This window comes from Rhizobium sp. NFR07, from assembly GCF_900111905.1.
In the GTDB taxonomy this organism is placed as follows: domain Bacteria; phylum Pseudomonadota; class Alphaproteobacteria; order Rhizobiales; family Rhizobiaceae; genus Neorhizobium.
In genome coordinates, this window is record NZ_FOKM01000004.1 from 1 (window position 1) to 114945 (window position 114945).

102 protein-coding genes (1 of these 102 only partly in view) are annotated in these 114945 nt (G+C 62.2%); 55 read left to right on the forward strand and 47 right to left on the reverse strand.

Translation table 11 applies throughout. The features are described 5' to 3' along the window. Positions 1-154 precede the first annotated feature (154 nt). The 3 genes from BM216_RS09700 to pqqD all read right to left on the reverse strand — a co-directional run bounded on the left by BM216_RS09700 (position 155) and on the right by pqqD (position 3562). Positions 155-1858 carry a sensor domain-containing diguanylate cyclase gene (locus tag BM216_RS09700; protein ID WP_244530136.1) on the reverse strand — a complete coding sequence of 568 codons (1704 nt, stop codon included), beginning with the start codon at positions 1856-1858 and terminating at the stop codon, positions 155-157. A 247-nt stretch (positions 1859-2105) separates the two neighbouring features. Then, a complete protein-coding gene (pqqE, locus tag BM216_RS09705; RefSeq protein ID WP_092998535.1) occupies positions 2106-3269 on the reverse strand; it encodes a pyrroloquinoline quinone biosynthesis protein PqqE in 1164 nt (387 codons plus the stop codon). Next, complete coding sequence (gene pqqD, locus BM216_RS09710; RefSeq protein WP_092998537.1) at positions 3266-3562, reverse strand: pyrroloquinoline quinone biosynthesis peptide chaperone PqqD; 297 nt, start codon at positions 3560-3562, stop codon at positions 3266-3268. Before pqqD ends, pqqE begins: the two co-directional genes overlap by 4 nt. A gap of 536 nt (positions 3563-4098) precedes the next feature. Between pqqD and BM216_RS09715 the strand changes: the two genes are divergently transcribed. The 6 genes from BM216_RS09715 to BM216_RS09740 all read left to right on the forward strand — a co-directional run bounded on the left by BM216_RS09715 (position 4099) and on the right by BM216_RS09740 (position 9239). Further along, a complete protein-coding gene (locus tag BM216_RS09715; RefSeq protein ID WP_244530137.1) occupies positions 4099-5310 on the forward strand; it encodes an ABC transporter substrate-binding protein in 1212 nt (403 codons plus the stop codon). Between the two features lie 33 nt (positions 5311-5343). Beyond that, entirely contained in the window at positions 5344-6324 is a 981-nt protein-coding gene (locus BM216_RS09720) for a YVTN family beta-propeller repeat protein (RefSeq protein ID WP_092998541.1), read from the forward strand. A gap of 33 nt (positions 6325-6357) precedes the next feature. Continuing rightward, positions 6358-6849: a cupredoxin domain-containing protein gene (locus BM216_RS09725; protein ID WP_092998543.1), complete on the forward strand. Its 492-nt coding sequence runs from the start codon at positions 6358-6360 to the stop codon at positions 6847-6849. Positions 6850-6922: 73 nt separating this feature from the next. Next, positions 6923-7747, forward strand: a complete 825-nt coding sequence (locus BM216_RS09730; RefSeq protein WP_092998545.1) for an ATP-binding cassette domain-containing protein — start codon at positions 6923-6925, stop codon at positions 7745-7747. Further along, positions 7744-8613 (forward strand): ABC transporter permease, encoded by an 870-nt coding sequence (locus BM216_RS09735; RefSeq protein WP_092998547.1) that lies wholly within the window; start codon positions 7744-7746, stop codon positions 8611-8613. Before BM216_RS09730 ends, BM216_RS09735 begins: the two co-directional genes overlap by 4 nt. Further along, entirely contained in the window at positions 8613-9239 is a 627-nt protein-coding gene (locus BM216_RS09740; RefSeq protein WP_092998549.1) for a hypothetical protein, read from the forward strand. Before BM216_RS09735 ends, BM216_RS09740 begins: the two co-directional genes overlap by 1 nt. Positions 9240-9252: 13 nt before the next feature. Here the strand turns inward: BM216_RS09740 and BM216_RS09745 are convergent, their stop codons facing one another. Then, on the reverse strand, positions 9253-9633 hold the full coding sequence (locus BM216_RS09745) for a c-type cytochrome (RefSeq protein ID WP_092998551.1): 381 nt from the start codon (positions 9631-9633) through the stop codon (positions 9253-9255). A gap of 313 nt (positions 9634-9946) precedes the next feature. Here BM216_RS09745 and BM216_RS09750 point away from each other — a divergent pair, with 313 nt between their 5' ends. Then, on the forward strand, positions 9947-10156 hold the full coding sequence (locus tag BM216_RS09750; protein ID WP_092998553.1) for a hypothetical protein: 210 nt from the start codon (positions 9947-9949) through the stop codon (positions 10154-10156). 26 nt (positions 10157-10182) lie between these two features. Here BM216_RS09750 and BM216_RS09755 read toward each other — a convergent pair whose 3' ends face one another. Then, on the reverse strand, positions 10183-10470 hold the full coding sequence (locus tag BM216_RS09755; RefSeq protein ID WP_092999341.1) for a hypothetical protein: 288 nt from the start codon (positions 10468-10470) through the stop codon (positions 10183-10185). Positions 10471-10943: 473 nt separating this feature from the next. On the opposite strand from BM216_RS09755, the gene BM216_RS09760 reads away from it, so the two are divergent. The 5 genes from BM216_RS09760 (at position 10944) to gfa (ending at position 16447) form a co-directional block, all read left to right on the forward strand. Then, positions 10944-12863, forward strand: a complete 1920-nt coding sequence (locus BM216_RS09760; protein WP_092998555.1) for a methanol/ethanol family PQQ-dependent dehydrogenase — start codon at positions 10944-10946, stop codon at positions 12861-12863. A 131-nt stretch (positions 12864-12994) separates the two neighbouring features. Continuing rightward, positions 12995-13519: a c-type cytochrome, methanol metabolism-related gene (locus BM216_RS09765; RefSeq protein WP_092998557.1), complete on the forward strand. Its 525-nt coding sequence runs from the start codon at positions 12995-12997 to the stop codon at positions 13517-13519. Between the two features lies 1 nt (position 13520). Next, positions 13521-14417: a quinoprotein dehydrogenase-associated putative ABC transporter substrate-binding protein gene (locus BM216_RS09770; RefSeq protein WP_092998559.1), complete on the forward strand. Its 897-nt coding sequence runs from the start codon at positions 13521-13523 to the stop codon at positions 14415-14417. A gap of 90 nt (positions 14418-14507) precedes the next feature. Next, positions 14508-15635 (forward strand): S-(hydroxymethyl)glutathione dehydrogenase/class III alcohol dehydrogenase, encoded by a 1128-nt coding sequence (locus BM216_RS09775; protein ID WP_092998561.1) that lies wholly within the window; start codon positions 14508-14510, stop codon positions 15633-15635. 230 nt (positions 15636-15865) lie between these two features. Next, positions 15866-16447 (forward strand): S-(hydroxymethyl)glutathione synthase, encoded by a 582-nt coding sequence (gfa, locus tag BM216_RS09780; RefSeq protein ID WP_092998562.1) that lies wholly within the window; start codon positions 15866-15868, stop codon positions 16445-16447. 169 nt (positions 16448-16616) lie between these two features. On the opposite strand, the gene BM216_RS09785 is transcribed toward gfa, so the two are convergent. Further along, entirely contained in the window at positions 16617-17531 is a 915-nt protein-coding gene (locus tag BM216_RS09785) for a proline iminopeptidase-family hydrolase (RefSeq protein WP_177230750.1), read from the reverse strand. A 53-nt stretch (positions 17532-17584) separates the two neighbouring features. Continuing rightward, complete coding sequence (locus tag BM216_RS09790; protein ID WP_092998564.1) at positions 17585-18367, reverse strand: helix-turn-helix transcriptional regulator; 783 nt, start codon at positions 18365-18367, stop codon at positions 17585-17587. Between the two features lie 136 nt (positions 18368-18503). On the opposite strand from BM216_RS09790, the gene BM216_RS09795 reads away from it, so the two are divergent. From BM216_RS09795 to BM216_RS09850, 12 genes are all read left to right on the forward strand, one after another. After that, the gene (locus BM216_RS09795) at positions 18504-19394 is read left to right on the forward strand and encodes a proline iminopeptidase-family hydrolase (RefSeq protein WP_092998566.1); all 891 of its coding nucleotides are present in this window, start codon (positions 18504-18506) and stop codon (positions 19392-19394) included. Between the two features lie 42 nt (positions 19395-19436). Next, positions 19437-20375: an ABC transporter permease gene (locus BM216_RS09800; protein ID WP_092998567.1), complete on the forward strand. Its 939-nt coding sequence runs from the start codon at positions 19437-19439 to the stop codon at positions 20373-20375. Next, a complete protein-coding gene (locus BM216_RS09805) occupies positions 20372-21223 on the forward strand; it encodes an ABC transporter permease (protein ID WP_092998569.1) in 852 nt (283 codons plus the stop codon). The genes BM216_RS09800 and BM216_RS09805 overlap by 4 nt, the downstream gene beginning before the upstream one ends. Then, positions 21220-22920, forward strand: coding sequence for a dipeptide ABC transporter ATP-binding protein (locus tag BM216_RS09810; RefSeq protein ID WP_092998571.1), 1701 nt, complete (start codon positions 21220-21222; stop codon positions 22918-22920). The genes BM216_RS09805 and BM216_RS09810 overlap by 4 nt, the downstream gene beginning before the upstream one ends. 19 nt (positions 22921-22939) lie before the next feature. Then, positions 22940-24454, forward strand: a complete 1515-nt coding sequence (locus BM216_RS09815) for an ABC transporter substrate-binding protein (RefSeq protein ID WP_092998573.1) — start codon at positions 22940-22942, stop codon at positions 24452-24454. 248 nt (positions 24455-24702) lie between these two features. Continuing rightward, entirely contained in the window at positions 24703-25836 is a 1134-nt protein-coding gene (locus BM216_RS09820) for a transporter substrate-binding protein (protein WP_092998575.1), read from the forward strand. After that, entirely contained in the window at positions 25833-26414 is a 582-nt protein-coding gene (locus BM216_RS09825) for an ANTAR domain-containing response regulator (protein ID WP_092998577.1), read from the forward strand. Before BM216_RS09820 ends, BM216_RS09825 begins: the two co-directional genes overlap by 4 nt. Next, on the forward strand, positions 26414-27262 hold the full coding sequence (locus BM216_RS09830) for an ABC transporter permease (protein ID WP_092998579.1): 849 nt from the start codon (positions 26414-26416) through the stop codon (positions 27260-27262). Before BM216_RS09825 ends, BM216_RS09830 begins: the two co-directional genes overlap by 1 nt. Next, on the forward strand, positions 27262-28182 hold the full coding sequence (locus BM216_RS09835) for an ABC transporter permease (protein ID WP_092998581.1): 921 nt from the start codon (positions 27262-27264) through the stop codon (positions 28180-28182). The genes BM216_RS09830 and BM216_RS09835 overlap by 1 nt, the downstream gene beginning before the upstream one ends. 24 nt (positions 28183-28206) lie before the next feature. Then, positions 28207-29808: an ABC transporter substrate-binding protein gene (locus BM216_RS09840; RefSeq protein ID WP_092998583.1), complete on the forward strand. Its 1602-nt coding sequence runs from the start codon at positions 28207-28209 to the stop codon at positions 29806-29808. A gap of 67 nt (positions 29809-29875) precedes the next feature. Continuing rightward, positions 29876-30820, forward strand: a complete 945-nt coding sequence (locus BM216_RS09845) for an acetamidase/formamidase family protein (RefSeq protein WP_092998585.1) — start codon at positions 29876-29878, stop codon at positions 30818-30820. Then, positions 30820-32508 (forward strand): ABC transporter ATP-binding protein, encoded by a 1689-nt coding sequence (locus BM216_RS09850; protein ID WP_092998587.1) that lies wholly within the window; start codon positions 30820-30822, stop codon positions 32506-32508. Before BM216_RS09845 ends, BM216_RS09850 begins: the two co-directional genes overlap by 1 nt. Positions 32509-32551: 43 nt before the next feature. Here BM216_RS09850 and BM216_RS09855 read toward each other — a convergent pair whose 3' ends face one another. From BM216_RS09855 to copC, 6 genes are all read right to left on the reverse strand, one after another. Continuing rightward, positions 32552-33322: an anti-sigma factor family protein gene (locus BM216_RS09855; RefSeq protein WP_092998589.1), complete on the reverse strand. Its 771-nt coding sequence runs from the start codon at positions 33320-33322 to the stop codon at positions 32552-32554. Continuing rightward, positions 33319-33864, reverse strand: coding sequence for an RNA polymerase sigma factor (locus BM216_RS09860; RefSeq protein ID WP_092998591.1), 546 nt, complete (start codon positions 33862-33864; stop codon positions 33319-33321). The genes BM216_RS09855 and BM216_RS09860 overlap by 4 nt, the downstream gene beginning before the upstream one ends. A 59-nt stretch (positions 33865-33923) precedes the next feature. After that, positions 33924-35381: a YncE family protein gene (locus BM216_RS09865; RefSeq protein ID WP_092998593.1), complete on the reverse strand. Its 1458-nt coding sequence runs from the start codon at positions 35379-35381 to the stop codon at positions 33924-33926. Positions 35382-35397: 16 nt separating this feature from the next. Continuing rightward, entirely contained in the window at positions 35398-35868 is a 471-nt protein-coding gene (locus tag BM216_RS09870; protein ID WP_092998595.1) for a DUF305 domain-containing protein, read from the reverse strand. Between the two features lie 72 nt (positions 35869-35940). Next, the gene (locus BM216_RS09875; RefSeq protein WP_092998597.1) at positions 35941-36804 is read right to left on the reverse strand and encodes a CopD family protein; all 864 of its coding nucleotides are present in this window, start codon (positions 36802-36804) and stop codon (positions 35941-35943) included. Then, a complete protein-coding gene (gene copC / locus BM216_RS09880; protein WP_092998599.1) occupies positions 36801-37172 on the reverse strand; it encodes a copper homeostasis periplasmic binding protein CopC in 372 nt (123 codons plus the stop codon). Before copC ends, BM216_RS09875 begins: the two co-directional genes overlap by 4 nt. 84 nt (positions 37173-37256) lie before the next feature. Here copC and BM216_RS09885 point away from each other — a divergent pair, with 84 nt between their 5' ends. The 3 genes from BM216_RS09885 to recQ all read left to right on the forward strand — a co-directional run bounded on the left by BM216_RS09885 (position 37257) and on the right by recQ (position 41045). Beyond that, a complete protein-coding gene (locus BM216_RS09885; RefSeq protein WP_177230751.1) occupies positions 37257-37523 on the forward strand; it encodes a hypothetical protein in 267 nt (88 codons plus the stop codon). 31 nt (positions 37524-37554) lie between these two features. Continuing rightward, a complete protein-coding gene (locus BM216_RS09890; RefSeq protein WP_092998601.1) occupies positions 37555-38976 on the forward strand; it encodes an amidase in 1422 nt (473 codons plus the stop codon). A gap of 209 nt (positions 38977-39185) precedes the next feature. Beyond that, a complete protein-coding gene (recQ, locus tag BM216_RS09895) occupies positions 39186-41045 on the forward strand; it encodes a DNA helicase RecQ (protein ID WP_092998603.1) in 1860 nt (619 codons plus the stop codon). Between the two features lie 73 nt (positions 41046-41118). On the opposite strand, the gene argE is transcribed toward recQ, so the two are convergent. The 11 genes from argE to BM216_RS09950 form a co-directional block, all read right to left on the reverse strand. Then, a complete protein-coding gene (gene argE, locus BM216_RS09900; RefSeq protein ID WP_348272000.1) occupies positions 41119-42288 on the reverse strand; it encodes an acetylornithine deacetylase in 1170 nt (389 codons plus the stop codon). Positions 42289-42295: 7 nt separating this feature from the next. Next, positions 42296-44083, reverse strand: coding sequence for an ABC transporter permease subunit (locus BM216_RS09905; protein WP_092998607.1), 1788 nt, complete (start codon positions 44081-44083; stop codon positions 42296-42298). Positions 44084-44144: 61 nt separating this feature from the next. Next, a complete protein-coding gene (locus tag BM216_RS09910; RefSeq protein ID WP_092998609.1) occupies positions 44145-45476 on the reverse strand; it encodes an LLM class flavin-dependent oxidoreductase in 1332 nt (443 codons plus the stop codon). A gap of 143 nt (positions 45477-45619) precedes the next feature. After that, a complete protein-coding gene (locus BM216_RS09915) occupies positions 45620-46684 on the reverse strand; it encodes an ABC transporter substrate-binding protein (protein ID WP_092998611.1) in 1065 nt (354 codons plus the stop codon). 52 nt (positions 46685-46736) lie between these two features. Beyond that, positions 46737-47831, reverse strand: coding sequence for an ABC transporter ATP-binding protein (locus BM216_RS09920; protein ID WP_092998613.1), 1095 nt, complete (start codon positions 47829-47831; stop codon positions 46737-46739). 204 nt (positions 47832-48035) lie between these two features. Beyond that, positions 48036-48986, reverse strand: coding sequence for a LysR family transcriptional regulator (locus tag BM216_RS09925; RefSeq protein ID WP_092998615.1), 951 nt, complete (start codon positions 48984-48986; stop codon positions 48036-48038). A 145-nt stretch (positions 48987-49131) separates the two neighbouring features. After that, positions 49132-49806: a DUF1028 domain-containing protein gene (locus tag BM216_RS09930; protein WP_092998617.1), complete on the reverse strand. Its 675-nt coding sequence runs from the start codon at positions 49804-49806 to the stop codon at positions 49132-49134. A 24-nt stretch (positions 49807-49830) separates the two neighbouring features. Then, positions 49831-50247, reverse strand: a complete 417-nt coding sequence (locus BM216_RS09935) for a RidA family protein (protein ID WP_092998619.1) — start codon at positions 50245-50247, stop codon at positions 49831-49833. 44 nt (positions 50248-50291) lie between these two features. Further along, positions 50292-50819 (reverse strand): flavin reductase family protein, encoded by a 528-nt coding sequence (locus BM216_RS09940; RefSeq protein WP_177230752.1) that lies wholly within the window; start codon positions 50817-50819, stop codon positions 50292-50294. A gap of 39 nt (positions 50820-50858) precedes the next feature. Continuing rightward, positions 50859-52379 (reverse strand): 4-hydroxyphenylacetate 3-hydroxylase family protein, encoded by a 1521-nt coding sequence (locus BM216_RS09945; protein WP_092999345.1) that lies wholly within the window; start codon positions 52377-52379, stop codon positions 50859-50861. 33 nt (positions 52380-52412) lie between these two features. After that, positions 52413-53144 (reverse strand): class II aldolase and adducin N-terminal domain-containing protein, encoded by a 732-nt coding sequence (locus BM216_RS09950; RefSeq protein ID WP_092998623.1) that lies wholly within the window; start codon positions 53142-53144, stop codon positions 52413-52415. Between the two features lie 301 nt (positions 53145-53445). Here BM216_RS09950 and BM216_RS09955 point away from each other — a divergent pair, with 301 nt between their 5' ends. Both BM216_RS09955 and BM216_RS09960 read left to right on the forward strand, forming a co-directional pair. Beyond that, positions 53446-54711: a flavin-containing monooxygenase gene (locus tag BM216_RS09955; protein ID WP_092998625.1), complete on the forward strand. Its 1266-nt coding sequence runs from the start codon at positions 53446-53448 to the stop codon at positions 54709-54711. Positions 54712-55009: 298 nt separating this feature from the next. After that, on the forward strand, positions 55010-56146 hold the full coding sequence (locus BM216_RS09960) for a polysaccharide biosynthesis/export family protein (RefSeq protein WP_092998627.1): 1137 nt from the start codon (positions 55010-55012) through the stop codon (positions 56144-56146). Between the two features lie 21 nt (positions 56147-56167). Here BM216_RS09960 and BM216_RS09965 read toward each other — a convergent pair whose 3' ends face one another. From BM216_RS09965 to tssA, 14 genes are all read right to left on the reverse strand, one after another. Further along, a complete protein-coding gene (locus BM216_RS09965; protein ID WP_244530138.1) occupies positions 56168-57082 on the reverse strand; it encodes a serine/threonine-protein kinase in 915 nt (304 codons plus the stop codon). Further along, positions 57072-58607: a type VI secretion system-associated protein TagF gene (tagF, locus tag BM216_RS09970; protein ID WP_092998629.1), complete on the reverse strand. Its 1536-nt coding sequence runs from the start codon at positions 58605-58607 to the stop codon at positions 57072-57074. Before tagF ends, BM216_RS09965 begins: the two co-directional genes overlap by 11 nt. A 12-nt stretch (positions 58608-58619) precedes the next feature. Continuing rightward, entirely contained in the window at positions 58620-62108 is a 3489-nt protein-coding gene (gene tssM, locus BM216_RS09975; RefSeq protein WP_092998631.1) for a type VI secretion system membrane subunit TssM, read from the reverse strand. Beyond that, positions 62105-63631 carry a type VI secretion system protein TssL, long form gene (gene tssL / locus BM216_RS09980; RefSeq protein WP_092998633.1) on the reverse strand — a complete coding sequence of 509 codons (1527 nt, stop codon included), beginning with the start codon at positions 63629-63631 and terminating at the stop codon, positions 62105-62107. Before tssL ends, tssM begins: the two co-directional genes overlap by 4 nt. Further along, positions 63628-64968 carry a type VI secretion system baseplate subunit TssK gene (gene tssK, locus BM216_RS09985; protein WP_092998634.1) on the reverse strand — a complete coding sequence of 447 codons (1341 nt, stop codon included), beginning with the start codon at positions 64966-64968 and terminating at the stop codon, positions 63628-63630. Before tssK ends, tssL begins: the two co-directional genes overlap by 4 nt. Next, positions 64958-66193: an FHA domain-containing protein gene (locus tag BM216_RS09990; RefSeq protein WP_092998636.1), complete on the reverse strand. Its 1236-nt coding sequence runs from the start codon at positions 66191-66193 to the stop codon at positions 64958-64960. The genes tssK and BM216_RS09990 overlap by 11 nt, the downstream gene beginning before the upstream one ends. Further along, positions 66183-67235 (reverse strand): type VI secretion system baseplate subunit TssG, encoded by a 1053-nt coding sequence (tssG, locus tag BM216_RS09995; RefSeq protein WP_092998638.1) that lies wholly within the window; start codon positions 67233-67235, stop codon positions 66183-66185. The genes BM216_RS09990 and tssG overlap by 11 nt, the downstream gene beginning before the upstream one ends. A gap of 21 nt (positions 67236-67256) precedes the next feature. Further along, a complete protein-coding gene (tssF, locus tag BM216_RS10000; protein ID WP_092998640.1) occupies positions 67257-69038 on the reverse strand; it encodes a type VI secretion system baseplate subunit TssF in 1782 nt (593 codons plus the stop codon). Then, positions 69031-69540, reverse strand: coding sequence for a type VI secretion system baseplate subunit TssE (tssE, locus tag BM216_RS10005; protein WP_092998642.1), 510 nt, complete (start codon positions 69538-69540; stop codon positions 69031-69033). The genes tssF and tssE overlap by 8 nt, the downstream gene beginning before the upstream one ends. After that, positions 69533-70360, reverse strand: coding sequence for a type VI secretion system accessory protein TagJ (locus BM216_RS10010; protein ID WP_092998644.1), 828 nt, complete (start codon positions 70358-70360; stop codon positions 69533-69535). The genes tssE and BM216_RS10010 overlap by 8 nt, the downstream gene beginning before the upstream one ends. Continuing rightward, positions 70357-71748 carry a type VI secretion system contractile sheath large subunit gene (gene tssC / locus BM216_RS10015; protein WP_092998646.1) on the reverse strand — a complete coding sequence of 464 codons (1392 nt, stop codon included), beginning with the start codon at positions 71746-71748 and terminating at the stop codon, positions 70357-70359. The genes BM216_RS10010 and tssC (BM216_RS10015) overlap by 4 nt, the downstream gene beginning before the upstream one ends. Before the next feature lie 62 nt (positions 71749-71810). After that, positions 71811-73292: a type VI secretion system contractile sheath large subunit gene (gene tssC / locus BM216_RS10020; protein WP_092998648.1), complete on the reverse strand. Its 1482-nt coding sequence runs from the start codon at positions 73290-73292 to the stop codon at positions 71811-71813. Positions 73293-73414: 122 nt separating this feature from the next. After that, complete coding sequence (gene tssB / locus BM216_RS10025; RefSeq protein ID WP_092998650.1) at positions 73415-73939, reverse strand: type VI secretion system contractile sheath small subunit; 525 nt, start codon at positions 73937-73939, stop codon at positions 73415-73417. A gap of 85 nt (positions 73940-74024) precedes the next feature. Beyond that, positions 74025-75098: a type VI secretion system protein TssA gene (tssA, locus tag BM216_RS10030; RefSeq protein WP_092998652.1), complete on the reverse strand. Its 1074-nt coding sequence runs from the start codon at positions 75096-75098 to the stop codon at positions 74025-74027. Between the two features lie 231 nt (positions 75099-75329). Between tssA and tssH the strand changes: the two genes are divergently transcribed. The 4 genes from tssH to BM216_RS10050 all read left to right on the forward strand — a co-directional run bounded on the left by tssH (position 75330) and on the right by BM216_RS10050 (position 79859). After that, positions 75330-78125 carry a type VI secretion system ATPase TssH gene (gene tssH / locus BM216_RS10035; protein ID WP_092998654.1) on the forward strand — a complete coding sequence of 932 codons (2796 nt, stop codon included), beginning with the start codon at positions 75330-75332 and terminating at the stop codon, positions 78123-78125. Between the two features lie 39 nt (positions 78126-78164). Further along, a complete protein-coding gene (locus BM216_RS10040; protein ID WP_092998656.1) occupies positions 78165-78641 on the forward strand; it encodes an Hcp family type VI secretion system effector in 477 nt (158 codons plus the stop codon). 100 nt (positions 78642-78741) lie between these two features. Beyond that, the gene (locus tag BM216_RS10045; protein ID WP_092998658.1) at positions 78742-79242 is read left to right on the forward strand and encodes a hypothetical protein; all 501 of its coding nucleotides are present in this window, start codon (positions 78742-78744) and stop codon (positions 79240-79242) included. Positions 79243-79265: 23 nt separating this feature from the next. Further along, entirely contained in the window at positions 79266-79859 is a 594-nt protein-coding gene (locus BM216_RS10050) for an RNase A-like domain-containing protein (protein WP_092998660.1), read from the forward strand. An 8-nt stretch (positions 79860-79867) separates the two neighbouring features. Here the strand turns inward: BM216_RS10050 and BM216_RS10055 are convergent, their stop codons facing one another. Further along, positions 79868-80758, reverse strand: coding sequence for a LysR family transcriptional regulator (locus BM216_RS10055; RefSeq protein WP_092998662.1), 891 nt, complete (start codon positions 80756-80758; stop codon positions 79868-79870). Positions 80759-80862: 104 nt separating this feature from the next. Here BM216_RS10055 and BM216_RS10060 point away from each other — a divergent pair, with 104 nt between their 5' ends. Beyond that, a complete protein-coding gene (locus BM216_RS10060; protein ID WP_092998664.1) occupies positions 80863-82035 on the forward strand; it encodes an L-talarate/galactarate dehydratase in 1173 nt (390 codons plus the stop codon). An 11-nt stretch (positions 82036-82046) separates the two neighbouring features. On the opposite strand, the gene BM216_RS10065 is transcribed toward BM216_RS10060, so the two are convergent. Continuing rightward, the gene (locus tag BM216_RS10065) at positions 82047-83072 is read right to left on the reverse strand and encodes a LacI family DNA-binding transcriptional regulator (protein ID WP_092998666.1); all 1026 of its coding nucleotides are present in this window, start codon (positions 83070-83072) and stop codon (positions 82047-82049) included. A gap of 238 nt (positions 83073-83310) precedes the next feature. On the opposite strand from BM216_RS10065, the gene BM216_RS10070 reads away from it, so the two are divergent. From BM216_RS10070 to BM216_RS10135, 14 genes are all read left to right on the forward strand, one after another. Further along, a complete protein-coding gene (locus BM216_RS10070) occupies positions 83311-84291 on the forward strand; it encodes a Bug family tripartite tricarboxylate transporter substrate binding protein (RefSeq protein ID WP_092998668.1) in 981 nt (326 codons plus the stop codon). A 62-nt stretch (positions 84292-84353) separates the two neighbouring features. Continuing rightward, positions 84354-84833 (forward strand): tripartite tricarboxylate transporter TctB family protein, encoded by a 480-nt coding sequence (locus BM216_RS10075; RefSeq protein ID WP_092998670.1) that lies wholly within the window; start codon positions 84354-84356, stop codon positions 84831-84833. Between the two features lie 50 nt (positions 84834-84883). Next, on the forward strand, positions 84884-86383 hold the full coding sequence (locus tag BM216_RS10080; RefSeq protein ID WP_177230753.1) for a tripartite tricarboxylate transporter permease: 1500 nt from the start codon (positions 84884-84886) through the stop codon (positions 86381-86383). A gap of 48 nt (positions 86384-86431) precedes the next feature. Then, the gene (gene araD, locus BM216_RS10085; RefSeq protein ID WP_092998674.1) at positions 86432-88168 is read left to right on the forward strand and encodes an L-arabinonate dehydratase; all 1737 of its coding nucleotides are present in this window, start codon (positions 86432-86434) and stop codon (positions 88166-88168) included. Positions 88169-88188: 20 nt separating this feature from the next. Next, on the forward strand, positions 88189-88899 hold the full coding sequence (locus BM216_RS10090; protein WP_092998676.1) for a ribonuclease activity regulator RraA: 711 nt from the start codon (positions 88189-88191) through the stop codon (positions 88897-88899). A gap of 370 nt (positions 88900-89269) precedes the next feature. Continuing rightward, the gene (locus tag BM216_RS10095) at positions 89270-90022 is read left to right on the forward strand and encodes an IclR family transcriptional regulator (protein ID WP_092999349.1); all 753 of its coding nucleotides are present in this window, start codon (positions 89270-89272) and stop codon (positions 90020-90022) included. Positions 90023-90025: 3 nt separating this feature from the next. After that, positions 90026-91123 carry an ABC transporter substrate-binding protein gene (locus BM216_RS10100; protein WP_092998678.1) on the forward strand — a complete coding sequence of 366 codons (1098 nt, stop codon included), beginning with the start codon at positions 90026-90028 and terminating at the stop codon, positions 91121-91123. 59 nt (positions 91124-91182) lie between these two features. Then, positions 91183-92901, forward strand: coding sequence for an ABC transporter permease (locus BM216_RS10105; RefSeq protein WP_092998680.1), 1719 nt, complete (start codon positions 91183-91185; stop codon positions 92899-92901). Further along, complete coding sequence (locus tag BM216_RS10110) at positions 92894-93970, forward strand: ABC transporter ATP-binding protein (protein ID WP_092998682.1); 1077 nt, start codon at positions 92894-92896, stop codon at positions 93968-93970. Before BM216_RS10105 ends, BM216_RS10110 begins: the two co-directional genes overlap by 8 nt. A gap of 7 nt (positions 93971-93977) precedes the next feature. Further along, positions 93978-95183, forward strand: a complete 1206-nt coding sequence (locus BM216_RS10115) for a CaiB/BaiF CoA transferase family protein (protein ID WP_092998684.1) — start codon at positions 93978-93980, stop codon at positions 95181-95183. Then, positions 95180-96028 carry an HpcH/HpaI aldolase/citrate lyase family protein gene (locus BM216_RS10120; protein WP_092998686.1) on the forward strand — a complete coding sequence of 283 codons (849 nt, stop codon included), beginning with the start codon at positions 95180-95182 and terminating at the stop codon, positions 96026-96028. Before BM216_RS10115 ends, BM216_RS10120 begins: the two co-directional genes overlap by 4 nt. After that, positions 96025-97041, forward strand: a complete 1017-nt coding sequence (locus BM216_RS10125) for a hydroxyacid dehydrogenase (protein WP_244530139.1) — start codon at positions 96025-96027, stop codon at positions 97039-97041. Before BM216_RS10120 ends, BM216_RS10125 begins: the two co-directional genes overlap by 4 nt. Positions 97042-97049: 8 nt before the next feature. Continuing rightward, positions 97050-97727, forward strand: a complete 678-nt coding sequence (locus BM216_RS10130; RefSeq protein ID WP_177230754.1) for an RraA family protein — start codon at positions 97050-97052, stop codon at positions 97725-97727. Between the two features lie 315 nt (positions 97728-98042). Beyond that, positions 98043-98474: an OsmC family protein gene (locus BM216_RS10135; RefSeq protein WP_092998690.1), complete on the forward strand. Its 432-nt coding sequence runs from the start codon at positions 98043-98045 to the stop codon at positions 98472-98474. Positions 98475-98605: 131 nt separating this feature from the next. On the opposite strand, the gene BM216_RS10140 is transcribed toward BM216_RS10135, so the two are convergent. Then, on the reverse strand, positions 98606-101884 hold the full coding sequence (locus BM216_RS10140) for a tandem-95 repeat protein (protein WP_092998692.1): 3279 nt from the start codon (positions 101882-101884) through the stop codon (positions 98606-98608). Between BM216_RS10140 and BM216_RS10145 the strand changes: the two genes are divergently transcribed. The 7 genes from BM216_RS10145 (at position 101823) to BM216_RS10175 (ending at position 108550) form a co-directional block, all read left to right on the forward strand. Next, complete coding sequence (locus BM216_RS10145; RefSeq protein ID WP_177230755.1) at positions 101823-102179, forward strand: beta-barrel domain-containing protein; 357 nt, start codon at positions 101823-101825, stop codon at positions 102177-102179. The two genes, BM216_RS10140 and BM216_RS10145, sit on opposite strands and share 62 nt — an antisense overlap. A 476-nt stretch (positions 102180-102655) precedes the next feature. Then, positions 102656-103888: a glycine betaine/L-proline ABC transporter ATP-binding protein ProV gene (gene proV, locus BM216_RS10150; protein ID WP_092998694.1), complete on the forward strand. Its 1233-nt coding sequence runs from the start codon at positions 102656-102658 to the stop codon at positions 103886-103888. Between the two features lie 88 nt (positions 103889-103976). Continuing rightward, on the forward strand, positions 103977-104858 hold the full coding sequence (locus BM216_RS10155) for an ABC transporter permease (RefSeq protein ID WP_092998696.1): 882 nt from the start codon (positions 103977-103979) through the stop codon (positions 104856-104858). 148 nt (positions 104859-105006) lie between these two features. Continuing rightward, positions 105007-105822 (forward strand): glycine betaine ABC transporter substrate-binding protein, encoded by an 816-nt coding sequence (locus BM216_RS10160; RefSeq protein ID WP_092999355.1) that lies wholly within the window; start codon positions 105007-105009, stop codon positions 105820-105822. A gap of 66 nt (positions 105823-105888) precedes the next feature. Next, positions 105889-106149 carry a helix-turn-helix domain-containing protein gene (locus BM216_RS10165; protein ID WP_092998698.1) on the forward strand — a complete coding sequence of 87 codons (261 nt, stop codon included), beginning with the start codon at positions 105889-105891 and terminating at the stop codon, positions 106147-106149. Positions 106150-106340: 191 nt separating this feature from the next. Further along, positions 106341-107705, forward strand: coding sequence for an FAD/NAD(P)-binding protein (locus BM216_RS10170; protein ID WP_092998700.1), 1365 nt, complete (start codon positions 106341-106343; stop codon positions 107703-107705). Between the two features lie 185 nt (positions 107706-107890). Further along, the gene (locus tag BM216_RS10175) at positions 107891-108550 is read left to right on the forward strand and encodes a peroxiredoxin (protein WP_092998702.1); all 660 of its coding nucleotides are present in this window, start codon (positions 107891-107893) and stop codon (positions 108548-108550) included. A 65-nt stretch (positions 108551-108615) separates the two neighbouring features. Here BM216_RS10175 and BM216_RS10180 read toward each other — a convergent pair whose 3' ends face one another. From BM216_RS10180 to BM216_RS10205, 6 genes are all read right to left on the reverse strand, one after another. Continuing rightward, positions 108616-109557 (reverse strand): ABC transporter substrate-binding protein, encoded by a 942-nt coding sequence (locus BM216_RS10180; protein WP_092998704.1) that lies wholly within the window; start codon positions 109555-109557, stop codon positions 108616-108618. Positions 109558-109584: 27 nt separating this feature from the next. Continuing rightward, entirely contained in the window at positions 109585-110619 is a 1035-nt protein-coding gene (locus BM216_RS10185) for a FecCD family ABC transporter permease (RefSeq protein WP_092998706.1), read from the reverse strand. Then, positions 110616-111611 carry a FecCD family ABC transporter permease gene (locus BM216_RS10190; protein ID WP_092998708.1) on the reverse strand — a complete coding sequence of 332 codons (996 nt, stop codon included), beginning with the start codon at positions 111609-111611 and terminating at the stop codon, positions 110616-110618. The genes BM216_RS10185 and BM216_RS10190 overlap by 4 nt, the downstream gene beginning before the upstream one ends. After that, positions 111608-112408, reverse strand: coding sequence for an ABC transporter ATP-binding protein (locus tag BM216_RS10195; protein WP_092998710.1), 801 nt, complete (start codon positions 112406-112408; stop codon positions 111608-111610). Before BM216_RS10195 ends, BM216_RS10190 begins: the two co-directional genes overlap by 4 nt. Positions 112409-112417: 9 nt before the next feature. Beyond that, positions 112418-114802, reverse strand: coding sequence for a TonB-dependent siderophore receptor (locus BM216_RS10200; RefSeq protein ID WP_092998712.1), 2385 nt, complete (start codon positions 114800-114802; stop codon positions 112418-112420). Between the two features lie 96 nt (positions 114803-114898). Beyond that, on the reverse strand, positions 114899-114945 hold the 3' portion of the coding sequence (locus BM216_RS10205; RefSeq protein ID WP_092998714.1) for a FecR family protein. Its footprint extends 910 nt past the window's final position; only the last 47 of its 957 coding nucleotides appear in the window; its start codon lies beyond the right edge, outside the window; it ends in the stop codon at positions 114899-114901.

The following is a 114945-nucleotide window of genomic DNA, read 5'->3' on the forward strand; positions in this document are numbered from 1 at the left end:
ACCGGCGAGCCCGATCCTCGTTATCCCCGCTGTCCGTCTCCCGCAAAATCGCCGAGGCCGTCAGGATGTGCGTCCGCATCACCGAATGAGCGAGAGCAGGCGGGTTTCTCGTTAAAATCAACATGATGTCGTATGTTTGGCGTCGGCAGCCGCCTCATCCACAGATGGCGGCATCGTCGAAGGTCGAATTCGCGTGATCCTTCGCCGCCTGGGTCGATGAGACCTTTGTCCGATTGCGCCCGGCGAGCTTGGCGTCGTAGAGCAGCGTGTCCGCCTGGCGATAGAGTTCCGCGAACACCATATCGGCGTCCGGTGGCGCATCGGCGATGCCCATGCTGGCGGTCACGGGATGTCCAAGGCCGGAAACGGCATTTGCGATGGCGGCGGGTATCGCCTGGCGCCGGCGCTCGGCCCGTAGCGGGGCATCCTCGCCGCGCACGAGCAGCACGAATTCCTCGCCGCCGAGGCGGAAAGCATGAACATGGAGGTCCGCCTGGAGGACCTCGGCTACCGCTTTCAGCACCGCGTCGCCGGTCCCGTGGCCGTGGAGGTCGTTGATTGTCTTGAAATGATCGAGGTCCAGCACAGCCAGCGTATGGTAGCCGTCCGCGCGGTATTTTTCGAAATTCTGCTCGATCGCCCGCCGGTTCAGCAATCCCGTCAACGGGTCGCGCTCCGACAGGCGTTTCAGGACGTCGGCTTCGACGCGCGCATTGTCGCGCTGGTGCTTGATCGTCATGAAGCGGTCGGCCACGCCGAGCGTGGTGAAGAGGACTTCGCATGCGCAGCCCGCATAGAACAGAAACATGGCATCATTGCTCTCCAGCCACGGAACCACGCCGGTCACGAGGCGGACCAGCCCTGCCATGATCACCGGAATATATCCGACTGCCTGGAACTTGGCAGCACGACTGCCGCGCCACAGGGCATCGGCAACCGCCAGGATAAAAATGACGATAATCGGTGCAAAGGCTGCCGTGTAGACGGTCGACTGGATCGGACGTGCGACGAAGGGAAATGCCGCGTGAAACGTGCTCAGCAATATCGCCCAGGCGGCGCAATAAAGCAGGGCCTTCCGGAGCAGGGGATGCATGTAGCCGGGCTCGATGAAGCTGTAGGTGAACATCGCACCGGACGCGACGGTCAGGCCGAAGATCACGGTCGTCATCCAGCTCAGGATCATCGCCGGCGGATCGAAGAGAACGACCGCAATCCCGGATGAGATGAGGATCGTCAACAGCAACGAGATGGTGAGCGCCGAATGCCACAGCACGAATGGTTCACGCAGGATCCGATAGAAGGCCGCGTTGAATATGAGCGGCATCGATAACGTGCCGGCGAGCATGGCAAGGATCAGCAGGGAACGGAGAAGGTCCGGGCCGAGCGTTAGGTCCGCCGGTGCCAGATAGGCTCTTTCCAGCGTCATCCGGTGGCTCGGCAGGTCGAACGCGACGACGACCTGCCGTGTGTCGCTCGTGATGCCGGACAGCGGGGCCTTGAAATAGCCTCCGCGCAGCGAGCTGTGCAGGTCGCTGGATAACAGGAATGCCTGGCGCATGGCGCCATCTCTGTCGATTGCGACCAGATGCACCGCCTGCAGCGCGCTACGTCTGGAGAAGAGATATTGGGGAAGGGGGGCAGCGGCATCTATTTCAAAACGCAGCAGCACGCGCTCGCCTGAGAGCGAATAGGCCCGATCTCCGCAGGCCCAGCGCCCAGGCGCGCGGGCTATCGTGGCGACATCCTCCGACAAACGGCTGGATGCCCAGCAGGAGCTTCTCACGTTCACGGTTTCAGACGCGGCAAGAGGCGAGGCGGCCAGCGAAGCGAGGATCACAAGGCCCAACAAGGTCGTCAAAATTGCTTTTTTTGTATCGTCCAAAAACATGTGCCGACGCTACATGGCAAACGTTGCAATGCGGTTACAAGAGAAGGTGCAGGTTGAGCGCATCACGGGTTGTGATGCGACTTTCCCATCCGACCCAGCTTGCAGTCAGAAGAATGCGGCGCTGGCGGCATCTCGGCTCTGCCGGTCGTTTGTCGGAAGACAGCGAGCAATTGCATCTCTGGCTTTGTCCGTGCCCTCGATCGATATCGTGTATTGTTCAGCCCGCGGTGCCGGAAAACTCGACTTCCGTTTTCTCGAGGGATTCAGGCCCGGACTGGCCCGGCATGCCGATGCGGCGATAGCGAAATTGATCTCCGTCGGTGGTAAGCGATTTTTCAATCAGAGCCGTCATGCGGGCATGCAGGGGCGACTTGATGCAGGCCGGGTCCGTGGCGGCGGCGTTGCCGGCGATCGCCATCGCCTGGCAGCGACAGCCGCCCCAGTCGATTTCCCTGCGATCGCAGCTGCGGCAGGGAGCGGCCATCCAGTCTGTACCGCGGAAGGCATTGAAGGCCGGCGAGTGGCGCCAGATGTCCGATAGGCTTTTTTCACCGTAGCGGTCGAAGGTCAGGCCCGGGATGGTGCCCGCCGCGTGGCAGGGAAGGACCCTGCCATCCGGCGCCACCATGAAGGCGTCGCGCGCCCAGCCGCCCATGCAGGGCTTCGGATAGATGGCGAAATAGTCGGGCGGGACGAAATCGACGGCGAGGATGCCGTGCAGTTCCTCCTGCGCCTGCTGCACAATCTCGACCTCGCGTTCTACTGCCTCCCTATCCGGCATCAACGCCTCGCGGTTGAGAAGCGCCCATCCGGCATATTGCACGTTGGCGATCTCGATCCGTTCGGCGTCGAGTTCCAATGCAAGCTCGATGAAGGCAGGGATCTCGGCGATGTTGTGCCGATGGATCGGCGCATTGATGGTGAGCGGCAGGCAGGCGGCGCGGATCTGCCGAGCGGTGTGGATCTTCTTTTCGTGGCTGCCGCGGTTATTGCCGATCTTTTCGGTCGTCTTCGCGTTGGCGCCCTGGAAACTGATCTGGACGTGGTCGAGCCCGGCATCCGCCAATGCCTGGATGCGGCCCTCGGCGAGGCCCACTCCGGCGGTGATCAGGTTGGTATAGACGCCGCGCCGCGCCAGGGTGGCGACGAGCTGTTCGAGATCGGGCCTCAGTGTCGGCTCGCCACCGGACAGATGGATCTGCAGAACGCCGAGATCGGCGGCTTCCTCGAAGAGCGAGGTCCATGCCTCGGTCGGCATTTCCCGGTTCGCCTTCAGGAGTTCGATCGGGTTGGAACAGTAGACGCATTGCAGCGGACAGCGATGGGTCAGCTCGGCCAGCATGCCGATCGGGGGGAGAATTGCCCCGCCGGCCGCGCTCATAATGTCACCAGGGACCGGTCGGACCATTCCTGCATGAACGCCTCGACGTCATGGGCGATCTCGTCGGCCGGTGCTTCATATTGCGCAGCCAGCCGCTGCTGGATCTGCTCCATCGAGTTGTGGCCGTCGCACAGCCTGAGTATGTCGAGGCTCACCTCATCCGGCCAGAACACCTTTTCCGGCGACAGGAGCGCCCAGGCGCCGCGCACGGGGTCGAACTGCAATCGTACATGGGGCTTAAACGCGGGCAGCGAAGCCTGCGAAACGAGCGCGCGCTCGCGACGCAGGGTCATCTTGCTAACTCCGTGCCGGACCCCTTGGGATATGAGCGCTCGGGTGATGATGAAGCAGCAAAGCCATCAACTTGGCTGCAGAGACAGCGGTCCAGGAGTGATTTCAAGATTGTTGCGTGCATAACCTTCCCCTCGCTAAGGCCGGGGCCGAAGTTCGCAATGCCATTCGGGGGCGTCCCGTCCGGTGTGGCCGGACAGGACCATGAAGGCTATCTATTTTTTCGCGGGCAGTTGGGCAGGAAAGTAACGGGACATTTCCATGCCGACGGCCACGCTGCACATGGCAGGCTTCTTCCAGATCTTTTTCATGGGGCTCCTCCTTCCTCAGAAAAACATTCAGACGGCATCATGGTACTCCAATATTGCGCATATCCAAGACCCCGTCGCCACCTTCGCGCGAATTTGACCGGGATGGCATTGTTTTCAGGTTGAAATCTGGATCGTCTCGGGTAGGTTGATTTCGGCACCGAATGATAAGTACCGATCCGACCCCGCGTCGGGGCTGCGGTACGACGTCCGTTGGAGGATGGGGCGCGGTGCTTTATGTTTTTGTTCTATTCCTTTCCTTTTGGCTTTCTTCTTTAGGCGCCGGTGATGCGGCCGCACAGCAGCCCGCCAAGGGCACTCCGCCTGCAGAGTTGAAGCTCGGTTATCTCAGGGCCCATGAGCCTCGGCTGGCCCTTTCCGTCTTGGACGTATCACCGCGCGACGAGGGCGTCGCGGGTGCTGAAGTCGCCATTTCTGACAACAACACGACCGGCCGCTTTCTGGGGCAGGCGTTCTCGCTAGATGTGGCGGAGGTCAAGCTCGAGGCAGATGCGGTTCCGGCCTTCCGCGAACTGGCAGGCAGGGGCGCCACGACCGTTCTTGCCGATCTTTCCGCGAGCCAGCTTCTTTCCGTCGCAGACGCCGCCAGGGCAGAAGGGATCGAGATCTTCAACATCGGGGCGACCGACGATCGTTTGCGCGAGGAAGATTGCCGCGCCAATGTCTTTCACATCGCCCCGACGCGCAGCATGCTGGCAGACGGTCTGGCGCAATATCTGATCTGGAAGCAGTGGCCTCGCTGGGCGCTCATCTACGGCTCGCATGAAGGGGATCGGCTTTTTGCCGACGCGCTGAGGCGCGCGGCGACCCGCTTCGGCGGCGAGATCGTTGCCGAGAAGGAGTTTGCCGATACGGGCACCGCGCGGCGGACGGATAGCGGCGTGGTGCAGATCCAGCGGCAGATGCCGGTCTTCACCCAGGGCCTGCCCGACCATGACGTGCTGCTGGTTGCGGACGAAAGCGAGGTCTTCGGCACCTATGTGCCGTTTCGCACCTGGGAGCCGCGGCCGGTGGCGGGAACGGCGGGGCTGATCCCGACCGCCTGGCATCCGGCCAGCGAGCAATGGGGCGGTACGCAGATCCAAAACCGTTTCGCCAAGGCCACCGGCCGACGGATGCTGGCGAAGGATATGTCCGCCTGGACGGCGGTGCGCATCATCGGCGAGGCGGCGACGCGGACACGCAGCACGGATGTCAGCCAGATTGCCCGTTTCATCCGCTCGAAGGATTTTTCGATCGCGGCCTTCAAGGGTCAGAAACTGACCTTTCGGCAATGGAACTGGCAGCTGAGGCAGCCGATCTTTCTCGGTGATGGGCGATCGGTCGTGTCGACCTCGCCGCAGGAGGGATTTCTGCATCAGTTTTCCGAGCTCGATACGCTCGGCATCGACCAGCCGGAGACGAAATGCGTGCTGAAATAGAGTGATGACGAAAGAGCCTTGGGAGGGGCCGACATGCCGAACAGAACGACGTTTGCCGCCATCACGCTCGTAGCCGGAATGACTTGTGCCGCGTCGGGCGCGGACGCGTTTATGGCCTATGTGTCGAACGAGAAGGATAATTCGGTCACGGTGGTGGACACGGTGACCGGCGCGGTGGTGAAAACGCTTCCCGTCGGCCAGCGGCCACGCGGCATCACCATCTCCCATGATGGCAAATTCATCTATCTCTGCGCCAGCGACGATGACACGATCGAGGTGATCGACACCGAAACCCATGAGATTGTTGGGCAGCTTCCTTCGGGGCCGGACCCGGAATTGTTCGTGCTCTCGCCCGACGGCAAGACGCTCTATGTCGCTAACGAGGACGACAATCTGGTCACCGTCATCGACATCGAAAGCCGCGATGTGCTGGCCGAAATCCCGGTTGGCGTCGAGCCGGAAGGCATGGGCATCAGCCCCGACGGCAAGACCATGGTGAATACGTCGGAGACGACGAACATGGCGCATTTCATCGATACGGACAGCCACGAGATCACCGATAACGTGCTGGTCGATTCACGGCCGCGGTTTGCGGAATTCAAGCCGGACGGGTCGGAAGTCTGGGTCAGCGCCGAGATCGGCGGCACGGTTTCCGTGATCGACAATGACAGCCGCGAGGTGAAGCACAAGATCACCTTCGAGATCGCCGGCCTGAGATCCGAGGCGATCCAGCCGGTCGGTGTGCGCATCACCGCTGACGGCAAGAAGGCCTATGTGGCGCTCGGCCCGGCAAACCGCGTAGCGGTGGTCGATACCGCGACCTACAAGGTGGAGAAATACGTTCTGGTCGGCCAGCGGGTGTGGCAGCTCGCCTTCACCCCGGACCAGAAGACCATCATCAGCACCAACGGCGTTTCCAACGACATCACCTTCATCGACGTCGCGACCGATGAGCCTGTGCAGTCGGTGACCGTCGGCTCGATGCCCTGGGGCGTGGTGGTCTCACCGAAGTGACGATTTTTGACGAGCAAAGAGGAGGAGAAGAGGATGCAGGCATATCGGAAATTCGCGCTGGCAACGCTGGCGGTGGTTGTTCTCTCGGCAGGCATCGGTCTTGCGCAGGACAAGGATGATGACGACGATGACGACAAGCCGGCTGCAAAGCCCGCGGCGGCAACGGAAAAGGTCACCCGGGCCAGCAAGGATGTGCCGGAACTCATCCTCGGATCGTCCAAGGACAGTTTTGTGGTGAACCGCAAGGATTTCGAACTGGTCGCAGGCCAGGGCTATCGCTGGAAGATCACGTCTGCGGCCGGGCTCGAATACAAGTTCGTCACCGATCTCTTCCGCAATGTCTGGATGAACCAGATCGTCATCAACGATCTCGAGGTGCATATGAACGGCGCGCCGGCCTGGCTGGAATTCGACAGCGAGGGCACGATGCAGGTGCAGTTCACCGCGGTGCGGCCTGGGCAATACACCTGGTCCGTACCGGATCTGGCTGACAAGGGCATGAAGGGAACGATCACAATCAAATAGCGCAAGATGATGGGCAGATGGCGGCTTCGGGAGGATGCCGCCAGCATGCGCGAACATGGGAGGAACCGACGCAATGAATGCCGATATGGAAGACGACAGGGCGGAAGCCCCGGCTCTTGATGTGCTTGAGGTCAGCCATGCCTATGGTGGCAAGAAAGCGCTCGACAATGTGTCCTTTTCCATCCCGGCCGGGCGCTTCACCGTGCTTCTCGGACTGAACGGTGCCGGCAAGACGACGCTTTTCTCGCTGATCAGCCATCTCTACGACACGCGCCAGGGCGCAATCAGGATCTTCGGCCGGGATGTGCGGCGCGCGCCGGGAGAGGCCTTGAGGCGGCTCGGCATCGTGTTCCAGGCGCGCACGCTCGATCTCGATCTCAGCGTTGCGCAGAACCTTTCCTACCATGCGGCATTGCATGGCATCGGACGCAGGGAAGCGCTGGTGAGGACTGCGACCTTGCTGGCGCAGGTCGATATGGCCGACAGGCTGCACGACAAGGCAAGGAACCTCTCCGGCGGACAGATGAGGCGTGTCGAGATTGTGCGGGCGCTTCTGCACCGGCCCTCGCTTCTGTTGCTGGATGAAGCGACGGTCGGGCTCGACATCCGGTCGCGGGCGGAAATCCTGGCGACGATCCGCGAGCTGGTGACCGAGACGGGCGTCAGCGTGCTCTGGGCAACCCATCTCATCGACGAGGTGGATGACGGCGATGACGTGGTGATCCTCGATCGCGGCAAGGTACTGGCATCGGGCGCGGTCGCCGAGATCATCGCGAAGACCGGAACGAGCGACATAAGGCAGGCATTCGCGGCCCTGAGCGGGTTGGCGGCCGGGCCTGCCGGTCCCGGATCTTCAGGCGGAATTTCTCCACTGCCAATGGCGAGGGGAAGGCGATGACACTGAATGCGGGGATCTCACACCAATCGCTGTTGGCCGCTCCGCGTGGTTTCGGCTTCGGGCAATATGCGGCCTGCCTCAGGGGCATCATGCTGCGAGAGGGATTGCGCTTCCTCAATCAGCGGGAGCGGTTCATCTCTTCGCTGGTGCGGCCGCTGCTGTGGCTGTTCGTTTTCGCCGCCGGCTTCCGGCAGGTGCTCGGCGTATCGATCATCCCGCCCTACAAGACCTATGTGCTTTACGAGGTCTATATCACGCCGGGCCTCTGCTGCATGATCCTGCTGTTCAGCGGCATGCAGTCATCCCTGTCCATGGTCTATGACCGGGAGATGGGCAATATGCGCACTCTGCTGGTCAGCCCGTTTCCGCGCTGGTTCCTGCTGGTCGCGAAGCTTCTGGCAGGCGTGTCGGTCTCGGTGGTGCAGGTTTATGTGTTCCTGGCTGTCGCCTGGTTCTGGAGCGTCAAGCCGCCGCCGATCGGCTATATTGCCGTGCTGCCCGCCCTGTTCCTGGCAGGAATGATGCTCTGTTCGCTCGGCATGCTGCTGTCGTCGATGATCCGGCAGCTGGAGAATTTCGCCGGCGTCATGAATTTCGTGATCTTCCCGATGTATTTCGCCTCCTCGGCGCTTTATCCGCTCTGGCGCATCCAGGAAGCGAGCCCGCTTCTCTTCCGCATCTGCCAGGCAAACCCCTTCACTTATGCGGTCGAACTGATCCGCTTCGCGCTCTATGGCCGGCTGGACTGGATATCGCTGGTCGTGGTCGGCAGCTTTACCGTGCTTTTTCTCGGCGGTGCGATCCTGGCCTACGATCCGGCGAACGGGCTGCTCAGTCGCAAGCGGGATACGGGAGGAAACGGCTGATGGTCTCGGTCAAGCATATTTTTTTAGCTGTCGTCCTGATTTCGCTCTCCTGTCCGCCCGTCCAGGGCGCGCAGGGCGATGATCCGGACTGGCCCTGCATCCAGCGCAAGGTGCCGGAACTGTCGATCGGCCAGATCTGGACCGGGCCAACGCTGCCGGTGGAGGCCGCGGACTGGTCGAATGACGAGGTGATTTCAGAGATGGTGGAAGAGCTTGCAGCGCGCCGCATGCCGCTGCCGGAGGCGCAGGAACGGATCAAGGCCTATCGCGATACGCTGCCGCCGGAGCAGCGGCCGCTGCGGACTGCGATGCTGATCCAGGGCCTGTTCGACAAGATGAATGGCGAGCGCAGCCATGTCATATCGGGTATTGCCCGCTATGCGCACCGCCAGCGCGACATGGCATCCGAGCTCAGGCGGGAATCCTCGGCACTCGATGTCTTGCGCAACAAATCGGGAGCCGACGGCAACGAAATCGCCGTCCGCACGGAGCGGCTGACATTCCAGACGCGTATCTTCCAGGAACGGGTGCACTCGCTGACCTATGTCTGCGAGGTGCCGACGCTGATCGAGCAGCGGCTCTATGCCCTCGTGAAGACGCTGACCGAGGCTCCGCCCGAAAAGTGACGAAGCCCGCGGTTCAGGGAGAAAACTGCTTGAGATAGGCGATGACGTCGGCAACATCCTTGTCCACCTTCAGGCCGACAAATGCCATCTTGGTGCCTTTGACGACGCCTTTCGGGTCGTGAAGATAGGTCGTCAGCGTTGCCTCGTCCCACACCATGCCGCCCTTGCCGGCATCCGACATGGCGGCCGAATACTTGAAGCCGTCATGGGATCCGGCCGCCCGTCCGATCACGCCCTTTAGTGATGGGCCGACCTTGTTCTGGTCGGTATCGGAAACATGACAGGCCTTGCATTTGGCAAATACCTTTTCGCCAGCAGCCGCATCCTGGCCAAAGGCGTAGCCCGCCATCGGCAAAACCAAGCCAATGGCGCCAATAAAACAGATGGCACGCATAGAGTTCCTCCCAAAGGCGGTCATGACATGCGGTCTCTCCCGGTTCCGCGTCATGCCGTCACACGCAAGGGTAGTTCGTGATGATCCCAAGTCAACACCGTGAATGGACGCTTTTTACAAAGCATCGGTTGCACCAGTGCCTTCCGGCTTGATTGACGGAGTTTTTGGATGCGCGTATTCTCTGCCCTTGCCGGCATCCCGAGGAGTGCGTGACGGGGCAGACAGGCAAGGTTCCTGCCGGCCAACCGATCGCGCCAATTGGATCGCGCCAATTTGATCACAATGCGTGCGAGACACATGGAGAGCGTGCCCCATGAACCTGGTCGATCTCGTGCTGACGGTGTGTCTCATGAACGATCCTGCCCGCTGCCGCGAGGAACACCTCTATTTCGAAAATCGCGGCTCGCTTTTCCAATGCATGATGCTGGCCCCGACCTTCATCGCCAAGTGGTCGCAGGAGCATCCCGCCCTTCAGGTCAAGCGCTGGACATGCGGATTTCCCGAGAAGGGCCGGCAGATCTGATCTGTTCTGAATCGAAAAAAGCCAGTTCAGAAGCATCGCACGTCGGCTTCCGCCTGGGCGCGACGCAGTTCGGATATTGCCGTTTTGGCCACGGCACCCTGCCGGAACAGGGCACCCCGTTCGCCTGTTTGCAGCCCGAGGCTCACGAAAGTCTCTGCCGTTTCGTATCGCGCATAGGGTACGATCGAGGCAATGACGTCTATGGAGCAAGAACAACTCTGGAGTGCGGCGCGTGTTTCGCCGTTTGCTTTCATGCAGCCGTGAACATAATCAAAAATTGCAACCGTCGGGTAGTCGTCATTCGCCAGTGCCATCGCGGCGCAACCGAATGAAATGAAGAAGAACGTGATGCGCAAAGCTCCGATAGACATCGAAAATCTCCCCAGGTGACGACGTTCTACTGCCGATGCCCAAAATGTGTCCGGTTATCATCTTTCGATCTGTTCTTTGTGGGCCTTAATATTATTTGTGAGCATTTGCAGTAATTTCTGCCGCACGGCAGCAATTGTATTTATGTCTGAATGTACTGTTAATAATACACTTGCCGGTCATGATGTAATACCCTATCGTCATCACAGTTTCCGACTTCAAGGTCTTGCCTTTGGGAGGGGCAGGATCCGCAGGTCTGTTGGATTGGCAGTAACGGTGCCCTCTGTTCATCCTTGGCCGTGACACGCTGACGGAAAGCATTTCCCGCACATTGAGAAAATCACTTGGCTGCGCTGAAGCGCGCGACGGTTGGCAATGGCGAACCCGCGCGAATTAAAAAGCATCGGGAGGATTTCACATGCGGCTATCTGTAAAACCCATTTTTGCAACAAATGCATTCCTGCCACTTGCGACCGCGAGTATCCTGGTCGCCGGCCTGGCCGGAACGGCGCTCGCCAACGACGATCTCGGCAAGCTTTCGGCAAATCCGAAGAACTGGGCGATGCCGACCGGCAACTATGCCAATCATCGCTATTCCGAACTGAAGCAGATCACCAAGGACAACGTGAAGAACCTGCAGGTGAAGTGGACCTTCTCCACCGGCGTCCTGCGCGGCCACGAAGGCGGGCCGCTGGTGATCGGCGACGTGATGTATATCCACACGCCGTTTCCGAACATCGTCTACGCTCTCGATCTCAACAATGACGGTAAGATTCTCTGGAAATACGAGCCAAAACAGAATCCGAACGTCATCGGCATCATGTGCTGCGACACCGTCAACCGAGGCGTTGCCTATGGTGACGGCAAGATCATCCTGAACCAGGCGGACACGACGGTGGTGGCGCTCGACGCCAAGACCGGCAAGGTCGTCTGGTCGGTCAAGAACGGCGACCAAGTCGATGGCGGCAAGGGCGAGTCCGGTACGGCGGCACCGCTGGTCGTCAAGGACAAGGTGCTGATCGGCATTTCCGGAGCGGAATACGGCGTTCGCGGCTGGACGTCGGCTTACAATCTGAAGGACGGTTCATTGGCATGGAAGGCCTATTCGACCGGGCCGGATTCCGAAACACTGATCGACCCGGAAAAGACGACCCATCTCGGCAAGCCGGTCGGCAAGGATTCCGGGATGAACACCTGGGAGGGCGAGCAGTGGAAGACCGGCGGCGGCACGACCTGGGGCTGGTTCTCCTACGATCCGAAGTCGAACCTCATCTATTACGGAACCGGCAATCCTTCGACCTGGAATCCGGTGCAGCGCCCGGGCGACAATCGCTGGTCGATGACGCTGATGGCACGCGATGCCGACACAGGCATGGCGAAGTGGCTCTATCAGATGACCCCGCATGACGAGTGGGATTATGACGGCGTCAACGAGAACATCCTTGTCGACGGGATGGAGGTCAAAGGCAAAAAGCATGATGTGCTGGTGCATATGGACCGCAACGGCTTCGGTTACACGCTGGACCGGGTAAGCGGCGAGTTGCTGGTGGCCAAGAAATACGATCCCGCTGTCAATTGGGCGACGGAGGTCGTGATGGACCCGAAGAGCAAGGAATATGGCCGGCCGCAGGTTGTGGCCAAGTATTCCACGCAGCAGAACGGCGAGGACGTCAACTCGACCGGCATCTGCCCCGCGGCGCTTGGAACGAAAGACCAGCAGCCGGCGACCTACTCGCCGAAGACAGGCCTCTTTTACGTGCCGACCAACCATGTCTGCATGGATTACGAGCCCTACAAGGTGAGCTACACCGCCGGCCAGCCCTATGTCGGAGCGACTGTTTCCATGTATCCGGCGCCGGAGAGCCATGGCGGCATGGGTAATTTCATCGCATGGGATGCGGCAAAAGGTGAGATCGTCTGGTCCAAGCCGGAACAGTTCTCGGTCTGGTCAGGGGCGCTTGCCACTGCCGGCGACGTCGTCTTCTACGGAACCCTGGAAGGCTACATCAAGGCGGTCGATTTGAAAGGCAAGGAACTCTACAGGTTCAAGACCCCATCCGGAATCATCGGCAACATCAATACGTTTGAACATGGCGGCAAGCAGTACATTGCCGTTCTGTCAGGGGTTGGCGGCTGGGCCGGGATTGGACTGGCTGGTGGTCTTCTGTCGCCAGACAAGGCGGAGGCCTGGCATGGCGCGGTCGACCAGGGACGTGAAGGGGGCGATGAAGCTACGACAGTCGGAACGGCCGGTCTCGGTGCGGTCGGCGGTTATGCTGCGCTTGCCGATTATACGACGCTGGGCGGGCAGCTGATGGTCTTCGGCCTGCCGGATTGATGCATCCACGACACGAAGCAGGGCCGTGCCCGATGGGCGCGGCCCGCAACTCATCAACCGACCTTTCCATCAGCCTGCTTGCCGGGCGGGCGGCCATGTGACGTCGACCTTTATGATCTATGAGGTTCTCAATGAATTTTCGCACAGCTGCTTTTGCGCTTGGCGCCGTAGTACCGTTTTTGTTCGTCGAAGCCGCTCTGGCAGAGGATACCAAGGAAAAGGCCGCCGCAGTGACGGAGGAAGACGGAAAATACATGGATGCGGATGGCAGTCCCACGTTCAAGTTCCAACCGGATGGAACCGTCGACTGGTATACATTCAGCGGTTACCGGCGCTACCATTCGGACTGTCATGTCTGTCATGGGCCCGATGGAATGGGGTCAAGCTATGCGCCGGCGCTGGCCAACAGCATGAAGAACATCGACTACGCGACCTTCCTGTCCATCGTGGCGGAAGGTCGCAAGAATGTCGGCGGCGGCAAGGAGAATGTCATGCCGGCCTTTGGCGACAACAAGAACGTCTATTGCTACATGGATGATATTTACGTGTATCTGCGGGCGCGGGCAGTTGGAGCCGCACCGAGAGGGCGGCCGCCCAAGAAGGTCGATAAGCCACAAGGGGCTAAAGACTTTGAAGCCTCCTGCATGGGAGGCTGACATGGGAAGGCGAGGCCTTTTCCGACGAGGGAATTGCGGGCCGGGCGATGCCGGTCATCGCGTCCGGCTGGCGGCCGTTGCCGTACTGCTGATCGCCGCCTTGCCGCATGCCGCACATGCTCAAGGCGCGGGGCTTGGAGCTGCCGGCGAACTGGTGGATCCGGATGTGCTGCGGGTCTGTGCGGATCCCTCCAACATGCCGTTTTCGGATGAAAGCAAAGAGGGGTTCGAGGACAAGCTGGCGCAGCTAGTGGCGGAAGGGACGGGGCGCAAGTCGGTTGCCTATACCTGGTTTCCCACCATAATGGGCTTCGTGCGCAACACGCTCGGCGCCAACAGATGCGATATCATCATGGGCTATGCGCAGGGCGACGAACTGGTGCAGAACACCAATGCCTATTATCGCTCCGCCTATGTGCTGATCTATCGCAAGGGCGGCGAGCTGGCGGGTATCGAGACGCTGGCCGACCCGAAATTGGTGGGCAAGCGCATCGGTGTGGTCGAGGGCACTCCGCCGACGGCCAACATGGCGGCGGCCAAGCTGATGGGAAAGGCCAAGGTCTATCCGCTGATGGTCGATACGCGCGTGCTGCCCTCCATGGCGGAGGTCGCGATGCGTGATCTGCAGGCCGGGACGATCGATGCCGCGGTGCTCTGGGGGCCGATGGCCGGTTATTATGCCGCTCGCGCCGAGAGTGAGATGACGATCATTCCGCTGATCCACGAAAAGGGTGGCCAGCGTATGATCTATCGCATCACCATGGGCGTGCGCCCGTCGGACCAGAGCTGGAAGCGCGTGCTGAACGCCTTCATCAAGGACAACCAGCCGCGGATCGAAAAGCTGCTTCTGGAATACCATGTTCCTCTGCTCGACGAGCATGATCGGAGGATCAACTAGCGAGCGGAGCGGCTGGCCGAAGGCGGGCTGGCGGGTAATTGACGGCAGCGCGTTGATCGCTGCCAATCGTGTGGGGAGGAGTGGGGAAAGATGGATGTCCGCGCCGCAGTAGCCGTACAGGCAGGCAAGCCCTTGGAAGTGATGACGGTCCAGCTCGATGGCCCGCGTGCCGGCGAGGTTCTGATCGAGGTCAAGGCGACCGGCATCTGCCATACCGACGACTTCACGCTGTCGGGCGCCGATCCGGAAGGCCTGTTTCCGGCCATCCTCGGCCATGAGGGTGCGGGCATCGTCGTCGATGTCGGCCCGGGCGTCACCTCGGTGAAGAAGGGCGATCACGTCATCCCGCTTTATACGCCGGAATGCCGCGAGTGCTATTCCTGCACCTCCCGCAAAACCAATCTCTGCACCTCGATCCGCGCGACCCAGGGCCAGGGCGTGATGCCCGACGGCACGAGCCGGTTTTCGATCGGCAAGGACAAGATCCACCATTACATGGGCTGCTCGACCTTTGCCAACTACACGGTGCTGCCGGAGATCGCGGTCGCCAAGGTCAATCCCGACGCGCCCTTTGACAAGATCTGCTATATCGGCTGCGGCGTCACCACCGGCATCGGTGCGGTGATCAACACGGCCAAGGTCGAGATCGGTTCGACGGCGATCGTCTTCGGTCTCGGCGGCATCGGATTGAACGTGCTGCAGGGGCTGCGGCTCGCCGGTGCCGACATGATCATCGGCGTCGACATCAACCCCGACCGCAAGGTCTGGGGCGAAAAGTTCGGCATGACCCATTTCGTCAATCCGAAGGAAGTCGGCGACGATATCGTGCCCTATCTGGTCAATATGACGAAGCGCGGCAACGACCTGATCGGCGGTGCCGACTACACGTTCGACTGCACCGGCAATACCAAGGTGATGCGCCAGGCGCTCGAAAGCTCGCATCGTGGCTGGGGCAAGTCTGTGATCATCGGCGTTGCGGGTGCGGGACAGGAGATCTCCACCCGTCCGTTCCAGCTGGTGACGGGCCGCAACTGGATGGGCACGGCCTTCGGCGGCGCGCGTGGCCGCACCGACGTGCCGAAGATCGTCGACTGGTACATGGAGGGCAAGATCCAGATCGACCCGATGATCACCCACACCATGCCGCTCGACGACATCAACAAGGGCTTCGAGCTGATGCATTCGGGCGAAAGCATCCGCGGCGTGGTGATTTACTGAGGTTTCCGATGGTCGCGGCGCGGCCTGTGGCCGGCGGAGCACCGGATACAATGACGAGAGTCGCAAGTTTCTCGACAGGTCACCACAAGGGCCTGCGTCCCGTGCGGACCAATGATGACGGAAGGGAGGCCCGGTCGAGGAGTGCCGGTCGGTCCCGGCCGATATGTAGAGATCGAGGCGAGGCAGCCGCCGATAAGCCGGACGGACCTCGAAACAAGAGGAGAGGCGTAATGGACAGTGCAGTTCAGATCCGTATTCATCCCGCGATCGATGGCGGTATCAAGCCGGAAGGCTCCGGGTTTTCCGGCGGCACTCTGGTGTGTGAATGCACCGACCGGCCGGTCAAGGTGAAGATCGAAGGACAAGTGGCCCATAACCATGCCTGCGGCTGCACCAAGTGCTGGAAGCCGAAGGGAGCCGATTTTTCCATCGTCGCCGTCGTGCCGCATGACAAGGTGACGGTACTGGAAAACGGCGACAAGCTGGCCGTCGTCGATGCGAGCGCGCTTATCCAGCGGCATGCCTGCAAGCAATGCGGCGTGCATATGTATGGGCCGGTCGAGCGCGAGCACGCATTCCAGGGGCTGGATTTCATCCATCCCGAACGGTTCCAGGAGGCTGGCTGGGCGCCTCCGGGCTTTGCTGCCTTCGTCTCGTCGATCATCGAATCCGGTGTCGATCCGGGGCGCATGGACGGCATTCGCGGACGGCTGAAGGAGTTGGGGCTGGAGCCCTATGATTGCCTGTCGCCAGGGTTGATGGACTACGTTGCCACCTGGGTGGCCAAGAAGTCCGGGGCGCTTCCGGCCTGATCAAGGCCTTGGCGGCTGGTTTCGCCGGCTGGCGGCCATATGGTGCAGATGCGCCATATGGCCCGTCTTGCCGTTTGTCGGCCTTTTCCGGGGGAGGGCTGGTGTCCGATAAGCCGGTGTCGCCTTCTCACCCGGCTAGGCAGGGCCGGGCAGGTTCCGGCTTATGGCGTCAGCCGAAGCGCGAGAGGAAGTCGGAGACCGTCTTCAGGCAGAGCGCCTTTTCCTCCACATGCGGCATGTGGCTGGAGTTTTCAAACAGCACCCATTCGCAGCCCCTGACCTTGTCGACATAGGGTTTGACGACCAGCGGCGTCGCTTCGTCGTATTTGCCGGAAATCTTCAGGGTCGGGGCTTCGATCAGATGCAGGCGATCCTCGATCGTCCAGTCCTTCATCGTACCGATGACATGGAATTCCGTCGGGCCGTTCATGTTGCGGTAGACGGTATTGTCCTCGTCCATGATGGCGAAGGTGCGCGCCACTTCCGGCGGCCAGGGCGAGACGCGGCAGACATGGCGGTCGTAGAAGACGCGAGATGCCGTGATGTATTCCGGATCGGTGATCGTGCCGGCTTCCTCGTGCTTCAAAAGCGTGTCCTGCACTTCCTGCGGCAGTTCCTCGCGCAGGCGGTTCGCTTCCGAGACCCAAGTATGCATGTTGGCCGGCGAATTGGCGATGACGAGCGCCTTCAGACCCTTCGGCTGGCGCACGGCATGTTCGGCCCCGAGCATGCCGCCCCAGGACTGGCCGAGGAAGGCGTAGCGATCCTGGATGCCGAGATGGGAGAGAAGCGCGTCGAGCTCTTCGAGGAAGAGGGCGGGGGTCCAGAAGTCCGGTCCCTTTTCCGGCAGGCGGGTGGAATTGCCGTTGCCGAGTTGGTCGTAATGGATGACGGCGCGGCCGTCGATTTCGGTGATGCCCTTGAAGCTGTCGACATAGTCATGGGTGCAGCCGGGGCCGCCATGGGCAACGACGAGCGGCAGCTTGCCGCTGTCGAGCGAGCCGGTGACGCGGTACCAAGTACGGTATTCGCGAAAGGGCAGGAAAGCTTCCTTCAACGCTGTTGCAGGCACGTTCATCTCCATGTCGTGACGATCCATGGAAAAGCATAACGTGGCGACAGGAGGCGCGGCAGCTATCACAAGTTATAGGATGGGCGGTCTTCGAGCAGGCGGTAATGGGTGGCGCGCACGACCGCCTGGGTGCGGTTCCTGGCGCCCAGCTTTTTCGCCGCCGCGTTGAGATGCATGACGACGGTCGGCACCGAACGATCGATTATCCGCGAGATCTCCTTGGCCGAAAGGCCCTCGGCGGAGTGCCGCAGACATTCGCGTTCCCGTTCCGTCAGCCTCGCCTTGCCGGCGCTGAATGTCGTCGGATCGAAGAGTGAATAGGCCGTCTCATGGAAGACGTGAGCGAGCAGGTTGAAGTCGGCGATATATCTCAGCGCGTGGCGTTCGAATTCCCGGTTGCCGCCGAAGCGCACGCCGGTGACGGTCGCATAGTCGCCGCGCGGCATATGGACGGGCACGGTGACGCCGGTCGACATATCCCGCTCGCTGAGATAACGGGCGACAGGGGCAGTATCCTCGGTCATAAAGCGGCGGATCAGCGTGTCGGCATCCGCGTCGTAGTTCCAGAAGAAGGGCGTCGACGTGCGCAGCGCTACCTGCTGTACCGGGTCGATGCGGAAATAGCCGCGATCGAACCAGTAGTCGTGCATGTCCTCGGAAATATTGCGAAGCTTCAGGAGCGACGGGATCATGATCGCGCCGTCGAGATCGTAGGGGACGGGCGTGTAGTCATAGATCAGCGCCTCGAAGCCGATCGCCTTCATCGCCTCGAAGATCTGGTCGATACGGCCGTCCAAGGTCTCATGCGCCGTGAACTGGCTTCTGATCGTGCCGATTTGGTCAAGCATCCCGCGGCATCCCCGGCTCCACAGCCCCTTAAGGCATCGATCCTATCACTTCTTATAGCTGGCGCCCAATAACGTTTGCGGTAAAAATTAGCGGTGCTCAAATATTGAGCAAGCGAAATATTTGCTGGAGTGCGCGATGTGGCGTGAGATCGAGCCCGATGCTCGACATGAGGTCGAGGTCGACGGCCACAAGGTTGTCGCCTACAGTTTCGGTCATGGGCCGGAGACAGTCTTCTGCCTCAATGGTGGGCCAGGCCTGCCCTGCGACTATCTGCGCGAGGCCCATTCCTGCCTGATCGACAAGGGTTATCGCGTGGTCGCCTTCGACCAGCTCGGAACCGGTGCCTCCGACCGGCCGACAGACGCGTCGCTCTGGACGATCGGCCGCTATGTCGAGGAGACCGAGACGGTGCGCAAGGCGCTCGATCTCGGCAAGGTTCACATGCTCGGCCATTCCTGGGGCGGCTGGCTTGCGATCGACTATTCGCTGACCTATCCGGAAAACCTGCAGACGCTGATCCTCGAAGATACCGTCGCGGACATGCCGCACCTGATTTCGGAGCTGGAGCGGTTGCGCGCGGCACTCGGGCCGGAAACGGTGGCGATGATGCAGAAGCACGAGGCGCAGGGCACCTACGACCATCCGGAATATCTGGCCGCCGTGACCATCCTGAACTATCGCCATGTCTGCCGCCTGCCGCAGTGGCCGGCGCCGGTCAATCGTTCGCTCGAAGACTGGAATATGGGTCCATACGGCACGATGCAGGGACCGAACGAGTTTCTCTATATCGGCAACCTGAAGGACTGGAACCGGATACCCGACCTGCCGGCGATGACGGTGCCGACGCTGATCACCTGCGGCGAATATGACGAACTGACACCGGCCTGCGCGCTGAAGATGAAGCTCGCCATTCCGAACGCCGAGCTGAAAGTCATCGCCAATGCCAGCCACATGCCGTTTTACGAAAACCCGGCGGATTATTATCCGGCGCTTCTCGATTTCCTCGCCCGCAACAGGCCGAACTGATGCATAGATCGATGAGAGACAGCATCAGACGACGGGGGCGCCATGCACCGCTATAGGTTCGTTCTCCTCAGGCCGCTGCAGTTCCTGCCGGTCATTTTCGGCATCAGCATCATCACCTTCATCCTGGTGCGGCTGATCCCTGGCGATCCGGCGCGCGTGCTGCTCGGCACCCGCGCGACACCGACGGCGATCGCCAATATCCGCGCGCAATTCGGCCTCGATGAACCGATCTGGCTGCAATATTTCTATTTCCTGAGAAATCTCGGCAATGGCGAGATGGGCAAGTCGATCCTCTACAAGATCGACGTGCTGAACCTGATCGCGACGCGCATCGAGCCGACGCTGGCGCTCGTCATCTGCAGTGTCCTTCTATCGATCGCAATCGCCGTGCCGATGGCCTCGATTGCGGCGCGCAATGCCGGCCGGGCGCCGGATCATGCGGTGCGGATCATTTCCACCTTCGGCATCGGGTTCCCGCCCTTCTGGCTCGGGCTGATGCTGATCATCCTGTTCAGCGTCAAGCTCGACCTCCTGCCTGTCTCCGGTTATGGCTCGACGCTCGGCGACAAGCTTGCCCATCTCATCCTGCCGAGCCTCACCATCGCGCTGTCGCTTTCGACCGTGCTGACGCGCAGCCTGAGGGCGGCGATGATCGAGGGGCTGAAATCGGATGTGGCGACGGCTGCGCGCGCCCGCGGCATGCCCGAGCGGATTGTCTTCTGGCGCCATGTTCTGCCGAACTCTCTGGTGCCGACGATCAATCTCCTGGCCGTCAATACCGGCTGGCTGATCGGCGGTACGGTGGTCATCGAAAGCGTGTTCGCGCTTCCCGGCATGGGGCAGTTGCTGGTGCGAGCGATCTTCTCGCGCGACTATATGGTCGTGCAGGGTGTGGCCATGGTGTTTGCCTGCGCAACCGTACTCGTCAATTTCCTCGCGGACATCGCTACCGTCGCGGCCGATCCGAGGGTGAAGCTATGAGCGCCGGTGCCATGTCTCTCCCTTCCGCAGGCTGGAAGACCTTTCTCGGCCGGCGGACGATGCTCGTTGTCGGCGTATCGATCCTTCTGTTGTTCCTGATCATGGCGATCGCCGCACCGCTGATCGCGCCCTATGACCCTATCCTTCAGGACGGCGCCTCGCGGCTGCAGCCGCCGTCGCTGTTGCATCCGTTCGGTACCGACAATTTCGGTCGCGATATCCTGTCGCGCATCGTCTGGGGGGCGCGGATCGACCTGCAGATCGCCTTCCTCGGCGTCGCCTTTCCCTTCGTCATCGGCACGGTGGTCGGCACGATTGCCGGCTTCTTCGGCGGCATCGTCGACGCGGTCTTCATGCGGATCGTCGACATCATCCTGGCCTTTCCCTTCCTGGTGCTGATGCTGTCGATCATCACCATTCTGGGGCCGGGGCTTTCCAGCTTCTACATCGCCATGGCGCTGGTCGGCTGGGTTTCCTATGCGCGGCTGATCCGGGCGCAGATCCTGGTGCTGAAGACGAGCGATTATGCGGTCGCCGCCGTCAGTCTCGGTTTCGGCCGGATGCGGATCATGTTCCGGCACCTGCTGCCCAATGCGATTGCCGGATCAATCGTGTTTTCCATGTCGGATGCGGTGCTGGTCCTGCTGTCCGGTGCCGCCGTCAGCTATCTCGGCCTCGGCGTCCAGCCGCCTGTCGCCGAGTGGGGCGTGATGGTTGCCGAAGGGCAGAGTTTCATCACCACAGCCTGGTGGATCACGCTGTTTCCCGGCCTCTCCATCGTCTTCCTCGCCTTCGGGTTCAGCATTCTCGGCGATGCGCTCGGCGAATTGCTCGGGGTGCATGAATGAACACTCCCATCCTTTCCGTCCGTGACCTGACCGTCAAAGCCCATCTCGATGGCGAGACGCGTGTCCTGCTCGATCACGTCTCGCTCGATCTGGCAAAGGGCGAGATCCTTGGGCTCGTCGGCGAGAGCGGTTCCGGCAAGAGCCTGTTCTGCCGGTCGCTGGTGCGGCTGCTGCCGTCGTCGCGGCTGAAGATCGAGGACGGGGCCGTGCTGCTTGAAGGTCGCGACCTGACTGAAGTCAGCGATGCCGAGATGCTGAAGGTGCGGGGAGCCGAGATCGGCATGATCTTCCAGAACCCGACCAGCCATCTCGACCCGGTGATGCGGATCGGTGACCAGATCTCGGAAGGCATCCGCTATCACCAGGGGCTTGATGCGTGTGCCGCGCGCGCGGCTGCGACCGAGATCCTGTCACAGGTCGGTTTCCCTGATCCCCTTTGCCAGTATGACAACTATCCGCACGAGTTTTCCGGCGGCATGCGCCAGCGAGCGATGATCGCTGTCGCCCTGTCGTGCAATCCCAAGATCCTGATCGCCGACGAGCCGACGACCGCGCTCGACGTGACCATCCAGGCGCAGATTCTGACGCTGCTGATGGAACTGCGCGAGACGCGCGGCCTGTCGATCATCCTGATCACCCATGATCTCGGCATCGTGGCGCAGACCTGCGACCGTATTGCCGTGATGCGCGGTGGCAAGCTGCTGGAACAGGGGCCGAAACGGCAGATTCTCTCCCAACCGAAGGACCCGTACACGACACGCCTGATCCACAGCCATCCGTCCATGCCGGGCGTGGAGCCGGTAACCGAAGCTGCCGCTTCCACCGTTGCGGCGCCGGTGAAGCCGATCCTCGAAATCGACGACCTGCATGTCCGTTTCCCGATCGGCGGAAGTTTTTTCCGCGGCAGTGCGGCAAAGACCATCAGCGCCGTGTCCGGCATCAGTCTGCAGATCATGCCGGGAGAGACGGTCGGCATCGTCGGCGAATCCGGCAGCGGCAAGAGCACGCTCGCCCGTGCGGTACTCGGCCTGACGCCGATCTCGTCCGGCCATATCAGCTTCGAGGGCGTCGATCTTGCTCAGCAGAAGACTGCCGGGCTGGCGAAGCTGCGGCGCGAGGCGGCGATGGTCTTCCAGGACCCGTTCAATGCGCTGAACCCGCGCATGACCATCGGCCAGACGATCGGCGAAGTGCTGGCGGTGCAGGGCAAGGTCGCCAGGGTCGACATTCCGGATCGGATCGGCGAACTGCTCGATCTGGTGGGGCTGGAGCGCGATTTTGCAGATCGCAAGCCGCGCTCGATGAGCGGCGGCCAGTGCCAGCGGGCGGGGATCGCCCGTGCGCTGGCGGTCGATCCGAAGCTGATAATTGCCGACGAATGCGTGGCCGCCCTCGACGTGACCATCCAGGCGCAGATCATCGACCTGTTCCGCGAGCTGGCCGCAAGCATGAACCTGACGCTGCTGTTCATCGCCCATGATCTGGCGATCGTGCGCAATCTCTGCGCCCGCACCATCGTCATGTATCGCGGCGAAGTGGTCGAGGACGGGCCGTCGGCGCAGGTCTTCTCGCAGCCGAAACATGCCTATACGGCGGCACTGGTCGCCGCGATACCGGATATCGACCCGGACAAGCCGCTGCTCGGCAATGCCGAAGAGGCATCCGGAAGCATCCGATCCATCAAGCGAATGCCATAACAAAGAAGGGAACGACATCATGAACAGGAAGTGGAAATCGATAGGGTTTGCGGCCTTTGCCGCTGCCCTCTCACTCAGTGCCAGCTTTGCCGAAGCCGCCGGCGTTCTGACCATCGGCCGCCGCGAGGACTCGACGACGTTCGACCCGATCAAGTCGGCCCAGAATGTCGATAACTGGGTCTTCTCCAATGTCTTCGACGTGTTGATCCGCGTCGATAAGTCCGGCACCAAGCTGGAGCCGGGCCTCGCCGAAAGCTGGACCGTCTCAGATGACGGGCTGACCTACACGTTCAAGATCCGGGACGCGAAGTTCTCGGATGGCTCCCCGATCACCGCAGAGGACGCCGCGTTCAGCCTGCTGCGCATCCGCGACAATGAAGGCTCGCTCTGGAGCGACAGCTACAAGATCGTCGAGACCGCCGAAGCGACCGATCCGAAGACGCTGACCGTCAAGCTGAAGACGCCGTCGGCGCCCTTCCTCTCGACGTTGGCTCTGCCGAACGTCTCCGTCCTGTCCAAGAAGGCGGTCGAAGCGGGAGAAGATGCCTTCGCTGAACTGCCGACGGCATCTTCCGGTGCCTTTACCGTCAAGGAATGGCGCCGCGGCGACCGCGTGATCCTCGAAAAGAACCCGAATTTCTGGCAAGCCGATCGCGTCAAGCTCGATGGCGTCGAGTGGATTTCGGTGCCGGACGACAATACCCGTATGCTGAACGTGCAGGCCGGCCAGCTCGACACCGCGATCTTCGTGCCCTTTTCGCGCGTCGAAGAACTGAAGAAGGATGCCAATCTCAGCGTATTGATCGACACCTCGACCCGCGAGGACCATCTGCTGATCAATCACGAGCATGGTGCGCTCGCCAAGAAGGAAGTGCGCCAGGCGGTCGACATGGCGATCGACAAGAAGGCGATCGTCGATACGGTCACCTTCGGCCTCGGCACAGTGGCGAATTCCTACATTCCGAAGGGTTCGCTCTATCACTACGATGCGAATTACCAGTATCCCTACGATCCGGCAAAGGCGAAGGCGATGCTGGCGGAAGCCGGTGCTTCCGACCTCTCGCTGAACTATGTCGTCAATGCCGGCAACGAGGTGGACGAGCAGATCGCGGTACTTCTGCAGCAGCAGCTTTCCAAGGCCGGCATCACGGTCAACCTGCAGAAGGTCGATCCGAGCCAGAGCTGGGACATGCTGATTGCCGGCGACTACGATATCTCGGTCATGTACTGGACGAACGACATTCTCGACCCCGACCAGAAGACGACCTTCGTTCTGGGGCACGACACCAACATGAACTACATGACCCGCTACAAGAGCGACAAGGTGAAGGATCTGGTGGCGGCAGCGCGCCTCGAGCTCGATCCGAAGAAGCGCGAAGCCATGTATGCCGAGATCCAGAAGACCGCCAAGGACGACGTCCACTGGGTCGATCTCTATTACAGCCCCTATATCAACGTCGCCCGCAAGAACGTCGAGAATTTCTACCAGAATCCGCTCGGTCGCTTCTTCCTGGAAGACACCGTGAAGAACTGATCATGCGAGGCAAGCCGGGCGCCTTGCGTCCGGCTTGCCTGTTTTTGCAGGGTGGCGCCGGCATCGTTGAAAACAAGGGATTCTTCCCGCTTGACTTGCCGCTGATGTCTGTATTTTAATCAAGCCTGCGGATTAGGCAGGTTTCGATCCGCACTTCACATGACTTCGATGTCGCTGGGCAGTTTCGCCCCATGACGCCCCGCTTGTCGGCGGGAGTTGCGTCATGGGGTTTTTGCATTTGGGCTATCATGAACGAGACGCTGAAGATCGGTATTCTCTACTCCACGACCGGCCCTTATGGGGCGATGGGCGTGGATGCCCGCGACGGCGCGATGCTGGCCATCGAGGACAATGCCAAGCGAACCGGACGCGTCATCGAGCCGATCCTCTACGATCCGCATGCCAGCCTGCAGGGTTACCTGGACGGGGCGCAGCAGATGCTGCGTGCCGACTGCCGCCATATCGTCGGCACGATCACGTCCGCTGCCCGCAAGGAGGTCATTCCGCTGGTCGAGAAGCATGACGGGCTGCTCTGGTATATGTGCCCGTATGAGGGTTTCGAGGCGAATGAGAGCGTCATCTATATCGGCGGCTGCCCGAACCAGCACCTGATCCCGGCCTTCGAATATCTCATTCCCCGCTACGGCGCGCGGCCTTATCTTACCGGCGCCAACTATGTCTGGGGCTGGGAGATGAACCGGCTTGCGCGCGAACTGATCGCCAATGCGGGCGGCGAGATACTGGGGGAACGTTACCTGCCGTTGGAGGAAACGGCGGTGGAGCGGATCATCGCCGAGATTGCCGAGCGGCGCCCGAGCTTCGTCCTCAACAATCTCATCGGTCCCTCCAGCTATGCCTTCCTTGAGGCGATGAAGGCGCTCGGGGAGACGGATCCGTTCTTCCGGCCGGAAAACTGCCCGGTGGTCAGTTGCGACCTGATGGAGTGCGAACTCGAGCTGATCGCGAAAGGATCGGCGACCGGTCAGCTTTGCGCTGCCTCTTATTTCGATACGCTGGAGACGGCGGAGAACCGCGATTTCAAATCCCGTGCCGCCTTGCGATACGGTCATGATCGACGCATTTCCAGCGTCTTTGCCAGCGCCTATGTGGCCGTCGATCTCTGCGTGGCCGCGATCCTTGCGGCTGGCAGCGACGAGCCGGAGGCGGTTCGTCGCGAGGTGCATGGCCGCAAGTGGCCTTCGCTGCTGGGGTCACTCGAGATCGATCGGCGTACCAACCACGCCGCCCTGCCGTTCCATCTTGGTCGCATCAACGACGGCAACGGCTTCGATGTCATAGCTTCCCGCCCGGCGCTTGCCGCCGATCCCTATCTCACCACGCGCGGCACATCCATGCCCGCCAAGCTGAGGATAGTGTCATGAGCCGGACGCCGAACTTCACCGGCTGGCGGGCCGTGATCCTGCATCGCGAGGACAGCAATACCGAAAGGCTGGAGCGCCAGTTCGGCCTGCTCGGCATCCGGGCGACACGCCGTTGGGAACCGCTTTCGACATGGGCCGATGCCGATCTTGTCCTCGTCGATGCCGACCAGGGGTGGGACGACCTGCTGCCGCAGGCGGATGGGGTATCAGGAAAGCCGCTGGTGGCCCTGCTTGGATCAGAAGCGCCCGGACGTATCGCATGGGCAATGAAACAGGGCGCAAGCGCGATCATTCCAAAGCCGGTCGCAGCCTCCGCCATCTTCCCGGCGCTGGTCATGGCGGTATCGATCCACGAGGAACGCCAGGCCGCCGCGGACAAGCTGCGTCATCTTGAAGAGCGCATTCGCATGCGGCCCCTCGTTCATGCGGCGGTCGAAAAGCTGCGGGCGGCGCGCGGGCTCACCGAGGATGAGGCCTATGCGACATTGCGCGGTTGCGCCATGCAGCGGCGGCTAACGATGGAAGAGGTTGCCGCAATGCTGCTCGGCGGGGCGGAAGCCCTGCCGGAGGTCGGCTGATGGGCATCGTCCGTTCGCTCCTGCGCCAGCCGACGGCTGTCTTCGGGCTGGTTGTCGTTATCTTGGTCGTCGTGCTGGCACTTGCCGCGCCGCTGATCGCGCCCTTCAGCCCCGACGAACAGATGTTCGACGGACTGACGCTGGAAGGCGCGCCGATGCCGCCGGGCGGGCAGTTCCTGCTGGGCACGGATACGCTCGGCCGCGACCTCCTTTCGCGCATGCTTTACGGTGCGCGCACGTCGCTGATCATCGGTCTCGTCGCCAACGGCATCGCCGTGACGATCGGCCTGTTCATCGGCATCGTCGCCGGCTATCTGCGCGGCCTTGCGGGCAATATCCTGATGCGCTTCACCGACCTGATGATGGCCTTTCCAGCCCTGCTGCTCGCCATCGTGCTGGCGGCGCTGCTGAGGCCCAGTCTCTGGATCGTCGCGATGGTGATCGCGCTGGTCAACTGGGTGCAGGTGGCGCGCATCGTCTATACCGAGACGCGCGGTCTCGTCGAACGCGATTTCATCATGGCGGAACGGTCGCTTGGCGCCGGCCACGGGCGTATCCTGTTTTTGCATATACTGCCGCATCTGGTGCCGACGGCGATCGTCTGGGGCACGCTCGGCATCGCCACCACCGTGTTGCTCGAAGCGACGCTGTCCTTCCTCGGCATCGGCGTGCAGCCGCCCGAACCCTCCTGGGGCAACATCATCTTCGAAAGCCAGAGCTATTTCCAGGCAGCCCCCTGGCTGGTGTTCTTCCCCGGCATGGTCATCCTCCTGACGGCACTCGCGTTCAACCTCGTCGGTGATGCCCTGCGCGACATTCTCGACCCGACGCAGCGGGGGAGGGGCTGATGGGCTTTATGCTTCTTCGCCGCCTCGGACAGGCGTTTCTCATCCTCATCGGCGTTGCCGCCATCACCTTCGTGCTGCTCTATGCGCTGCCGGCCGATCCGGCGCGAATGCTTGCCGGCCGCAGCGCCACGGCGCAGACGGTCGCCTCCATCCGCCACGAGCTCGGTCTCGACCAGCCGCTCCTCGTCCAGTTCTGGACCTATCTTTCCGGTCTGCTGCAGGGCGATCTTGGCCGTTCCTATGCACAGAAGACGGAAGTCTGGACGCTGATCGTCGCCCGCCTGCCCGCAACCCTGACGCTGATGGCGGCGGGGATTTTGGTCGAGGTCGTGCTTGGCATCACGTTCGGCACGATCGCAGCCGTCAAGCGCGGCGGGACCGTCGACCGCGTGGTGATGATGGCGTCCTTCGTTGGTGTTTCGGCACCGCAATTCGTCGTGGCGCTGCTGCTTCTCTACGTCTTCGCCGTCACGCTCGGCTGGTTTCCGATGAGCGGCTACGGCAGCTTCGCCCATGTCGTCCTGCCGGCCATGACGCTCGGCGTGCTGGGTGCCGGATGGTATGCGCGCATGGTGCGCTCGGCGATGATCGACGTCCTGAACCAGGACTATGTGCGAACCGCCCGCGCCAAGGGACTGTCGTCGCGCCGGATCATCTTTCGCCATGCCCTGCCCAACGCCATCCTGCCGATCGTCGCAATGATCGGCATCGATATCGGCCAGTTCATGGGCGGCGTGGTGGTGGTGGAGGCCGTCTATGGCTGGCCGGGCATCGGCCAGCTGGCCTGGCAGGCGATCCAGCAGGTCGACATTCCCATCATCATGGGCGTGACGCTGACCTCGGCCCTCGCAATCGTCACCGGCAACCTCGTCGCCGACGTGATCGCACCGTTCATCGATCCGCGCATCCGAACATCCTGACCAAAGCCAAAAGGGGAACTTAAAATGCTCAAGAGCTGGTTACTTGGAACGACGACTGCCGCGGCGATCATGCTTGCACCTTTCGCCGCGATGGCCGAGGGCAAGGATATCGTCGTGACCTACAAGGACGACATCGTCACGCTCGACCCGGCCATCGGTTATGACTGGGTCAACTGGTCGATGATCAAGAGCCTCTATTCTCGCCTGATGGACTACGAGCCCGGCACGGCAAACCTCGTGCCGTCGCTTGCCGAGAGCTTCGAGGTCGCGCCGGACGGTCTCAGCTACACCTTCAAGCTGCGCAAGGGCGTGAAATTCTCGAACGGCCGCGACGTGGTCGCTTCCGACTTCAAATATTCGATCGAGCGCGCGGTCGATCCGAAGACGCAGGGGCCCGGTGCCGGCTTCTTCGGTGCGATCAATGGTTTCGAGAATCTGACCGGCGGCAAGGCGACCGGCCTTTCGGGTATCGAAACACCCGATGACGGTACCGTCGTCTTCAAGCTCTCGCGGCCTGACGCGACCTTCCTGCATGTGCTGGCGATCAACTTCGCCTCGGTCGTGCCGAAGGAGGCCGTCGAGGCAGCCGCCGGCGATTTCGGCAAGCATCCCGTCGGCTCCGGCACCTTTGCCCTCAAGGACTGGGTGATCGGCCAGAAACTCGTCTTCGAAAAGAACCCGAGCTACTACGTCAAGGACATGCCGAAGATCGACAGCTTCACGGTCGAGGTCGGCCAGGAACCGCTGGTCGCGTTGCTGCGCCTGCAGAAGGGCGAGGTCGACATTGCCGGCGACGGCATTCCGCCGGCCAAATTCCTGGAAATCAAGAACTCTGCCGATGGCGCACAGATGATCGTCGATGGCGAGCAGCTTCATACCGGATACGTGACGCTGAACACCAAGGTAAAACCCTTCGACGACCTGAAGGTTCGTCAGGCGGTGAACCACGCGATCAACAAGGAGCGTATCGTCCGCATCCTGAACGGTCGGGCCACGCCCGCCAAGGAAGTGCTGCCGCCGCTGATGCCGGGCTACGACAAGGACTATCCGGGCTTTGCCTATGACGTCGACAAGGCGAAGGCACTTCTGGCGGAAGCAGGACTGGCGGATGGTTTCGAAACCGTGCTCTATGCCACCAACACCGATCCGCAGCCGCGCATCGCCCAGGCGATCCAGCAGGATTTGGCGGCCATCGGCATCAAGGCCGAAATCCGCGCGCTGGCGCAGGGCAACGTGATTGCGGCCGGCGGCACCGAGGGCGAGGCGCCGATGATCTGGTCCGGCGGCATGGCCTGGATCGCCGACTTCCCGGATCCGTCCAATTTCTACGGCCCGATTCTCGGTTGTGCAGGCGCCGTACAGGGCGGCTGGAACTGGTCGTGGTACTGCAACGAAGATCTCGACAAGCGCGCGACGGCAGCCGATTCCATGTCGGACCCGGCAAAGTCGGCGGAACGCGTGGAAGCGTGGAAGAAGATCTTCACCGACGCGATGAATGACGCGCCGTGGATCCCCGTCACCAACGAGCGCCGGGTCGTCGCCAAGTCGCTGCGCATGGGCGGCGAGGACAATGTCTATATCGATCCGACCCGCGTCATCAACTACGACGCGATCTTCGTGAAGTAGCGCTTAGAGGAATACCCGCCTTCCCGGCGATAGGTTGGGAAGGCTGCAATTTTCCGGGAGACATGCCATGTGCAGCATCTGCAATCACACCATTCATAGCGCCCAGCATAATTTCGGCTGGAACCGCGATTTTCCCCCGGCGCTGACGGCAAAGCCGGGCGAGACCATTCTCTTCGAATGCATGGATTCGTCCGGTGGCCAGATCGGCGCCGACGCGACGCTTGCGACCCTTGCCAATCTCGATTTCGGCAAGATCAACCCGGTCTCCGGTCCGGTCTATGTCGAGGGCGCGAAGCCGGGCGATGCGTTGAAGGTGACGATCCGCAAGTTTCATCCTTCGGGCGTCGGCTGGACGGCAAATATTCCGGGCTTCGGGCTGCTGGCCGACCAGTTCAAGGATCCGGCCTTGCATGTCTGGACATACGATAGCGTATCCATGGCGCCATCGGCCTTCGGGCCGGGCGGCAAGGTGCCGCTGAAGCCGTTCACCGGCACGATCGGCGTCGCTCCGGCTGAACCCGGCCTGCATTCCGTCGTCCCGCCCCGCCAGGTCGGCGGCAATATGGACATTCGCGATCTGACGGCCGGGGTGACGCTCTACCTGCCGATCGAGGTGGAAGGCGCACTGTTTTCCGTTGGCGATACCCATGCCGCCCAGGGCGACGGCGAGGTCTGCGGTACGGCGATCGAAAGCCAGATGAATGTCGAGCTGACGCTCGATCTCATCAAGGGTGCCAATCTGAAGACGCCGCGCTTCACGATCACCGAGCCGGTCACGCGCCATCTCGACGGTATGGGTTATGAAGTGACGACCGGCATCGGTCCGGACCTGATGACGGGAGCCCGCGAGGCCGTGATGCGGATGATCGATCTTCTGACCGCCGAACACGGTTACAGCGCGGTCGACGCCTATATGCTGTGCTCGGTCTGCGGCGATCTGAGGATCAGCGAAATCGTCGACATGCCGAACTGGGTCGTTTCCTTCTATTTCCCCCGGATCGTCCTTTCGTGATGGACGCTGAAGGCTACGACAAGCCGGTGCTGCGGGTCGAAAACCTCTGCGTCGACGCACGCACGCCGGAGGGGCTGAAGCGGGTTCTCGATGATATCAGCTTCGATCTGAGGGCAGGGGAGACGCTCTGCCTTGCCGGCGAAAGCGGGTCGGGCAAGTCGGTAACCTCGCTCTCGATCATGGGGCTTTTGCCCAAGGCTTCGCTCCGCGTGACGTCCGGCAATATCATCCAGGGTGATCGGGAGCTGACACGGCTTTCCAACAGCCAGATGCGGCATGTCCGCGGCGGCGAGATCGCCATGATCTTCCAGGAACCGATGACGTCGCTCAATCCGGTGATGAGCATCGGCGCCCAGCTGACCGAGGCGATCCGCGAGCATCAGCAGGCCGACAATACTGAAACCGTTGCCCGGCAGATGCTGGATGCGGTGCATATCGCTGATCCCGCTCGACGCTTGAAGCAATATCCGCATGAACTCTCGGGCGGCATGCGCCAGCGCGTGATGATCGCCATGGCGCTCTCCTGCCGACCGAAGGTGCTGATCGCCGACGAGCCGACCACGGCGCTCGACGTGACCGTGCAGGCGCAGATCCTCAACCTGATGCGGGAGTTGAAGGGCGAGTTCGGCACCTCAATCGTCATGATTACCCATGACATGGGTGTCGTCGCCGAAATGGCCGATCGCGTGGCGATCATGCAGAATGGGCGTATCGTCGAGCAGCGCAATTCGCTCGATCTGTTTCGGAACCCGTCGGAGCCCTACACGCGCCGGCTGCTGGCGGCCGTGCCACGGCTCGGCGCTTTTGCGGGGACCGAGGGTCCGCCCAGGGTTTCGAAGGGTGAGCCGAGGCCGAGGGAGAGGGCGACGGCGCCGATCCTAAATGTCCGCGATCTCAGTATCAGCTATGGCCGTGGCTCGGGCATGCTGTTTCGTCGGCAGGCGCCGCCCACGACCGTCAGCAACATTTCCTTCGAGATCATGCCGGGAGAAACGATGGGTCTCGTCGGAGAAAGCGGTTCGGGAAAATCGACGACAGGAAAGGCGGTGCTGGGCCTCATTCCATTCTCCGGATCGGTGCAGCTCGACGGCTATGACATTTCCCGCCTGTCTCATCACGAGATGCGGCCCGTCCGCCGCTCGGCGCAGATGATCTTCCAGGATCCCTATGCGTCGCTCGATCCACGCATGTCGGTCGGCAAGGCGGTTGCCGAGCCTTTGATCATTCACGGCATCGGTACGCCCGCCGAACGGCGCGAACGGGTTGCGGATCTCTTGCGACGGGTCGGGCTCACGCCGGATGCGGCGACACGCTATCCGCACGAATTTTCCGGCGGCCAGCGCCAGCGCATCTGCATTGCCCGCGCGCTTGCGCTCGAACCGAAGCTGATCGTCGCAGACGAGAGCGTTGCAGCGCTCGACGTGTCGGTCCGCGCGCAGGTGCTGGACCTGATGCTGGAACTGCAGGAAACGATGGGCCTCGCCTATCTCTTCATCTCGCACGACATGGCCGTCATCGAGCGCATGTCGCACAGGGTCGCCGTCATGCATGGAGGACAGATCGTCGAGGCGGGTACGCGCAGCGAGATTTTCGAGAACCCGCGTGAAGACTATACCAGGGCGTTGATGAAAGCGGTGCCGATACCCGATCCGACGGTCTACAGGACCGCCGGCGGAATGAGGGGGTGATATGGCCCGCTGGCGCGATGGGAACGCTCTGCGTTCGGCGGGCCTATATCTGTGAACGCACCACGTCCGCCACGGGATGGAGGTTTTCCGCCGGAATGGATCCGACGATGCTGTATCCCATGCCGTCCTTGGCCCAGCTCCAGCCGTTGACGTCTCCGGCGGTGCTGGCAAACATTGGCCTGTTCTGATCGACAAGCATGCGCCGCGCCAGCATGACGATGCGATGGCCCTTGTCGTCGTCATACATGAGCATGAACCCGGCTCCGTGCGTCGTCGGAACGACGCGGCCGCCCATCAGTCGGTAGCCGGATGCGCCGAGATCGGGGATGGCCACTGAGCCGCCCAGCGTTGCCGAAGCGAGTTGCTGCAGGGTGTCGCTGCCATCGGCCCTGACTTCCACCGGCCTCAGCCTGTCGGCGGCAAACGCGCCGTAGCTGGCGGAGGCTTCCAGCGCCAGCGCTGCCACCCCTTCGGTCGGAGGCAGCATGTAGCCCTTCGTCAGCCAACCGCCCGTCGCGCCGATGGCGAGAAGCACTGCGGCGGCAGCCGCCAGTCGCAACAGGCCCGGCCTCGATGTCGTCGCGTGGTGCGCGGCCGCGATGTTTTCCAGATTGAGCCTGCTCGGCACCGGCTCATCGGCAACCGGATCCAGAGATTGCCGCAGCGCTGCCGCCTGCTCCCGGTAGGCCGCGACGCGTGCTGCCGCATCACCATTCGTCAGCAGATATTCCGATACATGACCGCGCCTTTCCGGGGCGAGGGCATCGTCCACGAATGCCTGGAGGTCGTCCTCGGTGATGGGTCTGCCGTTCATTTCACTCTCCGAATATAGGGACTGCCGGGAGCAGGTCTCTGGAGCGTCGATGCGTCTGCGGGCGTGTTCTCGAGAAGCATGCGCAATTGTTCACGTGCCCGCGACAGGCGCGACATCACCGTGCCGAGCGGAATGCCGAGCACCTGCCCGGCTTCGGCGTATGACATGTCCTCGACGGAGATCAACAGGAGGATGGCGCGGTGGTCGGGAGGAAGGCGCTCGATCGCCGACATGACCTCGTGGCCGAACACGGTTTGCTCCTGCGTTGCCTGTAGCGCGCCAACCGTCTCCGGCATGTCGTCGATCGGCATGGCGGCGCCACGGCGCAGGTTCTGGCGCAGACGGTTGACCGACAGGTTGTGCAGGATTGCGAAGGCCCAAGACCGGGCATCCTCGTTGCGCCGCTTGCGCCAGCTGGCAACGATCCTCACCAGGCAGTCCTGAACAATGTCGTCGGCCGTTTCCGGATCTCCGAGCAAGCCCCGGGCATAACGTCTGAGGGCGGGGATCATCGGTTCGATCTGCGACAGCATGTCGTTCATGTCACACCATCTCCGTTGAAGGCGATCCGCGCAAGCAGCCCGGATCGCCATGCCTCTCGTCAATCGGCGTCCTGAACCTGCAGAACCTTGCCCGGCTTGCCGTCCTGCGACGATGCGACAACCAGATAGCGACGCTCATCCTTGTGCTTCGCCTCGACGATCTGGCGGATCGGTCCGACCGCGTTGACGATCGCGGAACCTGCCGGGTTGGTCATGAAATTCGACAGGCCTTCCAGCGAGCCGCTGCCGTCAGGCTTGTCCGACAAGGCGAGGACATAGGCCTTTTTCGGCTCCAGACCGGTGACGGAGGCTTGCAGGACCTGGGTCAGGCCCTGATCGAAGAGGGATACGGTCGTGGGTATCTTGCCCTTCGAGCCCTTGGCGGTAAGTCTGAAGTGAGCGGCTTCTCCGGCCTTGCCGAGGGGGACCAGATTTTGCAGTCCATCGCCTTCGGGAACCGCGTTCGGCACATAGGCGACCGCCTGTGGCGCCTGGCCGATCGGAATGTTGGCGATCACCTTGTTGACCAACGTATCGATCACGGCAAATTGGTCGGCATTTTCGAGGCCGACATAGACACGACTACCGTCGCCCGAGGGCCATATGCCGTGCGGCAGGTTGCCGACCGGGATCGTTGCGATCTGTTCGAATGTATCGGTGCGGAATACCTTCACCTCGTTCAGTCCACCGACCGTGACATAGGCAAAACTGCCGTTCCTGTTGGTGGCGAAATTGACGTGATTGGTGATCGGGCCGATGTCGATCGTCTTGATCAGGTCGAAGGGGGCCTCGGCTTTGAAGACCTGTGCCTTGCCGATATCCTTCAGCGTGAACCAGACCTGCTTGCCGTCCGGGGACGCTGCGATATTGGGGCAGAACGGGCTTTCCTGCTTCACATGGCCGACGATCTGGTGGTCGGCGACGGAGACGGCAACCGTTTCCGGATTAAAGGACGAGCAGATGTAGCCGTATTTGCCGTCCGGCGAGAAAATCTGCATGCCGGGACCGCCGGGAACCTTGATCCGCTGCTTTTCCTCGAACGTGCTTGCATCGATGACCGAGATGTAATCCTCGCCGCGCACGGTCACCCATATCTCCTTGCCGTCAGGCGTATAGAATGCCTCATGCGGCGAGCGGCCGATATAGGTCGTGTGCTTCACGGCATTGGTGGCGGTGTCGATGAAGGTGACGGAGTTCGAGCCGATCGAGACAACGGCGAGCGTCTTGTGGTCGGGCGAAAATCCCATCCCGTGAACGAGAACCTGACCCCTGTAGAGCGGGCTGAGATTGCCCGGCTGGGGATCGCCGAGCTTGATCGTTCCGAGAAGCTTGTTGGTTGACGGGTCGCTGACCGAAACCGTGTTGGAAAACTGCTCGGCCGCATAGACTCGGTCCCTGCTGCTGACCGGGATATCCGGTGCGGTCGCGGCTTCTGGGGCTTGGCCTGCGAGAGCGCCTATAGGCGCAAGAAAGCTGCCCGCCAGCAGAGCGGCGGCGAAGGAGTTGCGAATTTTCATCTGGAAGACCTCTGGGTTACATCTTCATGTCTGGATCCATGCCCTGCATGGATTCGGCGGGGGCATTTTCCGGCGCAACCTGCGTCGGTGCCGGGCCGGAAGGCGGAAGCGGATCGCCGATCGCGAGTTTCATCGCAGCGATTTCCTGCTGCTGTTCCACGATGATCTCCTGGGCGAGGCGCTTGAGCTGTTCGTTCCGGCCGTATTTCAGGACCGCAAGTGCCATGTCGATCGCGCCCTGGTGATGGGGCGTCATCATCGCCACGAAGTCGCGGTCGACATCTCCGGTCGGCTCGATCTCCATCTTCTCCATCATCCGCTCCATGGCCGCGTTATTCTCGGTCCAATAGGTTGTTTCTTGGGAGACGGCGGCAGTGGACGAATGACCGTGCTGCGATGGATCATGCGCGAAGGCTGTGCATGCGCCTGCGGCCGCCAGCATGACGGCGGCAAAGGCTGAGGACTTTCCGTGTGACCAAATCGTCATCGACTGTTTCCTTCTGGTTATGGATGGGTAGACAGCCGGGCGAGGCGTCTATTCCATCGGGACTGGAATTTTTCACGCCGCCGGATCGTCGATGCCGAAGGAGGCGACCAGGGAAAAAGCGATTGCGCCGAGCGCGATCTCTGCGCTTGCGCCCATCACCAGCAGACGCTGCGACCTGGTCGGGTCGCGCCGATAGATCGGCACGAACAGATAGCGGTTCACGACAGCCAGGCATGCCATCGCCAGTGCGACGGCAATCTTGAGGATGAGCTGGAGCTGATAGGGCGAGCTCGGATCGGTCGGGAGATGGCCGAGGATGAGAAGCGTATTGGCAAGGCCCGAGAGAAGGACAAGCGCCACCACGACGTGGCCGACCCGGGAAAAACGAAACATCGACATCACGGCGGCCGGACGAAGCTCCGGACGCGCGGTCATCGGCATCAACAGGACGAACGGAACGAGTGCGCCGACCCATGCCGTTGCCAAAAGGACATGGATGATGTCCGACAGCGTGCTGGCAATATCGTCGGCTGCGTGCCCGTTTGCGGCAAGACTGCTGAGTGCCAGTGCGGCCAACAGGATCGAGAGGCGGCTCAAGCCGAAGGACATCGCGCCAAGCAGGGCAAGGCAGATTGCCAGATGTGCGAGCATTGCGAGGCCTGCGCCCGTGCCGAAGGCAAAGGCGGACCAGAGGTCCGTCCTGAACATCGATGCCCAGGCTGAGGTGATCGCCGCTGTCTGCAAGGGAATGGCGATCACGCTGGTGGAGGCTGCTATGGCAGTGCCGAGCAAAAGCGATTTTCGCATTGCGGTTGCGAGGGGGCTGCGTATCCCGGCGTCGGCCAGGATGGTGGCGAAGCCGCCTCCTCCCCAGAGGTAGGCCAGTGAGGCGTCGTGGACGGTGCGCTCCAGTGCGAGGGCCTGAAGCGGGGTCATGGCGCTACACGGAACTGGTAAGACCCCGATGATGGATGGCCGTCCCTGGACAGCACATGCCAACGCACCGTGTAGGTGTCGGGCGGCAGAGATGCGGTCGGCGCCACAGAGAGGGTCGTGGCATCATCGTTGCCGAGAACGGGCGGCGACGTGGCTGTGAGATCTCCTGATTCACCGGTCACGGTGATCGTCGAAAAGGCAGGTTCAAGGCCTTCTGTGAAACCGAGCGAAATCTCGGATGGCGAGGTGTGGAGCGTTGCACCATCCGCCGGTGCAGCACTTTTCAGATGGGCATGCGCCAGGGCCGGCCCGCTGATCGCCATTCCGCACAGCAGCACGGAACCGAGAAGAAATATCCTGTGAGACATGCTGGTCGTCCTTTCTCCAAGAAAGCTTCCGACGCTGTAGACACTCGCCACGGATTTCTATTCCCCATGACAGGAGAGGATTGGATGTTTCCCCTGTACTCATGCGGAGTGCGCATTCGTTCCCGGATGAATGACGGGCGGGGCTTCAATACCCACGGCCAGCGCGTTGCGCGCGAAACCGTCGACCGTATACTGGTGATGCAGCGCGGGCGGATCGAAGAAGAGCGACCGACAGGAAACCTCTTCGAGACATCCCGCAGCGATTATACGAAGCGCCTTTTAAGTGCCGTTCCGGGATGCGTCTTTCTAGCAGGGCGCACGAAGCTTGCGGCAGCCACCGATTTTCAATGACGACTGACAATGGCGACCGACAGGAGAAAAAATGCGCACGCAACTCTGGCAATGGACCGCCTCGGAACTGGCTGCCGCCATTTCGAAAGGCCATATCGGCTCGGTTGAGGCGACCGAAAGCGTGATCGCACGCATGGATGCTGCCAATCCGGCGATCAATGCGGTTGTCGATATGATGCCGGAAATCGCCCTTGCCGAAGCGAAGGCGGCCGACGAGGCGCTGCGCAGGCATGGCCCCAGCGGACCGCTGCACGGCGTGCCGATGACCATCAAGATCAATGTCGATTACAAGGGGAGGGCGAATACAAACGGGGTCGTTGCCAACAAGGACAATATATCCGGGCATGATTCCTCCGTCGTTTCGGCGATCAGGGCAGGTGCCGTGCCGATTGTCGGTCGCACCAACACGCCGGCCTATTCCATGCGCGCCTTCACCAACAATGACCTGCATGGCGCGACGCTCAATCCACATGACAAGACGATCACCTGCGGGGGCTCTTCCGGCGGTGCGGGCTCTGCTGTTGCGGCAGGCATCGGCCCGATCGCGCATGGTAACGATATCGGCGGATCGATGCGCTATCCCGCCTATTGCTGCGGCGTCTACGGGATGCGACCGACGGTGGGGCTCATCCCGCAGACGAGCCTTTCGGCGCCGGAGCGAAAGATCATCAGCCAGCTGATGGCGGCACAGGGGACGCTCGCCCGTTCCGTCGAGGATATCAGGTTGTCCATGCAGGTCCTCAGCCGACCTGATCCCAACGATACCTGGCAGGTGCCGGCAGGCGATATCTTCGGCACGCTTCAGCACCGTCCATGCAAGGTCGCGGTTGTTGCCGAAACCGATGAAGCCCCAGCGGACCCGGAGGTCAGTGCCGCGATCCGCAAGGCCGCCGCCATGCTCGCTGACGCAGGTTATGAGGTCGCCGAAATCCCGGCGCCATCCTTCAAGGAACTTGTCGACCATTGGCGCCTGATGCTCGGCAACGAGATGCGCGGCGGGCTGGGATACCTGATGGGTTCCCATGGCGACTGGAAGATGAAGAGAATGCTGGAGATCCAGCTCGAAGGCGTGCCGGTGATCGAAAGCCGGGACGACATGCTGGAGGCCATCGCGCACCGTTCGCGCCTGTTGCGCAAATGGCAGCTGTTCCTGGAACAGTGGCCGATCGTTCTCACCGCCGTCAGCTGGGTAAAGCCGATGATCGGCGATCTCGACGTGTCCGACGGCCTCGATATCGACTGGTTCTACCGGGTTTGCGCACCCTTCATGGGAACGCCGACGATCGGGCTGCCGGGACTGGCGGTGCCGGTCGGGAGCGTGCCCGGAAAGCCGATGGGCGTGCAGTTGCTCGCCACGCGCTTTGGGGATCGGCGACTGCTGGAGGCGGGCGCTGTTCTTGAACGCGCCATTGGCAGGCTCGAACCTGTCGAACCCTTCGCAGGCAAGAGCTAGGTCCGGTCCTGGATGGAAGCCGCCGCGAATTTCGATGCAGTCAGAGCCCTCGGGAGGTGATGCTTCCATTCTCCCCGCAAATCTGAAAATACCGTCGCATCCGCTGCCATGTTCTCGTTCTCGAGTTCGCTGGTCTGGTGAAGGATGAAACGCTCGCGACTGGTAGCGTTCCTGTGCCATAGTGGCGATGGTGATGAGCAAAGGGCGTCATGCAGGGCAAGCCGAACGATCTTGATATCCTATTCGACAGCCACGGGCCGCAGGATCCGGGCGAGGTGCTGCAGCGTGTCTATGGTTATTCGTCATTTCGCGGCCAGCAGGGCGATGTCGTCGAGCATGTGATTGGCGGTGGCGATGCCGTCGTGCTGTTTCCAACCGGCGCGGGCAAGTCGCTCTGCTTCCAGATCCCGGCGCTCTGCCGCGATGGCGTCGGTATCGTCGTGTCCCCGCTGATCGCGCTGATGCGCGACCAGGTGGAGGCGTTGAGCCAGGTCGGCGTGCGCGCGGCAGCGCTCAATTCCTCGCTGTCGCGCGAGGGGTTCGACCAGGTGCGGCGGGATCTCAAGGCGGGGGAATTGGACCTGCTTTATGTGACGCCGGAGCGGATCACGACGCCGGGTTTCCGGGAAATGATAAGCGGAGCGCGGATCGCGCTGTTTGCCATCGACGAGGCGCATTGCGTCTCGCAATGGGGGCATGACTTTCGCCCCGAATATCGCCAGCTGGGCGAGCTTGCCGATCTCTTCCCGAACGTGCCGCGGATGGCGCTGACGGCGACGGCCGATCCACATACGCGCGACGACATCATCGACAGGCTGGCGCTCCGGGGCGCACGCGTCTTCACCTCGTCCTTCGACCGACCGAACATTTCCTACAAGATCGTCGAGCGGGACCAGCCGCGCCAGCAGTTGCTGCAGTTTCTCTCCCGCCACAAGGGCGAGAGCGGCATCGTCTACTGCTTGTCACGGGCGAAGGTGGAGGAGACGGCGGAATGGCTGAACGGGCAGGGCATTTATGCCTTGCCTTATCATGCCGGGCTTGAGCGTCAGGTACGCGATGCCAACCAGGACGCCTTCCTGAAAGAGGACGAGCTTTGCCTCGTCGCAACCGTCGCCTTCGGCATGGGTATCGACAAGCCGGATGTGCGTTATGTCGCGCATCTCGACCTGCCCGGGTCTGTAGAGGCCTATTACCAAGAGACAGGCCGTGCCGGTCGTGATGGCCTGCCGTCCGAAGTGTGGATGGCCTATGGCATGGCGGATGTCATCCAGCGCGGGCGGATGATCGATGGCGGAACCTCCGGCAACGACGTGAAGCGTGTCGAACGCGCCAAGCTGAATGCGCTGCTCGGCATCTGCGAGACCGCGGGCTGCCGCCGCCAGGCTATCCTCGCCCATTTCGGTGAGGCGCATGGCGGGCAATGCGGCAATTGCGATACCTGCCTCAAACCTGTCGACACATGGGACGGCACGGAAGCGGCGATCAAGGCGCTGGCTGCCGTCTATCGCACCGGCGAGCGGTTCGGCACCGGGCACGTCATCGATGTGCTGATTGGCAATGACAACGAGAAGACCCGGCGCTTCGGCCATACCGAGATGCCGGTTTTCGGCGTCGGCAGCGATATCCCGACCAAGACGTGGCAATCGGTCTATCGCCAGCTTCTCGCCGCGGGCCTGATCAGCGTCGATCATGACGCGTTCGGTGCGCTGAAGCTGGAGCCGGAGGCGCGGGCGGTGTTCAAGCGCGAGCGCGAGGTGCATTTTCGCCGAGACCGGCCGACGCGCGGCAAGGCGGGCCGAAACCAGTCCCCCAGCGCGAAGAATGCCCGGTCGCAACTGGACGAGGCGGATGCGCTGCTGTTCGAGGCGCTGCGGCGCACGCGCATGGCGATTGCCAAGGATCTCTCCATTCCACCCTATGTCGTCTTTGCCGACACGACGCTCGTCGCCTTTGCCACGGAGCGCCCGACCACGCGCGACGCGCTGCTCGGCATTTCCGGCGTCGGCGAGGCCAAGCTGGAGCGCTATGGCGAGACCTTTCTAGAGGTCATCAGGGAGTTCGACCAATAAGGTCTTTGGGCGAAGACGCTCCTGTCCATCGAGGTGGCGCCGCCCGATCGTCACGGCCGGTAGGGGCTGACGTTCATTGCAAGCTGGTGAGCAGGTCACCCAGGAACCTGTCACAGGCGGCCAACTGGTCGATGGCGATGAATTCGTCCGGTTGATGCCCTTGCGCCATGTCTCCCGGGCCGATGACGACGGAGGGCAGGCTCAGCTCCTCCGCAAAGAGGCCGGCTTCTGTGCCGAAGGAGACTTTTGAGGTCCTGGTGTCGGGCACGAGATTCTGGACGAAGGCGAGGGCTGGTGAGGTTTCGGCCGTCGCAAGGCCCGGATACCGGTTCTTCACATCGATCGTGACGCCGCTGCCGGGGAAGCCCGAGATAAGTGGGGCAATCCTGCTCGCCACCTTGGTTTCAAGGCGGGCGAGGATGGTACCGGCATCGTCGCCAGCGAGGTGGCGGATCTCGAAATCGACGAAGGCGTCTTCCGCAACGATATTGAGTGCCTTGCCGCCGCCGATGATGCCGGCATGGGCGGTGCTGTAGGGGATGGCGTAGTCTACGTCCCTTTTGCCGCTCGCTTCCAGTTCCATTTGGGTCTCGCGGATTGCATCCACGACGGCGCAGGCGAGATGGATCGCATTGAGGAAGAGAGGTGCTGTGGCGGAATGACCCGGCACGCCACGGCAGGTTGCCCGGGCTGCGAGTTTTCCCTTGTGGCCGATGACCGGTTTCATGCTGGTCGGTTCGCCGATGATGGCGAGTGCGGCCTTGAACTCTCGGGCTTTCAGGTCGGCCAGCAGGCTGCGGACGCCGACGCAGCCGATTTCCTCGTCATGGGAAAAGGCGATATGCAGCGGGCGCTTCAGCGGCAGGCGCGCGGCTTGCGGCGCGAGCGCCAGAACGCTTGCCAGAAATCCCTTCATGTCGGTCGTGCCGCGGCCGAGGACGCGGTCGTCACGTCGGGTAAGTGTGAATGGGTCGCAGGTCCAGGCCTGTCCTTCGACAGGGACAACATCCGTATGTCCCGAGAGGAGCACGCCGTTATCGCCCGCCGGGCCGATCGAGGCGAAGAGGTTCGCCTTTTTGCCCGTGCTGTCATGCACCAGCCGGCAATCGAAACCGTGCACGGACAGTTCGGCACGGCAGAACTCGATGATGTCGAGATTGCTGGCGGCACTGACGCTCGGGAAGGCGACGAGCTTTTCCAGGATGTCGAGCGTGTGCATGTCGGATGCTTTCAGTCTTTTCACTCAGGTCTCAGCGGCGGGCTTTTGCCGGCCGCTGGAAGTATTCGATGGCGCAGAACAGGATCACCACGACAAGCAGCACGACGACGGAGGCTGCGGCGATGCGCGGATTGACCGACAGCGTGATGTCGTCCCACATCTGCTTCGGCAGCGTGGTCTTCAGGCCACCACCGATGAACAGCGCCACCGTCAGTTCCTCGAAGGACTGCAGGAAGCCGGTGACGAAACCGACGATCAGGCCGGGTTTCACCAGCGGCGCGGTGATGCGGAGCGCCGTCTTCAGGCGCGTCGCGCCGAGCGTGGCAGCGGCCTGGTCCAGCCGCCAGTCATGTTCCTTGAAGGTTGCGAGCAGGATGACGAAGACGATCGGTAGCGCGATGACGCTGTGGCCGATGGCGATCGCGCTGTCGGTTGCGATCATCGACAGGCTGGCGAAGAGATAGAAGAGCGAGATGGCAATGACGATCGGCGGCACGACCATCGGCGCCATGAACAGCAGGAAGGCGGCGCCGGAAAAGCGGCTGTTCGAGCGGGCGAGGCCAAGTGCCGCGAGACCGGCGACGATGACGGTGATGAAGGCGGTGGCAAAGCCAATGCCGAAGGAGCGCAGCGTCGCCGAAACCCAGACGGGGGAGGAAAGATAGGCCTCGAACCAGCGCAGGCTGAAACCCTGCGGCGGGAAGGTGAGATAATCCGCCTCGGTAAAGGCCATGGGCACGACGCCGATAATTGGGAAAAGCAGGACGATCAGCACGATCCAGCCATAGGTGGACAGCAGGCCCTGACCGGTAATGCCCTTGAGATTGCGGGCCGAGAAGCGCTGGATGCCGGCGCAGATGCGGCCGAGCCAGCTTGTGATGAACAGTCCGAAGCGGCGCAGCTTGCCGTCCGCATGGCCCTTCTTGCCTTCGCCGGCGATGGAGGAAAGGCCAAACAGCCGGTCATAGACGAAGATGGTCAGCAGCGAGGCCAGAACCAGCAGCACGGCGAGCGCGCTGCCGAAATTCCAGTTCTGCAGCGTGTTGATCTGGGTGATGATCAGCTGGCTGATCATCGTCTCGGTGCGCCCGCCGACGAGCGACGGCGTGATGAAGAAGCCGAGCGAGGAGACGAAGACGAGCAGGCCGGCGGTGGCGATGCCGCGACCGGACAGATGGAAGAAGATCTGCCAGAAGGCCTGGGCGCCGGTTGCGCCGAGCGTTTCGGCCGCCATGGTCAGGCGGCGGTCGATCTGGTTCATGATCGGCATCATGGTGACGACGGCGAGCGGCAGCATCGTGTGCACCATCGCGAAGATGACGGTGCCGCGGCTGAAGAGCAGTGCATCGCCGCCGGGAAGGCCGATCTTTTCCATACCGGCCGCGACGATGCCGTTGCGGCCAAGGAGTACGAGCCAGGCGAAATTCTTCACCAGCGCGCTCGTCCAGAAAGGCAGCAGCACGAACATCAGCATGATGCGCTGGCGCCGGCCCGGCATGCCGGAGAGCCAATAGGCGAGCGGATATCCGAGCAGCAGGCACCAGAGCGTCACCTGCAGCGCGATGCCGAAGGTGGTGCTGAGGACGCGCAGATAGACGGTCGAGGAGACCATCCTGGAATAGGTGGCGAGCGACAGTTCGCCCGCCTTGTCGAAGAAGCTGACGGACATCAGCTGGATCGTCGGCGCCAGGAAGAAGACGAGGATGAACAAAAGGCCGGGCACGGCCAGCCAGAAGGGCGAGGGCTTCAACCACTGCCGCAGGCGGCTGTCCGGCCCGGAGCGATTGGAAGAAAGGGATGTCGTCTCGACCACTGTCATCTCGAACGTCTCTATTGCAGGGCAGGAGGCAGCGGATGCCGATGCCTCCTGTTTTTATCGATCAACCGGCAGCGTAGCGGTTTGCCGGGCGGATCAGGCCGAGGTTTTCGCGCAATGTCGTGCCGGTATATTCGGTCTTGTAGGAGCCGCGCTCCTGCAGGATCGGGATGACCTTGTCGATGTAGTCGTCGAGATTGCCCGGATAGTAGCCGATCGGCATCATGAAGCCGTCGCCGCAACCCGCCTCGACCCATTTCTCCATGAAGTCCGCGACCTGCTCTGCCGTACCACGCATGACGCGGTTGCCGCGTCGATAGCTGGTGCTGATCTCGCGCAGCGTCTTGCCCGAATGGATGAGTTCGGAGATCTGGTTGAAATAGACCGTGTGGTTGTTGGAAGACTTCGGAATGCGGTCGAGTGGCACCGGTTCGTCGAGCGGCAGGTCGAGGAGGTTGGTCTCCAGGTCCATGCTGAGATAGAGCACGGCCAGTTCCGGCGGAACCAGCGACTGCAGGTACTGGAACTTGTCTTCCGCGTCCTTCTCGGTGTCGCCGATGACGGCATCGAAGCCGGACAGGATGTTGAGCTGGCTGGTGTCGCGGCCGAATTTCGCCATGCGGCCCTTGAGGTCGTCGTAGAAGGCCTTGGCGGATTCCATGCTGGAGCCGGTGCCGAAGACGATTTCCGCCGTCTCGGCGGCCAGTTCCTTGCCGGCATCGGAGGCACCTGCCTGGATGATGACCGGATGGCCCTGCGGCGAGCGGGCGACGTTCAGGCCGCCATAGACTTTGAAGAACTTACCCTGGTGATCGACCACGTGATATTTCTTCGGGTCGAACTGCATGGCATTCGCCTTGTCGAAGATGAAGGCGTCGTCTTCCCAGGTGTCCCAATAGGCCTTGACCAGCTCAACGCATTCCTTCGCCTTTTCGTAGCGATCGCCATGGGGCGGCAGACGCTCGAGGCCGAAATTGCGGGCGGCATAATCATTGGCCGAGGTCACCACGTTCCAGGCGACGCGGCCCTTGGAGATATGGTCGAGGGCGGCAAACTGGCGCGCGATGTTGAAGGGCTCGAAGAAGCTGGTCGAAACCGTGCCGCCGAGGCCGATGCGGCTCGTGTTGAGCGCAAGCGCGGTCAGGACCGTGATCGGCTCGAGGCCGTTCTGGTAGATTGGCGACTTGGTCCAGGTGTCGAGATATTCCGTGCGGGTCGCTGGCGTGTCGGCGATGAAGAACAGGTCGAACAGTCCTTCCTCGAGCCGCTTTGCCGTGCGGATATAGTAGTCGATATTGGTGTCGGCGCCGGCTTCGGCTTCCGGCAGGCGCCAGCCGGCCTTGTGGTAGCCGTTGGCCTGGAAAAGGCAGCTCAGTACGATCTTCTTCTTGCTCATCTTCGTGCTCTTGAAACGCCGTGCGCCACCCGGGGATGGGCGAAACTGGAAAAAAGAGACCGGACGCCCTGAAATAGCGGAGTAAGCGGGCGCCCGGCGGAAAGGATGCCCGGGCAGGTTGGGAAACCCGGGCATCAGGGAAACTAGAGAAGCAGGAATTCCTGCATGCGCTCGACGGCCTCGTCGTAATTGGTCGACCACCACTTGGAGTCGATCTCGTAGAGGTTGCCGAAGTTTTCCGGGGCGGTCGGCAGAACGGCACGGCGTTCGGCCGGCATGAAGTCGAAGGACTTCTTGTTGGTCGGGCCGTTGGCAACGATGCTGGTATAGGCGGCCTGCTGTTCCGGCTTCATGCAGAACTTGATGAATTCGTGCGCTGCCGCCGTGTTCGGTGCGCCCTGAACGATCGACCAGCCGTCGACGCTGTAGCCGCCCTGCCATACGGTCTTGACCGGAGCGCCCGATGCGGTTGCCGCGTAGGCGCGGGCCGACCAGGTGTCGGTAGCATCGACTTCGCCGTTCTGCAGGATCTGGGTGTTGTGCGCGCCGCTCGTCCACCAGACGGCGACGTGAGGCTTCAGCTCTTCGAGCTTCTTGTAGGCGCGGTCCATGTCGAGCGGGTAGAGGTCCTTCGGCGCGACGCCATCGGCGAGCAGGGCGAATTCGAGTGCTGCCCAGGCGCCCTTGTAGAAGCCGCGTCGGCCCGGGAACTTGTCGACATCCCAGAACTCGGCCCAGTTCGACGGACCGGCTTCCTTGAACTTGTCGGTGCGGTAGGCCATGACGGCGCCGAAGACGGAGAAGCCGAGCCAGTTGTCGGTCAGCATGCCCGGCAGGATGTCGGCGGTGTCCGGGCTCTCGATTTCGAGAGGCGCGATATACTGCTTGTCTTCGGACAGGCGCATGACATGGTCCGGCGTGACCATGCAGACGTCCCAGAGATAGGACTTGGTATCGACCTGCAGCTTGAACTGGGTGACCGGATCCGGATCATGCGCTACGCCGACAACCTTTATGCCGGTCGCCTTTTCGAAGGGCTCGTAGAAGGTCTTCTTGATGGCTTCGCCCGGCGCGCCGCCGACATCGGCGACGGTCAGCTGACCGGCGGCGAAGGAAGAGCGCATCAGGGCAGGGCTGGCGAGCGCACCGGCGGCAAGGCCGGCGGTCTTTAGAACATTACGGCGCGTGGGCATGAGAAACGACGACATCTTGGTTCCCTTCTTTGTTATGTTTGAGGCATGCGGATGCAGAGGCTTTGGGTCATCGGTCGAGGAAGCGGGTATCCTCCGGTTTCCAGGACAGACCGACCATGTCGCCGATCGGAAGATGCGGCAGGCTCGACGAGCGGCGCGCGGTGACGGTGAAGCCGCTCTCGAGCCGGATCATCAGCGAGCATTCCGGGCCCGCATAGATCGTCTCGATCAGGCGGCCGGACAGCATGGCGCCTTCGGCGGCTTCGATGCGGATATGCTTGGGACGCAGCACGAGATAGCCGCGTTCGGCCGTCGCTTCCGTCGGCAGCGGCAGGGCGCCGTCGGACGTCTCGAGGCGCCCGTTGGCCACCGTTCCCTCGAAAATGTTCGAAATGCCGATGAAGTCGGCGGCGAAGCGACTGACCGGGCGCTCGTACATTTCCTGGGGTGAGCAGATCTGCTCGATACGGCCGGCATTCATCAGGCAGATGCGGTCGGACAGCGCCAGCGCCTCTTCCTGGTCGTGGGTGACGAAGATGATCGTCGAGCCCGTCTCGCGATGAATACGGCGGATCTCGATCTGCATCGCTTCGCGCAGCTTGCGGTCGAGCGCGGAAAGTGACTCGTCCATCAGGATCAGCGAGGGGCTGTAGACGAGGCAGCGGGCCAGCGCCACGCGCTGCTGCTGGCCCCCGGAAAGCTCTGACGGGAAGCGCTTGCCGAAATCGGCGAGCCCGACCATGTCCAGCACTTCGGCGATGCGCTTGCCGGCATCGGACTTGGCCACGCGGCGCATCTCCAGCGGGAAGGCGATATTCTCGTATACGGTCAGGTGGGGAAAGAGTGCGTAGTTCTGGAAGACGACGCCCACATCGCGCTCGCTTGCAACGCTTTCCGTATGGTCTCGGCCGTCGATATAGAGCCGGCCGTCACTCGGCTTCACGAGGCCGCAGATCAGCTGCAGCATGGTCGTCTTGCCGGAGCCGGAGGGCCCAAGAAGGGTCAAGAGTTCGCCGGCATTGACCTTCAGATCGGTGGGGTTGAGCGCGGCGAAGCCATCATAGAATTTGCAGAGACCCTGGGCATGGAGCTTCAATCTCGCCGGTTCGTCCGGAGTGCCGATCGGCTTTGCTGTCGTCAGGTCGATCACGCTGTTCTTCATATGGCTGTTTTATCCAATAGTTCCGGCCCGATGCCGCTTTCCACCAAGGCTGGAGCGTCTTGGAGGCAAGTAAGCCGGACGGTTCGGGGGGTGTAAATTATGAAATTCTGGCCCAGTGCTTAGCCCCTGTCTAATCATTGGCCGCTGCCAATAAAATGGGCAAGTCTGATTTGGGGCGTAGGCGTACGGTGGCGCGGGCAGTCGTCAGTCGAGACGAATGCGCTTCTCCATCACGGGTGCCACCATGCCGGGAATGTAAGCATCGGAGATGCGGTTCCGGCAGTGATTTTCGAAGAGTTCGATGAGCCGTGACTTGCGCCGTTCCTTCGGCGAAACCAGGCCAATCACCATCGGCCGGTGATCGCCGGCAAGCCTGACGCGCACGACCTTTCGGCCGTCCATCGCGGTATCCGAGCGCGGCCGGACATTGGCGAGCGTATAGCCATAGCCGTTGGCGACCATGGTGCGCAGGATATCCTGATGCGGGGAGCGTGCCGCAATGTGCGGGGTGAGCCCTTCCTGCATGAAGATCGCCAGAAAATATTCGCGGCTGATCGGCAGGTCGAGAAGAAGAAGCGGTTCGCTCGCTATATCCTTGACGGTGACTGCCGAGAGGCGGGCGAAGGGATGGATTTCGCCCACCAGAACATGCGGCGGCAGGCTTGCCAGCGGCACGAAATCGAAGCCCTCAGGGACGTGCAGGTCGTAGGTGATCGCGACGTCTATTTCGGCGCTCGCCAGTTTCTGCAGCAGCGTATCGTGATCGCCGACCACCTGCATCACCTTGGTCGACGGAAAGGCTGAGGTGAAGGCGTGGGAAAGCTCCGGCATGATCATCGGCGCCAGCGTCACCATGCAGCCGAGCGTCAGCTGACCGCGGATCTTGTCATTGGCCTCGCTGGCGACCTCGTAAAGCTGCTGGGCATGTTCGACAAGGCGCTTGGCTTCGACGAGAAGTGCCTTGCCGGCCGGCGTCAGGGTCAGTCCCTGGGCATGGCGGCGGACGAAGAGCTGGGTGTCCAGCTCCTGCTCGAGATGAGCGATGGCCGTGGAAATCGAGGGCTGGGAAATGTTCACCCGCTCGGAGGCGAGCGTGATGCTGCCCGTCTCTGCAGTTGCGATGAAATATTCGATCTGACGAAGCGTGTAACGCATACCGCGGCCCGAACCCTACTGCCCACATCTGGCGACACGGCCCTGACGAGGTCGCAACTCTGCGGCCCCGTCATGCGGCTTATCATTTCATCCTTTTAAGGAAGCATGCCGGTTTCGGGAAGACCAATGTCGGCAACCAGAGCTTTCATTCGTCGCCCGGAACGCCATAGCTTGGCGCCGATTGCGGCTTGATGGCACGGGTGACATAATCCTCGAGCTGCGGCTTGTAGAGTGACCAGAGTTTTTCGAGCTCGCCGATCGGATCTTCCTCCGCCCAGTCGATCCTGAGATCGGCGATCGGCCAACTGACCTCGCGCACCATGAGCAGGCCGGCGGAATGAACCGGGCCGGCCTCGCCGCCAGCAGCAACACCCGCCTGCATGGCCGCGATCAGTCGGTCGCCGAGTGCGCCTTCGCTGGTCTCGAAGGCCGCAACCATCTTTGCCGGTACCTCAGTATTCGACAGGAGATTGCCTGCAGCGGCGCAATCCTTGCCCTTCGCCATGGCGTGAATACCGAGCGTCTGCGGCCCGGCGTGAAGGGCAACCCGGCCCGCGGCGTCGAGCAGCACCAGCTGGCGATAGTCGGCGGTGTCATAGCCGTCGAGAAGTCGGGCCAGAGCTTCCTCCGCCGAAAGCCCGGACTGCATCAGGTCGAGCCCCTTCGGTCCGAGCAAAGGATCGGTGATGTTCTGCGTTGCTACCACACCGACGCCCGGCCGCGCATGGGCGCAGCGCGCCGCCACGGCCGGAGAAGACGACGAGATGGCGATGCCAAACGTGCCGGTCTGTTCACAACGGCCGCTGATCGAGAAGGTCATGGATTGGCCTCTTGCTGTTGCCGCTCAGTCGGGAATGACGGCGGTCGCGTCGATCTCGACCAGCCATTCCGGGCGGGCGAGGGCGGAGACTACGATGCCGGTGGAAACCGGGTAGACGCCCTTCAGCCACTTGCCGACGACGCGGTAGACCGCCTCGCGATAACGCGGATCGATGAGGTAGATGGTGATCTTGGTGATGTGCTCCAGCTCGCCGCCGGCTTCCTTCAGCAGCATGGCGATATTGGCCATGGCCTGCTCGGCCTGTGCGCCCGCATCGCCGATGCCGACATTTTCCGACGTATCGAGATTCTGGCCGATCTGGCCGCGCAGGAACACAAGGCTGCCGCGTGCGACGACCGCCTGGCAGAGATCGTTGTCAAGGTTCTGCTCGGGATAGGTGGCCTTGGTGTTGAACTGGCGGATGCGCTTGTGGACGACCATGATTTTTCAAGCCTTTTCAAAGTCTATGAGAGAATGTCTGCCGCTTATGCGGAAACAGCGAGTGGTTCGGGTTCGATACGGGCCGGACGCCCATAGGCGCGGCCCGAATAGATGAGAGGCATGCCATCGCCCTCGTCGGAGATGGCGATCACCTCGCCGATGAAGATATGGTGGGTACTGATCTGCTGCTCGTTTGCAAGACGGCATTCGAAGGAAATCAGTCCGCCGCGCAGCCGGGGCGCGCCCGTTATGCCCACCTCCCAGTCTGTCGGAGAGAATTTCTCGTCGCCGGTACCGGCCATTCGGCCCGCGAAACGGTCGGAGATCGCCGACTGATCATCCTTCAGGATATTGACGCAGAACGTTCCGTTCTCGCGGATGGCCTGGGCTGTCACGCTGTTCTGGTTCATGCAGACGAGAAGCGTCGGGGAGGCGCCGTCGGCGGAGACCGAGGACATGGCCGAGACGGTCGCGCCGGAGCGCCCGGCCGGGCCCGCGGTCGTGACGATGTTGACGGTACAGGCCGCCTTGCTCATGGCGCTGACGAACGCTGCTTTCAGGTTGTTTTCCAAAGGCATATCCTCTTCAAGATAATCCGCTCAAAGGCTTGGTCATTCCGCCGCCTTGAGCGTGGCCTGCGTGTTGAACCAGCGGGAAATGGCACTGTCTCCGGCCGTCCGGGTGGTCTCGCCCATGACGCGATCCGACAGGCCGGCGGCATGCTTGACGAAGTCCATCGGGCCTTCCCAGTCGAAATTGCGATAGACGGCCGCCAGATGGGCAAACGGCGGCGATTGCGCGAAAAGCTGGAACGTCAGCCGATGGCCGGCATAGTCTGAATTCAGCATGTCGCGTGCAAAGGCGAGCAGCTTGCGGCGGTCATCCGCCATCCAGTCTTCGTTGACGGTGTAGAATTTCTGAAGCCACGGCCCGGTTTCCGGCGCGTCGAAGGCCGCCTTGTCCGGGGTGACGCAGATCTGCCCGCCGCAGAGTTCGCGGGCGATGTGCATCATGTGGTGGAGCTGCGATGAGGCAAGCACGCGTCCGGCATAGAGAAGCGACTGGTTGGGCATGATCAGGCCGCCCGGCGAGCGCTCGGCAAGGGTGATCGCGGCGGTCAGATGGGCATTAATGCCTTCGCGATAGCAGGCGAGTTCGGCGAGCTTTTCCTGAACGGCCTGGAGCTTGTCGAGGCCGGTCTGGCGTACGTTGAAGAGGGCCGCGCCGATCATCATGTCGGCGAATTTTAGGTTCCGCTGGGTGAAGGCAAAGGCCGAATAGCGATGTAGCGTCGCGCGCATGAACATCGCCGCCCGCGTGTGGCGATAGAAGAGAACATTCTCCCAGGGCACCAGCACATCGTCGAAGACGACCAGCGTATCGACCTCGTCGAAGCGGTTGGAGAGCGGGTAATCTTCCGCCGGCGCCCGGCCGGCAAAGCCGGTGCGGCAGATGAATTTCAGGCCGGGCGTGTCGAGATCGCAGATGAAGCCGACGGCGTAGTCGGAATAGGCCTCATCGCCCCAGTTGGCGATGGTCGGCTTGGTGAAGGCCTGGTTGGCGTAAGCCGCGGCGGTTTCGTATTTCGCCCCGCGCACGACGATGCCCTGGTCCGTCTCCTTCACGACATGCAGCAGCATGTCCGGATCCTGCTCCTGCGGTGGTCGGGAGCGGTCACCCTTGGGATCGGTATTGGCCGAGACATGAAATGGATCTGAATGCAGGACCCTGCCGATATGGGTGCGGATGTTTTCCGAAAACTGCGGATCGACCTCGTTCAGCACGTCCTGGCCGTCGAAGAGTGACCACATCTCGCCGACGGTCTCGTCGCCGACGCGGGTGACGATGCCGCCGGCATCTTCCAGCACGGTATCGGTCGCGCGACGCTTGTCCCACCAGTCGGACTGGGTATGCGGCAGCCGGTTGTTGATGCCGTGCCACTCGCCATCCTGCTGATAGGCCATGATGTGGCGCGTGGCAGGATCATGCTGCATGTCGTAGATGCGGGCGCGGATATCGACCAGCGGCTTGAACATCGGGTGGATCGTGATGTCCTTGACGCGCCCGCCGTTAACATGGATCTCGCGCGTGCCGCGGATCGAATCTCTGTATTCGCTGCCCGTTCTGATCATCTGAAAGCCTCGGGACCGATCGCTATCCATTCCTCAATGCGCGTAGGACGGATCTTCCTTGTCGAGGATTCGCTTCATCTCTTCGAAATGGGCGATCGAGAAATCGGCGATGCCTTCCCAGTCCTGCGCTGTCTTTTCCGCCACGTCGTCGGACAGGACATTGAGCGGTTGGCCAGTGGCATAGGCATTGACCAGCACCTGGCAGGCCCGCTCCATCGTGTAGATGTCGTCGAAGGCCTCACCGATCGTGCCGGACGTGACCATGACGCCGTGATTGCCCATCATCAGGCGCGATTTGTTGCCGAGCAACCCGATCAGGCGTGCGCCTTCCGATTCCGTATCGGCCAGGCCGCCATAGGTGTCGTCGACAGCCACGCGGTTGAAATAACGCGCCGTGTTCTGGTCGATCGGCCTGATCGTCGGGTCCTTCAACGTCGCGATGGTGGTGGCGTAGATCGGGTGAAGATGGATTGCGACGCGGATGTGCGGGGCGAGCTTGTGAAGCTGTCCGTGGATAGCCCAGGCGGTGGAATCGACGTCCGGGCGGCTCTTTGCCTCCGTGTCGTCGGCATCGAGAAGAATAAGGTCGCTCGCCTTAATGGTAGAGAAATGCTTCCACTTCGGGTTCAGGAGGAACTTGCGGCCGTCCGCTGAAACGGCGGCGCTGAAATGATTGGCGACAGCCTCGTGCATGCCGAGCTTGGCAACGATGCGGAAGGTTGCTGCAAGGTCGATCCTGATCTGCTGTTCGTCGGTCATGGTCATTTCATTCCCCTTATCGACACTCCCGGCCCACCGTTGTCTTGGGCCGATACGCATTCCTTTTGGCTGAGATAAGGGGATGGGGCGTGCCGTTGTAAAATATGAAAATCCTGAGCGCTGGTTAGGCACAGGCTAAGGCTGTGCACAGCCGACAGCGCATTAGGGCCTGTTTAGGAACAGACTAAGCAGCGCTGATTGAAATCCTATTTTTCGCAGGCAGCAGCCTCCAATAAACAAAATGACGGAAGCCACGCATTCTCACCGATGCCTGGCCCCCGATGCCTGCCGAAGAAAGAGACGCTGCATGCCTATCGAGAAAATTCATACGCTGGTCGTCGGCGGCGGCCAGGCCGGGATCGCCATGAGCGAGCATCTTGGGCGACAGGGGATCGAGCATCTCGTGCTGGAGCGGCACCGGATCGCCGAGAAATGGCGGACCAGTCGCTGGGACTCGCTGGTGGCCAATGGCCCCGCCTGGCACGACCGTTTTCCGAACATGACATTCGACGATATCGACCCGTCCGCTTTCGCCGGAAAGGACAGGATCGTCCGTTATTTCGAGGACTATGCGAAGCAGATCAACGCCCCGATCCGCTGTGGCGTCGAGGTGTTTTCGGCAACACCGAAGGCCGACGGGCAAGGTTTCATCGTCGAGACCTCGGAGGGAACGATCGAGGCGCGGAACGTCGTCGCGGCAACGGGCGCATTCCAGAAGCCGATCATTCCGCCGGTCATTCCGGCCGATACGGGCATCACGCAGATCCATTCCAACGAATACCGCAACCCTGCACAGCTGCCGGAAGACGCTGTTCTGGTGATCGGCGCCGGATCGTCCGGCTCGCAGATCGCCGACGAGATCCTGCGGTCGGGGCGCTCCACCTATCTGGCTGTCGGCCCGCATGAAAAACCGCCGCTGCGCTATCGGGGCAAGGATTTCTGCTGGTGGCTCGGCGTGCTCGGCCACTGGAATATCGAGACGCCCGATCCGTCGACCGAGCATGTGACCATTGCCGTCAGCGGCGCGAACGGCCAGACGGTCGATTTTCGCGAGTTTGCCGAGCGCGGCATGAAGCTCGTCGGCAAGGCCGAGCGATACGAGAACGGTATCCTCTCTGTCGCGCCGGACCTGGCGCAGAACATCGCAGACGGCGAGGCGGCCTATATGGCGCTGCTCGACGAGGCGGATGCCTATGCGGTGAAGCATGGCCTTGAGCTGCCTGATGATCCGGATGCGCGCAGCATGCGGCCGTTGCCGGACTGCATCGCCAATCCGATCCTCCAGATAGATCTGGCTGCAGCCGGCGTCCGCTCGATCATCTGGGCAACGGGTTATGCGCTCGACTTCAGCTGGATCAAGGCGGGCGATTTCGACCACAAGGGGCGGCCGGTGCACGAAAAGGGGGTCGCCCGTGTACCCGGACTTTACGTCCTCGGTCTTCCCTGGCTGACACGCCGTGCCTCACCCTTCATCTGGGGTGTCTGGCATGATGCCGAATATCTGGCCGGCCGGATTGCTGAAAAGGGCTCGGCGGATGATCAGATCGATTGGCGGCGAAAGTATAGTTGGTGAAAAGGCGGTGGGGTAACCCACCGCCTCGATCCGCGCGCAGGCGGGTTTTAACGGCTCGTCCCGCCTCAAGTCTTAACGCTTGCACCAATGTGTACAGTGCCGGCGTTCATCCTTGGAATCGCTATCAATTCACTGTCGATTTCAATGCTACAGTTACCCCGGCACCGGTAATGGTTGCGCATCGGCCACAGGTGTGGCCGCGAAACCGTCACAATTGCCTTTTTTCGCGTGCGCGCGGTTGTAGCAGGCGCTTCCACTGATACTTTCCGCACTATAGATTCTCATTAAAGGATACGTGATGCGAAAGCTTGCGCCCTTCGTATTTATTGCTTTGCTCAGTGCCTGCGCCCGCCCTTCAGATGGTCCCTCCGCCGGAGCTTTTTACAACACGGTCGACCCGAACACGAAGGAACGTGTTCCGGTCGTTCGTCTTGCCGACGCGCCGATGGCCCCCCCGGTTGCCCAGCCGCTTTCCTATGCGCCCACCGATCAGGGCCTCAGCGTCATGCGTTCGGGCGGTTATGCCGACAACCGCCTGCGCCGCGGCGACGTGATCGAGGTGACGATCCTCGATACCGGCGAAGAGGGCATGTTCTCCTCGACCCAGGCGAAGACACTCAATCTCGGCCGCTTCACCGTCGATTCCGCCGGTACGGTGACGATGCCCTTCATCGGCCGCCAGCGGGTTCTGGAATCCTCGCCCGAAGCGTTGCAGAGCCGCATCGTCAGCGGCCTCAAGGGCTCGGCGGTCAATCCGCAGGCCGTCGTGACCATCGTCGACAAGCCGACCTCCGGCTTCGTGGTCAATGGTGACGTCCGTGCTGCCGGCCGCTTCCCGCTGACGGCGCGCCGCGAACGGGTGCTCGACGCGATCGCGCTTGCTGGTGGCGCTTCGTCCGCTCCGACTGCCGCGAACGTGACGCTGATCCGCGGCAACAAGCGCGCCAGCGCCCCGATCGAGCGGGTGATGAACGACAACAACCAGAACGTCTATCTGCTGCCCGACGACCAGATCTATGTCGGTAAGGATTCAACGACTTTCACCGCATTCGGCGCCTTCAAGAGTGTCGGCGAGTTCGAGTTCGAGCCCGGCAAGCTGACGCTCGCCCAGGCCTTCGGCCGCGCCGGCGGTCTGCTGGACGATCGCGCCAATGCAAGCCAGGTCTACCTGCTGCGCAATCAGACGGTCTACAAGCCTTATCCGACTGCTAGCGATGCCAAGACGCCTTCCACCTACAGCGTCTCCAACAAGCCGGCCGTCTACCGCATAGACATGAAGGACATCGCCAATCTGGCGCTGATGCAGCGCTTCCAGATGGCGAAGGGCGACATGCTCTATGCCGCAAATGCCGGCATGGTCGATTTCGCCAAGCTCTTCACCATCTACCAGAAGAGCGCGCCGTCTGCCGCGGCACCGCTGCCCGGCTCGAACTGAGCCGGACAGACTTCAAACCTTTCAGAGGCCGCCAAGCATCCGCAAGGCGGCCTTTGCATTTTCAGGCCTGTCTTCGGAAGCGGGTTGTGAGAGAAGGTCGGCGAGCCGGCGAAGGTCGGCATCGGCTGGATCGTCGGAGCCTTCGAGCAGAAGCGAGAGCACTTTCCCGGCAGCGTGAAGATCGGTGCGCGGATCGACCGGGCCGCCATCCTTCTGTTCCGGTGCCGCAAAATGCGCCTGGCCGGCAAAGCGGATGTCCATGTCCTTGTGCCGATGCCCTGTCGGTAGCGCAATGCCGAAGTCGGCGATCTTCAGACTGTCCATAGTATCGTCAGCGAAGAGGATATTGGCAGGCGAGATATCGCAATGGACGATTGATCGAGCATGAATTGCCGAAAGCCCTTCCAGCAACGCTTTGGCTAAGGCTCGAATATCTTCGGGTGGGAGCGGGCCGTTCGACAGCCGGTCTGCCAGACTGGACCGGCACCATTCCATCACCAGCGCAGGCCTTCCATCCTCGAGCCGCAGGAGGATCTGCGTTGCCGCGACATGCGGATGGCGCAAAGACAGGCCGATCGTAGCTTCCTGTAGCAGCAGCTTGTGCGCCACCGGATCATCTGCGTGATCGGGGGACAGCGTTTTGATGGCGTGAAGTGCGCCGAGATCTCGGTGCCGGGCACGATGAACGCTGGTCGGTTCTCCGCGATGAACGAGAGCCTCAAGACTGAACGTGTTGCTGATGATCGAGACGCGATTTTCGTTCAGGCGGTTTTCGCCGCGATCCAGGGCATCACGCACCTGATCGATAAGAATTCGCCGCTCATCGTTCGGCCGATCCGCTTCGCCATCCTTGGCCAGAGATCGCCAAAGGGTGGCGAAGCTATCGGCAATCGTCGCCATGCCGGCGGGCACGGCAGGCTTGGGCTCATCGGCCATTATCGGTCTTGATATCGATGACGACGGCGCTGACATTGTCGCGGCAATTGGCGATCAAGGCCTCCTGCACCAGTCTTTCCGCCGCCTCTTCGAGATCGAGAGACAGCAGCAACTCGGCAATGACCCGCTCCGAGATGGTCCGGGCCAGCGGATTGCTGCAGAGAAGAAAACGGTCGCCGTCCTGCAGGTTGTCGATCAGCACTTCCGGAGAAAGCTGTCCCTGAAGACCGATGGCGCGAGACAGGGAGCGGCGCAGGCCGATCGAGACATGGTCGCGGGTCACGCAGCGCATCATGCCGTCGCGCACCAGATAGGCACGGGCGTCTCCGGCCCAGACGAGCGCGAAGCGGTCTTGGACGGCTGCGAGCGTGACGATGCTGGCGCAGGGCGGCGTTATGCCCTTGGATGCAGCCGCGGATTGAAGCAGGCCGTGCGCGCGACCGAGCTTGCCCTTGATGTCCTGAACCAGCGTTTCGATGCTGTCTTGCAGGGTTGCATCCGACAGCAGGGCGATCGTCGCCCGGCTTGCTTCGACTGCATCGCTACCGTCGCCAAGACCGTCCGCGATGGCGAAGATGGCAGGTTCGGCTCTGACCAGTGTCGCGTCGGCATTGACGCTGAGGCGGGTGCCTGGATGGGTCGCGTGGCTGTCCGCGATGCGAAAACCCGGCGCCGGAGCGGCAGGGATGGGAGCCGCCGCGGCTGTCTCCGTCTGAGGGTTCAGCAGCAATGCGAGGTCCGCATGGGCCGCTGCCATCATCTCCTCGAGATCGAAGTCGATCGGTATCTCGGGTTCTTCGACCGCCTCGATCTCTATCGGTTGAGGCGGGATTGGCTGGGGCTGGATTGGCTGGGGCTGGATTGGTTGCGGGGCTACCGGCTCAGGTGCCGCCGGCGCAGCACCCGCCATGACGAGTTCGAGAAAATCGACGGGCTGCGGCACGCCATTACTGCGAAAGCCCTTGGTCTGACGGTCCTCCGGGTCGAAACGCCACCAGAAGGCGGCGGCCTTCGGCTTGCCCCTGCCGCGCTCGTCATCGAAGTCGAAATCGCCGGGCCTTAGGCTTCTCAGACGTTTGAGATTTGCGGTGAAGGCGTCGAGCTCGAAATCGCGCTGGGCGGATGTCTCGGCTAAGCCCTCAAGCGCGATGAACCAGGTATCGTCCAGGCAGAGTTTTCGGGAATCGCCTGCAAAGTCATGCAGCTGTGTCGCGACGACGAGTGGAAAGCTGCGCCCGACACGATCCCTGCTCGGAACGATCACGCCGGCCATCGTCATCGGCCCCCAAAGACCGCGCTCAACGATGAAGCGCCACGCCGGCATGGCGCGGAAGTCCTTCTCCCAGCGCTCGCCGAAATGGTGCTGCGCTTTTGCAAGACCGGCCTGCAGCCAGGCGTCGAGTGCGTCCTGAACCGACCGGCTGAAGCCGGTCGAGACGAAATCTCCGTGGGTCGGGAGCTTGCCGAAGAAGCCGATCCGATCCGCTTCGAGGGTCGCCTGGTCCAGGGCTTGGCGCTGGTTCATCGCTCTTCGCCCTCAGAATTGCGTCGGGCAGGCGAAGGCGCTGAGCGCTTCGAGCCGGAACGGGTTGAGGACGGAACCGAACTGCACCTCGAATTCGGCGGTCCTGCCCGCCTGTTCGAACCGCGCCCGGAAAATGTCGTTGCCCTGCATCGTCGTCGACGCCGCATCGAACAGGCGGAAGGGCGACCAGTCGCCGTTTTCCGTCATCGCCTGCTGCCAGCCGCCGGGCTGGAAGGCAAGGCGCGACAGGTTGCTTGCGTCATCCGACGGCCAGCCGATCGACTTCGACTGGACGGGGCCGTGGAAATAGACGACGCGTTCGCCTTCGATCTCCAGCATGACAGCGTTGGAGTTTTCGGAGAGCGACACCGGCTTGATGTTGATCGCGACCGACGGCTTTTCGCTGCCGGCCGGGAAGAAGGCGCGGTTGATCTTGTCCGCATTCTCGAACTGGGCAATCGCCTCGCTCGGAATGCTTGCGGATCCGAATGTGCCTTTCCAGCCCCAGGGCGAAGCGCTTGTGTCGACAAAGGCCGCCAGCCGCTGGGAGAAGAAGGTCTTGAACATGCCTTCCGGCCCGAACAAGCGCACGAAGTCGCTCATGGCAACATCGCGCGGCGATTCCCGATCGAAGGGATAGCGGCCGGTAATGACGCTGGAGCAATAGCTCGCGCCTTCGGCGGCCCAGGCATCGCTGAGGCGCGTCCGGGCCGACTTGACCGCAAGCGAGCCGACATCGGCGGCAACGCCCGCCATCCAGGCATCGACCGGGGCCGGCATGCGCCGCGCCTGCTGCAGCAGGTTCTGGTTCGCCTCCGTCAGCTGGCTGTCGACGTCGAAGACCTTGGCGACTTCGGCGCTGGAGGTCGTCGCGCGCGATAGCTGGTCGGCGACCTGACGCAGCACGGGTTCAAGCTGCGCAATCTGGGAGCGGGGTGCGTCACCCGACGATTGATTGTCGTCCGATGCAGCGTCGGTCGGTGCGGCCAGCGCCTCCCGCAACGGGCCGAACGGGTCGGGCGCATCGGTGGCACCCGCCAGCGCCGTCGACGACAGGGCAAGGTTGTCGGCCGCCGACGCGACTTCGGCACCGGCATAACGCAGGTCGGTGGAATCGACGATGGACCGGGCTATCGCTTCGACCGGGCTCGGCTTGGCGGCCAGGATCCGGGTCGTCTCAGCGGCATCGTTTATGGTTTGGGACGGCTTTACCCGCATATCCGCAAGCAATGTCGTCCAGCGTCTCTGGAAGTTGTCGAAATAAAGCTGGAGTGCGGCTTGGGAGGTCGTATCGACCGTGCTGCCGGCGGGATTTTCCTCGCCGCGTACCCAGGTCTCGTCGAGCGCTTCGCGCGCCGCGTCGGTGATCCTGGACAGAACGACGGTGCGATAGCCGGTGCTCGAGAAGATCCCCGGTATGCCTTCCCTCAAGGGAGCGCCCGAGCTCCGCTCGAATGCCTTCTCACCGAGCGGCCCAAGAGCGCTTGCGGCGCTCCAGGCCGGCAGCGCGCGCGAGGCGCGGTAGTCGGCGAGGATGTCATAGGCACGGCTGGCGATGCTCTGCGAGCGGATCGTCTCGCGTGCCTTGGCGATCAGGTTGCCGTCGAGTTCGATCGGCGGCAGAGCGCCCTTGGCCATCGTGCTTGCATGGGCGATCAGCGCCTGGCGGGCTGCCGCGCGGCCATCACCGGGGTAAAGCGCGGTGAACATGTCCTCGGCTTCGAGCGCGACGAAATCCGGGTTCATCGTGCCCATTCCGCCCAGCATGGCGTAGAGCTTGAGAGTGTTGAAGGTGCCGGGCACGTCCTTGGCTTCGCCCATCTCTTTCTGCAATTGCACCAGAATGCGGGGCAGAAGCAGTGCGTTCAAGGCCCGCTGGTAGGCGTCGCGCTGACGTCCGGCGATCTTGTTTTCCTGGTCGAGGCCGAAACTGATCGGCCAGACGCGCTTGGCGGAAAAGTCGGTCGTGACGGCGGCGAGGTTGTCGAGCGCCGGCAGGATGCGCAGGAAGTCCGCATCCGTCACGTCGCGGACGCGGATGTCGCGGGACAATTGCTCATAGGCATTGATCCGCTGCTCGGCGCTGGCAAGGGCCGCCTGGTTCTGGAAATAGGTCGCTGTCCAGCTGGTTAAAACCACGGCGAAGACCAGAACAGCTGCGGCATAGGCGGCACGGCGCAGCAGGAGCTGGCGGCCGGACAGGCGCTTGTCGCGGGCAACCAGCGAGGCTTCGTCGAAGATGACGTCCTTGAACAGCCGCGACAGAAAATAGCTGCGACGCGCGCGCGCCGCGGAAGATGCGGCCGGGACGGCGTCTTCCACCTGGGTGCCGGAGGCGAAGTAGATGCCGCGCAGCAGCGGCGGCTCGACCAGCTTGGAGCCGGAGCAGAGCTCGGTCATCACGTCGTGGAGGCGTTCCTTCAACGCCGCGAGCTCGGCCGGGAAGCGGAAGATGCGGCCACGCAATTCGGCATTCGGTTCCTGCTGCAGGCGCTCGATCAGCATGGCGCCGACGCGTTCCTGCAGGAGCGAGAATTCCTCGATGAAGCGGTCGGGCAGGTCCATCGCCTTGTAGCTCTCGTCGAGCCCGAAGGTCGTGCCCCAGACCTGTTCGCGGTCGGACTTGTTGAAGCCGTCGAAGAACTCGACGAAACCAGTCAGGAGATCGGCCTTGGTGAGAACGAGATAGACAGGAATGCGGGCCTGCAGTTTTTCGTCGAGTTCCGACAGGCGCTGGCGGATGACGCGAATTTCCTCGCGCTGCGCTTCGGCGTCACGGGTCAGGAGATCGCCGATGGAAAGCGTCACCAGCGCACCGTTGATCGGCTGCGAGCGACGGTATTTGCGCAGCAATCCCAGAAAGCCCTCCCAGCCGGCCTTGGCGGTACCGTTCAGATCGTCCTGGGTCGTGTAGCGGCCGGCGGTGTCGATCAGGATAGCCTCGTCGGTGAACCACCAGTTGCAGTTACGCGTGCCGCCGATGCCCTGGACGGAATTGCTGCCGAGCGCATCGCCGAGTGGGAATTTCAGGCCGGAATTGGTGAGCGCGGTGGTCTTGCCGGAACCGGGCGCACCGAAGATCACGTACCAGGGAAGCTCGTAGATATAATTGAAACGCCGCTTGGTGACGCGGCGCAGAAGCTGCAGCGCCTCCTTGAGACGGTTGTGTATCTCGCTTACTTCCGCCAGCTGGCTGGCGGCCGCTTCGGTCGCCGCATCGCGCTCGATGCCCTCGACCAGCTGCTTGTCGCGGCGACGATCACGGATGACCGTGAAGATCATGTAGCCGGCCCAGGCGGCGATGATCAGGCCGATCAGGATGATCCGGTTGGTGCTGCTGGCTAGCGGCTTGAAATTGCCATAGGCGGCCAGATAGCCGTAGAACCAGATGACGACGCAGATCGCCGCCACCCAGATGACCGAGATGAAGCGCCGCCCCAGAAGTCCGGCATAGGCCTCGACATAGGAGCGGAGCGTATAGAACATGCCCAATGGGTTCATGGCGCGAGGCCCCCTGCGGCCGGATTGGCCATATCTCGAATATCCATCTCGACCGGCGGCGACTTTATGCCGGCACCACTCAACTGCTCCTCCGGATCCGCGAGAACCAGGATTTCCGTGCGGCGGTTCTTTTCGCGGCCTTCCGGCGTCGCATTGTCGGCGATCGGATCGCTGTCGGCGCGGCCTTCGGTCAGAATCGCTTCGGGCCCGGTGAAGCCCGTGAGAATATCGCCGACGGCCTTGGCGCGCGCTTCCGACAGATGCCAGTTCGACGGGAACTGGATCGTCTTGATCGGCACGTTGTCGGTATAGCCGACGACGACGGCACGGAATTTCTCCTGCGCCAGCGCGCCGCCGATCTTGGATATGAGGTCGTGGAATTCGGAACTCACCTCGGCGCTGCCGACATCAAAGAGACCGGCATTATTGATGCGAACCAGAACCCGGTTGTTGCTCTCCGACAGCGAGACGAGCTTCTTCTCGACCTCCGGCTGGAGGAAACGCATGAAGTTCTGCAGTCGCGTCGGTTGTGGAGGCGGCGGCGGCGGCTGCACGCGCGGCGGTTCGACCGGTGGCGGCGCCTGGGCGACCACCGGCTCCTTCGGCTTTTCGATCAGGATGCTCGGTGTGTCGCGTGGCGGCAAGTTGGCCAGCCGCTGGAACGTGTCGTCCGAGGCGCCGTTCAGCGACAGCGTGAAGAAGAGATAGCCGAAGGCGAAGATCAGCGCGAGTACGGAGAGCAACGTCCACAATGCTGCGGCGGTGCGCAGCGGCTTGTGGCGGGCCGCCACACCCTTCCAGTGCGGCGAGAGCTCGCGTTCGAATACGCCATACTGGCCGAGCAGCGTCTTGTAGAGACTGTCGCGGATGCGGCCGAGTTCGAGATTGCCACGCGGGGAAACGCGGGTGCGGCCCTCGAAGGCGAGCGACAGGGACAGGTAGATGAGAAGCAACAGGTCCTTGTTGGCGCCCGGCGTCTGGTGGAAGTGATCGAGCAGGTCGAATACCCGGTCGCCGCCGGTGACGTCCATATGGAAGGTCGAGACGAGGCCGGAACGGGCCCAGCCGGCGCGCACGCCCCAGGGCTTGCTCAGGACGACATCGTCGACCGTGGCGCAGATGATGTAGTGAGCGGCGCGGGCGCGTTCCGGGCTGATGCGGGCACCGGCGAGATCACGCTCGTAGCGGCCGACCGCTTCCACCGCAACGCGACGCAGCTGTTCGATATCCGGCTGTTCCTCGGTATAGCGCAGCGCATGGGCGAGATTGAGCAGCGGTGCGGCGGACCGCACCAGTGTCGGCACTTCCTCGCCGCCGAAGCGGAAGTCGCGGACCAGCGTCTCGACCGACCATCCGCCCTTGGGCAGCGGCTTCGGGGCAAGGCCATCGATGCCGGGCGTATCGAGGACATCGTCCAGCATTTCGGCCATGCGCGCGGCCGATTCCTTCTTCTTCTTGCCGTCTTCGGTCAGTTCGACGACGGTCGGCAGGTTCTGCCATTTCGATGCGGGTTCGTTGGTCATTCTCTAAGCGCCCACATTTCCATTTCGAGACCGGGGAAATCGCCTGCCAGATGCAGGGCGATGGCGCCCGAGGTTTCGAGTTGCTTCCAGAGAGGATTCTTGGTGTCGAGTTCGAAATAGATCGTGCCGGAGCGGTAAGGCAGCTGGCGCGGCAGGACCGGCAGCGGCCGGACCGGAATGCCGGGCAGCGCGACGTTGACCAGTTCGGCGATACGCTCGACCGGGCCGACCTTGATCTGAGCCGGCAGCTTGCGGCGGACATCCTCGGCCGACATTTCGGCGCGCACCGCCAGCACGAAGCCGGCATCCTTGAGCAGCGACCGGTCGTTGATCGTGCCGACGCGCACGCCATGACGGCGTTCGGCAAGCTCGATCGAGACGGCAGCCTGTTCGAGGACAGAAGACAGCGAAGCGCGCAGGTCGTCGTAGACGGCGGCGAACGTGCCCTTCAGATCGTCATGCCGATAGGGCGGGAAATCGGTGGCCCGCTTGCGTTCGGTGGTGAAGGTGGCGAGCTCGCCGGCCAGCTGGATGCAGGTCTCGTAGAAGTCGGTCGGATGGATGCGCGTCGCATTGGCAGCGATGTGCTTCAGCATCGGATCGGCGCGGTTGAGGATCTGCAGCAGGAAATAGTCGCCGACTTCCGCCGTGCCGCGAATGGTCGGATCGCCGATGCGTTCGGCGATCGCCTCGGCGCGATGGCGCACGATGCCGAGAAGCTCCGTCATCAGCTCGGAAAGCCTTGGCTCCGCAGCGCAGTTAAGGCTCGGCGCGATGAAATCGGGGTCGAGGATAACGGCACGGTCGGAGCGGACCTCGATGATGCGGGCAAGCCCGATCAGCTCGTAGCCGGCGAGATCATCGCCGGTCTTTAGGTAGCGCAGGCTCAAGCGCCCGACATCGATCGGCGCCATGAAGTCGGTCTCGACATTGGCGTCCGGCGCTTCGTAGTTGGAGGCGGTCATGCGCACACTGTTGAACCGTGCCCCACCGTTCAGCGCGACATCCGGCTTGCCCGGCTGGCGGGCGGGCAGGGCGAGATAGATGACAGCGTTCTTGACGCTTTCGTCGAGATCGAGCGCCGGCGGCAGGTCGGTGTCGATGGGGGCCTCGAAGGGGGTGCCATCGGGCAGGATGCCGCGCAGGTTGGAGAGCGCGAACTGACCGATCGCCAGCGCACTGCGGTCGATGCCGATCTCGGCCACGCCCCAGGGATAGGGCGTCAGGCCACGGGTCGTGGTTCTGACGAGCCTTTCCGTCCAGCGGTCCGCCTGCTGGAAATGCTGGACGCGGAGGAACATGCCCTCGCTCCAGGCCACCCGGTTTTCATTTCTCATCGTCGCGGTCTTCTCTCTCTGCTGCAGGCGGGTTCGTCACCGGGCTCGTTTCTTCCGTTCGCATCATGGCGTCGCGGAAGACATCACGGACCGACAGCGTCCTGCCGTTCTTTTCGAATTGTGCTTTGTAGGCCTGCCAGTAGTCGCGGCCGCGCAGGAAGCTCAGCGATCCGAGCGGGCCGGCATTGGCATCCGCTCGGGATTCGATGATGCGCGGTTCCATCGTCTGTTCGGCGTGGTGCAGGAGGCTTTCCAGCGCCGATTGCAGCTTTTCCTGGCGGGCGACCAGCTGCTCGATGCGCGTCACCTGGGGCTCTTCGCCGTCACGGGCAAAGAAGTCCGGTGCGGCTTCCGTCGCGGGGAGATCAAGGCCGAGCGCGGTGAACGACGCTTCGAGCGCCTCTTCCAGGCGGTAGAGCAGGGGATCGAGCTTGCGGCCGAGTTCGACGGAGCGGCCGAGTGGGAATGAGGCCGGAGGTACCTCACTCGCCGCGGGTTCGTCTGGCGGCGCATTGTCGTTGACCGTCTGCAGCGCTTCGGGAGGCCGCGTCTCGACCGGCCGGATGCGCGATACCGGAACGGCGACATGGGTGGCCGAACCGTGTTCCAGATGGCTGCTGTATTCGGAATGGCCGGTGCCGGTCTCTTCGAGATTCCAGTCATCCGGCAGGATGTTGCCGGTCGTGCGGATCTCCGGGGGACCGCTCCAGCCGATATCGACATTGCGTGACGGAGACGGGCCTTCCTTCCTGGCGATCGGCTCCAGCCAGTCTTCCGAGACCTGATTGCCGAGAATGCCGGTGGCGGTGCGACCGCCGGGCGTGATGTCGGCCAGGATGGAAGAGATCGTCAGCGGCTCGTCGCTGATCGCGTAGCTGGTGTCCGGGTCTTCGAGATCCCGATGGGCTTCGCCGGAGATGTGGACGGAAAATGCCACGCCGCCCACTTCCAGCCGGGACTGGTCGGACAGCCTCGCTGTCTCGCCTTCATGCACGACGACGCCGTCGACCCGCGAGCCGTTGGCGCTCTGGTCGCGCAGGACAAACCCTTGGGCGTCTCGCTCGATCGTGCAATGCAGCTTGGAGACCGACCGCTGTTCCTGCGGAACCTGCCAGTCGCAATCGGGCGAGCGGCCGATCGTGCGGCGGCCGCGCTCGAAGAACCATTTGGGCCGGCCGGCCGGCATGCCGCCGTCGCCAGCGACCGTCTTCAACTCAAGCCGCATATTCGCCTCCCATCGATGCCACCGGTTTGGGTTCGACGATTACCGCGTCGTCGCTGTCCTTCGCTGCCGGTGCCACCCTTGCCCAGCTGTTCCAGCCGAGACGCGGCCGATCGCCGGAGGCTCCGTCCGTCTGGCCGAGCTGACAGAAGGGAACGTCTTCCTTTTTCAGGATGACCTGGATGTCGAAATCGAGCGCCGAACCGACATAGAGTCTCGTCAGGGCGAAGAGCTCCGTGATGTTGCGACCACCCGGCGTCAGCGACAGGTAGTCCCTGTAGGCAAGCGGGCCGACGATGACGCGGAAGCCGCCGCTGAAATCATGGATGGCCGTGCCGGCGGTGGCGTTGATGCCGAGTTGGACACCTTGCGGTGCTCCCATTCGGCTGCGTTCCTGTTCCGGAATGGTCAGCCAGCGCGGGCGGAACAGTTCGATTTCCACTGGCAGGCCGCTGAATTCGGTCAGCATTGCGCGTAGGTTGGAGGCATTGCGGTTGCGCGCGGCGAAGAAGCCGGAAAAGCGCAGGATCACGTCCTCGTCGACACCGCTCTTTTCCTTAAGCTTGCGGGTACCGAAGCCGGTCAGCGCGAACAGCGTGGTGATGAAGCCGTTGTCTTCGCGGCGCTGGCCCCAGCGCAAACGTCGCGCGATGCGATATTTTTCCGATGCGTCGGCAAAGAGTTCTGCCATGCGTGTGCTGAACAGGTCGAAGAAGCTCGCGAGCCCCTTCGACCTGTTCCGCTCCTCGCGCATGATCAGTTCATTGTAGTTGGCCGGCATCGAGCCGACCGGGCCGGTCAGGCCCGCGAACGCGCTGCGCAACGTGGTGCGCACGCCTTTCTGCCTGAAGCCGCTGACCGGCAGCGGCGCCGGCGAGACGCCCGTATGGGATGCGATCTCCAGTTCTCCCGATGCCCCGTCCGTTTCCGCGGCCGCCTGCGCCACGCGGAATGCCGTCACCGGGTCGAAGCGGCCGGGGTCGCGTTCGAGCAGGTCGACAAGCGTGTCGCGTGTTTCGGGTTGGCGCAGCGTCGAGAGATCCATGGGGCTATCGCAGTCCTTTCGTTAAAGCAGCGGCCGTTCGGCGGCGCGGGCCGGCCAGCGGGCAATGGGTTTCGACTGGCCCTTCATCGAGATGGTCAGGCGGGTGAAGCTGTTGACGGACGTGTAGAGGCTGAAGAACCGGTCGAGCACGGCTCCGAACAGATAAGCCGACGGCCGGTCGATTGCCGCCGGGTCGAATTCCAGTTCGATCTCGGTTCCCGGCACCATGCCGCCGCTGCCGAGCCGGGCGGTCGAGGTGGAAGCCTTGATGCGGATCAGTGCATCGACGAGCTGCTTCGTCTCGGGGCTGTCGCGGAAGCCGTAGAGCGACAGGACGTCCTTGAGCGCCGCGCCCTCGTTGTCGAAGAGCGAGAGATGATTGAGCAGAAGATGCGAGACGAGCCGCCAGTTGCGGCCGTCCTGATCGTTCATCCGCACCGATGGCGTCGGCGGCATCAGCGCTTCCACGCCGGACACGGCTTCGTGGCCGGAGGCGAGCTGCAGGAAGGGGTGGCCACCGCCGAAGGGAAGCTGTTCGGGCAGTTCGCGGTTGAGGCAGAGCGTATCGACGCTGGCGACGGCATCGATCGGTCCGGCGAAGCGGCGGTCGCGATCGACGAAGGCGATCTCCATGTCGCTTGTGCCGTCATCCTCGTCGAAACGGCGATAGGCCTGCCAGTAGCTGGTGCTGTTGCCGGCACGTTGGCTGCGGCCGAAGAAAGGCTGGCAGAACTCCTCCTGGCCGCGTGAACCGGTGAGCAGGACCCGGTCGATCGCATAAATCTCGCGGGTCTTCTGGCGGCGGGCATCGGGCAGCAGCCGGTATTCGGTGCGAGTGCCGTCGACCGAGATCGGCTCGCAGGTCTGGCGGAACAGATTGACGACAGGCGTTGCATTCAGCGCGAAATCGCGGGCCGAGACGGTGCGCTCGAGCTTCGTGTCGGTTTCCTTGAGATAGATGAAGATTTCGAGAGCCTGATCTTTCCAGGCGCTCAGGCCCTCGATGTCGAGGAACAGGTATTTCTGCGGCAGCGCGAAGAATTCGGTGAGCATGCGGTAGCCGATGAAGCTCGGCGCCGGATAGGGTAGCATCGCCTCGTCAGGCTCGAAACCGACCTGCTTCAGATTGCGTGCCGGCAGGAAGACAGGTTCGCGATCGTCGCCGTGGCGGGCGAGCGCGATGCCGAGCGTGTGGTTGGCGAGCAGTTCGTAGATGGCAACCGCCTGGCTCCAGGCGGACGGGATGTGCAGACGCACCCGGTCGATGCCGAGATCGCCGAAGGGCTTTCTGGCGTCGAGGGTGCGGATCGACAGGCGCAGGCAGCCGGCGACGCCGTTATAGGGCGAGAGAGGGGCGTTGATCGGCTGACCGGCAAGCGATGCGCCGGTGATTTCGATCGGCGCCATTTCCACATCCTGCGTGGTGCGGAAGCGGCAGGACTCGCCGCCGATCGGTTCCGCCAGGATTTCGGTATGGCGGGGCACCGTCTGGACCGAAGCCAGTGTATCGGACGGCTTGAAGCGGACGATGCTCATCGAGGGCAGCGGCGCGAGATAATGGGGGTAGAGCGTTTCCAGCAGTCCGTCGGTCAGTTCCGGAAACTCGTCGTCGAGTTTTTGACGCACACGGGCGGCGGAATAGGCGAAACTCTGGATCAGGCGCTCGACATGCGGGTCGTCGGCGACGTCGCCGGTCATGCGCAGGCGGCCGGCGATCTTCGGGAAGGCATCGGCAAAGCGGGCGGCCCTGCGGCGCAGCGCCACCAGTTCCTCGTTGTAGCGATGAAGAAAGCCTTCAGCCATTCGCCGCCTCCACGAGGAAACGCTGGGTCGACGGGTCGATGGTGGATTCGAAGCTGATCGGCGGCATGCCTTCATGCAGGCGGAAGGTCGCCTGGATGCGCATGCGCAGGGCGCGCTCGGTCATCGTCCGGCTTTTCAGAATGGTGACACGAACATCGGACAGCCGCGTCTCGAACATTGAGATGCGGCGCTCGATCATCCGGGCGAGCTGCAGCTTGGCTTCGTCGGTGACGAGATTTGCCGACACCATGCCATCTACGCCATAGCTGACCAGCGCGCTTTTCAGCTCGGCAAGCTCTGACGGCGGCGCGACCGGGCAGCGGCGGGTGTTGAGCAGAGCCTCGAGGTCGCGGCGGATCGATTCCCGAACCTCGCGGATCTGGTCGGTCACACTGATCGGTGGGTCGAAGTCGCGGTCGGGCGCGTCGTCGATCAGCCTGTCCAGGATCGAACGGGCAAGAACGCGGTCACGCGGCCGGTAGCGCTCCAGCGGGTCAGCCATGCGCGACCTCGCGGGCGGCATTGGTGGTGATGGCTTCCAGACTTTCGGTATCATGGAAGGAGGCGAGGTCATCGCCGGCGAGGAAGCAGCGCTGGCCGCGGCCGGTGGTGATGCCGATCGGCTCCTCCACCCAGTCGGTCTCGCGGCCGAGGCGCAGCAGATTCTCCGTGCCGGTGCCGTGATAGATGGCCGGCAGCAGGACAGGGGCCACGGCACCGTCGACCAGCGACAGTTCGGCGCGGCGGAAGGCGAGGTCGCGGGGGCGGGCGATCGGCTCGATGGTGAGGCCGGCGATCTTGTCAAAGTCGATCCACAGATAGGCGCCGCCGGTCATGATCACTTCCAGCGCATGGGGCGTGCGGTCGTCGAGGTCGCGGAAATCGGACACGCGCTTGCCGTTCAGCACCAATCCGCGTTCACCGCGAAGCTCTTCCAGGCGTTCGAGTTCAGCCTTGGCTTCGGCGCCGTCACCCATACGGTGCGCGATGCCGACACGGATGGCGAGCTTGTCGAGTTCGCTCGGCCCTTGCGGAAATTCCGGCACGGCGCCGGTCTTGAACCAGGCATCACGGGCGGCCATGCCGCGCAGCTCGTTGCGAAGCAGTGCAAAGCCCATGGTCGCATCCGGCGCGAAGGTGACGGCGAGGCCGCACTGGTTGTCGGCGCGCTCATAGTCGCCGGCCAGAACCAGTAGGTCGATATAGAGATTGCGGCCCTCCTTGTCGGACGGGTTCGATTTCAGATGCGCCTTGGCGGCATCGAGCGCTTCATCGAGAGCGTTTTCGCTAAGCGCACGGGCGATGCTTTCGGACAGCGTCATGCGGACATCCTTTCAGGTATGGAGGAGCGGCCACCGATCTGGCCGCCATTCACCGTTTCGGCGATGAGGTGGAAACTGGTCGAGACGTCGTCGAGCTGGAAATGCGGCTGCAGACGGACGGTACAGGAGAAGGTGCCGGGCTTGCCGGGGATCTCGGCGACCTCGATACCGGCGGAGCGCAGCGGGAAGCGGGTGCGCAGCGACAGGTCGGCGTCCTCATTGCCGAGCGTGTAGCCGGTCAGCCAGTCTTCCAGCTTGCGCTCGATCGAGCGGGCGTCGGAAAGCTGGCCGATCTCGTCGCGCATGATCACTTTCAGATAATGCGAGAAGCGGGAGGCGCAGAGCACATATTGCAGCATGGCAGCGATGCGGGCGTTCTGGCGCGCGTGTTCGTTGGAATAATGCGGCGGGGCGTGCAGCGATTGGTTGGAATTGAAGATCGCCGAGGCAGAGAGATAGGTCGTCGCCACCGGCACGAGGCCGAGGTCGCAGAACTGCTGTTCCTGGCCGGTGGTGAGGCGGATCTCGACCGGCGCCTGGGCGGAGAGGCCGTTGCTTTCGGTGCCGAAATCATAGGGAGCTAGCTCGCTCGTGCTCAGCATGCCGCCGTCGATCGCATCCTGGGTCACGCCGCGGATATCGGCGAACCAGCCGGACTCGATGAAATTGCGGATGACGACCGTGGCGAAGGCGAAGGCCGCATTGCCCCAGAGCAGCGAGCTTCCGTCCTCGGCGATCTCCTCGCGGAAGGGAAAGCCATCGTCACGGTTGCGGGCGTAAGGTTCGAACGGTGCCCGCATGAGCACGCGGGGCGCGACGAGGCCGAGAAAGCGGGAATCTTCCCGGGCTCTCAATCCATTCCAGCGGATGCGGGTCGGTTCTGTTGCGAGCCAGGAGAAATCCTGGACGCGGCCGAGTTCGTCGAAATCCTCAAGCCCGATCGCCTTTGCGGAGGCGCCTGCGACGAAGGGGCAGAAGGCGGCGGCGGCCACCATGCCGACCTGGGTCAGCGTGCTCACCGGATCACCGCCCTCGGGCTCGTCCGGCGACAGGTGATAGTCTCCGACCAGAAGGCCATAGGGTTCGCCGCCGGGCATGCCGAATTCGCGGCTGTAGATCAGCTCGAAAAGATGGCTCTGATCGAAATCCGATGCCCGTTCCATGCTGCGGGCCAGCTCCTTCCAGCTCATGCTGAGAAGCTTGATCTTCACGTCCGCGCCACGGGTCGATTCACGCACGAGCATGGCAAGCCCGCGCCACCGTGCTTCCATGGCCTGGAAGTCGGGATGGTGCAGGATCGCATTTACTTGGGCGTTCAGGGCCTCGTCGATCAAGGCGATCAACTGGTCGGCCCGGCGGCGCCACTCTGTGCTTGAACCTAGGGTCATCTTGTCGGGTGCTCGTTCGGAGGTTCACGCGCGGCGAGGGGAGCGCCGCGCGCGCCGTCGCGTCAGGATTTCGAAGGAATCCGAGCGACCATCCGCAGAGAGGTGGTCAACTCCTCCATCTGCAGCCATGGGCGCATCCAGGCCACCGCGTTATAGGCGCCCGGCTTGCCCGGGATTTCCTGAACGGTGACCTTGGCATCGCGCAGCGGGTATTTAGCGCGGGACTCTTCGCCGGCGGCGTCATTGGCGTTGACGTAGTTGGAGATCCAGCGGTTGAGCCAGGCCTCGCAATCCTCCGCTTCCATGAAGGAGCCGATCTTGTCGCGGCCCATCACCTTGAGATAGTGGGCGAAGCGCGAGGTGGCCATCATGTAGGGCAGGCGAGCAGAGACCGCAGCGTTCGCCGTTGCTTCCGGACGATCGTAGAGCTTCGGCTTGTGGGCCGTCTGGGCACCGAAGAACACGGCATAGTCGGTGTTCTTGTAGTGGCACAGCGGCAGGAAGCCGAGCTTGCCGAGTTCAGCGTCGCGGCGGTCGGTAATGCCGACTTCCGTCGGGCATTTCAGGTCGAGATCGCCATCGTCGCTGGAGAAGATGTGCATCGGCAGGCCTTCGACCTTGCCGCCATTCTCCGCACCACGAATGGCCGTGCACCAGCCGCTCTTGGCGAATGCGTCGGTGAGGCGGGTGCCCATGACGTAGGCGGCGTTCATCCAGCAATAGTTCTCGTGCGGCAGCTCGCCGTTCTTCGAACCGCCGGTCTCGTCGTAGTTGAACTCGTCGATCGGGCTGGTCTTCGGGCCGTAGGGCATGCGGGAGAGCACGCGCGGCATGGCGAGCGTCACGAAGCGGGAATCGTCGCTGTCGCGCAGGCTGCGCCACTTGGCGTATTCGACCGTCTCGAAGATCTTTTCGAGATCGCGCGGCTTGGAGAGTTCACGGTAATCCTCGAAGCCGAACATGCGCGGGCTTGCGGCCGAGATGAACGGTGCGAACGCGGCGGCCGCGATCGAGGAGACGCCCTGCAGCGTCTGCACGTCGTCGAAGGAATTGTCGAACTCGTAGTCACCGATGATGGCGCCCATCGGTTCGCCGCCCGGTGTGCCGAACTCGTCTTCATAGATGGACTTGAACAGGCGCGACTGATCGAATTCGACGGCCTTGGCGAGATCCTTGCTCACGTCGCGCTTGGAAGCGTTCAGCACGCGGATCTTCAGATTGACGCTGGTCTCGGAATTCTTGACCAGATAGTTGAGGCCGCGCCAGGTGCCTTCGAGCTTGACGAATTCCGGTGCCTGCATGATGGCGGCAAGCTGGGCAGAAATCGTCTTGTCCAGTTCCGCGATCGCGTTGTTCAGGGTGATCGTCAGGTTGCGGTCATAGGTGACCGTTCCCTTCAGAGCCTGGTCGGTCAGCGTGCGCAGCAGGTCCTGGGCACGGTTCGGTTCGGTCTGGCGGGTGGCCGAAACGACCTTGGACAGCAGGTCCTGTTCCGACGCGAAACCGGCCTCGTCCTTCGTCTGCAATTGCGTATCAGCACTCATGTCTCAAATCCTTCATTGCGAGCAACCGTCCGGACAACTCCTCGGCGCTGCTCAACCAAACGATGGGGCAAAACGAGAGGGGCGCGCTGTCCTCGTAGTCATGAGGAGCGCAGCGCCGCCTATCAGTTGACCTGATCCTTCTTGTCTTCGGCCTTGTCGCCGCCGAGCTGGGCAACGAGCTGCGAAAGATCCGCCTTGTTCTGCAGGATGTCTTCGAGAAGACGCTCAAGCTCTTCCGAACGGTCGGCCTTGCTCATCAGGTCGCGAAGCTCGTTGCGCGCATCGAGCAGCGCCTTTAGCGCCGGAACCTGATTGACGACCGAGCCGGGTTCGAAATCGGCCATGCTCTCGAACTTCAGATTGACCGGAAGTTGGGTGCCGTCGCCCTGAAGGGTGTTTTCGACCGACATGGTGAGGCCCGGCGTCATGCGGCGCATCACGTCATCGAAGTTGTCGCGGTCGATCTGCACGAACTTGCGTTCGCCGAAGGGCTTCAGCGGTTGAGTGGGGTTGCCGGAGAAATCGCCGAGAACGCCGACGACGAAGGGCAGTTCCTTGACCACCATCGCGCCTTCGGTTTCGACTTCGTACTTGATGTGGACGCGGGGCTTGCGGACCCTTTCCAGTTTCTCGTGCACACTTGCCATCGGGTATCTCCTTCCTGCCATAGGCAGATAAAATTCGGATTGATGTGGATTGCGTTACGGGCCGGGCCCGCGCGGTGTGATGTCCTCAACCTCCCCTGTTTTCGGTCGAGGGCTGGATGCCGGCTGCCGTCAGCACCGCATGGCGTGCGTGCTGCTCGGGCATCAGCTCGGCAAGAAGCTCGGAGAAATCCATGCGCCCGCGTCGCACGAGCGTTTCTATCGACATGGAAATCGGCGAGTGCGGTTCCGTGCGGCGGAAATAGCGCGCTACGGCGACGAGAATTTCGAAGGCTTCCTCGCGAGAGCGGATGGAATCTGCTGTGGGAAGCCGGGCTGGAGCGGGTGCAGGGGTGTCGGCCTGATGCAGATCGCCGGAAACAGGGGCGATTTCGATGCTTTCTGCCGGGGTAGAAACAGGGTCGGCATCACCGATGCCGGCCAGCATGCGGATGGCGGATGCCGCCTCATGCAAAACATTGCGTGTATTCGAACTTGGGGGGGCGGTACTGCCGCACCGCTCGTCAAGTATTTCGACCATTCGGTCAAAGGCGGCGATGCAGTCCGTGAGCACGTTAAGATGTGCTGCCATATTCGCGACACCCGCCTCGGTCGCAGCCTGCTGCAGTTCTTCGCGCTGATCCGTCTCGCCCGGGCGCTGCGCGATCTGGAAATCCCATAGTGTGTGCTGAGCGAATTTTCCCCCGGGAATCAGGGATGTCAGGCGGATCGCCTGGATGATCGTGCCTTCGCTTCCGACGCCGTTCAGACCGGCAAAAGGCGCAAAACGCTCCTCCGGATCCTCGTCGTCAATGGAGTGAAGGTCATCGAAATAGTTGTCTAAAAGCGACACGGCCGACAGGTAGACATCACGCAGTCCCTCGAAGCCGCGAAGCCTGATCTGGGCCTCCGCCAACCAGGCCAAAACTTCGATGTCTTTGCTCGTGGAAGAAAGAATATGCAATCCAAGGTTGCTAACGTCGTGCCAGATAGGTGAAAGCGCAATAGTTTCACCCGGGTTTATTCCACGTTCAGCGGCCCTGGCTGCGTTTCTAGCATCCTTAATTCTATAGTATATTTCACGCTCGGAAGTATTGTTCCGTACGTTTTCTCCGCATGGGGCGTTTTCATCAAGTGGATCTACGATTTGTCGCACATTCACGCGGATATATTCTCCATATCGAATAGCAAAATTAAAAATGCCCACATCTTGTTGAGCTGATATAGGCTTGTCAACCTCGTGCCCGAGGTGACATTTTTATGACGGCAGTCTTAAATGCTATTTTTGGAAATAGTGCGCTTTTCAGCCTAGACAAGCCTGTATGATCGCCCTAGTTGTTTCCGCACATTTCTAAGAAAGCTGATTGTCAAACACGAATACAGGGTTCTTTGCATGTCGCATGTCGATCTCAATCGGCTGATAAGGACACTTGAGCCAAATCTGCGTGTCGGTCTTGAGACAGCTGCGTCTCTCGCCGCGCGTCACCAGCACTCGTCCGTCGAGATTTCCCATTGGCTCCGCGCGCTGCTTGATGACGCCGCTTCGACGACGGTGTTCGAACAACTTGGCGTACAGTCTGAAATGCTGCGGACAGAGCTGGATGTATCGATCGGAGACCTGCCACGGTCCGACGGTTCGTCGCTCTCCCTCTCCCAGAATTTGATCTCCCTTGCCCGGGAAGCCTGGCTCATCACATCCCTCCAAGCTGGACGTAAAATGATCCAGCTGGTTGATTTACTTGCTGCACTAAGTACCGACTCCGCACTGCGGGTCGTAGCTCGCGGCATCGCGCCTTCGCTTCGCTCGCTCGACCGAGCGACGCTCGAGACCCTGCTTGAAAAGGCGGGGTCGGATGCGAATGCGAAAACCCCTGATGAGCCGGCGTTTGGATCGCCGGCTTCTTCGTCCGGCCAGAACGAATTCCTGCGCCTCTATACCCGCGACATGACGGCGGAAGCCCGCGAGGGGCGGATCGACCCGGTAATCGGCCGCGATCGCGAACTGCGGCAGGTCATCGACATCCTGATGCGGCGCCGGCAGAACAATCCGATCCTCGTCGGCGAAGCCGGTGTCGGCAAGACGGCCGTCGCCGAGGCCTTTGCTCAGGAAATCGCCGCCGGCCGAGTGCCGGATCGGCTGAAGGACGTGAAGCTGCTCCTGCTGGATCTCAGCCTTTTGCAGGCGGGAGCCGGCGTGAAGGGCGAGTTCGAGCGTCGCCTGCATGGCGTTGTCGATGCCGTGAAGACGTCCGAGCAGCCGGTCATCCTTTTCATCGACGAAGCCCATGGCCTGATTGGCGCGGGCGGACAGGCGGGGCAGGGCGATGCCGCAAACATCCTCAAGCCGGCGCTGGCGCGGGGCGAGCTGCGGACGATCGCGGCGACGACCTGGAGCGAGTACAAGCGCTATTTCGAAAAGGATGCCGCGCTGACCCGTCGCTTCCAGACGGTCATGGTGCAGGAGCCGGACGAAAAGACGGCGATCCGCATGCTGCGCGGCGTGGCCGACAAGCTGAAGGCGCATCACGGCGTGCGCATCCGCGAAGAGGCGATCGCCGCCGCGGTCCGCCTGTCGATGCGCTATATCCCCGACCGGCAGTTGCCGGACAAGGCGATCAGCCTTCTGGATACGGCGGCCGCTACGGTCGCACTGGCGCGCCAGACCCAGCCGGAAGCGATCAAACTTCTTGAAAACGAGCGTGATCTTCTCGAAGCGGAGGAGCGCTGGCTATCGGCCGAGCCGGAAACGGAAGTTACAGCCGACCGTCTTGCGCGGATTGCCGGCGAGCGTGCCGACATTGTCCGCGAGATCGAGGTCCTGTCCTCCAAGTTCGATGACGAGATGCGGCTCGCCCGCGAGGCCGACCGGCTGGAAGAGGTCTTTTCCGAGGACGGCGCCGTCTCGCCGATCGCAACGGCAGTGCCTGCGACCGGCGAAGCGCAAGGCGAAACCAATGTTGCACCGTTCCCGCCGCACGCCATGACGCCGGAGAGCGCCAGGGCCGCATTGATGTCGACGGAGCGCAGTCTCGCGGCCGTGGCCGGTGAAACGCCGCTTATTCTACGCGTGGTGAACGAGGATGTCATCGCCGTGATCGTGGCCCGCTGGACCGGCATCCCGGTCGGCAAGCTCCTGTCCGACCAGGTCGAGACGGTCAAGACGCTCGATGCCAGGCTGAAGGAGCGGGTTCTCGGCCAGGACGCGGCGCTCGAGAGAATTGCAGCCGCCATGCGCGCGGCGCGCGCCGGTCTCAACGATCCGCGCCGTCCGCCGGCAGTCTTTCTGCTGGTCGGCATGTCGGGTACCGGCAAGACCGAGACGGCGCTTTCGCTTGCCGACATGCTCTATGGCGGCAGCCAGCATCTGACGACGATCAACATGTCCGAATTCAAGGAGGAGCATAAGATCTCCATGCTCCTCGGCTCGCCGGCCGGCTATGTCGGTTATGGCGAAGGCGGCGTGCTGACCGAGGCGGTCCGTCGCCGGCCTTACGGCGTGCTCCTTCTCGACGAGATCGACAAGGCGCATCCGGGCGTCCAGGAAATCTTCTACCAGGTCTTCGACAAAGGCGTGCTACGCGACGGCGAAGGCCGCGACATCGACTTCAAGAACACGACCATCTTCATGACCGCCAATACCGGCTCGGAACTGCTGGCGTCGCTTGCCGCGGATCCGGATACGATGCCGGAAGGGGAAGCGCTGGAGCAGTTGCTGCTGCCGGAGCTGCAGAAGCATTTCAAGCCCGCCTTCGTCGGCCGCACGACGGTTCTGCCCTTCATGCCGCTTTCCGGCGAGACGTTGTCGGGCATCGTCGACCTCCAGATAGAGCGGATCCGCCAGCGTGTCGGCGCAAGCTACGGTACGGCGGTGACGCTGTCGCCGGAGGCACGCGATGCGCTCGTGGCGCGGGCCAAAAGCAGCGAAATGGGCGCCCGCGCGATCGAGGTGATGATCGCCCGCGACCTGCTGCCGATCCTTTCGACTTTCTTCCTCGATGCAATCGCGGACGGACTACGCATTAAACACATAATCATTGCATTCGACGGACAGCATTTCGGCATCGAAGCCGAACAGGCTGTCGCGTCCACGAAATTCGCCAAGCCGGCCGATGATGGTCGCAAGGCGGATGAAGAAGCCCCGGGCCGTAAACGTGCTCGGGGATCAGCGAGAAAGGCAAATGCGCCTTAGCCGCAACTAGGCAAAACCGATTATTAGGAGAGCTTTAGCATGCCGATTTATCTGCAGATTGATGGTATCCAGGGTGATGCAACCCACGAGCAGCACAAGCAGTGGATGGACATTGAAGCCATTCACTGGAACGTGTCCCGCAACATGAATACGTCTGCCGGTTCTGCGGCAAACCGAGAAGCTTCGGAGCCGACCATTTCCGAAGTCATCCTCACCAAGGTCAGCGATTCCTCGTCGACCAAGCTTTTCGGCGAAGCGTGCTCGGGCCGTACCGGCAAGCGCGCCACGATCCATCTCGTCACGACCGGTAACCCGGGCGACACCTATATCGAATACCTGCTGACCAACACTCTGATTGCCAGCTATTCGATCGATTCCAACGGTGACCGGCCGGTCGAAACGATCAAGCTCAACTTCACCAAGCTCGAAGTGAAGTACACCCCTTACGACGACAACCATGCGCCAAAGTCGCCGATGATCGCATCCTACGATCTCGCGACCACGAAGGCTGCCTAATACGCAGACTGAAAGCGCCGCCATGGGCGGCGCTTTCTCTTTCACCGCGCGCCAGATGGCGTTCTGACGTTTGTCTCATTCAAATCATTGCGGGGATCCGATGCCCAATTTCAGCGTGCAGAGCGACAAGCTTCTCGTTCGCCCGGTTCAGCAGAGCGACATCGAGCCGGTAAATGGCATGAAGAGAGGTCCCGATCTGCGCTATATGACGCTGCAGGACGGTCCGCGACAGTTCAACGATCGCATGCAGCGCGGTGGTGCGGTTGCCGCAGCCGTGCAATATGCCGCCACCAGCCTGAACGAGGCGTCGGTCTCGGTCTGGGTGCGCAAATGGCTGCAGGCGCATGAGGTCGAGATCCAGGAAAAAATGCTGAAAGAAGGTCACGGCGCCTTCGTTCTGCAGGTTAATTACGCCGTCGGAAATTCGTTCGGCACCCAGGTCTTCATGGCGCGCGACATCTATCTTCTCGGAACGATCCCGATGACGACGGACGCCAAGCAGATCCTGACGCCGGAAAAGATGTTCGGTCCGTCGGTCGACGCGATCCCGAACAAGGCCACCAAATATCACTACGCCTACCTGATCGGCCAGCGCCGCTGAGGCTTTCAGCAGAGGGCATCACCATGATCGCTGCGGCACTAGCCGGAGGCAATGACGGGCTTCGTGTGGTGCTGTCGCCGTCGCAGCTTGTGGCGGCCTTAGGCGGGGACACCGCCGGGGGCGAACCGGCAGCGCGATCCGTGCATCATTCGCCGGATGCGATGGTGCCGATCGCCGGCGCCCTTTTCGCAGGTGCGGTTCGCGTTGCCTCGGTCACGGGCGGACGCATCGAATTGATGAAGCACGAGGTCATGTCCGGCATCAAGCTGGGCGTGTGCCCGATCGGCCTGAGTGACGGTGCGCTGCGACACGCGGACGGTCCGGCCGGCAGCGCCCATGCGGGGCGGCTCACAGCGACATTTGAAAACCTGCTGATCGCCGAGCGATCGCTGTCCCTTGCGCTGCGCATCAGGAGTGCGATAGTCGGGAACTGGTTGCGCACGGCGCCGAGAGGCCGATCCCTTGATTTCGGCATGGATACCGGGCGGGTCATCGGCAAGGGGCTTGTGCCCGAAAGCGACGCCGTTCATCCGATGACGCGGATCCATGTCCGGCTGACGCGGGAAACCTATAACGGCCAGCCTTATGTCATCGCAATCTCGCGACCGGCGGCCTGAAGGTCAGGTCACTGATCCGGCATAGTGCCGGCGGCGATCCTGCGTATTTCCGGGAGAAGCGAATTACGGTTGTCCGGGCTCCAGATGGCGTGAAGCTCGGCGACGCACTCGTCCTGAAGATCCATTGGCCGAAAGACGACATTGTCGAAACACGCATTCTGGGTGCCGGCCGGCACGATTGCGAGGCCGATCCCTGCGCTGACCAGCGAGAGTATCGCCTGCGAATGCGTCATGTGCTGCACGACCCGCGGCGTGATTGTCCGGTTTTCCATCAGTTTCGTCAGCTTCTCGTTGAGATATCGTGCCTGTGGAGAAAACATGATGAACGGTTCGCCGTCGAGCATGTCGAGTGACGGCCGGCGTTTTGCGGCAAGGGGATGCGCGCGGGGAATGGCGAGCATCATCGGTTCGCGGGCGACGGACATGCTTTCCAGATGATGCGGGCCACTGAGCGGACGTGACAGGCCGAGATCGACATCGCCGGCATTGATCGCCTGCAGTTGCTCGGCGGTCTCCATCTGCACCAGTTCCACCTCGATCTGCGGCGCCAGGGTCCTCGCCTTGATGATGAGCTTCGGCAAAAAACTGTAGGTCGTGGCGCCGACGAAGGCGATCTTGACCGATCCGGCATTGCCGCGGGCCGTGCGCCTTGTGGCAACGATGGCAGCATTGCTCAGGTCCAGCAGTTTCTGCGCTTCGACGAGAAATGCGAGGCCGGCAGGGGTCAGGACAACCCGGCGGCTCGTCCTCTCCAGCAGCGTGACATCCAGTTCCTGCTCCAGCAGCTTGATCTGCCGGCTGAGCGGCGGCTGAGTGATGTTGAGGCGCCTGGCCGCGCGGCTGAAGTTCAGTTCGGTCGCCACGACCACGAATGACCCTACCTGACCGAGATCCAGCATCTATTCAAATCCAGCATAGATTGTCGTCAATAATCGGTTTGGACTTAAATTGATCGACGCCGTATCAGTCAAGGCCAAAGGAAACATCGACAGGCAGGAAGCGAATGGACACGCGCTCGAAAACCACCGTCTCCCAGCAGCAAGGCGGCAGCGGAGACAGTATAGCCTGGATCAAGCTGAAATCGATATTCCTACCGCTGAAGACGCCCATCAGCGACGCGAAGGTCCTGACCGGCCGGCAGAAGCCCTTGACGGAAGTGGCCTTCCTTTTTGCGGAAATCGAGACGAAAGAAGGCCATAGCGGCATCGGCTTCAGCTATTCCAAGCGTGCCGGCGGTCCGGGGCAGTACGAGCACGCCAAGGAAATCGCCAATGTGCTGATCGGTGAAGATCCGAACGACATCGGCAAGCTCTGGAACAAGCTCTGCTGGGCCGGCGCTTCGGTCGGGCGAAGCGGCCTCGCAGTCCAGGCGATCGCCGCTTTCGACATTGCGCTTTGGGATCTCAAGGCGAAGCGCGCCGGACTGCCGCTTGCCAAGCTGCTCGGCGCCCATCGCGACAGCGTCCAGTGCTACAACACGTCCGGCGGTTTCCTGTCCTCGCCGATCGAGGAGGTTCTCGAGAATGTCGAGCAATCGATCGCGGCCGGCATTGGTGGCATCAAGATCAAGGTCGGGCAGCCCGACATGAATATCGACCTGAAGCGTGTCGCGGCCGTGGATGAGCGGATCGGCGGCCGGGCTGCGATGATGGTCGATGCCAACCAGCAATGGGATCGCCCGAGCGCCATGCGTTTCGGCAGGCTGATGGAGCCCTATAACCTGACCTGGATCGAGGAGCCGCTCGATGCCTATGACGTCGAGGGTCATGCAACACTGGCCGCCCAGCTGGATACGCCGATTGCGACCGGTGAGATGCTGGCAAGCGTGCTGGAGCACATTGCCCTGATCCAGAACAATTCGGTCGATTTCATTCAGCCGGATGCCCCGCGGGTCGGGGGCATCACCCAGTTCCTCAAGATCTGCGCGCTTGCCGAAGCGAAGAAGCTGCAGCTCGCTCCGCATTTCGCCATGGAAATTCATCTGCATCTGGCAGCGGCCTATGAACTGGAGCCGTGGGTCGAGCATTTCGACTGGCTGGATCCCCTGTTCAACGAACGGCTCGAGATCAGGGATGGCCGCATGATCGTGCCGACGCACCCTGGACTTGGCATCACCCTTTCCGAACAGGCGCATCATTGGACCCGAAGCACGGCTGAATTCGGCAAGAGGCCTTGAGCGAAGCGGCGTCAGGCCGTTCCGCGCGCGACGATCCGGAAGTCGACATTGATCATCGCTTCCACATTTTCGTCGCCCGCGATTTTCCTGAGGATCGATTGCGCGGCCTTGGTGCCGATGTCCCGGCGGTCGATGCGCACCGTGGTCAGCGGTGGGTGCGTGTGCGGCGTGAAGTCGAAATCACCAAAGCCGATGATCGCAAGGTCATCCGGCATGCTGCATCCGCGGGAATTGGCTTCAGCCAAAGCACCGTGAGCGACGACATCCGACGAGCAGAAGACGCCGAGCGTGCCGTGCCCGCTATCAAGAAGCTGCGCCATGGCCACCCGGCCATCCCGGAATGTGGATGGCGAGTTCATTTCCAGTGCCGGAAGCTCCACCTCGGCGATCCCGTTGAGACGACCGATAAAGCCATCACGACGCTGGACGGCGCGCGGGTCGTTGGCGCCAACCTGGGCATAGCGATCGTATCCCCTGATCAGCAGATGCTCCGCGACCAGTGCACCGACAGCGCTATGGGAGAATCCGACCGCCGTATCGAGCGGCGAAGGCGTCGAATCCCATATCTCGACGATAGGAAGGCCGGCACCCGTCAGCATGGCCCGGGTTTCCTTCAGATGCGTAATCCCGGTCAGGATGATCCCGTCCGGGCGACGTGCCAAAATGGCGCGGGTCAGCTCAAGCTCGCGGCCGGCATCGTATCCGGAGAGACCAAGCAGGAGCTGATAGCCGGCAGAGACGAGTTCGGCGTTCAGCCCTTCGATCGTCTCGGCAAAGATTGTGCTCGAAACCGAGGGGACGATGGCGGCGATCAATCTCGTTCGCCGCGATGCCAGCCCGCCTGCAAGGAGATTGGGCACGTAGCCCGTTCTGGCGATGACCTTTTCGATCGCTTCCAAAGTGCGCGGCTTGACCAGCGCCGGCGTGTTGATGGCGCGCGAAACCGTGACCGGCGAGACGCCGGCCAGCTTCGCTATATCGGCCAGGGTCACCGGGCCGTTGGCTGCAATGTGCTTGTTCCTGTCGCTGTCGGTCATATCGCCATTCCTGTCAAAATGAGTTACGCTTTCATTTTGAATGTAATCAAGTGCTTTCATGAAAAAATCTGGAATAGGCTATCTAATTTACTGATTTTCATAGTTTTAATTTTTCGCCTTTGCAGTTGCAGCCAAAAAATTAGAAGCTAGAATGAAAGCGCTTCCATTTCTTCGTTCAGGAGGGTTCGAAGGGTGGGTTGGTGGTGCTGGCCTGGAGCCGGACAAGTGGAGGAAGATTATGTACCTCAAGCGATTTACGACAATCGCGGCCGTTTCGGCCGTAATTTGCGCGGCAGGCATGCAGCCCAGCCGTGCGGATGATTATCCGTCCAAGACCGTTACCGTCGTTGTTCCGTTCGCCGCAGGCGGCAATACGGACACGTTTGGCCGTCTTGTGGCCGAGGAACTGGACAAGCGACTGGGGCAGCGCTTCATCGTCGAAAACAAGCCCGGCGCCGGCGGCAATATCGGGCTGGGTGATCTGGCCCGGTCCAAGCCGGACGGCTACACGATCGGCATGGGCACGGTCAGCTCGAATGCGATCAACCAGACGCTCTATCAGAAGCTTCCCTACGACAAGGAAAAGGGGTTTGCGCCGATTTCGCTGATCGCCAGCCTGCCCAACGTGCTGGTCGTCAACCCGGACAAGATCAAGGCCAACAATGTCGAGGAACTGATCGCGTTCCTCAAGACGGAACCGGGCAAGCATACCTATGCGTCTTCCGGTGTCGGCACCTCGATCCATCTTGCGGGCGAGCTTCTGGCCACCAAGGCCGGCATCAAGATCACTCATGTGCCCTACAAGGGCAGCAGCCAAGCGATCCTCGATGTCGTGGCCGGGCACGTCGACATGATGTTCGACAACATCCCGACCGCCGCCCAGCAGGTGAAGGCCGGCAAGGTCAAGGCGCTTGCCGTGACCAGCCTGGAAAAGGCCGATCTGCTGCCTGACGTGCCGACCATGGCAAGCGTCATCCCGGGCTTCGAGGCAACCTCGTGGCATGGTCTCTTCGCTCCTCCCGGCACGCCGCCGGAAATCGTCGAGAAGCTCTCGAAGGAAGTGCAGGCGATCATCGCCGAGCCGGCGATGCAGGAAAAGCTCAAGGCGATGGGCGTGACTCCGGTCGGCAACAGCTCTGCCGAATTCCAGGCCTTCATCGATAAGGAAACGGCAAAGTGGGCCGAGGTCATCAAGGCCGCCAACGTGCCGCTGCAGTGAGGCAATCTGCCGGCCGGACTTGATGCCCGGCCGGCATATCTTTCACACGCGAGTATCATGCCATGCTGAAGATTAGAAACGGCCGCGACTTCGTCGGCGGCGTTACGATGATCTGTGTCGGCCTCCTGTTCATCTGGTTCGGCCGCGAACTGGAAGTCGGCAACTCCTTTCAGATGGGACCGGGCTATTTCCCGACCATGCTGAGCCTTCTCCTCATGGCGATCGGTGCGCTCATCATCGTGCAGTCGCTGATGGTCGATGCCGAAGAGAGCGAGCCTGAGGCGTGGAACTGGAAAGCCTATTTTCTGGTGATCGTGGCGCCGATCGGCTTCGGCGTCCTGCTTGCGGGCCTCGGTCTCGCGCCCACCATGTTCCTCTTGATCGTCGGAGTGGCGACCGCCAGCCGTTATGCCAACTGGCGTCATTCGATCCTGCTCGGATTGTTTCTCGCGGTCTGCTCCGTGTTGCTGTTCACGAAGCTTCTGTCGCTTCCCGTCTCAGCCTTCGGGCCCTGGATCCCCTTTATCGGCGACCTCTTCTGAGGCCGCTCTAGCGTCCTCGGGCCAGCCGACGAAACCGGATTGGATTGCATATGGATATCTTCGCTAACCTCTGGCTCGGTGCATCGACCGCCTTCCTGCCGATGAACCTTTTTTACGGCTTTATCGGCTGTCTTCTCGGCACGGCGATCGGCGTCCTCCCGGGGCTCGGGCCGACGGCCACCATCGCCATGCTGTTGCCGATCACATTCGGCCTGCCGCCGGAATCGGCGCTCATCATGCTGGCCGGCATCTTCTACGGCGCCCAGTATGGCGGCTCGACCACGGCGGTGCTGATCAACCTTCCAGGCGAGAGCTCTTCCGTCGTGACCGCGATCGACGGCTACCAGATGGCGCGCAACGGCCGGGCCGGTGCGGCACTTGCGACCGCGGCGCTCGGTTCCTTCTTTGCCGGCACCGTCGCCACGATCCTACTTGCCGTTGCGGCTCCGCCGCTTGCCGCCGTCGCCCTCAATTTCGGCCCTGCGGAATATTTCTCGCTGATGGTCCTCGGACTTGTCGCCTCTGTCGCACTCGCCAGCGGATCGCTGCTCAAGGCCTTTGCGATGATCGTCTTCGGGCTCATCCTCGGTACGGTCGGGACCGACGTCGAGAGCGGCACGCCGCGCTACGTGTTCGACATTCCCGAACTCTATGACGGACTGAATTTCGTTGCCGTCAGCATGGGTATCTTCGGTATCTGCGAGATCCTGCGCAACCTGGAAAATGAGCAGGAGCGCTCGGTCGGGGTCAAGCGCGTGACCGGGCTGATGCTGACGAAGGATGATTTCAAGCGGATCATTGCGCCTGTCCTGCGCGGTACGGCGCTCGGCTCATTCCTCGGCGTGCTGCCGGGCGGTGGGGCGATGCTCGCTTCGTTCGCCTCCTACGCGATGGAAAAGCGCATCTCTCCCAACCGGGCTGAATTCGGCAAGGGCGCGATCGAGGGGGTTGCCGCACCGGAATCCGCCAATAATGCCGGTGCGCAGACCTCGTTCATTCCGATGCTGACGCTCGGCATTCCCGGCAACCCGGTCATGGCACTGATGGTGGGCGCGATGATCATCCAGGGCATTACGCCAGGCCCGAACGTGATCACTGACGAACCGGATCTGTTCTGGGGCATGATCGTCTCCATGTGGTCGGGCAATCTGATGCTGGTTATCCTCAATCTGCCGCTGATCGGGCTGTGGGTGCGGATGCTGACCGTGCCTTACCACCTGCTGTTTCCGGCAATCATCGGCTTCTGCTGTATCGGCGCCTACAGCATCAATAACAGCGTCTTCGACGTCTTCGTCATGGCGGGCTTCAGCGTCGTCGGCTTTGCGCTTTCCAAGATGCGCTTCGAGCCGGCGCCGTTGCTGCTCGGCTTCATTCTCGGGCCGATGCTTGAGGAGAACCTGCGTCGAGCGATGCTGATCAGCCAGGGCGATCCGTCGATCTTCGTGCGCAGCCCGCTCAGCCTGTCGCTACTGATCTTCGCCGTCGTCGTGCTGGCACTCGTGCTGTCGCCGAGCATCAGCCGCAAACGCGAAGAAGCTTTTACGGAATAACGGATCATCGCGATCCCGGAGGAGTGCCGCAAGGCACGGGAGTTTGGAATGGCAGGCAGAAAGACTTACGAGGAACTGCGCTCGGCGCGATGGATGATGCCGGATGACCAGAGGTCGTTCGGACACCGGTCGCGCACCATGCAGATGGGGTATGCGCCGGAGGACTGGGAAGGCCGGCCGATCATCGCGATCATCAACACGTGGTCCGATGCACAGCCCTGCCACATGCATTTTCGCGAACGCGTCGAATGGGTGAAGCGCGGCGTGCTGCAGGCGGGTGGTTTCCCGATGGAGCTGCCGGCGCTGTCTCTGTCGGAAAATTTCGTCAAGCCGACGACCATGCTCTATCGCAACATGCTGGCGATGGAGACCGAGGAACTGCTGCGCTCCCATCCCGTCGATGGCGCGGTGCTGATGGGCGGCTGCGACAAGACTACGCCCGGCCTCGTCATGGGCGCGGTGTCGATGGGCATCCCCTTCATCTACCTTCCGGCCGGGCCGATGCTGCGCGGCAATTATGCCGGCAAGGCGCTCGGCTCCGGTACGGATGGGTTCAAATACTGGGACGAGCGGCGGGCCGGCACGATTTCCAAGGAGGAATGGCAGGGCATCGAGGGCGGGATCGCGCGCAGCTACGGCCATTGCATGACGATGGGCACGGCCTCAACCATGACGGCGATTGCGGAGGGCATGGGGCTGACGCTGCCAAACGCCTCCTCCATTCCGGCAGCCGACGCCAATCACCAGCGCATGTCCGCCACCTGCGGTCGACGGATCGTCGAGATGGTCTGGGAGGATCTGACGCCAGACAAGGTGATCACGCCGGCTGCGGTCAACAATGCGGTGACGGTCGCCATGGCGACGGGCTGTTCGACGAATGCCATCATCCACCTGATCGCGATGGCGCGCCGCGCCGGAGTGCCGTTGGAACTCGACGATCTCGACCGCATCGGGCGCACGACTCCGGTGATCGCCAACATACGTCCTTCCGGCACGACCTATCTGATGGAAGACTTTTTCTATGCGGGCGGTCTGCGGGCGCTGATGAAACAGCTTGGCGACAAGCTCGATCCGACGGCAATCACCGTGACCGGCAAGCCGCTGGTGGATGGGTTGGAAGACGTGAAGATCTGGAACGAGGATGTTATCCGGCCGCTCTCCAATCCGGTCTATCATGAAGGGTCTCTGGCGGTGCTTAAGGGTAATCTCTGCCCGGATGGCGCGGTCATCAAGCCGGCGGCCTGTGATCCGAAATTCCACAGGCACAAGGGACCGGCGCTGGTGGCGGACAGCTATCCCGAACTGAAGACGATCATAGACGATCCGGATTATCCGCTGACGCCGGAGACGGTGCTGGTGCTGCGCAATGCCGGGCCGCAGGGCGGGCCGGGCATGCCGGAATGGGGCATGATCCCGATGCCGAAGGCGCTGCTGAAGCTCGGTTTGCGCGACATGGTGCGCATCTCCGACGCCCGCATGTCGGGCACCAGTTTCGGCGCCTGCGTGCTGCATGCCTCGCCGGAAGCCTTTGTCGGCGGGCCGCTGGCGCTCTTGAAGACTGGCGACATGGTGGAGCTCGATATTCCGGCGCGCAGCCTCAACATGCTGGTCTCCGAAGAGGAACTGGCGGCGCGCAAAGCTGCGTGGGTGGCGCCAGAACCACGTTATGAACGCGGCTATGGCTTCATGTTCACCAAGCATATCGAGCAGGCCGACAAGGGCTGCGACTTCGATTTCCTGAAGACCGAGTTCGGCGCCAAGGTGCCCGAGCCGGTGATCAACTGACGCACCATCGAGGAGGAAACATGAACCCCGCAACCCGTGACAAACTGATGGGCGTCTCCGTCGCGACGCTCTGCTCGGCGCTCTACAAGCGAGGCCTGAGAAACCAGACGATCCAGGACGTCCGGCCGGTTCGGCCCAAGGGGCGCAACATGGTCGGCCCGGCCTTCACGCTACGCTACATGCCGGCGCGCGAGGACCGCAACCCGATGACGGTGTTCCGCGATCCGAAGCATCCGCAGCGCCATGCGATAGAGACTTGCCCGGAGGGCCATGTGCTGGTGATGGACAGCCGCAAGGATGCGCGTGCCGCGTCAGCCGGCGATATTCTCATTACCCGGCTGATGGTGCGGGGCGGGGCAGGGGTGGTCACCGATGGCGGTTTCCGCGATGCCATGACGATCGGGGAGCTGGATATCCCGGCCTACCATCATCGTCCCTCAAGCCCGACCAACCTGACGCTGCACGAGGCAATCGACATCAACGTTCCGATCGGCTGCGGCGATGTCGCGGTCTTTCCGGGCGACATCATGGTCGGGGATGACGACAGCGTCATCGTCATTCCGGCGGAGATCGCCGACGAGATTGCCGACGAGGCGGTCGAGATGACGGCCTATGAGGATTTCGCCGTGGAGCGGGTGAAGGCGGGCCATACGATTATCGGCCTCTATCCGGCGACGGACGAGAACAATCTTTCGATTTTTGCCGAATGGCGCAAGGCCAACGGCCGTTGAACACCAGATAGCTGGCCGGCGAGGGCGACTGTGCCTTTGCCGACCAGCAGATCTAATCGGTGCATCGCGCACCGAAAGCGTTGCGGGCGTAGATCCAAGCCCGTGTGCACAACGCGTGACGAGCCGGCGCAAGCGCCAGGCCTCGAGCCCTTTCCTTGAGAAATCTTTCGTTCCGACGCTGCACTTTTCGGCGCGGTAGCTGACGCTCGACCACAGGATCTGCGTCAGCCACTTCCATAGCCTTTTCAACATCCCGAACGGCCCGCCATTCGCAGCAGCGTGGGGACAATATCGTCGGGTGTTGACGGATTGGTAATTTTTCAATATTCTGTATGAGTTCAATATACTGAACGATCAAGGAGGAGTGATCGTGAGCGGACGCGGTGTCGAGCGTGTCTTGGATATGATCGAGTGGTTTGCGGCTTCACCGGAGGGCGCAAGTCTCTCGGAGATTGCGGCTGCGCTCGCCATGCCCAAGTCGAGCGCGCTCTTGATGCTGCAGTCACTTGCCGAGCGCGGCTATATCCATCGGACAGGCAGTGGTGAGTACCAGCTTCTCAGGCTTCCCGGCGAGATCTCCGCGGATGGCGGCAATTACGGTGCGCTGATCGCGCTGGTTTCGCCTTATCTTTCGAATGCCGTTCAGGAAACGGGTGAGAGCGGCTTCATCGCGGTGCTGGAAGGTCCTTCGATCCGTTATCTCAACAAGGTGCTGCCCAAGCGGGAAATCCTCTACGATCGTGACATCGTGCCGACGCGTGCGGCCCACAAGGTTGCAAGCGGCGTCGTGCTTCTGGCCGCCGGCAGCGATGCCGATGTCGAGGCCTATGCGGCCGCTTCTACTCTATCCAAGGAAGAGCACTCGAAGCTGCGCGATGCCGTCGCAAGCGCTCGTGCATCCGGCTTCTACGTGAATGCCATGGGCGTCGTCGAAGGTGCCGCAGGTGCTGCGGCGCCGATTATCGGCGCAAACGGCAAGGCCATTGCCGCGCTCAATATATCCGGTCCCCAGGTCCGGTTCGTCTCAAATTCCGACCGCATCAGTGAAGTGGTCCGGGAAACTGCAGTCGCGATCACCGAGGAGTTGGCGCGTCGCAGTCGTCGTTTATCCAAAGGGAGGTAAGGAATGAAATTCGCAACACTTACGGCCTTGGCCGGGCTGTTTGCCGGCATTGCCGGTTTCGCCCAGGCTCAGGAAGTGCCGGCCGGTTATCCCGCCGACTACTCGAAGATCATCGAGGGTTCGCGCTCGGAAAAAGGTCTGATGATCTATTCCAACATGGCCGACAATAACTGGCAGCCGATCATCAAGGGCTTCAACGCGAAGTATCCCTGGGTGAAGATCGAGACCGTCGATCTGGGCTCGGGCACGGTGCATTCCCGCTGGGAAGCTGAAAAGGGCTCGAGCGCCCGCACCGCCGACGTGCTTGTCTCCGGCGCCAACGACCGCTGGGCGTCCTATGGCAAGGACGGCGCGATGGAGGATTACAAGAGCCCCGAAATCGCGAATCTGCCGGAATTTGCCCATCCCTATCCGGGCGTGAACGTGCTTTCCACCGATCCACTGGTCATTACCTATAACGCGGCGCTTCTGACGGAAGACCAGCGTCCGAAGGGTTTTACATCGCTTGTAGAAGCTGCAACGGCCGATCCGGATTCGTTCAAGGGCAAGATCACCACCTATGATGCCGCCCGCAACAGCTTCGGCCTGACCGCTTGGTGGGCTTACATGGACAAGAAGGGTGAAGCTGGCTGGGATGGCCTTCGCAAGATCGGTCCGATGATCCGCGGCGAGACCTCCGGCGGTCCGATGAACGAGAAGATCGCCACTGGCGAATACCTGATGGGCATCGCCGTTTCCGGCATCACCATCTTCCCGCGCCTGGAACAGCCGGGCGGTGAGATCCTCGGCTTTGCCTTCCCCGACGACGGCACGATCATGATGCTGCGCGGCATGGGCATCCCGAAGGGTGCCGCTAACCCAAACTCGGCAAAACTCTTCGTCGACTACGCGCTCAGCCAGGATGGCCAGACGCAGGTCGGCAAGGGCGGCCTCGTCCCTTATCGTGAAGACGTGCCGGAAGACCAGGTTCGCTACACCTTCCAGAAGATCGGCGAGATCGTCGGCAAGGACAATGTCATCACCGCCGGTTTCGACCAGCGTCTGATTACCGAAGCGGGTCCCTTCGTCGAGAAGTGGAACGCAGCTATCGCCGGCAAATAAGCCGAGCAGAAGGGCCGGCCACTCGTCGGCCCTTCCACCAACCCTGACAGGAAAATTCGATGACGGATATCAGCCACCCCGGCACGGCCGGACGGGGGATAGACCGATCGCGTGCGATCTACTGGGGCGTTGCGGCGCTGACGACGATCCTCGTATTCGGTCCCATCACCCCGATCATCTTCCAGGCCTTCCTCGACAAGCCGCTCTATGATGACACGGCAGTCGTGACGCTTGGCAATTTCAGCCGCCTGTTCAGCGAACCGGGCATGGCCGGCGTGTTCTTCAACACGCTCTATTTCGGCGCGCTGACGATGATCGTCGCTCAGGTGTTCGGTGCCGTCATGGCGGTTCTCGTCGGACGCACCAATCTGCCGGGTCGTAAGTGGCTGGGCGAGATCTTCATCTGGCCGCTGTTCGTCTCGAACCTCGTCATCGCCTTCGGCTGGTTCACCATGTACGGCCCGTCGGGCTTCATGACGCTTGCCGCGAAAACCTATCTCGGCGGCGCGCCGTGGAACCTCTACAGCGTCACCGGCATGGGCATCGTCGCTGGCCTCAGCCAGGCGCCGCTCACCTATCTGATGTGTCTTGCGGCCGTCACCAAGGCCGATCCTCTGCTCGAAGATGCGGCGCGATCCACCGGTGCCGGTCCTTTCCGGGCGCTGTTTTCGGTCACCATTCCGATGATCCGTCCCGCGATCATCTATTCGGCCGTGCTGAACTTCGTCGTCGGCATCGAGATGCTGGCGATCCCGCTGCTCTTCGGCGGCCCGTCCGGCATCCAGACGGTGACGACGTTTCTCTACAATGCCGGCATCAACGCTGCCGTGCGGCCGGAATACGGCATCGTCGGTGCCGCAGCCGTCATCCTCCTGATCGTCGTCGCCTTCCTCGTCTGGCTGCAGGGCTTTCTGATGAAGGGCGCTGGCCGCTTCGTCACCGTCCGCGGCAAGGCCAGCCGCCCCTCGACGCTCGATCTGGGTGCCTGGCGCTGGCCGGCATTCCTGTTCGTTTTCGCCTTCGCGTTCCTCACGATTATCTCGATCTTCGGCGGCATCTTCATGCGCTCGGCGGTGAGCTTCCTCACCCCGCTCATTCCGTTCTGGAAGGTGCTGACGACAGCCAATTTCGAGCATGTTCTCGGCTCGGCCAACTATGTGCGCTCGATCGTCAATTCCGTTCTCGTGGCGACGATCGGCGCCGCGATCGGCACCTTCTTCATTCTGGTGATCGCGCTCGTCGCCCGCCGTTCGGACTTCCGCCACAGCCGGGCGCTCGAATATATCGCGCTTTTCCCGCGCTCGCTGCCGGGCATCATCGCCGGTCTCGGCTTCTTCTATGCCGTGATCTGGCTGCCTGGAGCGGATGTCATTCGCGGCACGATTGCCGTGCTCATCCTCGCCTTCATGATCCGCTACATCCCGGTCGGTTTCGGTGCCATCGCGCCAGCGCTCGCCCAGGTCGGCGAGGAACTCGACCGCGGTGCGCGCATCTCGGGCGCCGACTGGTGGACGACGGTGACGCGCATCATCGTACCGATCCTCAAACCCGCGCTGTTCAGCTGTTACGCGCTGCTCTTCATCCACTTCTTCAAGGAATATGTGACGGCGGCCTTCCTCTACCAGCCGGGGTCCGAAATCATCGGCACCACCATGCTGCAGCTTGTCGCCCAAGGCGACAACGGCCCGGTCTCCGCCCTCGCAACCATCCAAGTCGTCATTACCGCCGCGTTCGTCATCATCGCACGCCGCGTCATGGGAGCCAAAATCTATGGCTGATCTCGTTCTCGAAAACCTCACCATCAAATACGGCTCGGTTACGGCCGTCGACAACCTCAACATACACGTCGCGTCGGGTGAATTCCTGACGCTGCTCGGGCCGTCCGGCTGCGGCAAGTCGACCTCGCTGTTTGCGGTCGCCGGCCTCAACCACGCGACGTCCGGTACGATCCGGGTCGGCGACCGGGTGCTGTTCGACGGCAACCCGAACAACACGGTGCCGCCGGAAAAGCGCAATATCGGTCTGGTCTTCCAGTCCTACGCGCTCTGGCCGCACAAGACCGTGGCAGAGAATCTGGCTTTCCCGCTGACGCTTCGCAAGATCGGCCGCGCAGAGCGTGACGAGCGCATCAAGGAAGCGCTCGGCCTCGTCGAGATGCTGCCCTATGCGGATCGTTATCCGTTCGAACTTTCCGGCGGCCAGCAGCAGCGTGTCGCGCTTGCCCGCGCGCTCGTCTATCGTCCGCCGCTTCTGCTGCTCGACGAGCCGCTGTCGAACTTGGATGCGAAGCTGCGTGAACGTGCCCGCGTCTGGCTGCGCGAGTTGCAGGAGCGCCTCAACGTCACCACAATCTACGTGACCCACGACCAGGCTGAGGCGCTCGCCGTTTCCGACCGGATCGCCGTCATGAGCATGGGCCGCATGCGCCAGCTCGGCACGCCGCGCGAGATCTATGAACGTCCGGCCGACAGCTTCGTCGCCGACTTCATCGGCTCGTCGAACTTCTTCGACGGCACGATGATCGAGAACGGCACGGACAAGGCCCGTATCCGTTTGGCCGACGGCAGCGAGATCGTCACGCCGCCGGGTGCCGCCGGCAAGGACGGCTCGGTCGTCGTTGCCATCCGGCCGGAAAAGATCGAGCTTTCCAGTGAGACAGGCCCGAACACGATGCGGGTGTCGATCGATCAGCGGACCTATCTCGGTTCCGTCTGGCAATACGCAGTGCGCTCGGGTCCGATCGAGTTCCGCATCCAGACGCCGGCGGAATTGAAGGAGGATTCAATCCTCGTGCGCATCCCTCAGGGACATTGCGCCGTATTCCCCGATAAACCCGGCGCGAATTGAGGCTTTCATGGCAGAGACTAAGAAAACCGTCCGCTTCCAACCGGAACAGAAGGGCCCTTTGCACGGCATCCGCGTTGTCGACCTGAGTCGTGTCGTGGCCGGCAACATGCTGTCGCTGCAACTGGGTGATTTCGGTGCCGACGTCGTCAAGGTGGAGCCTCCTCAAGGGGACGCCCTGCGCGAATGGCGCGACAACGGCCATTCACTGCATTGGAAGACCTATGGCCGCAACAAGCGCTCGATCGCGCTCAACCTGCGTCAGCCGAAGGCGCTGGAAGCGCTGAAGAAGCTGCTCGAAAAGGCGGATGTGTTCATCGAGAATTTTCGTCCGGGTACGCTCGAGGAAATGGGCCTGTCGCCGGACAGCCTGCTGGCGCTCAATCCGAACCTCATCATCGTACGGATCTCTGGTTTCGGCCAGACCGGGCCCTATGCAAAATATCCGGGCTTCGGCACGCTGGTCGAGGCGATGAGCGGCTTTGCCTCGCGCACTGGTTTTCCGGATCGCGAACCGGTCCTTCCCCCGCTCGCGCTTGCGGACATGATCTCGGGCCTCACCGGCGCCAATGCGGTGATGATGGCGCTTTTTGCCCGGGAGCGCGGGGATACAGGCGGGCAGGTCATCGACCTGTCGCTGCTGGAGCCGATCTTCGCCTCGCTCGGCCCGGAAGCCTCGATCTATCATGTTACCGGCAAGGTCAAGCAGAGGTCCGGATCCGGCTCCAACACGGTTTCCCCTCGCAACGTCTATCTCTGCAGCGACGGCAAATACGTGGCGCTGTCCGGTTCCACCCAGGTGATCGCGATGCGGATCTTCGACATCGTCGGCCGCCCGGACATGAAGGACGATCCGCGCTTCTCCACCAACATGGAACGCGTCAGGCATCGCGAACTGGTGGATGCCGCGCTCGGCGCATGGTTTGTCACCCGCACCCGCGACGAGGCGCTTTCGGTGATGCGCGGGGCCGGTGCCACGGTCGGCCCGGTTTATGACATCGCCGATATCAGCACCGACCGGCATTTCGCCGAGCGGGAGATCGTGGTGGATGTCGAGGATGCCGATCTCGGCAGCATTCCGCAGCACAACATCTTTCCGCGCTTTTCGGCGACGCCCGGCGTCTTCCGCCATCCGGCACCTGACGTCGGTGAACAGACCGAGGCGATCCTTGCTGAAATCGGCATGACGCCGGCTGACCTGGAGGATAAGGCATGATCTCGTCGCTTCTCTACGTACCGGGCAATGCCGCCCGTTTCCTTGAAAAGGCAGGCCAGCGCGGCGCCGACGCCATCATCATCGATCTAGAAGACGCCGTGCCGGAAAATGCCAAGACCGAGGCTCGCGATGGCCTGGCGAAATGGGTGCCGGAGATTAAGCAGAGCGGCTGCAAGGTTTTCGTGCGCGTCAACCATACCGATCGCCTGATCGATGACGCGGTTGCGGCGACAATTGCAGGCGCCGACGGGCTCTATGTCCCGAAGGTGAGCAGTCCGGATGTCCTTGCGCGTCTGGTCGAAAGCCTTGAGCCGCACGAGAAGGATCGCTCGCCGATCGCCTTCGTGCCGCTGATCGAAGACATGACGGGCCTGTTCGAAGTTCGCGCCATTGCAAAGGCGCCGCGGGTTCTGGCGTTGGCAGCCGGCGGCGAGGATCTTGCGACGGCCATGGACGCGAGGCCGACGCCCGAAGTGCTGCGCTATCCCAAGCTGATGATCCACTATGCAGCCAAGGAAGCCGGCGTGCTGTCGATGGGGCTGCTGCGTACCGTCGCTGACTTTGCCGACAAGGATGCGCTTCGCGCTGCTGCTCTGGAAGCGCGCGAGTTCGGTTTCGACGGGGCAAGCTGCATCCACCCTTCCGTCGTGCCGATCCTCAACGAAAGCTTCGCGCCGACGGCGGAAGAGGTTGCATGGGCTCAGAAGGTCATCGCGGCCAACGCCGAAGAGGCTGCTGCAGGGCGTGGGGCCTTCATGCTGGACGGCAAGTTCGTCGACGCGCCGATCGTGACGCGGGCGCAAAATCTACTTCGCAGAACTGAAAAAGGACGGGCTACCCCATGACCCATGACATCATCCAGGGGGCCGAACACGGCAAACGCGGCCGGCGCATTCTCGTCAGCCACAACAAGATCGCCGAAAAGGCGATCCGGCTGCTGAACGAACACGATATCGACGTGTTCTTCTCGCCGCCCTACGATCCGTCCGACGTGGTGGCGAAGCTCGCCGCAGACCTCAAGATCGACGGCCTGATGGTGCGCCAGGGGCGTATCAATGAGGAAGTGATTTCCGCCTCGCCCCACCTCAAGGTCATCGCCAAGCACGGCGTCGGCGTGGACAATGTCGATATCGCGGCCGCCGCAAAGCTCGGCATCCCGGTGCTGCGGGCGATGGGCTCCAACTCCCGCGCCGTTGCCGAGCACACGATCGCGCTGGCGCTGAGCCTGATCAAGGAAGTGCTGCCGCTCGACAAGGCCGTGAAGGGCGGCGAATGGCCGAAGCCGACCTTTACCGGCAAGGATTTCCTCGGCGCCACGATCGGTCTCATCGGTTATGGCGGGATCGGCCGCGAGACGGCGCGCATGGCGGAAGCACTCGGCATGGAGGTCGTGGTCTACGATCCCTTCGCACCCGGTGCCGCCGAAGCCGATGGTTTCGCCTCGGCGAATGATATCGATGCCATGCTGCCGTCGCTCGACATCCTCAGCATCCATTGCCCGCTGACGGCTGCGACGCGTGATCTGATCGATGCACGCCGTCTCGGCCTGATGAAAAAGTCCGCGGTTCTGGTGAACACCGCCCGTGGCGGGATCATCAACGAGACGGATCTGGCGCAGGCGCTCGCAGCCGGCACGGTCGCAGGTGCGGCGCTCGACAGTTTCGCCACCGAGCCGCCGGCCGCCGACAGTCCGCTCTGGGCGCTCAACACGCTGATCGCGACACCGCATATCGGCGGTGTGACCTACGGTTCCGCCGACGCGATGGCGGTCATTGCCGCCCAGCACATCATCAGCGTTCTTGATGGCAATGCGCCCGACGAACGCTCCATCGCCCGCCCAACCGAACTTTCTGCCTGAGGATTTCGATGACTTACGGATTTCGCGTCAAACTGAACTGGGATCGTATCGAGCCGGCGCTCGTCGAATCTTTCCGCGCCCTTCCCGTCGCCAATGTCAGCGACTCCATGTCGCGTATCTGCGCTTTGGGCACCGCAATGCGCCCGATGCATCGTTCCGGCAATCTCGCCGGACCGGCGCTGACGGTCCGCACCCGCCCGGGTGACAACCTGATGCTCCACAAGGCGATCGACATGGCCCAGCCCGGCGACGTGATCGTCGTCGATGCCGCCGCCGACATGGCGAACTCCCTCATGGGCGAACTGATGCTTGCCCATGCGATCCGTCGCGGCGTTGCCGGCTTCGTCTTGAACGGTGCGATCCGCGATGCCGAGGCATTCCTGGAGCGCAATGTCCCGACCTTTGCCGTCGGCGTGACCCATCGCGGACCCTACCGCACCGGGCCGGGCGAGATCGGCCTGCCGATCGCGATCAACGGCACCGTCATCGAACCGGGCGACCTGATCCTCGGCGATCTCGACGGCGTCGTCAGCGTTCCGAAGGCGGATGCGGCCGATATTCTCAAGGCGACGATCAAGAAGCACGAGGCCGAAACCAAGCAGATGGCCGAGACCGAAGCCGGCACCGTCAACCGCGAATGGGTGGACAAGGCGCTGAAGGAAGCGGGCTGCGAATTCATCGATTGATATGATGGGTGGAGCTTTCCGCCTTTCTTCGAAACGCGAAACTGCTCCATCTGTTTGTCTCTCCGCCATTCCGGACGCAAAACCGGTTTCCGGTTTTGCTGGAATTGCTCCGGAAGGACCAGCGGGCCGTGGCCATGCCATCGGCCCGCGTTTCCTGTCGGGCGCCCCTCTCGACTATCCGGCGCCGGATCCTATCTACCGGGATCTTGGCAATGGACGCTGCGCGAGCTTCGCGTCTCGCGCGTTTTGTCCAGGATTGCCATCGATTTTCATGCCTTACGTTTTCGAGTGAAATCCAAACAAGAGGAGACATCGATGCAGATAAACCGGACAGGATCGGCGCACTGGGAAGGTGGGCTGAAGGACGGCAAGGGTAAGATCTCGAGCCAGAGCGGCGCGCTGAAGGAATATCCCTATGGTTTTGCCAGCCGCTTTGAAGGCGTGCCTGGCACCAACCCGGAAGAGCTGATCGGCGCTGCCCATGCGGGCTGCTTCACCATGGCGCTTTCGCTGATCCTCAATGAGGCCGGCTTCACGGCCACCGCGATGGATACGACCGCGAAGGTTACCCTGGAATCGGTGCCGGACGGCTTTGCCATTTCCGCCATCGCCCTCAGCCTCAAGGGCACCGTTCCGGGCCTCGACGCCGCTCAGTTCACCGAGCTCGCCAACAAGGCGAAGGCCGGTTGCCCTGTCTCCAAGGCACTTTCCGCGGTTCCGATCACGCTGACGGTCGAGCTGGCCTGATCCCCTACGCATTCGGGCGGTAGCCGGTTCACGCTATCGCCCGAACCCTAGAGCCCTGGCCGACAAAGAACCTCGCGGTTCCTTGCCGGCTGGACCTCCCCCTCTTGAGATGCGAGCAGCCTGGAAAGGCCCTAGGCTATAGGTTCGTCACGAACGACGAAATCGAGATAGTCGATCTGCAGGCCCTTTCCGATCGTCGCGAAGACGACGGCTGCGGCCCCGCCGGCGCCATCGGCGTCATAAAGAAGCTGCCCGGCATTGCTGTCGTAGATGATGTGGTCTGATGCATCGAGGGCTTGGCTACCCTTGACGAAACTTGCCTGAGAGAGCGTGCCGGCGGAAAGCGCCGAGAAGACGGATCGGCTCAGCATGATCGTGTCGTCGACCACCTTGAAATCCTTGATCTGGTCGATGTTGTTCGCACCCAGTGCCGTCGAGAAGACGAAAGTGTCGCGACCGTTGCCGCCGGTGAGTGCGTCATTGCCGAGACCGCCATCCAGTATGTCGTCGCCATCGTTGCCGTTGATGGTATTGGCCGCGGAATTTCCGATCAGCGTGTTGGCCGAGGCATTGCCCTTCAGTGTCACCGCGGAGGTGCCGCTGGCTTGGACGATCTCGACAAAGACGGTGTCCTCAAGCGTGAAGGAGGCGGTGGTAATGACCGTGTCGGTGCCTTCGCCCGCCGCTTCGACGACCTTGTCCTTGGAACTGTCGACGTAATAGGTGTCGTTGCCGGCGTAGCCATACATCGTGTCGGCGCCCTGACCGCCGTCGATCACATCGTTGCCGGCGCCTCCATGGAGCGTGTTGGCGCTGTTGTTGCCGGTGACGATCAGGCCGGAGGCCGGCGGCGACAACGCGATAGTGAAGGTCTGCGGCGCGCTCTCGGCGCCGAGCGCATCCTTGACCAGATACTGGAAGGTGAAGTCGCCGCTGGCATTGCCGGCCGGCGTGAAGGTGAAGCTACCATCTGCCGACAGGCTGAGCCCGGACAGCGCGCCGATCTGAAGATAGGTCAGCGCATGCCCCTCGATGTCCATGCCCGTCGGCAGGTGACCGCTGATGACGGTGTTGGCATTGCCCGCGGCGGCATTGCCGGTCGCCGCGGCAACGGGAGCATCATTGACTGCCGCGAGCGCAATCGTGAATGTCTGTGCGGCGCTTGTCAGTCCCTGGGCATCGACCGCCACATATTGGAAGGTGAAATTGCCGTTCGCATTGGCGGCAGGGGTGAAGACGAACGAGCCGTCGGCATTGAAGCTCAGCCCGGCCACGGCGTTAACGAGCCGGTAGGTCAGCGGCCCGCCTTCGACATCGGCTGCGGCCGGGACACTGCCGCTCGCGACCATATCCTCGGTGCCGGCAAGGCTGTTTCCGGTCGCGGATGCGACCGGTGCGTCATTGACGGCGGCAAGCGCGATGGTGAAGGTCTGCGGCGCGCTCTGAGCGCCGCGAACATCCTTGACGACATACTGGAAGGTGAAGTCGCCATTCTGGTTTGCCGGTGGCGCAAAGCTGAACGTGCCGTCGGTGTTGAAGGTGAGGCCCGTGACTGGCGCCACCAGCGCGTAGCTGAGTGCGTCGCCATCGGCATCCGCGCCGGTCGGCACGTTGCCGGTCACGACCACGTCTTCCTGTCCGTTGATGCTGTTGCCGGTCGATGAGGCGACGGGGGCGGAGTTGGATGGCGGCGGCGCGCCGTCGAAGGAGTAGTCGCTGAGATCGAAGGCCGCCTGGCCGACCGGCACCTTGATGCGGAAGGTCTCGACATGGGCGCCGTCCTGCACCTGCCAGCTGTCGCCGCCGATATTTACGAGAACGGCACTGGCGCTGAAGCCGGTGAACTGGATGCGGTCGCCGAGAGCCGTGCCATTGCCGCTGAAATCCTCGATGACGTCGCCCTGGAACTCGCCCTTGCGCAGCACGAAGGTGTCGTTGCCGGCATCGCCATAAAGCTGGTCGGCGCCGAGACCGCCCTCGATGATGTCGTCGCCATCCATGCCGTGGATCTTGTTCGCGCCGTCATTGCCGATGATGACGTTGCCGAGCGCGTTGCCGGTGGCATCCCGCTGGCCGCTGCCGGTGAGGACCAGGTTCTCGACATTGTCGCCGAGCGTGTAGGTGAGAGAACTCCTCACCGTGTCGATGCCTTGACCGGCAAGCTCGATGACCATATCGCCGGTGTGATCGACGATATAGGTGTCGTTGCCCAGCGCGCCGCGCATCGTGTCTGCGCCGCCCTGGCCATCAAGGATATTGTCACCGGAATTGCCGACGAGTTCGTTGGCCAGCACGTTGCCGGTTGCGTTGAGGTTCGATGTCCCCTGCAGAACCAGCTTTTCCACCTCTGCGGCCAGACCGTAGCTCACCGTGCTGTAGACCGTGTCGTAGCCGCCAAGGCCCGCGTGGTCCTTTTCAATGATCACGTCGAGAGCGTTGTCGACATAATAGGTATCGTTGCCGTCGCCGCCCTGCATGGTGTCGGCGCCGGCACCGCCATCGAGAATGTCGTCGCCACCGAGGCCCTCGAGCTCGTTGTTGGCGGCATTGCCGAGAATGTAGTTGGCGAGGTCGTTGCCGGTGCCGCGCACCGCGCTTCCGGTGAGGGCCAGGTTCTCGACATTGGCGCTCAGCGTGTAGTTCAGGCTGGCGATCACGGTGTCGTTGCCGGCATTGGCCTGTTCGAGGACGGTATCGCCACTGTGGTTGACGATATAGGTGTCGTTGCCGCCGAGACCGGCAAAGCTGTCCGCGCTGGTCGTGCCGTAGAGATAGTCGTCACCCTCCGTGACGCTGTAGGGCGGGACATAGACCGCGCCGGAGGCCGTGCCGGTGACGGTATTGCCGTAGACGACCGTTCCGGACGGATTGCCGGCCGTCGAGTTGGTCAGCTCCTCGCGAATGCCGTAACGGCTGCCGCCGTCGGAATGGATATCGTTGTCATAGATCCGTGTGTCTTCCGAATAATAGGTGCGCGGCGGATCGACGACGTCGTCGAGGCGCAGGCGGATGTTGATCTCGTCGTAGACACCCGCGCTTTCGCGCGAGTTGTTGTAGATCTCGTTGCCGTGGATATCGCTGTTGGTGGCGCCTTCCACCCTGATGCCCTGGCGCATGTTGTCATGCACGCTGACTCCGCTGACCTCGACATCGTCGGACAGCTTGATGAGGATGCCTTCGCGGCTGTTGCCGTAATATTCGCCGCCGATGATGCGAACGTCGGTCACCCAGGGAATGGTATTTTCGCCTTCCGGAAAGATGTCGCTGCGCTGGACGACGACACCCGCGCCGCCGGTCGCGCCATGGCCGTTGTCATAGGCGGTGTTGTTTTCGAGCAGGATGTCGCTGATGCTGATCGTACCGCAATCGGATCTGCTGGTGGTCGATGCCCGGGTGTCTCCCAACGACATCGACCAGATCTATCTCGGGCAGAAGGTTTTCCTGAAGTTTCCCTCGTTCAATCAGAAGAGCACCCCCGAGCGTAAGGGTGTTCTGGAGCGGATATCGCCGGACCTGATCATCGACGCGAAGACAGGCCAGCAATATTACGAGGCGCGGATCCTGCTTGACGGCGACGAGACCATATTTCGGCTGGTGCCCGGCATGCCGGCGGATGCCTTCCTGCAGACTGGCAATCGCAGCATTCTGTCCTATCTGGTGAAGCCGATTGCCGACTTCTTCGCATTGGCTCTCAGGGCGAGTTGAAGCGTCCTCGATAGAGACATTTCGCCGCAAGGCAGAGTAACGAAACAGTGCTGTTCCGGCGGCCGGTTGAAGCGTGAGGATGCCTGATAGTCAAGTGTTCTCGGTCTATCGTATTGGCGTGATTTGAGGTGCAGATTTTACTATCGTGACCGGAAAATAGAATGCGCAGATCGCCGGCAATATCATAATAATTTGAAGCGCAGGCTCAGACGATTATGATTTTTTTATGGACTTCTTGCGGGATGGCCCCTAGATAAAGGCTCTTCTTACAGGGGTAGGGCGCTCGGCGTCACAGAATTCCCGATCGATCAAAAGCCTCGCGGACGAAGTCCAGCAGCAGGCAGTATATCGCTGACGGTGTTTCGTCACCGTTGAAGACAATGATGAAAAGTTCGAGATCCGAAGGTCACAGGCTGCCGGCTCGAGGTTTCACAAAAGGAGTATGCCCGCGCTATCGAGCCCGGGCCCAAGATTGAATGGCTTTTGCAACTGAAAATGACGCGCCGCTTGAAACGGCTTCGACCAAGATCAGTCTAAAGAATGTCTACAAGGTTTTCGGTGAGCGCCCCGACAAGGCGCTCGAACTGATCCGGGCCGGCAAGACAAAATCCGAAATCCACGCCCAGACCGGATGTTCGGTCGGCGTCAATGATGCGAGCTTCGACATCAAGGCCGGCGAGATCTTCGTCATCATGGGCCTGTCGGGTTCCGGCAAATCCACCCTGCTTCGCCTGCTCAATCGCCTGATCGAGCCGACCTCCGGGTCGATCGAGATCGACGGTAAGGACGTCACCAAGATGTCCCGCCGCGAGCTGATCGACGTGCGTCGCCGCGATATCAGCATGGTGTTTCAGTCCTTCGCGCTGCTGCCCAACCGCACCGTTCTCAACAACGCCGCCTTCGGCCTCGAAGTGTCAGGCGTCGGTGAGGCTGAGCGCAAGGCGAAGGCACTTGCAGCGCTGAAGGCCGTTGGTCTCGACGGTTATGCCGACAGCATGCCCGACCAGCTTTCCGGCGGCATGAAGCAGCGTGTCGGCCTTGCCCGCGCGCTTGCCAGTGAGCCGACCATCCTCCTGATGGACGAGGCGTTTTCCGCCCTCGACCCGCTGATCCGCACGGAAATGCAGGACGAACTCGTCCGTCTCCAGGCCGAGCACAGCCGCACCATCGTCTTCGTCAGCCATGATCTGGACGAGGCGATGCGTATCGGCGACCGCATCTGCATCATGCAGAACGGCAATGTCATCCAGGTGGGCACGCCGGACGAGATCGTCATGAGCCCGGCCAACGACTATGTCCGCTCGTTCTTCCGCAATGTCGATGTCAGCCAGGTGTTCAAGGCCGGCGACGTAGCGCGCAAGACGCAGATCACCATCATCGAGCGCCAGGGCACGACCGCTGCCGCAGCCCTTGAGCGGATGAAGAACTTCGACCGCGAATACGCGATCGTTCTCGGTCGCGACAAGAGTTACCAGGGCGTCGTCAGCCAGACGTCGCTCGTCGAAAAGCTGCGTCTGAAGGCGGACGATCCCTATCGCAGCGCCTTCCTTTCCGAGATCGAGCCGATCCCGGCGGACGAGCCCCTGTCCAACGTGCTGGGCAAGGTCGCGGCCAGCCCCTGGCCGGTGCCTGTCATCGACGACACCAAGCGTTATCTCGGCTCCATCAGCAAGTCGACGCTGCTCGAAACCCTCGATCGCGCCAGCTGATCCTCGCCAATCCTTTTAAATGTTGCAGCGCCTTGGCGCGCCGATGAGGCGCGCGGCGCTGTAGCCGGCCCCAAAACCGGAGACTGACATGAATTTCGATATCGGTGACGGCATAGACACAGCCGTCAATTACGTTCTGGACAATTTCTCGCCCGTTCTGGATTTCATCGCCGCCGTGATCGGCTACGTGACCGGCACGATCCAGGGCGCGCTCGTTGCGATCCCGATGCCGGTCGGCGTCGCCATCTTCGTTGTCCTGTCATTGTGGCGGGTCGGCATCGGCTTCGGCATCCTGACCGGTGTGGCGCTTTGGCTCGTCGACCATATGGGCCTTTGGGGTGCCATGATGGAGACGCTGTCGCTGGTCATTGCCTCGACACTGATGGCGATGCTCATCGGCCTGCCGCTCGGCATCGCCATGGCACGTAAGGATTCGGTCGCGACCGTCGTCCGCCCGATCCTCGACCTGATGCAGACCATGCCGGCCTTCGTCTACCTGATCCCGGCCGCCATGTTCTTCGGTCTCGGCGCCGTGCCGGGGGCGATCGCGACCGTTATCTTCTCCATGCCGCCGGTGGTGCGCCTTACCAATCTGGGCATCCGCCAGGTGCATGCCGAGTTCATCGAGGCGGGCAACGCCTTCGGCTGCACGTCGTCGCAGCTGCTGTTCAAGGTGCAGCTTCCGAATGCCATGCCGTCGATCATGGCCGGCATCAACCAGACGATCATGCTGTCGCTCTCGATGGTGGTCATCGCCTCCATGATCGGCGCCGGCGGCATCGGCAACACGGTTCTGACCGGCATCCAGCGTCTCGACGTCGGTACCGGTTTCGAAGGCGGCCTTGCCGTCGTCATCCTGGCGGTCATCCTCGACCGTCTGACCCAATCCCTCGGAAAGCCCCGTGCCGCCTTCTGGTCGGTGCTTTTCAAGAGACAAGAGCGCGAGGAGCTTGCTCCGGCCACCGCCTGAGCCTGCTTTCGCGCCAACCAGGCGGGTGCTGAACCCGCGAATTCAAACCTCCCAAAAAGGAGAACGCATGTTCAAGACAAATTCGACGCGCCGGGCAACCCTGGCAGCAACTTTCGGACTGGCCGCAGCCATTGCTGCAGGTTCAGCCATGCCGGTGATGGCGCAGGACGCCGAGCCGGTAAAGATCGGCTGGTCCGCATGGTCCGACGCCGAATTCGTCACCAAGCTTGCCGCCAAGATCCTCACCGATGAACTCGACACCAAGGTCGAGCTGGTGCAGACGGATGTCGCACCTCTCTATCAGGGCGTCAGCCGCGGCGATATCGACCTGATGATGATGGCCTGGCTGCCGCAGACCCATGCCGATTACTTCGACAAGGTGAAGAACCGCGTCGAGACGCTCGGCACTGTCTATGACGGCGCAAAGCTCGGCTGGGTCGTTCCGGCCTATATTCCGGAAAGCGAGATCGCCTCGATCGAGGACCTGAAGAAGCCGGAAGTACAGGAAAAGCTTTCGGGCAAGATCGACGGCATCGAGCCGGGCGCAGGCTTGACGCGCCTGTCGCAGCAGGCGGTCAAGGATTACGCGCTTGACGACTACAAGCTGCAGATCTCCAGTGAAGCCGGCATGCTGACCAGCGTCGACCGCGCCTATCGCGGCGAGAAGTGGTTCGTCGCCACCTCGTGGAGCCCCCACTGGATGTTCGGCAAGTACAAGCTGCGCTACATCGCCGACCCGAAGAAGTCGCTCGGTGAGGCCGAACATGTCGACGTCATCGCCCGCAAGGATTTCAAGAGCGAAAACCCCAAGGTTGCCGAATTCTTCTCGCGCATGAAACTGCCGATTTCCGACCTGGAAGCGGGAATGTTCAATGCCCAGGAGACCTCCTACGAGGAGGCGGTCGAGAAATACATCAAGGACCATCCGGACCAGGTCAAGGCCTGGATCGGCGACCAGGGCTGATAGGAACTTGCGACCCCGCCGGCATCTCCGGCGGGGTCGCGTTCTTTCTTTCGAGGGGACTAGCTGATGTATGATTCACGAGTTGACTGGAGCTTTGCGGCCGACGACACGGTCGGGGGGCGGATCTCTCTCGCCCGCGACGCCTGCGGCCTGTCACTGGAAGACGCCGCCGGCGTGGTCGGCGTGGAAACCGAGACCTGGCGCCATTGGGAAAACGACCAGATCGCCCTGCGGCACGACCGTCTCGACAAGGTTGCCGGCGTGCTGAAGGTCAGCCTTGCCTGGCTGCTCAGCGGTGCCGGAAAAGGGCCCCTCGCGGCCGCCTGACACCCCGATCACGACATGCGGGGTGGCGGTCCTTTCGGCCGCCGTCCGCTTGGCCCGGCGCCACGCGCCAATCCGCGTCCGGCGTAAACTCGACCTCGCCGGTCTTGTCCTCGCGAGCCATTGCCTATCTAGTTGGAGTTGGAATCAGCAGCTCACAGGCTTCCAATCTGGCCGCCACATGGGAGGACGCCTTGATTTATGACGTCGTTATCGTCGGCGCGGGATTTTCCGCGATCGCCGTCACCTGTAACCTCATCCAGCAGCTACCGCCAACCGCTTCGATCGCCGTGATCGGCGATGATCCAGGGTTCGGGCGGGGCACTGCCTATCGCACCGAATTGCATCTTCACCGTCTCAATGTGCCCGCCGGCCGCATGAGCCTTCATCCTGATCAGCCTTCCGATTTCGTCGACTGGCTGAAGAGCCGCAACGTCCCGCTGCAGGAAGGCGATTTCGCATCGCGCGGCGACTACGGGCTTTATGTGCGCGATACGCTCGCGCGGCTGCTGCGCCGCAAGAACGAACGCTGCCGAGTGGATTTCATCAAGGCCAAGGCGTCGGGTTGTTTCGAACAGACCAGCCGGACGCTGATCTTCGACCTGAACAATGGCGACCAGATCGGCGCCAGGAACGTGGTCCTTTGCCTCGGTGTCGGTAATGCAAACCTGCCGGTGGATATCGCGGGGCTGTCGTCTGCCGTACGATCCCGTGTCGTTGAAAACCCCTGGCGGCTGTCATGGATGAACCGGGTCAGGCCGGAGGATTCCGTCTGTATCCTCGGGTCCGGGCTGACAATGATCGATCAGGTGCTTGCCTTGCGGGCCCATGGTCATCGCGGCCATATCGACGTTCTGTCGCGCCGTGGCCTGGCGCCGCTCGGGCATGTACGGACACCACCTCCCGCTGCCCAATTCGATATCGGCGCCCTGCCGACCAGGCTGAGCGAGCTGCTCAAGGTGCTTCGGGCCAGGAGCAGGACGGTCACGGACTGGCGGGCAGTCATGGATGGGCTGCGGCCCGTGACCCAGCAGTTGTGGCAGCGACTGCCGACGGAGGAGCGCCGGCGGTTCCTGCGTCACGTGCTCCCCTGGTGGAATGTCCACCGGCATCGCGTCGCACCGGACGTATATGCGCAGTTCGAGGCCTTGCTAAGCGAGGGTACCGTTCGGGTGAGGGCGGGTTTCCTCGGGGCGATCGAAGCCGACGGAAAGCGGTTGAAGCTCGCCTACCGTAAAAGGGGCAGCCAGGCTGCCGAGCAGGTCAGCGCCGACTGGTTGATCAACTGCACGGGGATGGAGCGCGCCGGCATCAGCCACTCGCCGCTCCTCGAAGAAATGCGCCGGCAGACGCTGATCGAAGCTGACCCGTTGAGGCTGGGCATCAGCGTGGACGACCGTTCGCGGGTCGTTTCGAAGAAGCTGAACGAGGAGATCGGCGCCTATGTCGTCGGGGCTCTTTCGGCCGGTCAGTTCTGGGAGATCACGGCGGTCCCCGACATCAGGGTACAGGCCAAGAAGGTGGCCACGGAGTTGGCGGCGAGAATATCATCATCTTGATCGGGTGGTGGGCCGCTACGGCGTGTTGGTGTCATCGTGGTGTCGGCCTAAGCATATAGAATTATATCTGCAATTTGGTTTTGATTGACGGGAGTTTATTTTCTTCTTTCATATGCGGGGAGCATTCTGGAACTCGTTTCCGTCATCATTTCGCGGTTTAATTGCACGTTCATTGGAGGACCAAAATGAGCTTACGCATCAACGATATCGCCCCGGACTTTCAGGCCGACACGACACAGGGCACGATCTCCTTCCACGAGTGGATCGGCGACAACTGGGCAGTGCTGTTCTCGCACCCGAAGAATTTCACGCCGGTCTGCACGACCGAGCTCGGCACCATGGCGGGCCTCGAGGGCGAATTCCGCAAGCGCGGCGTCAAGATCATCGGCATTTCCGTCGATCCGGTCGAAAGCCATGCCAAGTGGAAGGACGATATCCGCACCGCGACCGGCTTCGACGTCGAATATCCGCTGATCGGCGACAAGGACCTCAAGGTCGCGCAGCTCTATGACATGTTGCCGGCAAGCGCCGGATCGTCGTCGGAAGGCCGTACGCCCGCCGACAACGCCACGGTACGCTCGGTCTTCGTCATCGGCCCGGACAAGAAGATCAAGCTGATCCTCACCTATCCGATGACTACCGGCCGCAATTTCGATGAGATCCTCCGGGCGATCGACTCCATTCAGCTCACGGCCAAGCACCAGGTTGCGACGCCGGCCAACTGGAAGAATGGCGACGACGTGATCATCACGGCGGCCGTTTCCAACGAGGACGCGACACAGCGTTTCGGCTCGTTCGATACCGTACTGCCCTACCTGCGCAAGACGAAGCAGCCGTCCGCGTAAGGCCGTTCCATGATACTCCCGCGGCCCGAAAAGCGGGCCGCGGGCAAGTCTCTGTTCGATGGCGCCTATCGAAGCTTTTCCTCGAACTGGTCGAGCAGAAGCCCCGCCCCGCGAAAACTGGTCGGATAGACCTCGTAGCGCGAGAAGCTGAAAATACGCTTGTTCGCATAGGCATGCAGGAAATCGCGATAACCCGATGCGATGCGATCGAGGTCGTCGAACACGGTCTGCGGTGTGCCGCCGGTTTCCGGCAGGTAGGAGGTCACGATCAGGTCGGCATCGAGTTCGCCGATCAGTTCGGCGCCGATCGTCATCCGGCTCGTGCTTTGCGGGACTGTCTCGGTCAGAGCAACGCGCTGCAGGCCGAGGTCGTCGAGGACGGTCGTCAGCACGCCATATTCCTTGAGAACCGACAGCGTTCCATCCCGTCCATTGGTGAGGATCGCGGCATAGCTGCGGTCGGCGGTCGCCCCGGAAAGTTTTTCACGCAGCGCCTTGATGCGTGTCCGATAGGCTGCCTGCAATTCGTCGAAGCGCTGCTCCCTGCCGATCCAGCCGGCGAATTCGCGATAGAGTTCGAAGCCGGGCTTGCCGTTTTCGGCATTGAACATCAGCGTTGGCGCGATCGTCGAGAGCTGTTCTGCGAGCGCGGAATAATCTCCGGCATTGGCGACGATGAGATCCGGCCTCAGCGCCCGTATGCGTTCCAGATCCGGCTTGCCGTGGATCGATGCCAGCTCGACCTTGGTGAAGTCGAGGCCGAACAATTCCCGTCCTCCGCGAATGAACATGCTGCCATCCGCCGCCAGCCGGCCGTTGCTGGCGATCAGCGGCGCGCCAAGCTCCGTCGCCATCGCGGTCAGGGTCCAGTCATGCAGGGAGACGATCCGCTGCGGCGCGTCCGGTACCTCGACCACGCGGCCGTTATGGTCTGTCACACTTCTCGCATGCGCGACGGCGGCGAACGACGAGAGGAGGATCAGGAGGACAAGGAAAACGCTGCGCATTGGGAAAACCTCTTGTCTGGCGTTGGTCTATCGCACCTGGCGGGAAAGCCGCGCGGCGATGAGGAATGTGATGACACCGGCCACGGAAACCAGAATGCCGGCCGGCACGATGACCGGCAGGAAGAGCGTGCGGCCTGCCGTGTCGGCGGCAAGAAGCAGCAGGGCGCCGCACAGCATCGCGACCGGCAGCACTGCGCCCGGGCGTTCCCCGACAAGCCGCCTGGCGATATGGGCGCCGATCAGGCCGAGGAAGGAGATAGGCCCGACCGCTGCGACGATCGGGGCGACGAGGGCAGCGGCCAGCAGGGTGAAGAGCGGCAGCAGATATTTCGGCGAGGCGCCGATGCCGGCTGCCTGTTCGGCTCCGAGCAGGAGCGGCATCATCTGCCGGGACATGACGAGGGTCAGCGGCAGAAGGACGACTGCCCACAGGGCAACCATCGTCACGCTTGTGGCGGAAGCAACCGTCAGCGAGCCATGGGACCAGGCGAGCCAGCGGGCAAACTGCAGGATGCCGCCCTGGACCATGACGATCTCGATCATGGCGCTGAGCACGATGCCGACGGCGAGGCCGACCAGGATCAGGCCGCTGGGGGAGGCGAGCATGCGGGCGAGCATCAGCACGCCGATGGCCGTTGCCATGCCACCGCCGAGACCGGCAAGAGCGAGCCATTGTGGCGGCACCGAAAAGACGGTCGCCCCAAGCACCACTGCCGCCATCGTGCCCTGCGAAATGCCGAGCAGGCCGGGATCGGCAAGGCCGTTGCGGGAGACCACCTGGAGAATGTAGCCGGAGGCAGCGATCATCCCCCCGCCGAGCATGGCCATCGCCACCCGCGGCCAGCGCAGCGTCATGATGGCCGTGGTTTCCCGGTCGGACGGCACGAATGGCATCATCCAGCGCAGCAGGTCTTCGATCGAGAGCGTCGAGGAGCCGAGCTGAAGCGCGAAGAAGGCGGAGAGCAACAGGAGGGCGCACAAGCCGGCGACTATGAGCGCCGGCCTGGCCGTGCCAGGCAATCGATAGAGATCGCGACGCGTCTGATGGATGGCTCCTCTCACGCCCTGCGCCTCCGCTGCGTCGAGACGATGATCGCGAGAAAGGCGATGCCGCCTGCGAGCGCCATGACGGTGCCGACATTGAGGACACGCGGGGCAAGCAGGGTGCGGGAGACGATGTCGGCGCCGATGACGATGATGGCGCCGAGAACCGCGGTGAAGGCGATGGCCACGCGGCCGGTCTCTCCCATCAAAAGGCGTGCCATATGGGGCGCGACAAGGCCGACGAAGCCGATCGGCCCGACGATGCTGACGGCCGAGATGGACAGTGGGATGGTGATCGCCAGCACCGCCCAGCGAACCGTGCGAGTGTCGGCTCCGAGGCTTGCCGCCTGCTCCTCGCCCAGCGTCTGGAGATCGACGGCGCGCGACAGGGCCATGGCAAGGACGAGCCCGATGAGACCGACAGGCCAGAGAAACGCGAGCGGCTGGTAGTCGAAATTGCCAATATCGCCGACGAGCCAACTCATCAGGTCGCCGAAGCGATCCGGGTCGAGCGAGATGACGAAAGTGGTGACGGCGGAAAACAGCGTGGCCGTCATGGAGCCGCCGAGAACGAGCGACAGCGGGTCGCGCTTCTGGCCGCCGACGAGGCCGGCGATGAGAAAGGTCACGCAGATCGCCACCACGCCGCCCAGTAAGGCGGGCCAGAAGACCTGCGCTCCACCAAGGCCGAAGAAGAAGATGCCGAGGACCGCGAAGGTCACGGCGCCGCTGTTAATGCCGAGCGTCGAGGGCGAGACGAGGTCATTGCGCAGGATCTTCTGCAGCAGCAGGCCCGAGACGGCGAGAACGGTGCCCGCATAGCCGGCGACGACCAGCCTTGTCAGCCGCTGCTTGACGATGACGACATGCTGGTAATTGCGGGGATCGTAATCGAACAGCGCCTGCAGTACGAGATCCGGAGCAGACATGCGCGCGCCGGCGGCGAGATGCAGGCCTGCAAGCATCAGCATCGCCAGGAACATGGCGGCCAGCAGCACCCATGCCCTCATCGCAGGGCGCCTTCGGGCAGCAGCACGACGGCGCGGCCGATCTGCGTCGGGACGGTGCGGATGCCGTAGACCACCTCCACCCTGTCGACGGTCAGGACATCGCTTGGGTGCCCGTCGGCGACGATCTTTCCCTTGTCCATCAGGATGATGCGGTCGGCATAGAGGCTCGCCTGGGTCAGGTCGTGCAGGACGGCAACGACGGCGCGGCCGGCGGCCGCCTGTTTTCTCGCGACATCGAGAAGCGCGTATTGGTAGTTGAGGTCGAGATGGTTGGTCGGCTCGTCGAGCAGCAGGGCATTCGCGTCCTGGGCAAGCGTCATCGCCATGCGGCAGCGCTGCAATTGCCCGCCGGACAATTCGCCGACGCGGCGATCGGCGGATGTCTCGACATCCATGATGCGCATGGCATCCGCGATGTGTCGCTGGTCTTCCTTCGTGTTGGCGGTAAACCATCCCTCATGGGCGAAGCGCCCCATGCCGATCAGATCGCGCACTAGCATTCCGGCAGGCGCTTCGTTCGATTGGGCGAGAAGTGAGAGCTCGCGGGCGATCGCCCTGCGGCGCATGGAAGCGACCCGCTTGCCCTTCAGCAGGACATTTCCGCCCGACGGCGTGAGCAGCCCGGCCATCAGCTTCAGGGCGGTGCTCTTGCCGCAGCCGTTCGGGCCGACGATGGCGAGGAATTCGCCGGGCCGGACACCAAACGACATCGCTTCGATCACGGATTGCGATCCGTAATCGAAGCTGACGGTCTCCATGGAAAGGACGGGATCATCCCGCCTGTCGGTTGAGTTCATGAAGCGGTCTCAGAATGTCGCCTTGATCGCGGCCATGAAGTTCATCGGCGCGCCCGGATGGTTTTCCGTCCGGCTGGCGGTGCTCTCGATATAATCCTGATTGGTCAGGTTGCGGCCGATGAGCGAGAAGTCGAGGTTTTCGGTGACCTTGTAGGAGACCGAGGCATCTACCCGGTAATAGCCATCGACGAAGAAGCTGTTTTCCAGGTCGCCGGTGCGTTCGCCGACGGCAGTGATGCCGGCGCCGAGTTTCAGGCCTTCCAGCTTCCCCGTCTGGAACTCGTAGGTCGTCCAGAGGCTGCCGCTCCAATGGGGCGTCCCGATCAGCTGGTTGCCGACAGTCGACACCTCGCCAGGTTCCAAGTCGACCTTGTCCTTGGTGACCTCGGCATCGACATAGCCGAGCGACGCTATGATCTGCCAGCCGTCGGTGATCTCGCCGGTAACGTCGATTTCCGCGCCGCGGGAGCGCTGTTCTCCGATAAGTTCGGAGAAGTCGGTTTCATCGATGGCGACAGCGACATTCTTCTTGGTGATCTGGAATACCGAGAAGGTCGCGGATACGCGGTCGCTCAGGTCTGCCTTGACGCCCGCCTCGACCTGCCAGCCTTCCTCGGGATCCAATACCTGATTGTCCGTGCCAAGCGCGCTCTGTGGCATGAAGCTCGTGGCGTAGCTCGTATAGAAGGAGAGCCGGTCGGTCGGTTGATAAACGAGGCCTGCTCGCCAGGTCACCGCACCGCCATCGAAGGGCGGCTCCTCGTTGAAGTCGGAATTTACTTCGTGATCGAAATAGTCGTAGCGAATGCCGGCGAGCGCTTTCCACTGGTCGTTGAAATCGATCTGGTCCTGCAGATAGATCGACGAGGTGACGATATCCTGCACGTAGATATTGTTGATTCTCGGTGTCGGCTTCAGCGCGCCATAGACCGGATCATATATGTTGATCGGATCGATATTGGCTCGCGCCGACCAGAAGTCCATTCGTGAACGGACATGCTCTACCCCTGCCAGTACCGTGTGGCCGACGGTGCCCGTATCGAAGGTCATGATGCCTTCGAACTGCAGGTCGAGGTTGCTCATGTCCTCGACGCGATCCGAATATCGGCGGGTCATCAGGCTGCTGTCGTCGTCGTCCAGCCCTTGATAGTCGATGCCGGTGTCGTGCGTATAGGCATCATCGTAGCGGACGGTGCTGCGGAACTTCAGCCATTCCAGTGCCTGATGCTCGGCGGTCAACGCGATCCGGGTCTTGCGGCTGTCCACCATCGACCAGTCCTCGCCTAAGAAGCGGTGATAGGGGCCTACGATTTCATTGTCTGGTCCGACGATCAGGCCGCGGTCGAAGGGCTGCTTCTGGTGGGTGTTGTCGACGCTCAGGTTGACGCGCGTGTCCTCGTCCGGCGACCATTCCAGCACGCCGCCAATATATTGGCGCTCGCTGTCCTGCCGCTGGTCGATGAAGCCGCCTTCTCGTTGGGCAGCGCCGGTGATGCGTCCGGTCCAGGCGCCGTCCTCGCTGAGCGCGCCGCTTGCCGTCGCCTCGGCGCGGCGGAAGCCGTAGCTGCCGATCTGGGTGGTTGCTTCCGCAGTCAGTTCCTGCGTCGGCCGGCGTGTCACGATGTTGATCAGGCCGCCCGGTTCGCCGCGGCCGTAGAGAACCGAAGCCGGGCCTTTGAGCACTTCCACACGCTCGACGCCGGCGAGATCCGGATTGACTTCGGGCCGGCTGCCCGTAGCGTTCAGGACCGATCCGTCGATCGCGTAGGTATTGGAGGCAAAGCCGCGGGTGATGAAGGTGGCCGCGCGGTTGCCGGCGGTGGAGCTCTCGCGAACGTTCGACACGTTTTCCAGCGCCTGGGTCAGGCTCGTCGCCTGCTGGTCTTCCAGCACGCTGCGCTTGACCACCTGGATCGACTGCGGAACGTCACGTAGCGGTGTGTCGGTCTTGGTGCCGACCGAGCTTTCGGCAGCTTCATAGCTGCCGGGCGCATCGCCGCCCTGCAGGACGATCGCTTCCAGCGTCGTGGCATCGCCGCCGATTGCGGCCGAGCCCTGCTGCGGCGCAACGATGGTGACGGTGTCATTGGCGCCGAAGCGGTAAGTGAGGCCCGTGCCGGCGAGAAGCCGGCCGAGTGCCTGCTCCTTGGAAAGCTGGCCATTGACCGCGCTGCTTCTCAAGCCACCAGAGAGTTCTCCGTCATAGACGAGATTTACGCCTGTCAGTGTCGAATAGCGAACGAGAGCGGAAGAGACCGATTGTGCCGGGATCGAGAACTGCAGCACAGTCTGGGCAATCGCCTGGGGAACGACAGTGAGGATGGCAACCGTGCTCAACAGAAGGGCGCCGAGCCCGGCCCTGCTCATCTTTAACTTGGTCTTACGCACTGTCATCGCATGCCCCCGCACTACAACTCCGTCCCCGGCCAACAAGACGCCGTTGCCGTTGATTACGAACGGGGCGGAGAAAAACCTGAGTGGATCGGTAAATTATTTTCTGGCCGATACGAGCGTGATAATCGGCGTGTAGCTGGTGA

What these genes read in the sequence shown, in the direction of transcription:
- BM216_RS10065 (WP_092998666.1), bottom strand. Translation starts at nt 83,072, where the DNA reads ATGACCGACAGCGACAGGAACAAGCACATTGCAGCCAACGGCCCGGTG.
- pqqD (WP_092998537.1), bottom strand. Translation starts at nt 3,562, where the DNA reads ATGACCCTGCGTCGCGAGCGCGCGCTCGTTTCGCAGGCTTCGCTGCCC.
- BM216_RS10070 (WP_092998668.1), top strand. Translation starts at nt 83,311, where the DNA reads ATGTACCTCAAGCGATTTACGACAATCGCGGCCGTTTCGGCCGTAATT.
- araD (WP_092998674.1), top strand. Translation starts at nt 86,432, where the DNA reads ATGGCAGGCAGAAAGACTTACGAGGAACTGCGCTCGGCGCGATGGATG.
- BM216_RS09990 (WP_092998636.1), bottom strand. Translation starts at nt 66,193, where the DNA reads ATGCGGCTTGAGTTGAAGACGGTCGCTGGCGACGGCGGCATGCCGGCC.
- BM216_RS09855 (WP_092998589.1), bottom strand. Translation starts at nt 33,322, where the DNA reads ATGAACGGCAGACCCATCACCGAGGACGACCTCCAGGCATTCGTGGAC.
- tssL (WP_092998633.1), bottom strand. Translation starts at nt 63,631, where the DNA reads ATGACCAACGAACCCGCATCGAAATGGCAGAACCTGCCGACCGTCGTC.
- tssE (WP_092998642.1), bottom strand. Translation starts at nt 69,540, where the DNA reads ATGGCTGACCCGCTGGAGCGCTACCGGCCGCGTGACCGCGTTCTTGCC.
- BM216_RS09945 (WP_092999345.1), bottom strand. Translation starts at nt 52,379, where the DNA reads ATGATCAGAACGGGCAGCGAATACAGAGATTCGATCCGCGGCACGCGC.
- tagF (WP_092998629.1), bottom strand. Translation starts at nt 58,607, where the DNA reads ATGAACCAGCGCCAAGCCCTGGACCAGGCGACCCTCGAAGCGGATCGG.
- proV (WP_092998694.1), top strand. Translation starts at nt 102,656, where the DNA reads ATGGCTTTTGCAACTGAAAATGACGCGCCGCTTGAAACGGCTTCGACC.
- BM216_RS09960 (WP_092998627.1), top strand. Translation starts at nt 55,010, where the DNA reads ATGCGAAAGCTTGCGCCCTTCGTATTTATTGCTTTGCTCAGTGCCTGC.
- BM216_RS10045 (WP_092998658.1), top strand. Translation starts at nt 78,742, where the DNA reads ATGCCCAATTTCAGCGTGCAGAGCGACAAGCTTCTCGTTCGCCCGGTT.
- BM216_RS09905 (WP_092998607.1), bottom strand. Translation starts at nt 44,083, where the DNA reads ATGACAGTGGTCGAGACGACATCCCTTTCTTCCAATCGCTCCGGGCCG.
- tssF (WP_092998640.1), bottom strand. Translation starts at nt 69,038, where the DNA reads ATGGCTGAAGGCTTTCTTCATCGCTACAACGAGGAACTGGTGGCGCTG.
- BM216_RS09725 (WP_092998543.1), top strand. Translation starts at nt 6,358, where the DNA reads ATGCAGGCATATCGGAAATTCGCGCTGGCAACGCTGGCGGTGGTTGTT.
- BM216_RS10145 (WP_177230755.1), top strand. Translation starts at nt 101,823, where the DNA reads ATGCTGATCGTACCGCAATCGGATCTGCTGGTGGTCGATGCCCGGGTG.
- BM216_RS09840 (WP_092998583.1), top strand. Translation starts at nt 28,207, where the DNA reads ATGCTCAAGAGCTGGTTACTTGGAACGACGACTGCCGCGGCGATCATG.
- BM216_RS09785 (WP_177230750.1), bottom strand. Translation starts at nt 17,531, where the DNA reads ATGGAGATGAACGTGCCTGCAACAGCGTTGAAGGAAGCTTTCCTGCCC.
- BM216_RS10075 (WP_092998670.1), top strand. Translation starts at nt 84,354, where the DNA reads ATGCTGAAGATTAGAAACGGCCGCGACTTCGTCGGCGGCGTTACGATG.
- BM216_RS10080 (WP_177230753.1), top strand. Translation starts at nt 84,884, where the DNA reads ATGGATATCTTCGCTAACCTCTGGCTCGGTGCATCGACCGCCTTCCTG.
- BM216_RS10100 (WP_092998678.1), top strand. Translation starts at nt 90,026, where the DNA reads ATGAAATTCGCAACACTTACGGCCTTGGCCGGGCTGTTTGCCGGCATT.
- BM216_RS10160 (WP_092999355.1), top strand. Translation starts at nt 105,007, where the DNA reads ATGCCGGTGATGGCGCAGGACGCCGAGCCGGTAAAGATCGGCTGGTCC.
- BM216_RS09825 (WP_092998577.1), top strand. Translation starts at nt 25,833, where the DNA reads ATGAGCCGGACGCCGAACTTCACCGGCTGGCGGGCCGTGATCCTGCAT.
- BM216_RS10090 (WP_092998676.1), top strand. Translation starts at nt 88,189, where the DNA reads ATGAACCCCGCAACCCGTGACAAACTGATGGGCGTCTCCGTCGCGACG.
- BM216_RS09865 (WP_092998593.1), bottom strand. Translation starts at nt 35,381, where the DNA reads ATGAAAATTCGCAACTCCTTCGCCGCCGCTCTGCTGGCGGGCAGCTTT.
- BM216_RS10155 (WP_092998696.1), top strand. Translation starts at nt 103,977, where the DNA reads ATGAATTTCGATATCGGTGACGGCATAGACACAGCCGTCAATTACGTT.
- BM216_RS09955 (WP_092998625.1), top strand. Translation starts at nt 53,446, where the DNA reads ATGCCTATCGAGAAAATTCATACGCTGGTCGTCGGCGGCGGCCAGGCC.
- tssB (WP_092998650.1), bottom strand. Translation starts at nt 73,939, where the DNA reads ATGGCAAGTGTGCACGAGAAACTGGAAAGGGTCCGCAAGCCCCGCGTC.
- BM216_RS10110 (WP_092998682.1), top strand. Translation starts at nt 92,894, where the DNA reads ATGGCTGATCTCGTTCTCGAAAACCTCACCATCAAATACGGCTCGGTT.
- BM216_RS09860 (WP_092998591.1), bottom strand. Translation starts at nt 33,864, where the DNA reads ATGAACGACATGCTGTCGCAGATCGAACCGATGATCCCCGCCCTCAGA.
- BM216_RS10190 (WP_092998708.1), bottom strand. Translation starts at nt 111,611, where the DNA reads ATGAGGGCATGGGTGCTGCTGGCCGCCATGTTCCTGGCGATGCTGATG.
- BM216_RS09735 (WP_092998547.1), top strand. Translation starts at nt 7,744, where the DNA reads ATGACACTGAATGCGGGGATCTCACACCAATCGCTGTTGGCCGCTCCG.
- BM216_RS09730 (WP_092998545.1), top strand. Translation starts at nt 6,923, where the DNA reads ATGAATGCCGATATGGAAGACGACAGGGCGGAAGCCCCGGCTCTTGAT.
- BM216_RS10200 (WP_092998712.1), bottom strand. Translation starts at nt 114,802, where the DNA reads ATGACAGTGCGTAAGACCAAGTTAAAGATGAGCAGGGCCGGGCTCGGC.
- BM216_RS09745 (WP_092998551.1), bottom strand. Translation starts at nt 9,633, where the DNA reads ATGCGTGCCATCTGTTTTATTGGCGCCATTGGCTTGGTTTTGCCGATG.
- BM216_RS09915 (WP_092998611.1), bottom strand. Translation starts at nt 46,684, where the DNA reads ATGTCGTCGTTTCTCATGCCCACGCGCCGTAATGTTCTAAAGACCGCC.
- BM216_RS09740 (WP_092998549.1), top strand. Translation starts at nt 8,613, where the DNA reads ATGGTCTCGGTCAAGCATATTTTTTTAGCTGTCGTCCTGATTTCGCTC.
- BM216_RS09770 (WP_092998559.1), top strand. Translation starts at nt 13,521, where the DNA reads ATGGGAAGGCGAGGCCTTTTCCGACGAGGGAATTGCGGGCCGGGCGAT.
- BM216_RS09950 (WP_092998623.1), bottom strand. Translation starts at nt 53,144, where the DNA reads ATGACCATGACCGACGAACAGCAGATCAGGATCGACCTTGCAGCAACC.
- BM216_RS09760 (WP_092998555.1), top strand. Translation starts at nt 10,944, where the DNA reads ATGCGGCTATCTGTAAAACCCATTTTTGCAACAAATGCATTCCTGCCA.
- BM216_RS09965 (WP_244530138.1), bottom strand. Translation starts at nt 57,082, where the DNA reads ATGGCCGATGAGCCCAAGCCTGCCGTGCCCGCCGGCATGGCGACGATT.
- BM216_RS09795 (WP_092998566.1), top strand. Translation starts at nt 18,504, where the DNA reads ATGTGGCGTGAGATCGAGCCCGATGCTCGACATGAGGTCGAGGTCGAC.
- BM216_RS10105 (WP_092998680.1), top strand. Translation starts at nt 91,183, where the DNA reads ATGACGGATATCAGCCACCCCGGCACGGCCGGACGGGGGATAGACCGA.
- BM216_RS09910 (WP_092998609.1), bottom strand. Translation starts at nt 45,476, where the DNA reads ATGAGCAAGAAGAAGATCGTACTGAGCTGCCTTTTCCAGGCCAACGGC.
- BM216_RS10050 (WP_092998660.1), top strand. Translation starts at nt 79,266, where the DNA reads ATGATCGCTGCGGCACTAGCCGGAGGCAATGACGGGCTTCGTGTGGTG.
- BM216_RS10040 (WP_092998656.1), top strand. Translation starts at nt 78,165, where the DNA reads ATGCCGATTTATCTGCAGATTGATGGTATCCAGGGTGATGCAACCCAC.
- BM216_RS09925 (WP_092998615.1), bottom strand. Translation starts at nt 48,986, where the DNA reads ATGCGTTACACGCTTCGTCAGATCGAATATTTCATCGCAACTGCAGAG.
- BM216_RS09930 (WP_092998617.1), bottom strand. Translation starts at nt 49,806, where the DNA reads ATGACCTTCTCGATCAGCGGCCGTTGTGAACAGACCGGCACGTTTGGC.
- BM216_RS09920 (WP_092998613.1), bottom strand. Translation starts at nt 47,831, where the DNA reads ATGAAGAACAGCGTGATCGACCTGACGACAGCAAAGCCGATCGGCACT.
- tssM (WP_092998631.1), bottom strand. Translation starts at nt 62,108, where the DNA reads ATGAACCCATTGGGCATGTTCTATACGCTCCGCTCCTATGTCGAGGCC.
- BM216_RS09820 (WP_092998575.1), top strand. Translation starts at nt 24,703, where the DNA reads ATGAACGAGACGCTGAAGATCGGTATTCTCTACTCCACGACCGGCCCT.
- BM216_RS09755 (WP_092999341.1), bottom strand. Translation starts at nt 10,470, where the DNA reads ATGGCACTGGCGAATGACGACTACCCGACGGTTGCAATTTTTGATTAT.
- BM216_RS10175 (WP_092998702.1), top strand. Translation starts at nt 107,891, where the DNA reads ATGAGCTTACGCATCAACGATATCGCCCCGGACTTTCAGGCCGACACG.
- BM216_RS10125 (WP_244530139.1), top strand. Translation starts at nt 96,025, where the DNA reads ATGACCCATGACATCATCCAGGGGGCCGAACACGGCAAACGCGGCCGG.
- BM216_RS10115 (WP_092998684.1), top strand. Translation starts at nt 93,978, where the DNA reads ATGGCAGAGACTAAGAAAACCGTCCGCTTCCAACCGGAACAGAAGGGC.
- BM216_RS09800 (WP_092998567.1), top strand. Translation starts at nt 19,437, where the DNA reads ATGCACCGCTATAGGTTCGTTCTCCTCAGGCCGCTGCAGTTCCTGCCG.
- pqqE (WP_092998535.1), bottom strand. Translation starts at nt 3,269, where the DNA reads ATGAGCGCGGCCGGCGGGGCAATTCTCCCCCCGATCGGCATGCTGGCC.
- tssC (WP_092998648.1), bottom strand. Translation starts at nt 73,292, where the DNA reads ATGAGTGCTGATACGCAATTGCAGACGAAGGACGAGGCCGGTTTCGCG.
- BM216_RS10130 (WP_177230754.1), top strand. Translation starts at nt 97,050, where the DNA reads ATGACTTACGGATTTCGCGTCAAACTGAACTGGGATCGTATCGAGCCG.
- BM216_RS09815 (WP_092998573.1), top strand. Translation starts at nt 22,940, where the DNA reads ATGAACAGGAAGTGGAAATCGATAGGGTTTGCGGCCTTTGCCGCTGCC.
- tssG (WP_092998638.1), bottom strand. Translation starts at nt 67,235, where the DNA reads ATGGATCTCTCGACGCTGCGCCAACCCGAAACACGCGACACGCTTGTC.
- gfa (WP_092998562.1), top strand. Translation starts at nt 15,866, where the DNA reads ATGGACAGTGCAGTTCAGATCCGTATTCATCCCGCGATCGATGGCGGT.
- BM216_RS09845 (WP_092998585.1), top strand. Translation starts at nt 29,876, where the DNA reads ATGTGCAGCATCTGCAATCACACCATTCATAGCGCCCAGCATAATTTC.
- BM216_RS09935 (WP_092998619.1), bottom strand. Translation starts at nt 50,247, where the DNA reads ATGGTCGTCCACAAGCGCATCCGCCAGTTCAACACCAAGGCCACCTAT.
- BM216_RS09850 (WP_092998587.1), top strand. Translation starts at nt 30,820, where the DNA reads ATGGACGCTGAAGGCTACGACAAGCCGGTGCTGCGGGTCGAAAACCTC.
- BM216_RS10120 (WP_092998686.1), top strand. Translation starts at nt 95,180, where the DNA reads ATGATCTCGTCGCTTCTCTACGTACCGGGCAATGCCGCCCGTTTCCTT.
- BM216_RS10195 (WP_092998710.1), bottom strand. Translation starts at nt 112,408, where the DNA reads ATGAACTCAACCGACAGGCGGGATGATCCCGTCCTTTCCATGGAGACC.
- tssK (WP_092998634.1), bottom strand. Translation starts at nt 64,968, where the DNA reads ATGAGAAATGAAAACCGGGTGGCCTGGAGCGAGGGCATGTTCCTCCGC.
- copC (WP_092998599.1), bottom strand. Translation starts at nt 37,172, where the DNA reads ATGTCTCACAGGATATTTCTTCTCGGTTCCGTGCTGCTGTGCGGAATG.
- BM216_RS10010 (WP_092998644.1), bottom strand. Translation starts at nt 70,360, where the DNA reads ATGACGCTGTCCGAAAGCATCGCCCGTGCGCTTAGCGAAAACGCTCTC.
- BM216_RS09765 (WP_092998557.1), top strand. Translation starts at nt 12,995, where the DNA reads ATGAATTTTCGCACAGCTGCTTTTGCGCTTGGCGCCGTAGTACCGTTT.
- BM216_RS09835 (WP_092998581.1), top strand. Translation starts at nt 27,262, where the DNA reads ATGGGCTTTATGCTTCTTCGCCGCCTCGGACAGGCGTTTCTCATCCTC.
- BM216_RS10060 (WP_092998664.1), top strand. Translation starts at nt 80,863, where the DNA reads ATGGACACGCGCTCGAAAACCACCGTCTCCCAGCAGCAAGGCGGCAGC.
- BM216_RS10165 (WP_092998698.1), top strand. Translation starts at nt 105,889, where the DNA reads ATGTATGATTCACGAGTTGACTGGAGCTTTGCGGCCGACGACACGGTC.
- BM216_RS10140 (WP_092998692.1), bottom strand. Translation starts at nt 101,884, where the DNA reads ATGTCGTTGGGAGACACCCGGGCATCGACCACCAGCAGATCCGATTGC.
- BM216_RS09830 (WP_092998579.1), top strand. Translation starts at nt 26,414, where the DNA reads ATGGGCATCGTCCGTTCGCTCCTGCGCCAGCCGACGGCTGTCTTCGGG.
- BM216_RS09805 (WP_092998569.1), top strand. Translation starts at nt 20,372, where the DNA reads ATGAGCGCCGGTGCCATGTCTCTCCCTTCCGCAGGCTGGAAGACCTTT.
- recQ (WP_092998603.1), top strand. Translation starts at nt 39,186, where the DNA reads ATGCAGGGCAAGCCGAACGATCTTGATATCCTATTCGACAGCCACGGG.
- tssH (WP_092998654.1), top strand. Translation starts at nt 75,330, where the DNA reads ATGTCGCATGTCGATCTCAATCGGCTGATAAGGACACTTGAGCCAAAT.
- BM216_RS09720 (WP_092998541.1), top strand. Translation starts at nt 5,344, where the DNA reads ATGCCGAACAGAACGACGTTTGCCGCCATCACGCTCGTAGCCGGAATG.
- BM216_RS09775 (WP_092998561.1), top strand. Translation starts at nt 14,508, where the DNA reads ATGGATGTCCGCGCCGCAGTAGCCGTACAGGCAGGCAAGCCCTTGGAA.
- BM216_RS09810 (WP_092998571.1), top strand. Translation starts at nt 21,220, where the DNA reads ATGAACACTCCCATCCTTTCCGTCCGTGACCTGACCGTCAAAGCCCAT.
- BM216_RS09885 (WP_177230751.1), top strand. Translation starts at nt 37,257, where the DNA reads ATGTTTCCCCTGTACTCATGCGGAGTGCGCATTCGTTCCCGGATGAAT.
- BM216_RS10135 (WP_092998690.1), top strand. Translation starts at nt 98,043, where the DNA reads ATGCAGATAAACCGGACAGGATCGGCGCACTGGGAAGGTGGGCTGAAG.
- BM216_RS09870 (WP_092998595.1), bottom strand. Translation starts at nt 35,868, where the DNA reads ATGACGATTTGGTCACACGGAAAGTCCTCAGCCTTTGCCGCCGTCATG.
- BM216_RS09750 (WP_092998553.1), top strand. Translation starts at nt 9,947, where the DNA reads ATGAACCTGGTCGATCTCGTGCTGACGGTGTGTCTCATGAACGATCCT.
- BM216_RS09875 (WP_092998597.1), bottom strand. Translation starts at nt 36,804, where the DNA reads ATGACCCCGCTTCAGGCCCTCGCACTGGAGCGCACCGTCCACGACGCC.
- BM216_RS10180 (WP_092998704.1), bottom strand. Translation starts at nt 109,557, where the DNA reads ATGCGCAGCGTTTTCCTTGTCCTCCTGATCCTCCTCTCGTCGTTCGCC.
- BM216_RS09890 (WP_092998601.1), top strand. Translation starts at nt 37,555, where the DNA reads ATGCGCACGCAACTCTGGCAATGGACCGCCTCGGAACTGGCTGCCGCC.
- tssC (WP_092998646.1), bottom strand. Translation starts at nt 71,748, where the DNA reads ATGACCCTAGGTTCAAGCACAGAGTGGCGCCGCCGGGCCGACCAGTTG.
- BM216_RS09790 (WP_092998564.1), bottom strand. Translation starts at nt 18,367, where the DNA reads ATGCTTGACCAAATCGGCACGATCAGAAGCCAGTTCACGGCGCATGAG.
- BM216_RS10055 (WP_092998662.1), bottom strand. Translation starts at nt 80,758, where the DNA reads ATGCTGGATCTCGGTCAGGTAGGGTCATTCGTGGTCGTGGCGACCGAA.